This is a genomic window from Micromonospora sp. NPDC051300, from assembly GCF_044455315.1.
GTDB lineage: Bacteria > Actinomycetota > Actinomycetes > Mycobacteriales > Micromonosporaceae > Micromonospora > Micromonospora robiginosa.
In genome coordinates, this window is sequence record NZ_JBITEP010000018.1 from 1 (window position 1) to 115,343 (window position 115,343).

General features: G+C 73.6%; 101 protein-coding genes (1 of these 101 running past the window's edge). 59 read left to right on the forward strand and 42 right to left on the reverse strand.

Annotated features, from left to right (window positions below):
* Positions 1-144 precede the first annotated feature (144 nt).
* The 10 genes from ACIA5A_RS20000 to ACIA5A_RS20045 all read right to left on the reverse strand — a co-directional run bounded on the left by ACIA5A_RS20000 (position 145) and on the right by ACIA5A_RS20045 (position 9,610).
* On the reverse strand, positions 145-654 hold the full coding sequence (locus tag ACIA5A_RS20000; RefSeq protein ID WP_396764222.1) for a GNAT family N-acetyltransferase: 510 nt from the start codon (positions 652-654) through the stop codon (positions 145-147).
* Positions 651-1,580 carry a ribonuclease Z gene (locus tag ACIA5A_RS20005; protein ID WP_396764225.1) on the reverse strand — a complete coding sequence of 310 codons (930 nt, stop codon included), beginning with the start codon at positions 1,578-1,580 and terminating at the stop codon, positions 651-653. Before ACIA5A_RS20005 ends, ACIA5A_RS20000 begins: the two co-directional genes overlap by 4 nt.
* 282 nt (positions 1,581-1,862) lie before the next feature.
* Positions 1,863-3,047 (reverse strand): osmoprotectant NAGGN system M42 family peptidase, encoded by a 1,185-nt coding sequence (locus ACIA5A_RS20010; protein WP_396764228.1) that lies wholly within the window; start codon positions 3,045-3,047, stop codon positions 1,863-1,865.
* Positions 3,044-4,885 (reverse strand): N-acetylglutaminylglutamine synthetase, encoded by a 1,842-nt coding sequence (gene ngg / locus ACIA5A_RS20015; RefSeq protein WP_396764231.1) that lies wholly within the window; start codon positions 4,883-4,885, stop codon positions 3,044-3,046. Before ngg ends, ACIA5A_RS20010 begins: the two co-directional genes overlap by 4 nt.
* Positions 4,886-4,887: 2 nt before the next feature.
* Positions 4,888-6,678, reverse strand: a complete 1,791-nt coding sequence (locus ACIA5A_RS20020; RefSeq protein WP_396764234.1) for an N-acetylglutaminylglutamine amidotransferase — start codon at positions 6,676-6,678, stop codon at positions 4,888-4,890.
* Positions 6,679-7,018: 340 nt separating this feature from the next.
* Positions 7,019-7,360: a hypothetical protein gene (locus ACIA5A_RS20025; protein WP_396764236.1), complete on the reverse strand. Its 342-nt coding sequence runs from the start codon at positions 7,358-7,360 to the stop codon at positions 7,019-7,021.
* A gap of 39 nt (positions 7,361-7,399) precedes the next feature.
* Positions 7,400-8,062 carry a peptide-methionine (S)-S-oxide reductase MsrA gene (msrA, locus tag ACIA5A_RS20030; protein WP_396764239.1) on the reverse strand — a complete coding sequence of 221 codons (663 nt, stop codon included), beginning with the start codon at positions 8,060-8,062 and terminating at the stop codon, positions 7,400-7,402.
* 76 nt (positions 8,063-8,138) lie between these two features.
* Positions 8,139-8,552, reverse strand: a complete 414-nt coding sequence (locus tag ACIA5A_RS20035) for an HIT family protein (RefSeq protein WP_396764242.1) — start codon at positions 8,550-8,552, stop codon at positions 8,139-8,141.
* A gap of 36 nt (positions 8,553-8,588) precedes the next feature.
* Entirely contained in the window at positions 8,589-9,281 is a 693-nt protein-coding gene (locus ACIA5A_RS20040) for a nucleotidyl transferase AbiEii/AbiGii toxin family protein (RefSeq protein WP_396764245.1), read from the reverse strand.
* A gap of 2 nt (positions 9,282-9,283) precedes the next feature.
* Complete coding sequence (locus ACIA5A_RS20045; RefSeq protein WP_396764248.1) at positions 9,284-9,610, reverse strand: hypothetical protein; 327 nt, start codon at positions 9,608-9,610, stop codon at positions 9,284-9,286.
* 96 nt (positions 9,611-9,706) lie between these two features.
* Between ACIA5A_RS20045 and ACIA5A_RS20050 the strand changes: the two genes are divergently transcribed.
* Genes ACIA5A_RS20050 through ilvA form a run of 4 tightly spaced genes read left to right on the forward strand, consistent with a single transcriptional unit; the run spans position 9,707 to position 14,480 of the window.
* The gene (locus tag ACIA5A_RS20050; RefSeq protein ID WP_396764251.1) at positions 9,707-10,849 is read left to right on the forward strand and encodes a cystathionine gamma-synthase; all 1,143 of its coding nucleotides are present in this window, start codon (positions 9,707-9,709) and stop codon (positions 10,847-10,849) included.
* Positions 10,850-10,866: 17 nt separating this feature from the next.
* Positions 10,867-12,279, forward strand: a complete 1,413-nt coding sequence (locus ACIA5A_RS20055) for an amidase (protein WP_396764254.1) — start codon at positions 10,867-10,869, stop codon at positions 12,277-12,279.
* Positions 12,280-12,330: 51 nt separating this feature from the next.
* Complete coding sequence (locus tag ACIA5A_RS20060; RefSeq protein WP_396764257.1) at positions 12,331-13,263, forward strand: DUF4328 domain-containing protein; 933 nt, start codon at positions 12,331-12,333, stop codon at positions 13,261-13,263.
* Positions 13,260-14,480 (forward strand): threonine ammonia-lyase, encoded by a 1,221-nt coding sequence (gene ilvA, locus ACIA5A_RS20065; RefSeq protein ID WP_396764260.1) that lies wholly within the window; start codon positions 13,260-13,262, stop codon positions 14,478-14,480. The genes ACIA5A_RS20060 and ilvA overlap by 4 nt, the downstream gene beginning before the upstream one ends.
* 132 nt (positions 14,481-14,612) lie before the next feature.
* Here ilvA and greA read toward each other — a convergent pair whose 3' ends face one another.
* Both greA and ACIA5A_RS20075 read right to left on the reverse strand, forming a co-directional pair.
* Positions 14,613-15,113, reverse strand: a complete 501-nt coding sequence (gene greA / locus ACIA5A_RS20070) for a transcription elongation factor GreA (protein ID WP_396764263.1) — start codon at positions 15,111-15,113, stop codon at positions 14,613-14,615.
* Between the two features lie 144 nt (positions 15,114-15,257).
* A complete protein-coding gene (locus ACIA5A_RS20075; protein ID WP_396764266.1) occupies positions 15,258-15,692 on the reverse strand; it encodes a DUF4307 domain-containing protein in 435 nt (144 codons plus the stop codon).
* Between the two features lie 242 nt (positions 15,693-15,934).
* Between ACIA5A_RS20075 and mca the strand changes: the two genes are divergently transcribed.
* The 3 genes from mca to ACIA5A_RS20090 all read left to right on the forward strand — a co-directional run bounded on the left by mca (position 15,935) and on the right by ACIA5A_RS20090 (position 19,861).
* Positions 15,935-16,816, forward strand: a complete 882-nt coding sequence (gene mca / locus ACIA5A_RS20080; protein ID WP_396764269.1) for a mycothiol conjugate amidase Mca — start codon at positions 15,935-15,937, stop codon at positions 16,814-16,816.
* Between the two features lie 48 nt (positions 16,817-16,864).
* A complete protein-coding gene (locus ACIA5A_RS20085; RefSeq protein WP_396764272.1) occupies positions 16,865-17,149 on the forward strand; it encodes a hypothetical protein in 285 nt (94 codons plus the stop codon).
* 222 nt (positions 17,150-17,371) lie between these two features.
* Complete coding sequence (locus ACIA5A_RS20090) at positions 17,372-19,861, forward strand: putative bifunctional diguanylate cyclase/phosphodiesterase (protein WP_396764560.1); 2,490 nt, start codon at positions 17,372-17,374, stop codon at positions 19,859-19,861.
* A 48-nt stretch (positions 19,862-19,909) separates the two neighbouring features.
* On the opposite strand, the gene ACIA5A_RS20095 is transcribed toward ACIA5A_RS20090, so the two are convergent.
* Positions 19,910-20,935 carry a phosphatidylinositol-specific phospholipase C domain-containing protein gene (locus ACIA5A_RS20095; protein WP_396764275.1) on the reverse strand — a complete coding sequence of 342 codons (1,026 nt, stop codon included), beginning with the start codon at positions 20,933-20,935 and terminating at the stop codon, positions 19,910-19,912.
* A gap of 212 nt (positions 20,936-21,147) precedes the next feature.
* On the opposite strand from ACIA5A_RS20095, the gene ACIA5A_RS20100 reads away from it, so the two are divergent.
* The 4 genes from ACIA5A_RS20100 (at position 21,148) to purE (ending at position 25,933) form a co-directional block, all read left to right on the forward strand.
* The gene (locus tag ACIA5A_RS20100) at positions 21,148-22,041 is read left to right on the forward strand and encodes a hypothetical protein (RefSeq protein ID WP_396764278.1); all 894 of its coding nucleotides are present in this window, start codon (positions 21,148-21,150) and stop codon (positions 22,039-22,041) included.
* Positions 22,042-22,126: 85 nt separating this feature from the next.
* Entirely contained in the window at positions 22,127-24,163 is a 2,037-nt protein-coding gene (locus tag ACIA5A_RS20105; RefSeq protein ID WP_396764281.1) for a thioredoxin domain-containing protein, read from the forward strand.
* Between the two features lie 64 nt (positions 24,164-24,227).
* Positions 24,228-25,388, forward strand: coding sequence for a 5-(carboxyamino)imidazole ribonucleotide synthase (locus ACIA5A_RS20110; protein WP_396764284.1), 1,161 nt, complete (start codon positions 24,228-24,230; stop codon positions 25,386-25,388).
* Positions 25,389-25,441: 53 nt separating this feature from the next.
* Positions 25,442-25,933, forward strand: a complete 492-nt coding sequence (gene purE / locus ACIA5A_RS20115; RefSeq protein ID WP_269693717.1) for a 5-(carboxyamino)imidazole ribonucleotide mutase — start codon at positions 25,442-25,444, stop codon at positions 25,931-25,933.
* Between the two features lie 403 nt (positions 25,934-26,336).
* On the opposite strand, the gene ACIA5A_RS20120 is transcribed toward purE, so the two are convergent.
* Both ACIA5A_RS20120 and ACIA5A_RS20125 read right to left on the reverse strand, forming a co-directional pair.
* Positions 26,337-31,244 (reverse strand): SCO7613 C-terminal domain-containing membrane protein, encoded by a 4,908-nt coding sequence (locus ACIA5A_RS20120; protein WP_396764287.1) that lies wholly within the window; start codon positions 31,242-31,244, stop codon positions 26,337-26,339.
* A gap of 160 nt (positions 31,245-31,404) precedes the next feature.
* Positions 31,405-32,832: a UDP-glucose dehydrogenase family protein gene (locus tag ACIA5A_RS20125; protein WP_396764290.1), complete on the reverse strand. Its 1,428-nt coding sequence runs from the start codon at positions 32,830-32,832 to the stop codon at positions 31,405-31,407.
* Between the two features lie 241 nt (positions 32,833-33,073).
* Here ACIA5A_RS20125 and ACIA5A_RS20130 point away from each other — a divergent pair, with 241 nt between their 5' ends.
* Complete coding sequence (locus ACIA5A_RS20130) at positions 33,074-34,237, forward strand: acyl-CoA dehydrogenase family protein (RefSeq protein WP_396764293.1); 1,164 nt, start codon at positions 33,074-33,076, stop codon at positions 34,235-34,237.
* A gap of 57 nt (positions 34,238-34,294) precedes the next feature.
* Here ACIA5A_RS20130 and ACIA5A_RS20135 read toward each other — a convergent pair whose 3' ends face one another.
* Complete coding sequence (locus ACIA5A_RS20135) at positions 34,295-34,942, reverse strand: hypothetical protein (RefSeq protein ID WP_396764296.1); 648 nt, start codon at positions 34,940-34,942, stop codon at positions 34,295-34,297.
* A 23-nt stretch (positions 34,943-34,965) separates the two neighbouring features.
* Here ACIA5A_RS20135 and ACIA5A_RS20140 point away from each other — a divergent pair, with 23 nt between their 5' ends.
* Positions 34,966-35,481 (forward strand): acyl-CoA thioesterase, encoded by a 516-nt coding sequence (locus ACIA5A_RS20140; protein WP_181571755.1) that lies wholly within the window; start codon positions 34,966-34,968, stop codon positions 35,479-35,481.
* A gap of 202 nt (positions 35,482-35,683) precedes the next feature.
* Positions 35,684-37,651 (forward strand): acetoacetate--CoA ligase, encoded by a 1,968-nt coding sequence (locus ACIA5A_RS20145; RefSeq protein WP_396764299.1) that lies wholly within the window; start codon positions 35,684-35,686, stop codon positions 37,649-37,651.
* Between the two features lie 15 nt (positions 37,652-37,666).
* On the opposite strand, the gene ACIA5A_RS20150 is transcribed toward ACIA5A_RS20145, so the two are convergent.
* A complete protein-coding gene (locus tag ACIA5A_RS20150; protein WP_396764302.1) occupies positions 37,667-38,356 on the reverse strand; it encodes a TIGR03089 family protein in 690 nt (229 codons plus the stop codon).
* A 150-nt stretch (positions 38,357-38,506) separates the two neighbouring features.
* Here ACIA5A_RS20150 and ACIA5A_RS20155 point away from each other — a divergent pair, with 150 nt between their 5' ends.
* Positions 38,507-39,652, forward strand: a complete 1,146-nt coding sequence (locus tag ACIA5A_RS20155) for a glycosyltransferase family 1 protein (protein ID WP_181571757.1) — start codon at positions 38,507-38,509, stop codon at positions 39,650-39,652.
* 64 nt (positions 39,653-39,716) lie between these two features.
* Positions 39,717-40,808 carry a mannose-1-phosphate guanylyltransferase gene (locus tag ACIA5A_RS20160; protein ID WP_396764305.1) on the forward strand — a complete coding sequence of 364 codons (1,092 nt, stop codon included), beginning with the start codon at positions 39,717-39,719 and terminating at the stop codon, positions 40,806-40,808.
* On the opposite strand, the gene ACIA5A_RS20165 is transcribed toward ACIA5A_RS20160, so the two are convergent.
* Complete coding sequence (locus ACIA5A_RS20165; protein ID WP_396764308.1) at positions 40,777-41,364, reverse strand: NUDIX hydrolase; 588 nt, start codon at positions 41,362-41,364, stop codon at positions 40,777-40,779. The two genes, ACIA5A_RS20160 and ACIA5A_RS20165, sit on opposite strands and share 32 nt — an antisense overlap.
* A gap of 39 nt (positions 41,365-41,403) precedes the next feature.
* Here ACIA5A_RS20165 and ACIA5A_RS20170 point away from each other — a divergent pair, with 39 nt between their 5' ends.
* A complete protein-coding gene (locus ACIA5A_RS20170; protein WP_396764311.1) occupies positions 41,404-42,441 on the forward strand; it encodes a hypothetical protein in 1,038 nt (345 codons plus the stop codon).
* 242 nt (positions 42,442-42,683) lie between these two features.
* On the forward strand, positions 42,684-43,679 hold the full coding sequence (locus ACIA5A_RS20175) for an ArsR/SmtB family transcription factor (RefSeq protein ID WP_396764314.1): 996 nt from the start codon (positions 42,684-42,686) through the stop codon (positions 43,677-43,679).
* 62 nt (positions 43,680-43,741) lie between these two features.
* Here ACIA5A_RS20175 and ACIA5A_RS20180 read toward each other — a convergent pair whose 3' ends face one another.
* Together ACIA5A_RS20180 and cofD are read right to left on the reverse strand one after the other, a co-directional pair.
* Positions 43,742-44,827 carry a coenzyme F420-0:L-glutamate ligase gene (locus ACIA5A_RS20180; RefSeq protein ID WP_396764317.1) on the reverse strand — a complete coding sequence of 362 codons (1,086 nt, stop codon included), beginning with the start codon at positions 44,825-44,827 and terminating at the stop codon, positions 43,742-43,744.
* Positions 44,824-45,771, reverse strand: coding sequence for a 2-phospho-L-lactate transferase (cofD, locus tag ACIA5A_RS20185; RefSeq protein ID WP_396764319.1), 948 nt, complete (start codon positions 45,769-45,771; stop codon positions 44,824-44,826). Before cofD ends, ACIA5A_RS20180 begins: the two co-directional genes overlap by 4 nt.
* Positions 45,772-45,870: 99 nt before the next feature.
* Here cofD and ACIA5A_RS20190 point away from each other — a divergent pair, with 99 nt between their 5' ends.
* From ACIA5A_RS20190 to ACIA5A_RS20215, 6 genes are all read left to right on the forward strand, one after another.
* Complete coding sequence (locus ACIA5A_RS20190; protein ID WP_396764322.1) at positions 45,871-46,899, forward strand: hypothetical protein; 1,029 nt, start codon at positions 45,871-45,873, stop codon at positions 46,897-46,899.
* Positions 46,900-47,003: 104 nt separating this feature from the next.
* Positions 47,004-49,514 (forward strand): bifunctional FO biosynthesis protein CofGH, encoded by a 2,511-nt coding sequence (locus ACIA5A_RS20195; RefSeq protein ID WP_396764325.1) that lies wholly within the window; start codon positions 47,004-47,006, stop codon positions 49,512-49,514.
* Between the two features lie 151 nt (positions 49,515-49,665).
* Positions 49,666-49,956 (forward strand): hypothetical protein, encoded by a 291-nt coding sequence (locus tag ACIA5A_RS20200; RefSeq protein ID WP_269693697.1) that lies wholly within the window; start codon positions 49,666-49,668, stop codon positions 49,954-49,956.
* A gap of 72 nt (positions 49,957-50,028) precedes the next feature.
* Positions 50,029-51,426: a DUF4331 domain-containing protein gene (locus ACIA5A_RS20205; protein WP_396764328.1), complete on the forward strand. Its 1,398-nt coding sequence runs from the start codon at positions 50,029-50,031 to the stop codon at positions 51,424-51,426.
* A gap of 12 nt (positions 51,427-51,438) precedes the next feature.
* Entirely contained in the window at positions 51,439-51,777 is a 339-nt protein-coding gene (locus ACIA5A_RS20210) for a phospholipase (protein ID WP_396764331.1), read from the forward strand.
* A gap of 458 nt (positions 51,778-52,235) precedes the next feature.
* Positions 52,236-52,496, forward strand: coding sequence for a WhiB family transcriptional regulator (locus ACIA5A_RS20215; RefSeq protein WP_013284161.1), 261 nt, complete (start codon positions 52,236-52,238; stop codon positions 52,494-52,496).
* A gap of 60 nt (positions 52,497-52,556) precedes the next feature.
* On the opposite strand, the gene ACIA5A_RS20220 is transcribed toward ACIA5A_RS20215, so the two are convergent.
* Positions 52,557-53,006: a metallopeptidase family protein gene (locus tag ACIA5A_RS20220; protein ID WP_018787548.1), complete on the reverse strand. Its 450-nt coding sequence runs from the start codon at positions 53,004-53,006 to the stop codon at positions 52,557-52,559.
* A gap of 146 nt (positions 53,007-53,152) precedes the next feature.
* Between ACIA5A_RS20220 and ACIA5A_RS20225 the strand changes: the two genes are divergently transcribed.
* Positions 53,153-53,530 carry a DUF3499 domain-containing protein gene (locus ACIA5A_RS20225; protein WP_343443388.1) on the forward strand — a complete coding sequence of 126 codons (378 nt, stop codon included), beginning with the start codon at positions 53,153-53,155 and terminating at the stop codon, positions 53,528-53,530.
* 7 nt (positions 53,531-53,537) lie between these two features.
* Here the strand turns inward: ACIA5A_RS20225 and ACIA5A_RS20230 are convergent, their stop codons facing one another.
* The gene (locus ACIA5A_RS20230) at positions 53,538-54,914 is read right to left on the reverse strand and encodes an NAD(P)/FAD-dependent oxidoreductase (protein WP_396764336.1); all 1,377 of its coding nucleotides are present in this window, start codon (positions 54,912-54,914) and stop codon (positions 53,538-53,540) included.
* Between the two features lie 3 nt (positions 54,915-54,917).
* On the reverse strand, positions 54,918-56,264 hold the full coding sequence (locus ACIA5A_RS20235) for an aspartate aminotransferase family protein (RefSeq protein WP_396764339.1): 1,347 nt from the start codon (positions 56,262-56,264) through the stop codon (positions 54,918-54,920).
* Between the two features lie 461 nt (positions 56,265-56,725).
* Between ACIA5A_RS20235 and ACIA5A_RS20240 the strand changes: the two genes are divergently transcribed.
* Together ACIA5A_RS20240 and ACIA5A_RS20245 are read left to right on the forward strand one after the other, a co-directional pair.
* Complete coding sequence (locus tag ACIA5A_RS20240; RefSeq protein ID WP_396764564.1) at positions 56,726-57,469, forward strand: DUF5753 domain-containing protein; 744 nt, start codon at positions 56,726-56,728, stop codon at positions 57,467-57,469.
* Positions 57,460-57,657 carry a DUF397 domain-containing protein gene (locus ACIA5A_RS20245; protein ID WP_396764342.1) on the forward strand — a complete coding sequence of 66 codons (198 nt, stop codon included), beginning with the start codon at positions 57,460-57,462 and terminating at the stop codon, positions 57,655-57,657. The genes ACIA5A_RS20240 and ACIA5A_RS20245 overlap by 10 nt, the downstream gene beginning before the upstream one ends.
* Here the strand turns inward: ACIA5A_RS20245 and ACIA5A_RS20250 are convergent.
* Positions 57,636-58,148, reverse strand: a complete 513-nt coding sequence (locus ACIA5A_RS20250; protein ID WP_396764344.1) for an Lrp/AsnC family transcriptional regulator — start codon at positions 58,146-58,148, stop codon at positions 57,636-57,638. The two genes, ACIA5A_RS20245 and ACIA5A_RS20250, sit on opposite strands and share 22 nt — an antisense overlap.
* A gap of 206 nt (positions 58,149-58,354) precedes the next feature.
* Here ACIA5A_RS20250 and ACIA5A_RS20255 point away from each other — a divergent pair, with 206 nt between their 5' ends.
* From ACIA5A_RS20255 to ACIA5A_RS20290, 8 genes are all read left to right on the forward strand, one after another.
* Positions 58,355-59,539: an extracellular solute-binding protein gene (locus ACIA5A_RS20255; RefSeq protein WP_396764347.1), complete on the forward strand. Its 1,185-nt coding sequence runs from the start codon at positions 58,355-58,357 to the stop codon at positions 59,537-59,539.
* Positions 59,540-59,544: 5 nt separating this feature from the next.
* Complete coding sequence (locus ACIA5A_RS20260; protein ID WP_396764350.1) at positions 59,545-60,756, forward strand: ABC transporter ATP-binding protein; 1,212 nt, start codon at positions 59,545-59,547, stop codon at positions 60,754-60,756.
* The gene (locus ACIA5A_RS20265; RefSeq protein WP_396764353.1) at positions 60,753-61,667 is read left to right on the forward strand and encodes an ABC transporter permease; all 915 of its coding nucleotides are present in this window, start codon (positions 60,753-60,755) and stop codon (positions 61,665-61,667) included. Before ACIA5A_RS20260 ends, ACIA5A_RS20265 begins: the two co-directional genes overlap by 4 nt.
* Positions 61,664-62,494, forward strand: coding sequence for an ABC transporter permease (locus ACIA5A_RS20270; protein ID WP_396764356.1), 831 nt, complete (start codon positions 61,664-61,666; stop codon positions 62,492-62,494). The genes ACIA5A_RS20265 and ACIA5A_RS20270 overlap by 4 nt, the downstream gene beginning before the upstream one ends.
* Positions 62,491-63,912: an NAD(P)/FAD-dependent oxidoreductase gene (locus tag ACIA5A_RS20275; protein ID WP_396764359.1), complete on the forward strand. Its 1,422-nt coding sequence runs from the start codon at positions 62,491-62,493 to the stop codon at positions 63,910-63,912. The genes ACIA5A_RS20270 and ACIA5A_RS20275 overlap by 4 nt, the downstream gene beginning before the upstream one ends.
* On the forward strand, positions 63,912-65,114 hold the full coding sequence (locus tag ACIA5A_RS20280) for a saccharopine dehydrogenase family protein (protein ID WP_396764362.1): 1,203 nt from the start codon (positions 63,912-63,914) through the stop codon (positions 65,112-65,114). Before ACIA5A_RS20275 ends, ACIA5A_RS20280 begins: the two co-directional genes overlap by 1 nt.
* On the forward strand, positions 65,111-66,124 hold the full coding sequence (gene speB, locus ACIA5A_RS20285) for an agmatinase (RefSeq protein WP_396764365.1): 1,014 nt from the start codon (positions 65,111-65,113) through the stop codon (positions 66,122-66,124). Before ACIA5A_RS20280 ends, speB begins: the two co-directional genes overlap by 4 nt.
* Before the next feature lie 209 nt (positions 66,125-66,333).
* The gene (locus ACIA5A_RS20290) at positions 66,334-67,182 is read left to right on the forward strand and encodes a hypothetical protein (protein ID WP_396764368.1); all 849 of its coding nucleotides are present in this window, start codon (positions 66,334-66,336) and stop codon (positions 67,180-67,182) included.
* A gap of 127 nt (positions 67,183-67,309) precedes the next feature.
* On the opposite strand, the gene ACIA5A_RS20295 is transcribed toward ACIA5A_RS20290, so the two are convergent.
* The 4 genes from ACIA5A_RS20295 to ACIA5A_RS20310 all read right to left on the reverse strand — a co-directional run bounded on the left by ACIA5A_RS20295 (position 67,310) and on the right by ACIA5A_RS20310 (position 71,031).
* The gene (locus tag ACIA5A_RS20295; protein ID WP_396764371.1) at positions 67,310-67,753 is read right to left on the reverse strand and encodes a hypothetical protein; all 444 of its coding nucleotides are present in this window, start codon (positions 67,751-67,753) and stop codon (positions 67,310-67,312) included.
* 100 nt (positions 67,754-67,853) lie between these two features.
* Positions 67,854-68,201, reverse strand: coding sequence for a DUF779 domain-containing protein (locus ACIA5A_RS20300; RefSeq protein WP_396764374.1), 348 nt, complete (start codon positions 68,199-68,201; stop codon positions 67,854-67,856).
* On the reverse strand, positions 68,201-69,706 hold the full coding sequence (adh, locus tag ACIA5A_RS20305) for an aldehyde dehydrogenase (RefSeq protein ID WP_396764377.1): 1,506 nt from the start codon (positions 69,704-69,706) through the stop codon (positions 68,201-68,203). Before adh ends, ACIA5A_RS20300 begins: the two co-directional genes overlap by 1 nt.
* Before the next feature lie 38 nt (positions 69,707-69,744).
* Positions 69,745-71,031, reverse strand: coding sequence for a transcriptional regulator (locus tag ACIA5A_RS20310; protein WP_396764380.1), 1,287 nt, complete (start codon positions 71,029-71,031; stop codon positions 69,745-69,747).
* A gap of 160 nt (positions 71,032-71,191) precedes the next feature.
* Here ACIA5A_RS20310 and ACIA5A_RS20315 point away from each other — a divergent pair, with 160 nt between their 5' ends.
* Positions 71,192-71,851, forward strand: coding sequence for a hypothetical protein (locus tag ACIA5A_RS20315; protein WP_396764383.1), 660 nt, complete (start codon positions 71,192-71,194; stop codon positions 71,849-71,851).
* Between the two features lie 59 nt (positions 71,852-71,910).
* Here the strand turns inward: ACIA5A_RS20315 and gabT are convergent, their stop codons facing one another.
* Both gabT and ACIA5A_RS20325 read right to left on the reverse strand, forming a co-directional pair.
* On the reverse strand, positions 71,911-73,200 hold the full coding sequence (gene gabT, locus ACIA5A_RS20320; RefSeq protein WP_396764385.1) for a 4-aminobutyrate--2-oxoglutarate transaminase: 1,290 nt from the start codon (positions 73,198-73,200) through the stop codon (positions 71,911-71,913).
* Between the two features lie 5 nt (positions 73,201-73,205).
* Complete coding sequence (locus ACIA5A_RS20325) at positions 73,206-74,642, reverse strand: gamma-aminobutyraldehyde dehydrogenase (protein WP_396764388.1); 1,437 nt, start codon at positions 74,640-74,642, stop codon at positions 73,206-73,208.
* Between the two features lie 142 nt (positions 74,643-74,784).
* Here ACIA5A_RS20325 and ACIA5A_RS20330 point away from each other — a divergent pair, with 142 nt between their 5' ends.
* Positions 74,785-76,224: an aldehyde dehydrogenase family protein gene (locus ACIA5A_RS20330; protein ID WP_396764390.1), complete on the forward strand. Its 1,440-nt coding sequence runs from the start codon at positions 74,785-74,787 to the stop codon at positions 76,222-76,224.
* A gap of 6 nt (positions 76,225-76,230) precedes the next feature.
* On the opposite strand, the gene ACIA5A_RS20335 is transcribed toward ACIA5A_RS20330, so the two are convergent.
* On the reverse strand, positions 76,231-77,466 hold the full coding sequence (locus ACIA5A_RS20335; RefSeq protein ID WP_396764393.1) for an SUKH-3 domain-containing protein: 1,236 nt from the start codon (positions 77,464-77,466) through the stop codon (positions 76,231-76,233).
* Positions 77,467-77,544: 78 nt separating this feature from the next.
* Here ACIA5A_RS20335 and ACIA5A_RS20340 point away from each other — a divergent pair, with 78 nt between their 5' ends.
* The 14 genes from ACIA5A_RS20340 to efeB all read left to right on the forward strand — a co-directional run bounded on the left by ACIA5A_RS20340 (position 77,545) and on the right by efeB (position 94,151).
* Positions 77,545-77,958 (forward strand): YbaB/EbfC family nucleoid-associated protein, encoded by a 414-nt coding sequence (locus ACIA5A_RS20340; RefSeq protein WP_396764396.1) that lies wholly within the window; start codon positions 77,545-77,547, stop codon positions 77,956-77,958.
* A gap of 3 nt (positions 77,959-77,961) precedes the next feature.
* Entirely contained in the window at positions 77,962-78,318 is a 357-nt protein-coding gene (locus tag ACIA5A_RS20345; protein WP_396764399.1) for a hypothetical protein, read from the forward strand.
* 24 nt (positions 78,319-78,342) lie between these two features.
* On the forward strand, positions 78,343-82,599 hold the full coding sequence (locus ACIA5A_RS20350) for a toxin glutamine deamidase domain-containing protein (RefSeq protein ID WP_396764567.1): 4,257 nt from the start codon (positions 78,343-78,345) through the stop codon (positions 82,597-82,599).
* Between the two features lie 17 nt (positions 82,600-82,616).
* Complete coding sequence (locus ACIA5A_RS20355; RefSeq protein ID WP_396764402.1) at positions 82,617-83,063, forward strand: hypothetical protein; 447 nt, start codon at positions 82,617-82,619, stop codon at positions 83,061-83,063.
* A complete protein-coding gene (gene nfi / locus ACIA5A_RS20360; RefSeq protein WP_396764405.1) occupies positions 83,060-83,743 on the forward strand; it encodes a deoxyribonuclease V in 684 nt (227 codons plus the stop codon). The genes ACIA5A_RS20355 and nfi overlap by 4 nt, the downstream gene beginning before the upstream one ends.
* Before the next feature lie 113 nt (positions 83,744-83,856).
* Entirely contained in the window at positions 83,857-84,801 is a 945-nt protein-coding gene (locus ACIA5A_RS20365) for a hypothetical protein (RefSeq protein ID WP_396764408.1), read from the forward strand.
* A 181-nt stretch (positions 84,802-84,982) separates the two neighbouring features.
* Complete coding sequence (locus tag ACIA5A_RS20370; protein ID WP_396764411.1) at positions 84,983-85,189, forward strand: Trm112 family protein; 207 nt, start codon at positions 84,983-84,985, stop codon at positions 85,187-85,189.
* Positions 85,186-86,385 (forward strand): SIS domain-containing protein, encoded by a 1,200-nt coding sequence (locus tag ACIA5A_RS20375; RefSeq protein WP_396764414.1) that lies wholly within the window; start codon positions 85,186-85,188, stop codon positions 86,383-86,385. The genes ACIA5A_RS20370 and ACIA5A_RS20375 overlap by 4 nt, the downstream gene beginning before the upstream one ends.
* A gap of 28 nt (positions 86,386-86,413) precedes the next feature.
* Positions 86,414-87,457: a cation diffusion facilitator family transporter gene (locus tag ACIA5A_RS20380; protein WP_396764417.1), complete on the forward strand. Its 1,044-nt coding sequence runs from the start codon at positions 86,414-86,416 to the stop codon at positions 87,455-87,457.
* A gap of 3 nt (positions 87,458-87,460) precedes the next feature.
* On the forward strand, positions 87,461-88,621 hold the full coding sequence (manA, locus tag ACIA5A_RS20385; RefSeq protein ID WP_396764419.1) for a mannose-6-phosphate isomerase, class I: 1,161 nt from the start codon (positions 87,461-87,463) through the stop codon (positions 88,619-88,621).
* Between the two features lie 265 nt (positions 88,622-88,886).
* Positions 88,887-90,386: an adenosylhomocysteinase gene (gene ahcY, locus ACIA5A_RS20390; RefSeq protein WP_396764422.1), complete on the forward strand. Its 1,500-nt coding sequence runs from the start codon at positions 88,887-88,889 to the stop codon at positions 90,384-90,386.
* A 253-nt stretch (positions 90,387-90,639) separates the two neighbouring features.
* Positions 90,640-91,671, forward strand: a complete 1,032-nt coding sequence (efeU, locus tag ACIA5A_RS20395; RefSeq protein ID WP_396764424.1) for an iron uptake transporter permease EfeU — start codon at positions 90,640-90,642, stop codon at positions 91,669-91,671.
* Between the two features lie 30 nt (positions 91,672-91,701).
* Positions 91,702-92,832, forward strand: coding sequence for an iron uptake system protein EfeO (efeO, locus tag ACIA5A_RS20400; RefSeq protein ID WP_396764427.1), 1,131 nt, complete (start codon positions 91,702-91,704; stop codon positions 92,830-92,832).
* On the forward strand, positions 92,829-94,151 hold the full coding sequence (gene efeB, locus ACIA5A_RS20405; RefSeq protein ID WP_396764430.1) for an iron uptake transporter deferrochelatase/peroxidase subunit: 1,323 nt from the start codon (positions 92,829-92,831) through the stop codon (positions 94,149-94,151). The genes efeO and efeB overlap by 4 nt, the downstream gene beginning before the upstream one ends.
* Before the next feature lie 10 nt (positions 94,152-94,161).
* Here the strand turns inward: efeB and ACIA5A_RS20410 are convergent, their stop codons facing one another.
* Positions 94,162-95,079: an RDD family protein gene (locus ACIA5A_RS20410; RefSeq protein WP_396764433.1), complete on the reverse strand. Its 918-nt coding sequence runs from the start codon at positions 95,077-95,079 to the stop codon at positions 94,162-94,164.
* A 42-nt stretch (positions 95,080-95,121) separates the two neighbouring features.
* Between ACIA5A_RS20410 and ACIA5A_RS20415 the strand changes: the two genes are divergently transcribed.
* On the forward strand, positions 95,122-96,075 hold the full coding sequence (locus ACIA5A_RS20415) for a stage II sporulation protein M (protein ID WP_396764435.1): 954 nt from the start codon (positions 95,122-95,124) through the stop codon (positions 96,073-96,075).
* Here ACIA5A_RS20415 and ACIA5A_RS20420 read toward each other — a convergent pair.
* The 5 genes from ACIA5A_RS20420 to ACIA5A_RS20440 are packed head-to-tail and all read right to left on the reverse strand — an operon-like array spanning position 96,053 to position 101,079.
* The gene (locus ACIA5A_RS20420) at positions 96,053-97,363 is read right to left on the reverse strand and encodes a DUF58 domain-containing protein (protein ID WP_396764438.1); all 1,311 of its coding nucleotides are present in this window, start codon (positions 97,361-97,363) and stop codon (positions 96,053-96,055) included. The genes ACIA5A_RS20415 and ACIA5A_RS20420 overlap by 23 nt on opposite strands.
* Positions 97,360-98,349, reverse strand: coding sequence for an AAA family ATPase (locus tag ACIA5A_RS20425; protein ID WP_396764441.1), 990 nt, complete (start codon positions 98,347-98,349; stop codon positions 97,360-97,362). The genes ACIA5A_RS20420 and ACIA5A_RS20425 overlap by 4 nt, the downstream gene beginning before the upstream one ends.
* Positions 98,346-99,620: a DUF4350 domain-containing protein gene (locus ACIA5A_RS20430; RefSeq protein WP_396764444.1), complete on the reverse strand. Its 1,275-nt coding sequence runs from the start codon at positions 99,618-99,620 to the stop codon at positions 98,346-98,348. The genes ACIA5A_RS20425 and ACIA5A_RS20430 overlap by 4 nt, the downstream gene beginning before the upstream one ends.
* Positions 99,614-100,240 (reverse strand): DUF4129 domain-containing protein, encoded by a 627-nt coding sequence (locus tag ACIA5A_RS20435; protein ID WP_396764447.1) that lies wholly within the window; start codon positions 100,238-100,240, stop codon positions 99,614-99,616. Before ACIA5A_RS20435 ends, ACIA5A_RS20430 begins: the two co-directional genes overlap by 7 nt.
* A complete protein-coding gene (locus tag ACIA5A_RS20440) occupies positions 100,237-101,079 on the reverse strand; it encodes a hypothetical protein (RefSeq protein WP_396764450.1) in 843 nt (280 codons plus the stop codon). The genes ACIA5A_RS20435 and ACIA5A_RS20440 overlap by 4 nt, the downstream gene beginning before the upstream one ends.
* 209 nt (positions 101,080-101,288) lie before the next feature.
* Here ACIA5A_RS20440 and mtrA point away from each other — a divergent pair, with 209 nt between their 5' ends.
* The 5 genes from mtrA to hpf all read left to right on the forward strand — a co-directional run bounded on the left by mtrA (position 101,289) and on the right by hpf (position 107,149).
* Positions 101,289-101,978 (forward strand): MtrAB system response regulator MtrA, encoded by a 690-nt coding sequence (gene mtrA / locus ACIA5A_RS20445; protein WP_091060316.1) that lies wholly within the window; start codon positions 101,289-101,291, stop codon positions 101,976-101,978.
* 16 nt (positions 101,979-101,994) lie between these two features.
* Positions 101,995-103,743: an MtrAB system histidine kinase MtrB gene (gene mtrB / locus ACIA5A_RS20450; protein WP_396764467.1), complete on the forward strand. Its 1,749-nt coding sequence runs from the start codon at positions 101,995-101,997 to the stop codon at positions 103,741-103,743.
* Positions 103,740-105,545 carry an LpqB family beta-propeller domain-containing protein gene (locus ACIA5A_RS20455; RefSeq protein ID WP_396764470.1) on the forward strand — a complete coding sequence of 602 codons (1,806 nt, stop codon included), beginning with the start codon at positions 103,740-103,742 and terminating at the stop codon, positions 105,543-105,545. Before mtrB ends, ACIA5A_RS20455 begins: the two co-directional genes overlap by 4 nt.
* A 49-nt stretch (positions 105,546-105,594) precedes the next feature.
* Complete coding sequence (locus tag ACIA5A_RS20460; protein WP_396764570.1) at positions 105,595-106,254, forward strand: ComF family protein; 660 nt, start codon at positions 105,595-105,597, stop codon at positions 106,252-106,254.
* 250 nt (positions 106,255-106,504) lie between these two features.
* A complete protein-coding gene (hpf, locus tag ACIA5A_RS20465; protein WP_396764473.1) occupies positions 106,505-107,149 on the forward strand; it encodes a ribosome hibernation-promoting factor, HPF/YfiA family in 645 nt (214 codons plus the stop codon).
* A gap of 48 nt (positions 107,150-107,197) precedes the next feature.
* Here the strand turns inward: hpf and ACIA5A_RS20470 are convergent, their stop codons facing one another.
* Complete coding sequence (locus tag ACIA5A_RS20470; protein WP_396764476.1) at positions 107,198-108,304, reverse strand: GNAT family N-acetyltransferase; 1,107 nt, start codon at positions 108,302-108,304, stop codon at positions 107,198-107,200.
* On the reverse strand, positions 108,301-109,458 hold the full coding sequence (locus ACIA5A_RS20475) for a GNAT family N-acetyltransferase (protein ID WP_396764479.1): 1,158 nt from the start codon (positions 109,456-109,458) through the stop codon (positions 108,301-108,303). Before ACIA5A_RS20475 ends, ACIA5A_RS20470 begins: the two co-directional genes overlap by 4 nt.
* A gap of 169 nt (positions 109,459-109,627) precedes the next feature.
* Here ACIA5A_RS20475 and secA point away from each other — a divergent pair, with 169 nt between their 5' ends.
* Positions 109,628-112,528 carry a preprotein translocase subunit SecA gene (secA, locus tag ACIA5A_RS20480; RefSeq protein ID WP_396764482.1) on the forward strand — a complete coding sequence of 967 codons (2,901 nt, stop codon included), beginning with the start codon at positions 109,628-109,630 and terminating at the stop codon, positions 112,526-112,528.
* A gap of 172 nt (positions 112,529-112,700) precedes the next feature.
* Here the strand turns inward: secA and ACIA5A_RS20485 are convergent, their stop codons facing one another.
* Positions 112,701-113,540 (reverse strand): Rv3235 family protein, encoded by an 840-nt coding sequence (locus ACIA5A_RS20485; RefSeq protein ID WP_396764484.1) that lies wholly within the window; start codon positions 113,538-113,540, stop codon positions 112,701-112,703.
* Positions 113,541-113,642: 102 nt separating this feature from the next.
* Positions 113,643-113,870, reverse strand: coding sequence for a helix-turn-helix domain-containing protein (locus tag ACIA5A_RS20490; RefSeq protein WP_396764487.1), 228 nt, complete (start codon positions 113,868-113,870; stop codon positions 113,643-113,645).
* Between the two features lie 197 nt (positions 113,871-114,067).
* Here ACIA5A_RS20490 and ACIA5A_RS20495 point away from each other — a divergent pair, with 197 nt between their 5' ends.
* Positions 114,068-114,577 (forward strand): DUF6912 family protein, encoded by a 510-nt coding sequence (locus tag ACIA5A_RS20495; RefSeq protein WP_396764489.1) that lies wholly within the window; start codon positions 114,068-114,070, stop codon positions 114,575-114,577.
* A gap of 11 nt (positions 114,578-114,588) precedes the next feature.
* Here ACIA5A_RS20495 and ACIA5A_RS20500 read toward each other — a convergent pair whose 3' ends face one another.
* On the reverse strand, positions 114,589-115,343 hold the 3' portion of the coding sequence (locus tag ACIA5A_RS20500; protein WP_396764492.1) for a hypothetical protein. 241 nt of this gene lie beyond the right edge of the window; only the last 755 of its 996 coding nucleotides appear in the window; the start codon falls outside the window, past its right edge — the gene reads right to left on this strand; it ends in the stop codon at positions 114,589-114,591.

Sequence of the window (115,343 nt, forward strand, 5' to 3'; positions counted from 1 at the left end):
TGGGAAATCCGCGACGACATCCACGAAGCCTTCCTCAGCCTCGCCTGCTCCCTCATCTGCTGGCGCCAACTCCAACGCAACCAGAGTTAGGAGTTTTAAGAAGGGGCCCCGCCTCTACCGGAGGCGTTAACAGGGGGCCCCTCCTTACACACGGCGCGTGTAGCGGAGCTGGGGTACGAGGGCGGGGCCGATGCGGTCGGTGCGCCGCTCGCCGGTGGCGTGCCAGCCACCGCGCTCGTAGAAGCGGCGCGCGGCGGCGTTGTCGTGCAGCACCCAGAGCACGGCCCGGGTCCACCCGCGGCCCCGCATCGCGTCCAGGGCGTCGATCATCAGCGCCCGGCCGGTGCCCCGGCCCCGCTCGTCCGGCTCCAGGTGGATGGCGTTGAGCAGGCCGGTCGCCGGGTCGCCCTCGTCGTCCGGCCCGAGATAGCTGAAGCCGACCAGCCGCCCGTCCCGCTCGGCCACGGTCATCCGGTGGTCGGCGGCCTCCCAGGTCAGCCGCTCCACCCAGTAGCGGCCCATCGCCTCGGCTGTCGGGTCGGCGAGCGCCTCCGCGGGCAGGAACGACGAGTACGCCGCCACCCGGGAACGCTGGTGCAGGGCGCCGACAGCCATCAGGTCGGACTCGGTCGCGGGGCGTAGGGAGACGGTCACCCGGGCGACGGTACCCGCCGGGGCGGCACCGGGACCGTCTGGAGATCCTCGGCGATCACCAGCTCGCCGGTGAAGTGCTCGCGGGCCTCGTCGTGGAACCGGCGCGGGTCGGCGTACCGCTGGGAGAAGTGGGTGAGCACGAGCGTGCGTACCCCCGACTCGGTCGCCACCCGCGCGGCCTGACCGGCGGTGAGGTGGCCGACCTCGGCGGCGAGCGCGGTCTCCGACGCCAGGAACGTCGACTCGATGACCAGCAGGTCGGCGTGTTCGGCCAGGGCGTACACGCCGTCGCAGAGCCCGGTGTCCATCACGAACGCGAACCGCTGCCCCGGCCGGGTGACGCTCACCTCGTCCCGGTCGACGCGACGCCCGTCGAGGTCCAGGTGACCCTCGCGCAGCAACTGCCCCACCGCCGGACCGACGATGCCGTACGCGGACAGCCGCTCCGGGAGCAGCCGGCAGCCGTCCGGCTCGACGAGCCGGTAGCCGTACGTCTCGACGGGGTGCCGCAGACGGCGGGCCTCCAGCGTGCCGATGCCCAGTGTGATCCGCTGCCCGTCCGCGTCGATCGGCTCGACGGCCAGCTCGGCGGTCTCGTAGAAGCTGGAGGCGTGGCGCAGCCGGGCGAAGTATTCGCCGCCGCCGGCGGGGAAGTGCACGGCCACCGGGTGCGGCACCCGGTCCAGGGAGAGCCGCTGGATCATGCCGGGCAGGCCGAGGCAGTGGTCGCCGTGGAAGTGGGTGACGCAGATCCGGGTCAGGTCGGTGGCGGTGATCCCGGTGTGCAGCATCTGTCGCTGGCTGCCCTCGCCCGGGTCGAAGAGGATCACCTCGTCGTCCCAGCGCAGCAGGTAGCCGTTGTGGTTGCGTCGCCGGGTCGGGGCCTGGCTGGCCGTCCCGAGCACCACCAGCTCCCGCATCGACACGGTGTCCTCGCTCCCGGAAAAGGGTCGACCCCCGGGGCTTCCGCGCTCGCGCGCGGGCCGGCTGGACTGGGCCGGCACCCCGGGGGTCGGGTGGCTGTCGTGGTTTCGCCGCACCGCTGCCACACGGTCTCGACGATCAATCTTCACTGTCGAGGACAGCGGCTAGCGGACAGCCACCTCACGAGTCCGATTGCTATACAAGTCTGGACCACCTCCTTTCCCGTGTACCGCCACGCTATCCACTTCCCGGCGGCATCGGCAACGGATTTCGATCACAGACGGTCAGTCCAGCCCGATCGGGCCCTCGCGGGGGCCGTCCTCGTGCGCCGGCTGCACGGCCAGCGACGGGAAGTCGGCCAGGTCGCCCTCCGGCTCGGCGTCCCACTCCGGGAACACCAGCGGGCTCTGCAGATAGAGGCAGAGCAGTTGGGTGAGCTGGTGCAGGCCGTCCAGGTGGGTGCGCTCGTGCCCGTGGGTGGCGTCCACGCCGAAGCCGAGCAGCGCCACCCGGGCGTGCGCCCCGGCCTCGACCGCCGACGCCGCGTCCGAGCGGTAGTAGTCGAACACGTCCCGGACCAGGTCGACGCCGTGCTCCTTGGCGATCGCGGCCAGGTTGCGGGTGAGGTGGTAGTCGAACGGCCCGACGCCGTCGCCCATCGCCAGTGTGGCGGCGTTCTCCCGGGACTGCTGGCCGGGCGCGACCACCGCCGCGTCCACCGAGACGATCTCCGCCACGTCCGGGTCGAGCCCGTGGCTGGCGCCGTGGCCGATCTCCTCGGTGACGGTGACCAGCAGGTGCGCGGTGACCGCCGGGGTGATGCCGGCGTCGACCATCGCCTTGAACGCGGTCAGCACGGCGGCGACGCCGGCCTTGTCGTCCAGGTGCCGCGATTTCACGTACCCGCTGGGGGTGATCGACGGGTTCGGCAGCAGCGCGACGAAGTCCCCGGCGTCGATGCCGAGCGCCCGCAGGCCGGCCTCGTCGGTCACCGGCTCGTCGACCCGGACCTCGACCAGCTCCCAGCCGACGCCCTGGAGGTCGACCGCCTCGTTGTAGCGGTGCCCGCTCGCCTTCAGCGGAAGGATCTGGCCGGTGACGACCCGGTCCAGGTCGTCGGTGAAGATGCGCACGTGCGCGCCCTCGGCGAAGCGGGCGCTGTGCGTACCGATCGGGTTGATCTCCAGCCGGCCGTTCTCCTTGAGCCGCTTCACCATGCCGCCGATGGTGTCGGTGTGCACCACGACCGCACGGTCCGCGCCGGTGGCCCGGGGGCCGGGCAGGCTGGCGCTCAGCGCCCCGCGCCGGGTCAGCGTGGAGCTGATCCCGAGCGCGGAGAGCCGTTCGCCCACGTACTGCTGGATGTGGTCGGTACGCCCGGACGGGCTGGGGATCTCCAGCAGTTCCACCAGCACCTGGCGCAGGTATTCGAGGTCGAGCTTGAGCGGTTCGGGTTTCCGTGCGGTCATGCCCCAGAGCCTGCCGCACCGGCAGGCGACCAGAGTCGCTGCGGTGCCCGCGTGCCCGGGAAGAGCAGGTCGACGAACCGTTCGGCGGTCGGCTGCGGCTCGTGGTTGGCCAGGCCCGGCCGTTCGTTGGCCTCGATGAACACGTGCTCCGGCGCGTCCGGCGCGGGCACCAGCAGGTCCAGCCCGGTGACCGGGATGTCCAGCGCCCGGCTGGCCGTCACGCACGCCTCGGCGATCGCCGGGTGCAGCTCGGCGGTCACGTCGTGGATGGTGCCGCCGGTGTGCAGGTTGGCCGTCCGCCGGACCGCCAGCACCTGACCCTCCGGCAGCACGTCGTGCATCTGGAGGCCGGCCTCGGCGACCACCTCGCGGGTCATGTCGTCGATCGGGATCCGGGACTCGCCGCCGGTGGCGGCGGCCCGGCGACGGCTCTGCCGCTCGATCAGCTCGGTGACGTCGTGCACCCCGTCGCCGGTGATCTGCGCCGGCCGGCGCACCGCGGCGGCCACCACCTCGTGGTCGATCACCACCACCCGCAGGTCCTCGCCGGCGCGCAGCTCCTCGATCAACACGTCCGGGCAGAACCGGCGGGCCAGCTCCACGGCGGCGGTCAGCGCCTCCGGCGTCCGCACCCCGACGGTGATGCCGTTGCCCTGCTCGCCGCGCGCCGGCTTGACCACCACCGGGCCCACGTCGGCCAGGAACGCCAGGTCTTCGGGCTCGCCGGTGGCGGTGCGCCCGCGCGGCACGGACAGCCCGGCCTCGGTGAGGATGCGCCGGGTGACGCGCTTGTCGTCGCAGCGGCTCATCGCCACCGCCGAGGTCAGCTCGGACAGCGACTCGCGGGTGTGGATGGTCCGGCCGCCGCTGGTCAGCTTCAGCTCACCCCAGTGCGGGTCGGTCACCTCCACCCGGATGCCGCGCCGCATCGCCTCGTCCGCGACGATCTTCGCGTACGGGTTCAGCCCGTCGTAGCCCTCGGGCATCGCCGGCAGGAACAGTCGCTCGTTGATCGGGTTCTTCCGCTTCACGCAGAGCGTGCCGGTGCGGTGGAAGCCGAGCCGCTCGTAGAGCCGGATCGCGCCCGAGTTCTCGGCCAGCACGGACAGGTCCACGTACGCCCGCCCGCGCGCGTCGAGCTGGTCGGCGAGCGCGGTGAGCAGCGCCTGGCCGGTGCCGGGCGGCGCGGTGTTGAAGTCCACCGTCAGGCACCAGAGGCTGGCGCCGTTCTCCGGGTCGTCGAAGACCGCGACGTGGTCCACGCCGGTGATGGTGCCGACCACCTCGCCGGCCGCGTCCTCGGCGACCAGGTGCAGGAACCGGTCGGTGGCGGCGTTGTCCACGAGCACCTCGACCGGGGCGGTGACCATGCCGTTGCGGGCGTAGATCCGGTTCACCGCGTCCGCGTCGTCGGCGTCGCGCAGCGCCCGGATGGTCAGCCCGGGAATCTCGCCGCCCTCGGTGGCGGCCGGCCGGCGCTCGCCCAGCGGCAGCCGGTAGGTCAGCGACGGGTCGATGAACAACTCGTCCGGCAGCCGGGAGACCAGCACGTGCGGATCGCGCAGGTAGATGCAGATGTCCCGGGCGCCGTTGGCCTCGGAGCGCAGCACGTCGGCCACGTGCACCTGGTCGGCGAAGGTCTGGCCGAAGACCAGCCGCCCCCAACCGCAGTCCAGCACCACGCCGGAGGCGTCGGTGGCCACGGCGGTGGACGGCAGCGCCGGTTCCGGGGTGCCCGGGGCGACCGGGTCGCCGCCCGGGCCGACGCGTTCCCGGCGCCGGCCCAGCACCCGTTCCCGGTCGGTACGCGCCGTGCCGGTGGCGAGGGTGTCCGTCATGGTCAGTCGATTCCGTGGCTCTGGAGCCACATTTCCAGGAGTCCCAGTTGCCACAGCTTGTTTCCGTTCAACGGGGTCAGTTCGGCGTTCGGGTCGGCGAGCAGCGCGTCGACGTAGTCGGCGCGGAACAGGTCACGGCGGCGCGCCTCCGGGGCGCTGAGCGCGTCGCGTACCCGGTCGAGGAGCTTGCCCTCCAGGTGGGTGAGGCCGGGCACCGGGAAGTAGCCCTTGGGCCGGTCGATGACCTCGTGCGGCAGCACCCGCCGGCCGATCTCCTTGAGCACGCCCTTGCCGCCCTGGGCCAGCTTCAGCTCCGGCGGGCAGCTCGCGGCCAGCTCGACGAACTCGTGGTCGAGGAACGGCACCCGGGCCTCCAGGCCGTGCGCCATGGTCATGTTGTCGACCCGCTTCACCGGGTCGTCGGTCAGCATCACCTGGGTGTCGATCCGCAGGCCGGCGTCGACTGCGGTCTGCGCACCGGCCCGGCCCAGGTGGGCGGCGACGAACTCGCGGGCCGGGTCGCCGTCGGCCAGCCAGTCGGGGTTGAGCACCCGGGCCAGTCCGGCCGCGTCGCGGTCGAAGAACGCCTTCGCGTACGTCTCGAGCGCCTGCTCCCGGTCCACCCCGGCCAGCGGCGGGTACCAGTGGTAGCCACCCAGGATCTCGTCCGCGCCCTGGCCCGACTGGACCACCTTCACGTGCCGGGCGACCTCCTGGCTGAGCAGCCAGAACGCCACGCAGTCGTGGCTGACCATGGGTTCGCTCATGGCCGAGACGGCGGCCTCCAGCGGCGGCAGCAGGTCGCCGGTGGGCACCCGGATCTGGTGGTGGTCGGTGCCGAACGTCTTGGCCACCAGGTCGGAGTAGACGAACTCGTCGCCCTCCCGACCGCCCACCGCGTCGAAGCCGATGGAGAACGTGGCCAGGCCGGAACGGGCCTGCCCCTCGCCGGCCAGCAGCGCGACCACCAGGCTCGAGTCGAGGCCGCCGGAGAGCAGCACGCCCACCGGCACGTCGGCCACCATGCGACGGCGCACCGCGGTGGTCAGCGAGTCGAGCAGCGCGTCCTGCCAGTCCCGCTCGGACCAGCCGGCCCGCTCGTCGGCCCGGCCGAACGCCGGGTCCCAGTAGACCCGGTCGCGGGTGGTGCCGTCCGCCTCGTACACCCGGACCGTGGCCGGCGGCAGCTTGGTAACGCCGGCGAGGATGGTCCGCGGCGGCGGCACGATGCTGTGGAAGCTCAGGTAGTGCGCGAGCGCCACCCGGTCGATTGTGGTGTCGACGCCGCCGCCGGCCAGCAGCGCCGGCAGGGTCGAGGTGAAGCGCACCACGCCGGGGGTCTCGGCGAGGTAGAGCGGCTTGATGCCGAGGCGGTCCCGGGCCAGCACCAGGCGGCCGGTGTCCCGCTCGCTGATCGCCACCGCGAACATGCCGATCAGGTGGTCGACGAAGTCGAGCCCCCACTCGGCGTACGCCTTGACCACGACCTCGCTGTCCCCGGCGGAGAAGAAGCGGTGGCCCTTGGCCTGGAGTTCGGCGCGCAGTTCCCGGTAGTTGTAGATGCAGCCGTTGAAGACCCCGGTGAGGCCCGCGGCGGCGTCGACGATCGGTTGGCCGCTGGCGGCGGACAAGTCGATGATTTTCAGGCGTCGGTGTCCCAACGCGGTCGGGCCCTGCGACCAGATGCCGCTGTCGTCGGGCCCTCGGTCACTCATCGTGGCCGCCATCCGCTCCACGGCCGAGACGTCGGCACGTGAACCGTCACGGCGGAACTCTCCCGCAAGTCCGCACATGCGAGACAATGCTGCCAGAGCTTGTTGCAGTTCGCCTGTTGAGACGATGACGAACGTGTGACACCTTGCTACAGTGCGCGGTCACCCAGGGTGGTCGTCCGTCACGCCTTCGGTTCCTCCCGCCCGGTGACCGATGTCGGAAATGCGCCGGGCCCACGGTGTGACGAACACCGCAGACCCGGTTCATCGGGGTCAGGTACTGCTGCTGGTAGTCGTCGGCGAAGTAGTGGGACGCATGCCGTGGGCGCTGACCGCGTAGCCGCCTGCCAGTGCGAAGCCGAAGCGACCGCCGCCCCAAGGGCAATCTCAGTGATCTTTCGATGACGGGACAGCATCGGAGTCAGGCGGCGGACCGGCGGTCGGCATTCAGGTTCGGAAACCGAGCTTCCCAGGCTCGACGAACAGAACTCGGGAGCCAGATGGTCGGCCAGAGGCGGATCAGCGAGTCGCGGTCCACGTACGTCGCAAGGTCCTCGGTGCTGGCCGCCTCGTTGAGTACCGCGCGGTAGAGGTCTCTCATCCGGCCCGGCTGTGCCAGGTCATACCTGCTGTTCCCCGACCATTTCAGGTGCCTGGGTAGGTCCACGATCCCCTGCGTGGGCCCGCGCAGATCATCCAGGCTGTCGGGCACGATGACCGGCTTGGCGTACCCGCTCGGGCGGGGCCCGTTCTCGCCGCTCATCGTGCCCTCCTCGTCGTCAGCCCAGCCTAACGATCGGGCCTAGCTTCCGGTACGGGCGACGCCGACCGGGCAGCTCAGCCCGTTGGGCCCGTGGTTGCAGTAGCCGTTCGGGTTCTTCGTCGGGGCGAGGTACTGCTGGTGGTAGTCCTCGGCGAAGTAGTAGTCGCCCAGCGGGGCGATCTCCGTGGTGATCTCACCCTTGCCGGCGCGCGCCACGATCGGCGCGAACGCGTCCCGCGAGGCCACCGCCGCGGCGCGCTGCTCGTCGGTGGTGGTGTAGATCGCCGAGCGGTACTGGGTGCCCACGTCGTTGCCCTGGCGCATGCCCTGGGTCGGGTCGTGGTTCTCCCAGAAGACCTTGAGCAGGTCCTCGTAGGCGATCTTCGACGGGTCGTAGACCACCTGAACCACCTCGGCGTGCCCGGTCATGCCGGAGCAGACCTCCTCGTACGTCGGGTTGGTGGTGTAACCGCCCGCGTAACCGGCGGACGTGGTGATCACGCCGGGCAGGGTCCAGAACAGGCGCTCGGCGCCCCAGAAGCAACCCATGCCGAAGACGGCGACCTGCGCGCCCTCGGGGAACGGGCCCTTCAGCGCCGACGGCAGCACCTCGTGCCGGTCGGCGACCGGCATGGCGAGCGGGCGGCCCGGCAGGGCCTGGTCAGGAGAGATCATCTCGGCCTTCATGCGGCGGAGGAACACGGTGGGACTCCTCTCGTGGCTTTCCCAGCGTGTGCAACAGCGCCGGTGCCCGGTTCCTTACCCGCCCACCCTGACCTCAGGCCAGCGCGGCGGAGATCCGCTCGGCGAAGCCGGCCGCCTCGGCGTCGTCGGCGTAGCGGGTGCGGGGCCAGAAGAAGCCGCGCAGCCCGTCGCCCTTCGTGCGGGGCACCACGTGGGTGTGCAGGTGCGGGACGGACTGAGACACCGTGTTGTTCATCGCCACGAACGTCCCGCCGGACCCCAGACCGGACTGCACCGCCACCGCGACCCGCTGCACCAACCGGAAGTAGCCGGGCAGCGTGTCGGCGGGCAGGTCGGCGATCGTCACCAGGTGGGTGCGGGGCACCACCAGCACGTGTCCCTTGAACACCGGTCGGGTGTCCAGGAACGCCACCCCGTCCGGCTCGTCGGTCACGGTGAAGGCCGGCACCTCACCGGCCACGATCCCGCAGAACACACACCCGCTCATCCGTCCAGGCTAGGCCCCTCCGCTTGCGTCGGCCCGTCACCGCAGGTCGAGATAGGTGTCCCAGTCGTCGTCGGGGATGCCCGGCGGGCCGGTCTCGCCATTGGCCAGGCGCGTCCGGACGTCCGCCTCCCATCGCCGCGCCCAGCGTCGTAGTTCCCCGATGTCGTCCTCACCGAGGCCGTACGCCGCGAATGTCTCCACGTCGAGTTCGTCGATCCCACCGAGCCGGTCCGCCAGCTCGTCGAGCGAGAATCCGGCCGTGTGCCGAGCGGCCAAGGTTTCCAGCTCGGTCCATGCCAACAACCTGTTGGCGGCCATGGCATCGATGTAGTCGCGATGTGCGGCGCGGTCGTGCAGCGCTCTGACCTTGAGTCCCACCGCGTCCTCGAGCGCCAGCACCGGACCGATGTGCAGCGCGGCCGGTGGGCCGATCGCCTCTTTGAGCAAGTCGACCTCGCAGTCGCCCGACGGGCCGCTCACCAGCAGCCGCGCCATTCGGGGCGTGACCTCGACGAGGCGGCATCCGAAGCCCGCCGCCCGGTATGCCACCGTCAGACGGTCTGCCACGTCAGGCAGGGGTAGAGCGGTGGCGGTGGCGAAGTCGATGTCGCGCGACGGGCGTTCGACGAGGTCATGCGCGACGAGGGCGTAACCGCCGGCGAGGACCAGGCCGAGTTCGTCACCAGCACGGAAACCGATGCGCAGCAGGTGCGCATGCAGGTCGTCCACGGCTACGCGGTCAATCCCGGCAACCTGCTCTCCCACACAGCGATCACCCGCCGAGCGGTCAGCCTGCGGATGCGCGCCCAATCCTCGCGCAGGAGGACCGGGTTGACGTATCGGGCTATGTCCTCGCGCTGCCCACAGTCCATCAGCGTGCGGTAGAGCGTGAGGCGCTGCCCACTGTCCTCGACATCGAAAGTGGTCAACCCGGACCACGCGAGTCGGATCGGCAGCCGGACCCGGCCGCGGTCAGGTCCCCCGAGCTCGTCCAACGACGCGGGGATCCGGTCGGCCACGCCGAGCAGGCGGGACGGCAGCGCTTCGGTCGAACTCACCGGCCCAGTATGGCGGACCGGCCCGACAACCTCGTGGATGTGACCCGCGCCCGGGTTCCCGGCAGCCGGCCGGGCCGGCCGACTAACGTCTCGGGCATGAGCCACGGCTTCGAGACACTCGCCATCCACGCCGGCCAGGACCCCGAGGCCCGCACCGGCGCGGTGATCCCCCCGATCTACCAGACCAGCACCTACGCCCAGGACGCCGTCGGCGCGCCCCGCGAGGGCTACGAGTACAGCCGCTCCGGCAACCCCACCCGGGACGCGTTGCAGGAGTGCCTGGCGGCGCTGGAGGGCGGCCCGGTGGCGCTCGCCTTCGCCAGTGGCCTGGCCGCCGAGGACACGCTGCTGCGGACCGTCTGCAAGCCGGGTGACCACGTGGTGATCCCGGACGACGCGTACGGCGGCACCTACCGGCTGTTCGCGAAGGTGGCCGAGCGCTGGGGCCTCGACTACACCCCGGCGAAGGTCTCCGACCCGGACGCGGTGCGCGCCGCGATCCGGCCCGGCGCCACCCGGATCGTCTGGGTGGAGACGCCGACCAACCCGCTGCTCGGCATCGCCGACATCGCCGCGCTGGCCGCCGTGGCGCACGACGCCGGCGCGCTGCTCGTGGTCGACAACACGTTCGCCTCGCCGTACCTCCAGCAGCCGATCGCGTTCGGCGCGGACGTGGTGGTGCACTCCACCACCAAGTACGTCGGCGGGCACTCCGACGTGGTCGGTGGCGCGCTTGTCGCCGCGGACCGCACGCTCGGCGAGGAGCTGCGCTACCACCAGAACGCGATGGGCGCGATCAACGGCCCGTTCGACGCCTGGCTCACCCTGCGCGGCATCAAGACCCTCGGGGTACGGATGGACCGGCACTGCGACAACGCCGAGCGGATCGCCGCCTTCCTGGACGGCAACGCCAAGGTCGCCCAGGTCATCTACCCGGGCCTGCCCTCGCACCCGGGGCACGAGGTGGCCGCCAAGCAGATGCGCCGGTTCGGCGGCATGATCTCGTTCCGGGCGGCCGGCGGCGAGGAGCACGCGGTGGAGATCTGCAACCGGGCCCGGCTGTTCGTGCTCGCCGAGTCGCTCGGCGGCGTCGAGTCCCTGATCGAGCACCCGGGGCGGATGACACACGCGAGCGCTGCCGGCTCGCCGCTTGAAGTTCCCGGTGATCTCGTGCGACTGTCTGTCGGCATCGAGACGGTCGACGACCTGCTCGCCGATCTGGAGCAGGCACTGGGCTGACCGCTGGACGACGGAGGGTGGCAGTGCCGGACATCTTGCCGACGACCTGGGTCGGGGCGACCGCGAAACAGATCGCCCGAGCGGTGCGCCGCGGCGACGTCTCCGCCACCCAGGTGGTGGCCGACCACCTCGAACACGTGTCCCGGGTCGACGCCGAGCTGGCCGCGTTCCGCACGGTACGCGGCGGTGAGGCGATCACCGAGGCGGAGAAGGTCGACGAGCAGGAGGAGTTGGCCGACCTGCCGCTGGCCGGGGTGCCGGTGGCGGTCAAGGAGAACACGCCGGTGGCCGGCCTGCCCACCTGGAACGGGTCCGCCGCGATGCGTACTCCCGTGGCCGAGGCCGACCACGAGGTGGTCCGCCGGCTGCGCGGCGCGGGCGCGGTGATCCTCGGGGTGACCCGGATGCCGGAGCTGGGCCTGTGGGCCCTCACCGACGACGACTCCGGGGTGACCCGCAACCCGTGGGACCCGACGCGTACCCCCGGCGGCTCCTCCGGCGGCGCGGCCGCCGCGGTGGCCGCCGGGCTGGTGCCGATGGCCCACGGCAACGACGGTCTCGGCTCGATCCGCATCCCGGCGGCCTGCTGCGGCCTGGTCGGGCTCAAGCCCGGCCGGGGCGTGGTGCCCTGCCAGCTCGGCGCGGACGACTGGTTCGGCCTCACCGAGCACGGCGTGCTGACCGGCACGGTGGCCGACGCGGTGGTCGGCTTCTCGGTGCTGGCCGGGCGCCGGCCGGACAAGCTTGTCCCGCCGCCCCGGCTGCGGGTGGGCGTGTCGCTGCGCTCGCCGGTGAAGGGCGTCTCCCCGGACGCGGCGAACCGGGACGCCGTCGCCGCCGCCGGTCGGCTGCTCGCCGCCGCCGGGCACGACGCCGTCCCCACCGACCCGGTCTATCCGACCCGGCTCGGCCTGCAGGGCATCGCCACCTGGTTCGCGGCCGCCGCCGCCGACGTGCGCGCCGCCGGGGTGGCGCCGCGCCAGCTCCAGCGGCGCAGCCGCCGGCACGTCGCGCTCGGCGAGTGGGCGCAGCGCCGGGGGTACGTCCGGGAGGCCGACCGGGCCGCCTGGCGGGAGCGCTCGGTGCACTTCTTCGACGACCACTCGGTCGACCTGCTGCTCACCCCGGCGCTGGCCGGGCCGCCGCCGGAGGCCGCCGGCTGGTCGGACCGGTCCTGGCTGGCGAACATGCGGACGAACATCAGGTACGCCCCGTACGCCGCGCCGTGGAACATCGCCGGCCTGCCGTCGATCGTGGTGCCGGTGGGCCGCCGCCCGGACGGGTTGCCGGTCGGCGTGCAGTTCGTCGGCCCGCCCGGCTCCGAGCTGCTGCTGCTCGGGGTGGCCGGCCAGTTCGAGATGCAGGCGCCGTGGACGCGGCACGCGCCCGGTTATCCCCGGGTCGGCACGGGGTCACCCGCCACCACGTGATCGTCTAGGTTGTGCGCACCCCCTTCGCGCACACCCCTCGGACGGTCCCCGATGCACTGCCAGACCTGTGGGGACGCCACGTCCCCCGCCTTCGACGAGTGCCAGCGCTGCGGCACCCGCCACGGCCAGCCCGCGGTCCTGCCCGGCGTGCCCACGTACGCCGTCCGGGGCCTGGGGCTGGCCGCCTGCGTCGCGGTCGGCGCGACGGCCGTGCTGTTCACGCTCTCCGCGCTGTTCCCGCTGGTGGGCGTGCGCCTGGCCCGGTCCGCGGCCGAGCGGCTCGACCGGGACGTCCTGCTCGGCGCGGTGCTGGCGGAGGTCCTGGTCACCCTGCCGTTCATCCTGGCCCTGCTGGTCGCCGCGACGCTGGTGGTGATCTGGACGTGGCGGGTGCGCAAGAACCTGGACGCGTTCGGCGGCGCCACGCCGACCCAGAGCCCCACCTGGGCGATCGCCGGTTGGCTGGTGCCGTTCGCCAACTTCGTCGTGCCGGCCCGGGTGGTGGCCGAGGTGGCCCGGCTCAGCCTGTGGCGTCGGCGCACGCCGGGGCTCGTCGTGCTCTGGTGGTCGGCCTGGCTGGTCTTCTCGATCGGCGAGCGGGTGGTCGCGAAGCTGGAGGAGAGCCGCTACGAACGGTTGACCGAGTTCCCGCGCAACGACGAGGAGTTCGCCACCTACGTCGACTTCTACCAGGGGGCGCTCCTGCCGCGCCTGGCGCCGGCGGTGGCCTGCCTGGTCGCCGCCGCGGCGTTCGTCGTGCTGGTCCGCCGGATCTCCGCCGCCCAGCAGGACCGCCTCGCCCGGGCGGTGCCCGCCTGGCCCGGCTGGCCCGGCGGGCAGCCCGGCTGGCCGGCCGCGCACCCCGGCTGGCCGGCGCCGGGTGCCCCCGTGCCCGTGCCCGGTGCCTCCGCGCCTGGTGCCGGCGGGCCGTCGGTGACGTCGCCGCAGGTTCCGCCGGAGGTGGGTGGCACGATCGGGGCATGACGGAGATGGTCGGCCTCGCCGACGTTCAGGCCGCGCGGGAACTGCTCGCGGGCGTCACCCGCACCACCCCGCTGGAGCCCTCCCGGCCGCTCAGCGCCGCGCTCGGCGGGCCGGTCTGGCTCAAGTGCGAGAACGTGCAGCGCGCCGGGTCGTACAAGGTGCGCGGCGCGTACGTGCGGATCTCCCGGCTCTCCGCCGAGGAGCGGGCGCGCGGCGTGGTCGCGGCGAGCGCCGGCAACCACGCCCAGGGCGTGGCGCTCGCCGCCGGCCTGGTCGGCACGCAGGCCACCGTCTTCATGCCGGTGAACGCGCCGCTGCCGAAGGTCGCCGCGACCAAGGGGTACGGCGCCCGGATCGAGCTGGTCGGCAACACGGTGGACGAGTCGCTGGTCGCGGCGCAGACGTTCGCGGAGCGCACCGGCGCGGTGTTCATCCACCCGTTCGACCACCCGGACGTCATCGCCGGGCAGGGCACGGTGGCGCTGGAGATCCTGGAACAGTGCCCGGACGTGCGCACCATCGTGACCGGGGTCGGTGGTGGCGGGCTCGTCTCGGGGATGGCGGTGGCGGCCAAGGCGCTGCGTCCCGACGTACGCGTGATCGGGGTGCAGGCGGCGAGCGCCGCGGCCTTCCCGCCCTCGCTGCGGGCCGGCGAACCGGTCCGGCTGCCGTCCTTCGCGACGATCGCCGACGGCATCGCGGTGGGTCGGCCCGGCGAGCTGACCTTCACCCACGTCCGCAAGCTGGTCGACGACGTCGTCACGGTCTCCGAGGAGGACATCTCCCGGGCGTTGCTGATGCTGCTGGAACGCGGCAAGCAGGTGGTGGAGCCGGCCGGCGCGGTAGGCGTGGCGGCGCTGCTGGCCGGCGCGGTCGAGGTGTCCACGCCGACGGTCGCGGTGCTCTCCGGCGGCAACATCGACCCGCTGCTGATGCTCCGGGTGATCGAGCACGGCCTGGCGGCGGCCGGCCGTTTCCTGCGCGTCACGGTGCGCTGCACCGACCGGCCCGGTCAGCTCGCCTCGCTGCTCGGCGAGATCGCCGAGCACCGGGCGAACGTGGTGGACGTGGTGCACCAGCGGGCCAACCCGCACCTGCGGCTCGGCGAGGTGGAGGTGGCGCTCTCCGTGGAGACCCGCGGGGTGGAGCACTCGGACACGCTGATCAGCGCGTTGCGCGCGAGCGGCTACCAGGTGGTCTTCGCGGGCGAGGGGTGAGCCCGCCCGCAACCGCGAACGCCCCGGCCGGGTGATCCGGTCGGGGCGTTCGGGTGGGTGGCTCGGGTCCGAGGAGCCTGTCAGCCTCGGTCGGGTCGGACCCGGGCCGTCCGGCGCGGGTCCGGAGGGGGATCAGCCCGAGTAGGGCTCGAACGACACCACTGTCACCTTGATGTCGGCGCCGCTGGGAGCGGTGTAGGTGCAGGTCTGGCCCGCCTTGCCGCCGAGGATGGCCTTGCCGAGCGCGGACTCGGGGCTGTAGACGGTGAGGTCGGTGGTGGAGGCGATCTCGCGGGAGCCGAGCAGGAACGTCTCGGTGTCGTCGGCGTCGTCGTCGAAGTAGATCGTCACGACCATGCCGGGCGACACCGCGTCGGCGTCCGGCGCCCCACCGACCTTGGCGGTGCGCAGCAGCTCCTTGAGGTAGAGGATGCGCCCCTCGGCCTTGCCCTGCTCCTCGCGGGCGGCGTGGTAGCCACCGTTCTCCCGCAGGTCGCCCTCCTCGCGCCGGGCGTTGATCTCGGCGGCGATGACCGGCCGGTTGGCGATCATCTCGTCGAGCTCGGCCTGGAGCCGGTCGTAAGCGTCCTGGGACAGCCAGGTGGCGGGCGCCTCGTTTCCGTTGGTGGACACAGGCGATCTCCTCGATTGGTGCGGACTGGCTGACAGGTGAACTACCAAGCTACCAGTGTCGTACCCGTCGGAGTGCGGTCGATCACCCCGGGTGCCGGTGGTGGGGCCCGGGGTGCGTGTCCGGAACCGCGCCGGACGTCCGGCTCAGCCGGCCGGTCGGCAGCGCAACACCTCGCCGATGAACGGTCGCGCGCTGGTCGGCACCTCCCGCGTGGTCCGGACGTGGCGCTGGCCGGGTGCGGCCGTCACGGTGGCCTCGACGTGGCCCACCTCGGCGCCGTCGTGGGAGCGGGCCCGCAGCAGGCAGACCGCGGAGCCGCCCGGCGGGACGGTGACCCGGAAGTCGACGAGCACCCGGGAGTCGGTGATCCCGGTGTAGCTGATCATCTCGCCCTGGTACTCGGGGTCGCCGTACTGGGTGTAGAGCTTCGCCGCGCCCAGCCCGAGGAGGGCCAGCACGACCGTCACCACCAGGGCGAGCAGGAGCGGCCGGCGGCGCCCCGGCTCCCGGCGGCGGCCGTAGCGGCCGGGCGGGAAGACCGGCGTGCCCGGTGCGACTGTGGCGTGCGTCTCGCTCACCGGCGGGTATCTCCTGGCGTCGTTGTCGGCGGCATCGGCAAGAATGGCAGAGTCCATCTTCCCAGCCCGGCGCTGAGCCAAGGATGGCAGGTCGGCCCCGACCGGCCAGGGTGGTCTCGACCACTCCGGCGACGGCCCGACCGCCAGCACGGGGGCTTTCGCGGGCGCGGGGGGAGATTCCGGCAGGTCAGCCGGTCGGCCCGGGTGGGCCGGTCGGCGGGCACAGACGAGGAGCGCCGAAGGTGGCAGAGCAACTGCGTCTCATGGCGGTGCACGCGCATCCCGACGACGAGTCGAGCAAGGGCGCCGCCACCATGGCGAAATATGTCGCCGAGGGGGTGGACGTCCTGGTCGTCACCTGCACCGGCGGTGAGCGGGGCAGCGTGCTGAACCCCAAGATGGACCGGCCGGACGTGTGGGCCAACATCGGCGACATCCGCCGGGCCGAGATGGACGCCGCCCGCGCCGTCCTCGGCGTCGAGCAGGCCTGGCTCGGCTTCGTCGACTCCGGGCTGCCCGAGGGCGACCCGCTGCCGCCGCTGCCGGAGGGCTGCTTCGCGCTGCAGGAGGTGGAGGTCGCCGCCGCGCCGCTGGTGCGGCTGATGCGCCAGTTCCGCCCGCACGTCGTCACCACCTACGACGAGGAGGGCGGCTACCCGCACCCGGACCACATCATGACCCACAAGGTCACCGTGGCGGCGTTCGAGGCGGCCGGCGACCCGGAGCGCCACCCGGAGCTGGGCGAGCCGTGGCAGCCGCTGAAGCTCTACTACGACGTGGGCTTCTCCCGCGCCAAGATCATGAGCCTGCACGAGGCGATGCTGGCCGCCGGCCACGAGTCGCCGTACGGCGACTGGATGAAGCGCTGGGAGGACCGCGTCGACAAGGGGGAGCGGATCACCACCCGGGTCGACTGCGCCGCCTACTTCCCGGTCCGCGACGACGCGCTGCGTGCCCACGCCACCCAGATCGACCCGGACGGGTTCTGGTTCCAGGTGCCGATGGACCTGCAACGGCGCGCCTGGCCGACGGAGGACTTCCAACTCGCCCGTTCGCTGGTGGACAGCCCGCTGCCCGAGTCCGACCTCTTCGCCGGGGTGCGGGAGACGTGCCGTGCCCGCTGACGTCCACGGGGGCTACCCTGGTCGTCAGCCGCACATCGGAGGAACACCATGCTGACCACCGCCCAGGTGCTCGCGGAGAACAACTTCGGTGACACCCGCACGGGTGGTCTGGCCGGCCCGATGGGCCTCTTCCTCATCATCGCGCTGGCCACCGTCACCGTCCTGCTCATCCGCAACATGAACGCCCGGCTGCGCCGGCTGCCGGACCGGTTTCCGCACCCGGCCGAGTCGGGCCGGGTCGACGCGGCAGTCGTCGATCCGACAGACGGGTCCGTCGAGCAGGATTCACCCACGAATGCTCCCAACGGCTCCCAGCAGCGCCGCAACGGCTGAACACCGCGTGAATCACGCCCGAGCCGGTCGTTCACCCCTGTTGCGGCCACCGGCTTTGGCTTAGCCTTCCGCCGGGGGGACCGTCAGGCCCCGGACCCTGCGCGGAAGGGGGACGCCGATGTCGAAGGCAGCAGCGCGCCCCGACCGTGCCCCGCGTCCACGTCCCGCCGGGGCGGAGCCGTGACCTCCGAACCGGCCGACCGTCCCCCGGACCGGCTCGGCCTGCGCGGCACGCCGGTGAGCGTCGTGCTGCTGACCGCCGCGGTCGCGGTCACCGCGCTGCTGGCCGCCGTGCTCGGTCTCCGTGTCCCCGCGCAACTGCCGGTGGACGATCCGCTGCCCGGCCCGGCCCGCTTCGGCCTCGCCGCGGTCGCCTTCGCGGTGGCTCAGCTCGCCCGGCTGCGCTTCCGCACCGCGGCCGGCATGGTCAGCATCACCTGGGGCGAGGCCGCGCTGGTAGTCTGCCTCTGGCTGGTGCCGGCCGGCTGGCTCCCGGCCGCGGCGCTGCTCGGCGCCGGCGCCGCCTGGACCACGATGTCGCTGGTGTCCGACCGGCGCCCGGTGCTGGAACTGGTCCGCATCGCCGGCTCGCTCACCGCCGCCACCGCGTTGGCCGGTGCCGTCGCCAGCGCGCTCGGGCGGCCGCTGCTGGCCGCGCCCACCCCGGAACTGGCGCTCGCGCTGGCCGCCGGCGCGGTGACCTACCTGGTCACCACCGGCTGGCTCGGGGCCGCCACGATCGCCCTGCGGCACGGCATCCCGATCGGACCGCCGCTGCTGGCCGCGCTACGCGGCAAGCTGCTCATGTTCGTCGGCAACGTCGCGGTCGGCCTGGCCGTGGTCGCGCTGCTGGAGGTGGACCCGCGCTGGCTGCTGCTCCTGCCGCCGCCGCTGTGGCTGCTCCAGCAGACCTACCGGCACCGGCTCCGGGCCGACGCGGAGCGGCGGACCTGGCGGGCCTTCGCCGAGGCCACCGCCGCGCTCAACCAGCTCGACGAACGCGGGGTGGCGACCGCCGCGGTGACCGGCGCGCTCACCCTCTTCGGGGCCGAGCTGGTCGAGGTGGACGTGGCGCGCGGCGACGGGCGCTGGCGCCGCTACCGGACCGACCTCGGCGGGCAGGTGCGGGACCACGAGGTCGAGCCGGCGGCGCCCGCCGAGTCGGGTGAGCACGAGCTGGTCCGGCGACTCGCCGTCGGCGCCGTCGAGGTGGGTCGGCTGCGGGTGCGGTTCGCCCGGTCCGCCCCGCCCGGCCACGCCGAACGCGACGGCATGGCCGCCTTCTCCGACGCGCTGGCCGCCGCCCTGCACGACGCCGCGACCCACCGGGAGCTGCGGCTGGTCACCGCCCGGTCGTCGTACGAGGCGGTGCACGACCAGCTCACCGGGCTGCTCAACCGGGCGGCCCTGCTGGCCCGGGGCGACCAGGCGCTGCGGCAGCGCCCGCACGACCACCCGGTCGCCCTGCTGCTGCTGGACGTGAACCAGTTCAAGGAGGTCAACGACACCCTCGGGCACGCCGCCGGCGATCAGCTGCTGCGGCTGACCGCCCACCGGCTGGCCGTGCTCACCCGGCCCGGTGACCTGCTCGGCCGGCTCGGAGGGGACGAGTTCGCGCTGCTGCTCACCTCGGTTCCGGTGGTCGAGGACCGGACCGCCCCGCTGGCGTACGCGCTGCGCCAGGCCCGGGAGATCGCCGAGCGGCTCGCCGCCCCGACCGAGGTGGCCGGGGTGCGGATGTCCGTCGAGGTGGCGGTCGGCGTGGTGGTGGCCGACGCGGGCACCGCCGACCTGACCGAGCTGCTGCGCCGGGCCGACATCGCGATGTACCAGGCGAAGGAGGGCGGCGGCAGCGTCGCCGCGTACGACAGCTCCCGCGATGCCGCGAGCACCGACCACCTGGCGTTGCTCGCGGAGCTGCGGGAGGCGCTGGCCGCCGACGACCAGCTCGTGCTGGCGTTGCAGCCGGCGGTGGACCTGGCCACCGGCGCGCCGACCGGGGTGGAGGCGCTGATCCGCTGGCGGCACCCGCGCCGGGGCTGGCTGGCCCCGTCCGACTTCATCCGCCCGGTGGAGAACAGCGAGCAGCTCGGCAGCTTCACCCGCTACGTGCTGGACAAGGCGCTGGAGGTGGCCGCCGGATGGGCGCGGGAGGGACTCGACGTGCCCATCTCGGTGAACCTGTCGGCGCGCAGCCTGCTCGACCCGCGGCTGCCCGCCGAGATCGAGGAGGCGTTGCGCCGGCACCAGGTGCCGCCGCACCGGCTGGTCCTGGAGATCACCGAGACGGTGGTGATGAGCGAGCTGGAGGTGATCGACGAGGTGCTGGCCACGCTGCGGGCGATGGGCGTGCAGCTCGCCGTGGACGACTTCGGCACCGGCTTCTCCTCGTTGACGTTCCTCACCCGGATCGCGGTGGACGAGCTGAAGGTGGACCGCTCCTTCGTGATCCGGATGGTCGACTCGCCGGAGGCGGCGGCGATCGTGCGTACCACCGTCGGGCTGGCCCACGAGCTGGGGCTGCGGGTGGTGGCGGAGGGCGTGGAGACGGCCGAGCAGCGCACCGCGCTGGCGGAGCTGGGCTGCACCGCCGCCCAGGGCTACCACTTCTTCAAGCCGATGCCGGCGGACAAGATCGGCGCGGTGCTCGGGTCGCTGCGCGACACCGCCCGTGACAACGTCTTCCCGCTGCGCGCCGACGGCGCCTCCTGAGCCGGTTCCGCGCCGCCGGAGCACACCGGCGGCGCGGACCGGACGGACTCAGCCGCGCGGCAGCACGTCGTCGAGGACGGTCGGCAGGGTGGCCCAGTCGGCCGAGGCGATGCTGGCGTGCGCGCGGGCCAGCTCGGCGACCCGGGCCGCCGCCGCGCCGGCGTCGCCGCTGGGGACGGCCGGCGGCACGTTCTGCGCGTCGGTCATCACCAGCAGGTAGTGGTTGGCGTCGTACCAGGCGGTGTCGATGCCGCCGCCGACGTACGCCGAGGCGTCGCCGTCGAAGAGCACGAACCACTGCCGGAGAGTGGTGTCCGCGTACCGGGAGCGGGGGTCGCCGGCCTGGGCCCGGTGCACGGCCGGGAACGCGCGGGCGGTGCCCAGCGTGCCGGCCGCCGCCAGGCCGGCCAGGTGGCGGGCGTACTCCACGTCGGTCCAGAGCGTGTCCGTCGGGTTGCCCTCCTCGACGGTGCCGGGGATCAGCTCCACGAGCACCTTGCCGGCGAGCTGCGCCCGGGTCGGCCAGGCGTCCGCGCGGGCGGCGGCGTCCAGCGTGGGGTGGCCGCCGAGCAGGTCGGCCGGGCGGAACACCCGGTCGCCGAGGCGCGCGGCGAGCACCGCGTCGAGCTGGGCCGGCCCCTGCCCGGTGCGGCCGCTGAAGCCGGTCTTGAGTTCCAGCTTGAGGACCACCGGGCCGGCGTCGGGGTGCGCGCCCAGCCAGAGCCGGATGTCGTCCAGGCAGTGCTCCAGGTTCTTGTTGCGGGTGCCGGTGTAGAGCTGCGCCGCGCTGGTGGCGGCCACGCAGTTGTTGTCGTTGCCGAGCGGGTTGCTGTGGCTGACCCGCCACTGGCGGGTGAGCACGTCCGGCCAGACGTCCAGCTCGATCAGGGCGGGCCGGGCGTCGAGCGCCTGGGCCAGGTAGGTGTAGGTGCCGCGCTCGTAGGTGTTGTGGATGCCGACGCCGGTGGTGGCGGACCATCGGGTCTCCGGGGGCACCGCCGCGGACGCGGTGCCCGGGGCGAGCGCGGCGCCGGCGAGGGCGGCGAGGGCGAGCAGGGCGGGGACTCTGCGCATGGACCGTCTCCTTCGGACGTGCCGGCGGTGGGCGCGCCGGCCATGCGTCGATTCAAATAGACGAAAATGAATAGCGGAAGGATGGTCCGGGTCTGACCGTCAAGCTGCCGACATCGTGCCGGTAGGGGGCAGCGGGCGTGATCGATCGGCCCTACTCTTCGGGCAGTGCGGGGCGACGGTGCCCCGCGGACGTCCACACGGGGAGGACGACGGTGACGAGACGTTCCTGGCGACGGGTCCTGGTCGCCGCGACCACGGCGGTGACCGCCGGCGCAGCCGGCCTGGTCGGCGCCGCGCCGGCGCAGGCCCGTCCGGTGCAGACCTGGTCGTTCAGCGTGGTCGGTGAGCCGGGTGACCCGATCACCGCCGGCAACACCTACTCCTACAGCTCCGCCACGACGACTCCGGGCGACGAGACGAGCGCGTCGGGCTGGCACGCGCAGCAGTTCCAGATGATCTCGTCGAACTACCCCGACGGCACCTGGTACCTCGGGCTCACGGCCCCGGCCGCGCTCAAGGCGGGCGACACCTACCAGAACGTCGGGCAGCCGGACTACGAGAACCACCAGGCGGGCATCAGTCTCTCCAACGACGGCTGGAACCGGTCCTGCGCGCGGAGCACCGGCTCGTTCACCGTCCTCGACGCCGCCTGGGGCCCCTTCGACTACGTCGAGCGCTTCGACGCCACCTTCGAGATCCGGTGCGAGGGCGCGACCGGCGGCCTGCGCGGTGAGGTCCACATCTCGAACCCGCCGCCGGTGCCGGCGCAGGAGGTCACCCTGACCGTCGACCCGGCGGCCACGGTGACCAGCAAGGGCGTCGCCACCATCCGCGGCACGGTCACCTGCACCCGGGCGGAGACGATCGACGTGGGTGGCGACCTCACGCAGCAGCAGAAGAAGGCGGGCCTCGTGCGGGGTCGCTACGACATCCAGGTCGCGTGCGTCCCGGGCCAGGCGGTGCCCTGGTCGGCCACCACCTACCCGGCCGACGTCACGTTCCGGCGCGGCACGGCGCAGGCGGTCACCGAGGTGCCGGTCCGCGACTTCGAATACTCGAACGAGTACACCGTGCGGGACACCTCGACGCTCACGCTGACCCGGTGATCCGCCGGCCGGGCCGGGACGGCGGTCCCGGTCCGGCCGGACCACTCCCGCCGCGCCGGCCCGACGCGCTCGCTATGGTCGGACGGTGAACCGACTCGCTCAGGCCACCTCGCCCTACCTGCTCCAGCACGCCGACAACCCGGTCGACTGGTGGCCCTGGTGCGAGGAGGCGTTCGCCGAGGCGAAACGGCGTGACGTGCCGGTGCTCATCTCGGTCGGCTACGCCGCCTGCCACTGGTGCCACGTGATGGCCCACGAGTCGTTCGAGAACGAGGCCGTGGCCCGGCTGATGAACGACGACTTCGTCTGCGTCAAGGTCGACCGCGAGGAACGCCCCGACGTCGACGCCGTCTACATGACCGCCACCCAGGCGATGACCGGCCAGGGCGGCTGGCCGATGACGGTCTTCGCCACCCCGGACGGCACCCCGTTCTTCTGTGGCACCTACTTCCCGCGCGCCAACTTCATCCGCCTGCTCGGCTCCGTCGCCGCCGCCTGGCGCGACCAGCGCGACGCGGTGCTGCGCCAGGGCGCCGCCGTGGTCGAGGCGATCGGCGGCGCTCAGGCCGTCGGCGGCGTGACCGCCCCGCTCACCGTCGAGCTGCTCGACGCCGCCGCCGCCCAGCTCGCGCAGGAGTACGACGAGACGAACGGCGGCTTCGGGGGCGCGCCGAAGTTCCCGCCGCACATGAACCTGCTCTTCCTGCTCCGGCACCACCGCCGCACCGGCTCGCCACGCAGCCTGGAGATCGCCCGGCACACCGCCGAGGCGATGGCCCGCGGCGGCCTGAACGACCAGCTCGCCGGCGGGTTCGCCCGCTACTCGGTGGACGGCCACTGGACCGTGCCGCACTTCGAGAAGATGCTCTACGACAACGCGCTGCTGCTGCGGGTCTACACCCAGCTCTGGCGGGCCACCGGCGACCGGCTGGCCCGACGGGTGGCCCGGGACACCGCGCGGTTCCTCGCCGACGAGCTGCACCGGGCCGGCGAGGGCTTCGCCTCGGCGCTGGACGCCGACACCGAGGGCGTGGAGGGCCTCACCTACGTCTGGACGCCCGCCCAGCTCGTCGAGGTGCTGGGCGAGGACGACGGCCGCTTCGCCGCCGACCTGTTCACCGTCACCGAGCAGGGCACCTTCGAGGAAGGCGCCAGCGTGTTGAAGCTGGCCCGGGACGTCGACGACGCCGACCCGGCGGTCCGGGCCCGCTGGCGTAACGTGGTGGGCCGGCTGCTCGCCGCCCGGGACACCCGCCCCCAGCCGGCCCGCGACGACAAGGTGGTGGCCGCCTGGAACGGGTTGGCGATCACCGCGATCGCGGAGTTCCAGCAGGTGGCCGCGCTGCACGCGGACCCGGCCGACGAGGACGCCAACCTGATGGAGGGCGTGGTCATCGTCGCCGACGGCGCGATGCGCGACGCCGCCGAGCACCTGGCCGCGGTGCACCTGGTGGACGGCCGGCTGCGCCGGGTCTCCCGGGACCGGGTCGTCGGCGAGCCGGCCGGGGTGCTGGAGGACTACGGCTGCGTCGCCGAGGCGTTCTGCGCGCTGCACCAGCTCACCGGCGAGGGGCGCTGGCTGACCCTGGCCGGCGAGCTGCTCGACGTGGCGCTGGCCCGGTTCGCGGCGCCGGACGGCGGCTTCTACGACACGGCGGACGACGCCGAGCGCCTGGTCACGCGGCCCGCCGACCCCACCGACAACGCCACCCCGTCCGGCCGCTCGGCGATCGTCGCGGCGCTCGTCGCGTACGCGGCGTTGACGGGGGAGACGCGCTACCGGGAGGCCGCCGAGCGGGCGCTGTCGACAGTCGCGCCGATCGTCGACCGGCACGCCCGGTTCACCGGCTACGCCGCCACGGTCGGCGAGGCGCTGCTCTCCGGCCCGTACGAGATCGCGGTGGCGACCGACGACCCGGCCGGTGACCCGCTGGTGGCCGCCGCGCACCGGCACGCCCCGCCCGGCGCGGTGGTGGTCGCCGGCGCCCCGGACCAGCCCGGCGTGCCGCTGCTGGCCGGTCGACCGCTGGTCGACGGGCGGCCCACCGCGTACGTCTGCCGGGGGTTCGTCTGCCAGCGGCCGGTGACCTCGGTCGACGAGCTGGTCGCCCAGCTCGGCTGAGCCGCCGGCGGCGGCCCGCCCTCACGGTCGGGCCCGCTGCCGGCCCGGCTAGGCTGGCGGCGCTATGGACTCCCGTACCGGACTCCCCGTCGTGGGCATGGTGGGCGGCGGCCAGCTCGCCCGGATGACCCACCAGGCCGCCATCGCCCTCGGCCAGTCACTGCGCGTGCTGGCGCTCGCCCCGGACGACGGCGCGGCGCTCGTCGCCGCCGACGTCCAGTACGGCGACCACACCGACCTGACCGCGCTGCGCACGTTCGCGAAGGGTTGCGACGTGGTCACCTTCGACCACGAGCACGTGCCGAACGCGCACATCCGCGCGTTGACCGACGAGGGCGTGAAGCTGTTCCCGCCGGCCGAGGCGCTGGTGCACGCGCAGGACAAGCGGGTGATGCGGGAGCGGCTCGGCGAGCTGGGCGCACCGAACCCGGCCTGGCGTCCGGTGGAGTCGCCGGCCGACCTGCTCGCGTTCGGCGCCGAGGTGGGCTGGCCGGTGGTGCTCAAGGCCGCCCGGGGCGGCTACGACGGCCGGGGCGTCTGGATGGTGGACGACGCCGACCAGGCCGCCGAGCTGGCCGCGACGCTTCTCGACGGCGGCACGCCGCTGCTGGTGGAGGAGCGGGTGGCGCTGCGCCGGGAGCTGGCCGTGCAGGTGGCCCGGTCGCCGTTCGGGCAGGTCGCCGCCTACCCGGTGGTGGAGACGGTGCAGTCCGACGGCATCTGCGTCGAGGTGCTGGCGCCCGCGCCCGACCTGCCCGAGGAGCAGGCGCTCGCCGCTCAGCAGCTCGCCATCGACCTGGCCACCGCGCTCGGGGTGGTCGGCCTGCTCGCGGTGGAGCTTTTCGACACGGCCGCCGGGCTGGTCGTCAACGAGCTGGCCATGCGCCCGCACAACTCGGGGCACTGGACCATCGAGGGCGCCCGCACGTCGCAGTTCGAGCAGCACCTGCGGGCGGTGCTCGACTATCCGATGGGGGACACCGCGCTCACCGCGCCGGTCGTGGTGATGGCGAACGTGCTCGGCGGGGAGCCCGGCGGGATCTCGATCGACGAGCGGCTGCACCACCTGTTCGCCGCGGAGCCCGGCGCCAAGGTCCACCTCTACGGCAAGCAGGTGCGTCCGGGTCGCAAGATCGGGCACGTCACGGTGCTCGGCACCGACCTGGCCGATGTACGGGCCCGGGCCGCGCGCGCGGCCCGCTGGCTCCAGGAGGGACGCGCATGAGCGAACGCACCGAGCGGAGCGAGGGCCGTGAGGGCATGCCCAGTCGGCACGGCGTGAGCACCGTCGGGCTGATCATGGGTAGTGACTCGGACTGGCCGACCATGCGGGCCGCCGCCGACGCGCTCGACGAGTTCGGCGTGCCGCACGAGGTCGGCGTGGTCTCGGCGCACCGCACCCCGCTCAAGATGATCGAGTACGGCCGGGAGGCCGCCGGTCGGGGCATCCGGGTGATCATCGCGGGCGCGGGTGGGGCGGCCCACCTGCCCGGCATGGTGGCCTCGGTCACCCCGCTGCCGGTGATCGGCGTGCCGGTGCCACTCAAGTACCTGGACGGGATGGACTCGCTGCTGTCCATCGTGCAGATGCCGGCCGGCGTGCCGGTCGCCACCGTGTCGATCGGCAACGCCCGCAACGCCGGGCTGCTTGCCGTCCGCATCCTGGGGGCCGCCGACCCGGTGCTGCGCGAGAAGATGGCCGGCTATCAGGCGAGCCTGGAGGACCTGGTCGCCGAGAAGGAAGCCGCGCTCCGCGCCTCGTTGCGCTGACCCGGGAAACTCACCCTCCGTGTTCATTACGTCGGGTCACGGATAGTCACCGCAGCCCTGGTGCCGGGTGGTGACCCGTCGCCGCCTTTGCTCTGCAGCCACCGACGCAGCACGGCTCCGGGCTGGTCTTTGGTACCGATGCGGGAATCCTGCCCGGGGCGTTCGCGGTCGCGTTCCGTTACCGATGCGTCCGTGGCTGCAGAGCAAAGGCGGCGGGACGGGTGTCGGCCCCGTCGACCGACCGTTACGGAGAGCTACCGATCGGCGCGCCGGCCGGGCGACGGGTCGGCATGCCGGCAAAGACCACGGGGCCAGCGCGCCGGGCGACGACCGACGCCATCCGCCGGACGGAGACGACCGACGCCATCCGCCCGACGGTGGCGCCGCGTCGACGGCCGGCGCCTCAGCGCATCCCGCGCAGCGCGGTCTGCAGGCGCTCCTGGGCGCGGCGGCGGCGCTCGTTGCTCGCGCCGAGCACCAGCAGGACGAGGCCGACCGGGATCAGCACCAGCCACGGGCCGAGACTGAACAACGCGTGCACCGCGGCGATCGCGGTGACCGTCGCGCCGACGATCACCGGTGCCTGCTGCCGGCTGGTCGACCCGAAGATCAGCACCGCCACGGCGCCGAGCAGCAGCAACACCTGCCGCAGCGTGCTGGAGTCGGTTGCCACCACGATCGCCAGTGAGGGCAGGAACGCGGTCACCAGCGCCGGCCCGTAGGCCACCCAGCTCGACATGTCCGGCCGGTGGCGCAACTGCAGCACCCCGACCAGCAGAGCCAGCGCCGCGAACGGCAGCGTGTACGCCTCGGGCAGCGCCACGTCGGACACCCGCATCAGGATCCACCAGGCGCTGATCTCGCAGGCCACCACGGCCCAGAACAGCAGGTTCCGCTCCATCGGGCGCCGCCCCGGGCGGCTGGCCGCGATCCCGAGCACCGCACCCCAGGCGGCCAGCAGCGCGGCGATGTGCCGGGGCGAGTCGTACGCCAGGGCCAGCGCGATCAGGGCCGCGCCGTAACCGCTCCACTCGACGGTGGCCGCCTCCCGGTACGCCTCCGGCCGGCGCAGCCGGGGCAGGGTGGCGGCGAAGACCTGCAACGCCGCGCCGACCGTGAGCACCCCGAACGCCGACCAGACCGCCGCCAGCCCGACCACCAGGCCGAGCGTGAGCACGAAGAGCTGGGCCATCACCGAGGCGAACAGCCAGCCCAGGATGCGGGCCCGCTGGGTGGTGCCGTAGAACGCCGCGACCAGGCCCACGGCGACCGCGCTGCCCAGCGTGATGAGGGTCAGGTCCCGGGTGGCCAGGGCGCCGGCGAGCCCCGCGCCGCCGGCGGCCAGCCCGATCACGAAGACCAGCACCCGGGCCACCCGGATCGAGCGGCCCGGCTCGGCCAGCGCCGGCGGCGGGGTCAGCGCCAGTCCCAGCATCGAGATGGTGAACACGACCAGCCCGGCCTGCGCGGTGATCGGCCAGCCCTGACCGAGCGCCACCGGCGTGATCAGCAGCGTGAGCGCCGCCCCGGGCAGGACCACCGGCACCGCCCGGGACCGGCGGCCGCCGCTGAACCCGCTCGCGGCCAGCGCCGCGGTCGCGGTCAGCAGCAACGCGGTGAGCACGTGGGTCGGGTCCACCGCGTCCGGCGGCGGGGTGAGCAGCTCCGGTGGCGGCCCCTGCCACACCCGTCCCAGCACGACGAACGTCGAGAACAGCGCCACCACCAGCGGCGGCCCCAGGGTGACCAGCGCCAGCGCGGTGGGCAGCGCCGCCGCGGCCAGCGCCCCGGCGGCCGGGCTGACCCGCCACCGCAGTTCGTTGGACTCGTCCCCGCGCAGCGCCCCGTTCAGCAGCACCGACCAGCGGCGTACCGGACGGGCGGAGTCGGCCGGCGGGACGGTGGCCGCCCGGATCAGCTCGGCGAGCACGCCGAGCAGCGCCGCCGCGGCGGCGAACACGCCGGCGGGCAGGTGGACGAGGAGAGCGGCGGCGGCGATGACGGTGGCCGCGCCGACGACGGCCACGCTGGCGTACGGAAGATATTGCGGCACCTGCCGGCGGACCGCCGCGATCACGGCCAGGCCGATGCTGGCGGCGGCCAGCGCGGAGGTGAGCACCACCTGCGCGGGGCGACCGAACTCGGCGGACAGAGCGGCCACCGCGCCGGGCAGGGCGAGCAGGGCCGCCCCGGCCGCCGCGCCGCCCACCTGCACCAGGTGCGGCGGCATGCCCTCGGCCCGGACGTCGTCCACGAGAGACGGCGCGAACGACCGGGCCAGGGCCGCCACTGTCGCGCCGATCAGGGCGATGCTGCCCAGCGCCAGCGCGGTGGTCCAGGGCCGGACCAGGCCGGCGCCGGCGGCGTGCAGCGCCACCACCCCGGCCACGGTGGCCCGGGACAGCGCGGCCCGCGGGTCCACCGCGGCCACCGCCGCCATCCCGTAGACCGTGGCCACCATGGCGCCGACCAGCACCGGAGACCACCAGGGCAGGTCGAACGCGGCCGGCGCGCCGACGGTGGCGAGCACCGCGGCCACGCCCGAGACGTCGTACTTCCACGGTGGCGGCAGCAGGACGGCGGCGGTCATCCCCAGCAGCGCAAGCGTCACCGGCGCCTGCCAGGTCGCCCCGCCGGTGGGCGCCGCCGGCCACCCGCTCAGATCGCCCGCCCAGATCGGCCCGGGGGTGGCCAGCACGCCCACGCCGCCGCGCAGCGCGCTCCAGGCGGCGACGAGACCGATCAGCGTGCCGCCGGCCGCGATGCCGAGGATCGGACCGCGACGCCACTCCTCCGGCAACGCCCGGGCCGCGACCGCCACCACCAGCACCAACGCGGCCGCCACCACGAGCTGCCCGCCGGGCGCGAGCACCGCGGCGATCCGGGCCAGCGTGGCGACCAGCGCCACCGTGGTGGCGGCGAGGGCCAGGTCCGAACCGTCGAGCGACATGTCGGCGCGGCGACCGGCGTCGATCCGCGGGGCCAACGCCAGCAGCGCGGCGCTGATCAGCAGCAGGCCGCCCACCCAGGCGTCCGCCGAGGTCGCGCCGGGCGCGCCGAAGCCGGCGGCGGCGACGGCCACCGCGCCGAGCACCGTACCGAGCGCGTGGGGCATGCTCAGCTGCCGCTGCGCCACCTGCACCAGGGCCGCGTACGCGAGCGTCACGCAGACCGCCAGGAAGCTGGCGGCCAGGATCGGGACGGTGATCTCGCGCAGGTTGGCCGGGGTCGGCGACGGTGGCGTCGGCACGGTGGCGGCGACGAACGCGGCCACCGCGCCGGGCAGGGCGAACGCCGCGCCGCCGGCGGCCCAGGCGCAGACCGGATCCGTCGCGGCGGCGGCGATGCGGACCCGGGGCGCGAGCGAGACCAGCGCCCCGGCCAGGAACAGCAGGGTCAGCGCGGCGGCGGAGAGCGCCGGCCGGGAGAGCGCGGCCCCGGCACCGACGAGCCCCAGCCCGGCCGCGGTCACCGCGTGCACCACGGCGGCCCGCGTGCTACCGGCGGTGAGCCCGAGCGCCCCGACGGCGACCGCGGTGAGCAGCATCGGCCAGCAGGCCGCCGCCCAGCCCAGACCGAGCGAGGCCGGCACGGCGAGCGCGGTCAGCGCCGCGCCGACCACCGCGAACTCGCGCCGGATCTCGACCGGCAGCGCGACCACGGCGGCCACGGTGAGCAGCAGCGCGGCGGCGGCGAGCTGCCAGCCGGTCGGACCGACCGCCCGGGCCAGCTCGGCGTGCCATCCGCTCAGGTCGGCCGACCAGGCCGGCAGCGCCGCCCGAACCGGGGCGAGCCCGGCCCGCAGCGCCCCGCCGGCGACCACCAGGCCGCTGACCGTGAGCGCCACCGCGGAGGCGAGCTGCGGACCCCGGCGGGCCGCCTCCGGCATGGCCCGGACGGCGAACCCGGTGAGCGCGATGACCGCGGCGATCAGCAGCAGGGACCGGCCCGGCAGGGCCACCGAGGCGACCCGGCCGAGCGCGCCGATCACCGCGAGGGTGACGATGCCGGCGCCCACGTCGGGCAGCGGCGGCCGGCGCAGCACCAGCGTGCCGGCCAGCGCGGTGAGCGCCGCCAACAGCAGCACCGTGCCGGCGGCCGCGGCGGCCGGCACGGTCGCGGACCGCAGCAGGGCGGTGACCGCGTACGCCAGGGCCAGCGCGACCGCCGCGCCGTGCAGCAGCCAGGTCAGCTCACGCAGCCACGGCACCGGTCGAGTCGCCGCGACGGAGTCCGGGCCGGCGGGCGGCTCCCCGCCGAGCACCTCGGCGGACTCCTCCGGCGCGGACTCGGGCCGGTCGTCGTCGGCGCGTTGCCGGGGCGGGACCGGCGTCCTCGGCGTGGCTGCGGGCAGGTCCGACCGGACCGGTCGCTCCCGCACCACCGCGGACCGGGCCAGTGCCAGGTCCAGCACCGCCACCACGGTGAGCACCAGCGCCCAGCCGGCCGGCCCGGTGATCCGCTCGTACGCCAGCAGCGGCAACACCGGCTGGGCGGCCAGCACGGTGGCGAAGCGGGGGGCGCGTAGCCCGGTGCCGTACGCGTAGCCGACCGCGACCACTGTGGTGACCAGGAAGATGGACCCGGCGAACGCGGCCCCCGAGGTGCCGCCGCTGATCCGGTCGACGGCCCAGACCGCGTACCCTGCCAGCGGCACCAGCAGCAGCCCGACGGCGGCGATGGTCTCGGCGGTCGAGGTGAGGCCGCGGCGGGCCAGCACCGGCGGGGCGAGCAGCATCAGCACGGTGGCGACCAGCAGCACGCCGAGCCGGGCCAGCGCGTCCATCGAGCTGGTGGCAACGGCGGCGAAGACCACCGCCGCGACGCCGAGCAGCAGCGCGCCCAGCCCGAGGGGGATGTTCTGCACCTCGCGCGAGGACGCCTCCGGCGGGTGCTCCGGGTCGTCCACGTCGAGCCACTGGGGACGGCCGCGCGGCGGCGACGGGGGCAGGTCGTCCGGGGCGGGTGGCGGGGTGCCCTGCCGGGGCACCCGGGGCGGGGCGCCGGTGGCGGCGGTGGGCGGGCGGCGCCCCGGCCGGCGGCGCAGCACCTTGCGCGGCCGGGTGGCCTGCTTGATCCGCTCCTCACCGGCGTGCGCCAGGATGTCGCGCTGGAAGAGGGCGGCCTGCATCTTGGCGGCGATCTGCCGTTGCTCGCGGGCGATCTCGGCGTCGCGGGCCTTCATCTCGGCGATCGAGCGCTCGATGTCGGCCAGGTGCTCGGCCCACTGCGGCTGCCCCGCGCCGCAGTGCGGACAGACGGCGGCGGGCTTGATCTCCCGCCCGCAGGCGGCGCACCTGAAGCTCTCCACGACCGTCTCCCGTCCGCCCGCGCCCGTCGCACTGTGGACCTCTGGAGAGCATGCCCTGAGCGGGCCGGGATTTCGACAGTTGCCGGCGCGTTCCGGACAACAAAAAAGGTCCGGCCGGCCGGGGAGCTGGTCCCCGGCCGGCCGGACCGGCGTCGATCGGTCAGGGGCGGCCCAGGCCGCGGTACTCCCAGCCGGCCTGCGTCCACAGTGTCGAGTCGAGGCAGTTGCGCCCGTCGACGACCTTGCGGCCGTTGACCAACTCGCCCAGCGCGACCGGGTCGGCGTTGCGGAACTCGGCCCACTCGGTGAGCACGCAGACCAGGTCGGCGCCCTGGACCGCGTCGTTCATGGAGTCCTCGTAGGCCAGGCCGGGCACCGCACGGCGCGCGTTCTCGATCCCCTGCGGGTCGAAGACGTGCACGTCGGCGCCGGCCTTGCCGAGCAGTGCGGCCACCGCCAGGGCGGGCGCGTCGCGTACGTCGTCGGTGTTGGGCTTGAACGTGGCGCCGAGCACCGCGACCCGGGTGCCGGAGAGGTCCGGCCCGGCCGGGCCGGAGCGGCGGCCGAGCAGCTCGGCGGCGAGCTGCACCACCCGGGTACGCCGGCGATTGTTGATCAGGTCGACCTCGTGCAGGAACCGCAGCGCCTCGCCGGCGCCCAGCTCCTGCGCGCGGGCCTGGAACGCGCGGATGTCCTTGGGCAGGCACGCGCCGCCGAAGCCGAGCCCGGCCTGCAGGAAGCGGTTGCCGATCCGGGGGTCGTAGCCGATCGAGCGGGCGAGCTGGGTGACGTCGCCGCCGGCGGCCTCGCAGACCTCGGCCATCGCGTTGATGAAGGAGATCTTGGTGGCCAGGAACGCGTTCGCGGCGACCTTGACCAGTTCGGCGGTGGCGAAGTCGGTGACCACCAGGGGCACCTCGCGGTCCTCGGTGGCGGCCAGGTCGAAGACGCCCTTGTGGGCGGCGAAGAGCATGCCGTTGGCCCATTCGCTCTTGACCCCGACCACGATCCGGTTCGGCCGCAGCACGTCGTCGACGGCGAAGCCCTCCTGGAGGAACTCGGGGCTCCACGCCACCTCGACGCCGAGGTCGTTCGGGGTGTGCTTGCCGACGAGCTGCTCCACCCACTCCGCGGTGCCCACCGGCACGGTGGACTTGCCGACGATCAGCGCCTTACGGGTCAGGTGCTGGGCCAGGCTGGTCACCGACGCCTCGACGTACGACAGGTCGGCGCCCATGCCGTCGGCCCGCTGCGGGGTCCCGACGCAGATGAAGTGCACGTCGCCGAAGTCGGCGGTCTCCTGGATGTCGGTGCTGAACCGCAGCCGGCCGGCGGCGAGATTGCGCCGCAGCAGCTCGTCGAGGCCGGGTTCGTGGATCGGGACCTCGCCGGCGTTCAGCTTGGCGATCTTGTCCGCGTCGACGTCGAAACCGAGCACCTCGTAGCCCAGCTCCGCGTAGCAGATGGCGTACGTCGCGCCGAGGTAGCCGGTGCCGAGGAAGGTCACCCGGGGCCGGGCGGCGCCCGACGGCGGGGTGACCGCGGCGATCGCGGGCATCGGCTGGGAGTTCGGGTACGGGATCGTCACGCCTGTCTTCTCCGCTCGCGCTGGCGGCGCATCCTCGCGTCGCATTCTGCTGGGGCGCCTAGGCCGGGCACCGAGGGACTGTCTGGTGTGAGGGTAGTGGGTCGGGTGGGCGACGCTCGGGCGCGAGCCTACCCGCCGGTAGCTTCGGTCCGAGCCTGGTGGCTATTCTTCAGTCTGCGGCAGTCGGCGGCCCCCGGGCGGCACAGACTGCGCATGATAGCGGTGAAAGGGGAGGGCCGACATGGCCGCAGAGCAGTCGTTCGACGTCTACCGGTTGCCGGAGGAGCACGAGGCGATCCGGGAAGCGGTCCGTGAGGTCTGTGCGGCCAAGGTGGCACCGCATGCCACCGAGGCGGACGAGACAGGTGAGTTCCCGAAGGCGTCCTACGACGCGCTGCGGGCCGCCGACTTCCACGCCCCGCACGTCCCGGTGGAGTACGGCGGCGCCGGCGCGGACGCGCTCGCCACGGCCATCGTGATCGAGGAGGTGGCCCGCGCCTGTGCCTCGTCCTCGCTCATCCCGGCGGTGAACAAGCTGGGCACCATGCCGTTGCTGCTGGCCGGCTCCGAGGGGCTGAAGCGGACATACCTGACCCCGGTCGCCTCGGGCGACGCGATGTTCTCCTACTGCCTCTCCGAGCCGGAGGCGGGCAGCGACGCCGCGTCGATGACCACCAAGGCGGTCCGTGACGGCGACCACTGGGTGCTCAACGGCGTCAAGCGCTGGATCACCAACGCCGGCGTCTCCGAGTACTACACCGTCTTCGCTGTGACCGACCCCACAGCGCGGTCGCGGGGCATCTCGGCCTTCGTGGTGGAGAAGTCCGACCCGGGGGTGAGCTTCGGCGCGCCGGAGAAGAAGCTCGGCATCAAGGGCTCCCCGACGCGCGAGGTCTACCTCGACAACGTCCGGATCCCGGCCGACCGGATGATCGGCGCGGAGGGCACCGGCTTCGCCACCGCGATGAAGACGCTCGACCACACCCGGGTCACCATCGCCGCCCAGGCCATCGGCATCGCGCAGGGCGCGCTCGACTACGCCAAGGGCTACGTCCAGGAGCGCAAGCAGTTCGGCAAGGCGGTCGCCGAGTTCCAGGGCATCCAGTTCATGCTCGCCGACATGGGCATGAAGCTGGAGGCGGCCCGGCAGCTCACGTACGCCGCCGCCGGCAAGTCCGAGCGGGGCGACGCGGACCTGACCTACTTCGGCGCGGCCGCCAAGTGCTTCGCCTCGGACGCCGCGATGGAGATCACCACCGACGCCGTCCAGTTGCTCGGCGGCTACGGCTACACCCGCGACTATCCGGTCGAGCGGATGATGCGGGACGCCAAGATCACGCAGATCTACGAGGGCACCAACCAGGTGCAGCGCATCGTCATGGCCCGCCAGTTGCTCAAGGGCTGACCGGCGCCGACGCGTTCGGGCGGGCGGGCCGGGGACGACCCGGCCCGCCCGCGCTTGTCAACGCCCGTCGTCCGGCCGGTTGGCGCCGCGCGGGGGCGCGGACCACGGCGACTCGCCGCCGGTGCGGCGGGGCAGGGGTTCGGTGGGGTTCTCGGGGTAGGCCAGTGTGAGCGGGGCCGTGTCCGGGTCCTTCGGCGGGCCGGGCGGGGGCCAGTCGGTGAGCGCCGGCTTGTCCACCGGGGTGACGGCCGGGGTCAGCTCCGCCCCGTCCGTCCGTGTCACCGGTCCACGCCGCCACCGACTCGCACTGAACACGGCCATCAGCAGCAGCAGGCCGATGAGGAACAGCGTGCCGTTGTCCAGCGGCTGACGCAGCGGCAGCGGGTCGCCGAGCAGCTTCAGGTCGCCGGGGACCCGGTCCCGCACGGTGAACGGCGCGACGAACAGCCCGATGTAGGGGGCCACCAGCAGCAGCCCCGCGACGAGCGGGCCGAGCGGCGAGAAGCGCAGTGTGCCGAGCAGGCCGAGCAGGACGCCGGCGACGCCCAGATAGACGGCCGGCTCGATCAGGTTGGGGGTGCTGTACGTACCGATCTCCACCCAGCGGTTGACGGTCCGCCCAGATCCGTCCTGACCGAGGGTGACGAGCACCCAGGTGACAGGCGCCACCACCAACCCGGCGAGGAAGCTCCAGAGATGTCGCATCCGCGCACCGTACCGTTTCCGGCATGACAGATCATCCCGCGGTCCCGCCGGGTAAGCCGACCTCGTACTCCCGCGTCACGCTGAGTCGCATCATGACCGCCGTCGATGTCAATCTGTACGGGACCGTGCACGGTGGGGTACTGATGAAGTTCGTCGACGACGTGGCCGGCGCGGCGGCCGCCCGGCACAGCGGCGGCACCGCGGTCACCGCCTCCATCGACGAGATCGTCTTCTCCGAGCCGGTCCGGGTGGGGGACCTGGTGCACGCGCACGCCCAGGTCAACTGGACCGGCAGCACCTCCATGGAGATCGGGGTGCGGGTGGTCGCCGAGCGCTGGGACTCGGCCGAGGACGAGCCGGTGCGGGTCGCCACCGCGTACCTGGTGTTCGTCGGGGTGGACGTGGGCGGCGCGCCCCGCGCGGTGCGCCCGGTGCTGCCCGAGACGCCCGAGGACGAGCGCCGCTTCCGCGAGGCGGAGATCCGGCGGGCCCACCGCCTGGCCCGTCGCCGCGCCATCCAGGCCCACCGCGCCGCGTGAGGTGTTAAGCGGGGCCCCCTGCTATGCGGAATGCGTTAACAAGGGGCCCCTCCTTACATCCCACATGAGGAGGGGGTGCGGGGTGTGGGGTGGGCACGCCCCGTGGGCGGGGCCGGGTGCGGAGAATGGCGGCACGAGGTAGGGCAAGATGGCGCCACGGCCCATGCACAGAGTCGTGCCGGGCCCCGGGGAGGGTGGAACTGTGGGTGACGTGCTCTGGACGCCGCCGGCCGACGTGCGTGAACGGTCCCGGATCGGTGCCTACCTGCGCTGGCTGGCCGAGCACCGCGGGCTGGAGTTCGCCGACTACGACGCGCTCTGGCAGTGGTCGGTGACCGACCTGGACGCGTTCTGGTCCTCGATCTGGGACTACTTCGAGGTGGTCGCGCACACGCCGCCGACCGCCACGCTGGCCGACCGGACCATGCCCGGCGCCCGCTGGTTCCCCGGCGCGACGCTCAACTACGCGGAGAACGTGCTGCGCGCGCCGGGGCTCGGCGACGACGACCCGGCGGTGGTCGCGCACGGGCAGACCCGCGCCCCGGAGACGCTCACCGTGGCGGAGCTGCGTGACCGGGTCCGCCGGGTGGCCGCCGGCCTGCGCCGGCTCGGCGTGGGCGAGGGCGACCGGGTGGCGGCGTACGCGCCGAACATCCCGGAGACGTACGTGCTGCTGCTCGCCACCGCGAGCCTGGGCGCGATCTTCTCCTCCTGCGCGCCGGAGTTCGGCACCCGCAGCGTCACCGACCGCTGGCAGCAGATCGAGCCGACCGTGCTGGTGGCGGTGGACGGCTACCGCTACGGCGACAAGCCTGTCGACAGGCGCGCCGAGGTGGCCGCTATCCGGGCCGCGCTGCCGTCGCTGCGGCACACCGTCGCGATCGCGTACCTCGACCCGGACGGCCCGGCGCCCGACGGCGCGCTGCCGTGGACGGAGCTGGCGGCGGCGACCGACGAGCCGCTGTCCTTCACCCCGGTGCCGTTCGACCATCCGCTCTACGTGCTCTACTCCTCGGGCACCACCGGGCTGCCGAAGCCGATCGTGCACGGCCACGGCGGCATCCTGCTGGAGCACCTGAAAATGCTGGCGCTGCACCACGACCTGGGGCCGGCGGACCGGTTCCTGTGGTTCACCACCACCGGCTGGATGATGTGGAACTTCCTGGTCTCCGGTCCGGCGGTGGGCGCGGCGATCGTGCTGTTCGACGGCAACCCTGGCCACCCGGACCTGGGCGCGTTGTGGCGGCTGGCGGCGGAGACCGGCACGACCTACTTCGGCACCTCGGCCCCGTTCCTGCTGGCCTGCCGCAAGGCCGGGCTGGTGCCGCGGGACGTCGCGGACCTGTCCGCGCTGCGCGGCCTCGGCTCGACCGGCGCGCCGCTGCCGGCCGAGGGCTTCACCTGGGTGTACGAGAACGTCGGCGACCAGCTCCAGCTCCAGTCGCTCTCCGGCGGCACGGACGTGTGCACCGGCTTCGTCGGCGGGGTGCCGCTGTTGCCGGTGCACGCCGGTGAGATCGCCTGCCGGGCGCTGGGCGCGAAGGTGGAGGCCCGCTCCGCCGACGGCTCCCCGGTGATCGGCCAGCTCGGCGAGCTGGTGATCACCGAGCCGATGCCGAGCATGCCTGTCGGGTTCTGGAACGACCCGGACGGCGCCCGCTACCGGGAGGCGTACTTCGAGGTCTATCCCGGAGTGTGGCGGCACGGCGACTGGATCACCGTCAACGAGCGCGGTGGCTGCGTCATCACCGGCCGGTCCGACGCCACGCTCAACCGGGGCGGGGTGCGACTCGGCACAGCCGAGTTCTACTCGGTGGTGGAGGGGCTCGACGAGGTGGTCGACTCGGTGGTGGTGCACCTGGAGGACGACGAGGGCGGCGCCGGCGAGCTGCTGCTGTTCGTGGTGCTCGCCGAGGGCCTGGAGCTGGACGACGACATGCGGAAGAAGATCTGCCGCGAGCTGCGTACCGCCCTGTCGCCCCGGCACGTGCCGGACGAGATCCACCAGGTCCGCGCCGTGCCGCGCACGCTGAGCGCGAAGAAGCTGGAGGTGCCGGTCAAGAAGATCCTGACCGGCACCCCTGTCGACCGCGCGGCGGCCACCGGCGCCCTGGCCAACCCCGAGTCCCTGAACGCGTTCGCCACCCTGGCCCGACAGCGCGCCTCCTGACCCCTCGCCCCGGGGTCAGGGGAGAGTGTGGGTGGTCTTCTCGGTCTCGGCGCGGGAGGGCTGGCGGGTCGGGTCGGGGTGGGCGCAGGCCACGACGCTGGCGCCGGCGGTCAGCGGGGTCAGCAGCCAGTCGACCGGGTCGGGGTGCCGGGTCACGTCGACCAGGAGCCGGTCGCCGGCGGTGAGACCCAGCTCCGCGGCGCGGGCCTCCGCGCGGGCCAGCAGCACCGCGTCCGCCTCGCCGGCCTCCGGGTACGGGGTGAAGTGGTCACCGTGCCCGCGGACCGCGCCGACGAAGTCGACGCAGCCGGCCGGCACCTGCCGCATCGGCAGCGCGAACGGGTCCAGCGCGAGCGCGTACCGCTCGCCGGCCGGCCACCGGTCCGCCTCGTCGACCCGGTCGACGGCGGTGAAGAGCACCTCCACCGGCCCGGGGGCGTCGACCACGGTGAGTTTCGCCGACCAGCAGCCGAGCAGCACCGCGGCGGTCTGCCAGTGCGGCGGCAGCAGCACGCCGGCCGGGTCGCCGGGCGCGCAGCCGGCCTCGTCCACGAGCAGGTTGGCGGTCTTGGCCACCCAGTTCGCCAGCGTCGCGCCGGAGAGTTCGGTGCGTTCGCCGGTGGCGTCGTCGTACCAGGTCAGCAGCGGTCGGGTGGGGTCGGTCGCGATCGCGTCGGCGAACACCCGGGCAATGTTGTCGGCCATCGGCGCGAACGATACGCGCCCCGGGCGCGTACTCGATGACAACGACAAGTCGGCGTACCGTCGGGTCGCAGTCAGCGTCGGACACCCCGCCCGGCGTAGGCTTGCCGACAGTGTTCTTTCCCACAACCGTGCCACCTGAGGAGTCGCCCCGTGACCGCCGGTCGCCCGCCCCGCGTTCTCATCGACGCCACGAGTGTCCCCGCCGATCGCGGCGGCGTCGGTAGATACGTCGACGGCCTGCTGGGAGCGCTCGGCCGGGTCTGCGGCGACGGCGTCGACCTGGCCGTGGTGAGCCTCCGCACCGACCTGGAGCGCTACACCCGGATGCTGCCCGGTGCCGAGATCATCCCCGCGCCGGCGGCGGTGGCGCACCGGCCGGCACGCCTGGCCTGGGAGCAGACCGGCCTGCCGCTGCTGGCCCAGCAGGTCGGCGCGGAGGTGCTGCACTCGCCGTTCTACACCTGCCCGCTGCGGGCCGGGTGTCCGGTCACGGTCACCGTGCACGACGCGACGTTCTTCACCGAGCCGGAGCACTACGACAAGTCGCGCCGGACGTTCTTCCGCAGCGCCATCAAGACCTCGCTGCGCCGGGCCGCGCGGGTGATCGTGCCGAGCAAGGCCACCCGGGACGAGCTGATCCGCCTGCTGGACGCCGACCCGACCCGGATCGACGTGGCCTACCACGGCGTCGACCAGGCCGCCTTCCACGCCCCGGGCGACGAGGAGAAGGCCCGGGTCCGGGCCCGCCTCGGGCTGGGCGACAACAGCTACATCGCGTTCCTGGGCGCCAAGGAGCCGCGCAAGAACGTCCCCAACCTGATCCGGGGCTGGGCCCGGGCGGTGGCCGACCGGACCGACCCGCCGGTGCTTGTGGTGGCCGGCGGCCAGGGGCACGACGACGACATCGACCGCGCGGTGGCCGAGGTCCCGTCGCACCTGCGGCTGCTGCGCCCCGGCTACCTGCGCTACGCCGACCTGCCCGGCTTCCTCGGTGGCGCGCTCGTCGCCGCCTACCCGTCCTACGGCGAGGGGTTCGGGCTGCCGATCCTGGAGGCGATGGCGTGCGCGGCCCCGGTGCTCACCACGCCGCGTCTCTCCCTGCCCGAGGTGGGCGGCGACGCCGTGGCGTACACCAGCGAGGACCCGGACCAGATCGCCACCGACCTGGCCGCCCTGCTCGACGACGAGCAGCGGCGGCTCTCCCTGGCCAAGGCCGGTTTCGACCGTGCCAAGGAGTTCACCTGGGAGTCCAGCGCCGAGGTGCACATCGCCGCGTGGCGGCGGGCACGTTCCTGAGCGTCCGCCACGGCGCGCCGCCGACGCGCCGTGGCGGCTCGCCCGCTTCGGGCATGATGTGCTGATGTTCTACGCCGTCATCCCGGCGGGCGGCAGCGGCACCAGGTTGTGGCCGCTGTCCCGCGCCGGCCATCCGAAGTTCCTCCACCCGCTGACCGGCACCCCCGCCTCGCTGCTGCAGGCCACGGTCGACCGGTTGGCGCCGCTGACCACACCGGAGCGCACGCTCGTGGTCACCGGGGCCGCGCACGCCGCGGCGGTGGCCCGGCAACTGGCTGGCCTGCCGGAGGAGAACGTCCTGGTGGAGCCGTCGCCGCGGGACTCCTGCGCGGCCATCGCGCTGGCCGCCGCGGTGATCGCCGAGCGCGCCCCGGACGCGGTGATGGGCTCGTTCGCGGCCGACCACCTGATCGGTGACCCGGACCGGCTGGCCGAGGTGGTGCGGCAGGCGATCGTCGGCGCCGAGCAGGGGCTGCTGATGACCGTGGGCATCACCCCGGCCCGGGCCGAGACCGGCTACGGCTACCTGGAGACCGGCGACCCGGTGGCGGACGGGCCGCTGCGCCCGGTCCGCGAGTTCAAGGAGAAGCCGGCGGCCGAGGTGGCCGAGGGCTACCTCCGTTCCGGCCGGCACCTCTGGAACGCCAGCATGTTCGTCTGGCGGGTGGACGTGTTCCTGGCCGAGTTGGCCCGGCAGCAGCCGGCGCTGCACGCCGGGATCATCGCCATCGCGGCGGCCTGGGGCACCCCGAAGCAGGACGAGGTGCTCGGCGCGGTGTGGCCGACGCTGCCGAAGATCTCGGTCGACTACGCGGTGATGGAGGGCGCGGCGACCGCCGGCCGGGTGGCGACCGTGCCGGGCGACTTCGGCTGGAACGACGTCGGCGACTTCCACACCCTCGGCGAGGTGCTCCCGGCCGACGCCGCCGGCAACGTCGTGCTCGGCGGCGAGGCCAAGCCGGGCGTGCTGCTGCACGACACCACCGGCACCGTGGTGGTGCCGCACTCCGGCCGGCTCGTGGCCACGGTCGGCGTGCACGACCTGATCGTGGTGGACACGCCGGACGCGGTGCTGGTCTGCCCCCGCGACCGGGCGCAGGACGTGAAGAAGGTCGTCGACCAGCTCAAGGAGCGTGGCGAGGAGGGGCTGGTCTGAGTCGGGCCAGCGCGGGCGCCACCAACTGGGCGGTGGCGTGGGCGAGCGGTTCCGGCAGGCGGTCCGGCGGGAACCAGCCCAGCGCCTCGGACTCGTCACTGACCTGCTCGATCGCGCCGGCCGGGGCGAACGCGGCGTACCTGACGTCGTAGTGCCGCGAGCCGCCCTGGCAGGCGACCTCGTGGATGTCGACGTCGATCGGTGTCGGGTCCAGGGTCAGGCCGGCGATCCCGGACTCCTCGGTGGCCTCGCGCAGCGCGGCGGCGGCGAGACTCCGGTCGCCGGGCTCGCAGTGCCCGCCGAGCTGCATCCACCTGCCGATCTTCCGGTGCAGGCAGAGCAGCACCCGGCCGCCGTCCGGGTCGAGGACCAGCGCGCTGGCGGTGACGTGTCCGGGCCGGTGCGCGCGGCTCATCGCGACCGGCCCGGCGGCCAGCAGGGACAGGGTGCGGTCGCGGTTCCCGGCCGCGGCCGGGCCGGTCGCCGTCCAGCGGCTCAGCGTCGCGACCGCGTCGGCGTGCAGCTCGGCGTACGTGGTGGGGGAGGTGTCGGGCACCCGGACACTCTACGAGCGCCGCCTCCGTACCCTGGCCCGATGACCCTGCGACTCGTCGAGTTCCTGGTGGCCGGCAACGAGGCGAGTGACCTGTTGCCGGTGCGCTCCGCGGCGCTGCTGCGCGAGTACGGCGCCCGGCAGGGCTTCTGGACGGTGCTGGACGAGGGGCCGGTGGAGCGCTGCCTGGCGCTGTTGCTGGAACGCGACGACGGCGAGTGGGTGGCGCACCACGTGCCGGCGGACGCGGGCCGGGAGAACGGCCGCACCGAGGACGGCGAGGCGCTCGCCCACCACGACGGCTGGGTGTACGTCTTCGGCTCGCACTTCGGGTCGAAGGGCGGGCCGCTGCGGCCCCGGCGGGCGTTCGTGGCTCGGTTCCGGGAGGACGACGCGGTGACCGGGCCGCTGGCCGTGCGGGTGGTCCGCAACCGGTTCCGGCTGCACCGGGCGGTCAACGACGCGCTGGTGGCCGCCGCGCTGCCGCTGTTGCCGCCGGGCGAGACGGTCCGGCGACGGTTCATCGTGGAGACCCGGGCGCGGGGGACCGCCCGGGCGAAGGGCTGGGTGACCCGGCTGGCCGAGGACGACCTGCCGCTCAACGTCGAGGCGGCGGCGTTCACCCCGGCCGGTACGGTGCTGATCGGGTTGCGTTTCCCGGTGACCGCCGCGGGTGAACCGATCTACGTCGAGCTGGCCGGGGTGCCGGAGATGTTCGACGGCGACCGCCCGGCGACCTGGCCGCGAGCGCTCGGGGCGTACGTGCTGGGCGGGGTGACGCCGGCCGGCGCGCTCGCGGGTTTCCGCGCGATCACGCCGACCGGCGACGGCGGCTACGCGGCGGTGATCGGCTCGCTCGACGCGCTCGGCAAGGGTTCGGTGCTGCTCGACGACCACCCGCACGGCGGCGACGTGACGTCGCGGCACGTGCGCTTCCGGCACGGCGGCGATGTGCGGGTGGACGCCGACGTGGTGGCCGAGCTGGCGCCGTTTCACCACGTGGAGGGTCTGGCCGAGGCGGCGGAGGGCTGGTGCTACGTCACCGACGAGGATCACCGGGTGGCACTCTGGCTCGGATGAGCGAGGGCCGGACGGCACCCCTGCGGAACGAATCCGCAGACCCTCGTGGTGCCGTCCGGCCACGCCCGTCAGCCGGCGACCGGGTCGACACTGCACCCCGGCGTCGGCGGGCAATGCAGAGTCTGCCGAACTCTTTTTCCGGCGTCGAGGTCTTTCACGTCACGCTTAAAGATGGAGATTAGTGCCGTTGGGTAGAGTGCCAGGGGTGGCCGGCACCTCCGGCGTCCACCCGGGAGCGCTCCATGTTGAAGATCATTTTCTCGCGTGAGGACATTCTGCGGACCCGGGTCGCCCCGGCCGCCGACCCGCTCTGGGAACTGGTCCTCAGCCTGCACCTGCTCCAGGGGCGCAGCCGTGACCCGCTGTCGAACACCTGGCGACGCGGCGTGGCCCGGGGCCTGCGGACCGACACCGGCGCCGAGCGCTACCGGCTGCTGCTGGCACTCAACCCGCCGCGCGGCTACTTCCCCGACTTCCTCACCCCCTCCGCCAGCCGCGACGGGCTGGAGGCCGGGCTGGAGGCGGTCCGGGGCACCCCGCTCGGCATGCTGCGCCGCGACCTGACCGTCCTCGCCGCGGAGACCCCGCTGCCACCGTCCGCCACGACGCTCGCCGCAGGCGAACCCGAGGTGCTGCGGGACCTCACCGACACCATGGCCCGCTACAACTCGCTGGCGATCACGCCGTACTGGGCCCGGGTCCAGGCCGCCGTCGAGGCGGACCGGGCCCGCCGCGCCCGGGCCATGCTCGACGGCGGCGCCGAAGGGCTCCTGGCCAGCCTGAAGCCCGCCATGCGGTGGGCCGACGGGGTGCTCGAGGTGCTCGACTACCCGGACACCCGGGAGCTGCACCTGGACGGCCGTGGCCTGCTGCTCGTCCCGTCGTTCTTCTGCTCCCGCACCCCGGTGGCGCTGCTCGACCCGAGCCTGCCCCCGGTGCTGGTCTACCCGGTCGACCGGCTCGGCGGTCTCACCCCCGAGTCCGGCGGCGGGGAGAGCGACGCCGCCCAGCGGGAGGCGCTGGCCGCGCTGCTCGGGCGCACCCGCGCGGCCGTGCTCCAGGTCGCCGACGAGGGCTGCACCACGGGCGAGATGGCCCGGCGGCTGCACATCTCCGCCGCCGCGGCCAGCCAGCACACCACGGTGCTGCGCAACGCCGGGCTGCTGGTCAGCCACCGCGACCGCAACACCGTGCTGCACACGCTGACGCCGTTGGGCCGGGCGGTCCTCGACGCCTGACCCGCTTGCCGGCGGTCGCGGGTCCGGGCCGCCGGGTAGCGTCGGGCGGCTCGGCGACCGGGTCAGAGCGCCAGCGTGGCGCTGGCGGTGGTGCCGGCCGGCGGTGGCAGCAGCGTCGAGTCGACCCCCTCGGCGGCCAGCGCGGTCCGCAGGCGTTGCAGGTCCGCGCCGAACCGGACCAGGTCCGCCCGGCCGACCGGGGTCGGCGCCGCGCCGAGCACCAGACCGGTGGCCGCTGCCGGCCAGTCGGCCACGGTGGCGGCCAGCCCGGCGCGTACCTCCTCGTCGGTGACGTGGGTGAAGACGGTGCCGGGCGCGACCACCCCGGCGACCGCGGCGATCGCCCGGGCCACCGCCGTCGGGTCGGCCGGCGTCGGACCGACGCCGTCGGCGAGGGTGGCCGCCTCGTGCAGGCCGGCGGCGCGCGCCTCGGCGGTGCCCAGCGAGAAGAGGTCCAGCGAGGCGTCCCGCACCAGCGTCCGGGCGCCCTCGTCGTCGTCCCGGGTCGCGTCGAGATAACCGCGGACCACCGCGACCGGCACCTGGTCGCACTTGCCCTTGATCAGCTCACCGGCGCCGGCCAGCTCGTCGACCACCGCCATCTGGGTCAGGTGGAGTTCGTTGCCGTACGGGTCCACCTCGCCCCGGTGGTCGCGGATCGCCGGCATGCCGGCCACGCCGAGCGCCACGTCGGTGAGGCCGTTGCGCCACGGCCGGCCCATGGTGTCGCTGACGATCACCGCGACGTCCAGGTCGTACCGGTCGCGCAGCGCGGCACGCAGCGCCCGGGCGGAGGCGTCCGGGTCCACCGGCAGCAGCACCAGCCGGGTCTTGTCCACGTTCGACGCGTCGATGCCGGCGGACGCCATCACGAACCCGTGGTGGGTCTGCACGATCCGGGTCGCGCCACGGGTGGCGACCACCCGCGCGGTCTCGGCGGCCAGCACCCGGTCCCGCTCGGCGAGGCGTTCCGGACCGTCCGCCGGCACGTCGACCAGCCGGCCCTCCGCCTTCGACACGATCTTGCTGGTGACCACCAGCACGTCACCGTCGCGCAGCCAGGGCGCCGCGCCGGCGATCAACGCCGCCAGGTCGTCGCCCTCGCTCACGTGGCCGATGCCCGGCACCGGCAGGATCTCCAGCCTCACGTCAACTCCAGCGCGGCGCGCACCATCGCGGCGGTCGCCGTCTCGTCGGTCATCCGCAGCGGCGCCGAGGCGACCACCACGTCCGGCACCGTGGTCCCCGCGTCCTCCGGGGCGACCAGCCAGCCGTCGAGCAGCCCGCCGGCCGCGCGGCCGCCGTAGAGGCCACCCACCCCGGCCGCGCTGCACTCGACGCCGAGCACAGCCAGGCACCTGTCGGCCATGCCGCGTACCGGCGCGCCGCCGATGATCGGCGACACCCCGACGACCGGGGCCGGGCCGCCGGCCACCGCGTCGCGCAGGCCGGGCACGGCCAAGATCGGGGCGATGCTCACCACCGGGTTGCTCGGCGCGATCAGCACCACGTCCGCGTCGGCGATCGCCTCGACCACGCCGGGGGCGGGCTTCGCCGCGTCCGCGCCGACGAAGACGAACTGGCGCGTCGGTACGTCGGCCCGGTACCGCACCCACCACTCCTGGAAGTGGATCGCCCGCCGCCCCTCGTCGTCCTCGACGACGGCGTGGGTCTCCAGGCGCTCGTCCGTCGCCGGCAGCAGGCGTACGCCCGGCTGCCAGCGGGTCGCCAGCGCCTCGGTGACCTGGGACAACGGATAGCCGGCGTTGAGCATCGTGGTGCGCACCAGATGGGTGGCGAGGTCCTTGTCGCCGAGACCGAACCAGCTCGGCTCCGCCCCGTACGCGGCCAGCTCGTCCTTGACCGTCCAGGTCTCGCCGACCCGACCCCAGCCGCGCTCCGGGTCGGCGCCGCCGCCGAGCGTGTAGAGCACGCTGTCCAGGTCGGGACAGACCTTCAGGCCGTGCAGCAGGAGGTCGTCGCCGACGTTGACCACGGCGGTCACCTCGGCGCCCACCTGGCGGGCGTACGCCCGGACGCCGAGCAGGAAGCGGGCGCCCCCGATGCCGCCGGTCAGTACCACGATGCGCATGCCGTCCATCCTTGCGCACGGGCCGCCGCCGATCGCCCGGTGGCCGGAGAGACTAGGCTCACTTCGCCAACTGTCCGCTTTCGTCCCCTGGGGGAGTCCGTGACCAGCCCCGCCGAGCCCGCGTCCGGTGACGCCGCGCAGGCCAGCCAACTGACCAAACCGCTACGCGAACTGGCCGCGCTCGTCCTGCTCGGCGCGAACGCCATCCTGCTCTTCGCCGCGCTGCTGCGCCTGCTGGTGCCGACCGACGACTACAGCACGTTCAGCGGCCGGGCCGGGAGCGCCTTCTTCGCCTTCGTCGGGCTGGAGGCGACAGTCCTGCCGCTGCTGGCCGTCCTGCTCGCCACGCACGTCCGGCCGGTGCTGCCGAAGGCGAAACTGATCACCCAGGTCGCGGTGGTCGAGTACCTGGTCTCCGCGATCTTCGGCGCGCTGACGTTCCTGGCGTGGGTGGTCGGCCGGCTCGCCGACGGCGAGGTGCTCGACGCCTTCCTCGGCCTGCTCACCCGGGTGGCCTGGCTGGCGATCTTCGCGGTCGCCGCGTACGTGGTGGTCAGGATCTGGCGCACGCTCTACTACGTGCCGAAGCCCAAGCCGCAGCCCGGCGTCTACGGCCAGGCCCAGCCCGGCTGGCCGCAGCAGCCCGGCCAGCCCGGCGGTTACCCGGCGCCCGGTGGCTACCCGCCGGCCGGTGTGCCCCCGCAGCCCGGCCAGCCCCCGGCGGGCTACCCGCACCCGGGCGCGCCGCAGCCCGGCTGGCCGCAGGCCGGCTCGTACGGCCAGCCGCAGTCGGCGCCGCCGTTCAACACCGCGCCCCCGCACGCCCCGCAGTCGGCCCCGCCGTTCGGGGCCCCGCAGCCCGGTTCGCCGTCCGGCCCGCAGTTCGGGGCTCCGCCGTCCGGCCCGCAGTTCGGTGCTCCGCCGTCCAGCGCCCCGCCGTTCGGCCAGCCGTCCGGGGCCCCGCAGTTCGGTGCTCCGCCGTCCGCGCCGCCGTTCGGCCAGCCGCCGTCGGCGGACCCGACCCAGGCGATCCCGCGCCAGCCCGCCGAGCCGGGCCGGCCCGAGTCCCCGACCGAGGAGGAGCGCACCCAGCGCTTCGACCGCGAGGACCCGAACCAGCCCCGATGACCCGGTGGCGGTCCACCGCCACCCGACAGCAAGTGTTAAGCGGGGCCCCCTCCTCTGCCGGAGGCGTTAAGAGGGGGCCCCTCCTTACACCCCGGAGGGGTGCGATGGTTGATGCGAGTGTGCGGCGGGCGCTGGGTCGCGCCGCCACCGGCCGGGCGCTGAACACGGACGAGGCGGCGGAGCTGCTCACCGCGCGCGGCGAGCCCCTCGACGAGCTGCTGAGGATCGCCGGTGAGATCCGCGACGCCGGGCTGCGGGAGGCCGGCCGGCCCGGCGTGGTGACCTACTCCAAGAAGGTCTTCGTGCCGCTGACCCGGCTCTGCCGGGACCGCTGCCACTACTGCACGTTCGCCACCGTGCCGCACCGGCTGCCGGCCGCCTACCTGGAACGCGACGAGGTGCTGGCGATCGCCCGCGAGGGCGCCGCGCAGGGCTGCAAGGAGGCGCTGTTCACGCTCGGCGACCGGCCCGAGGAGCGGTGGCCGGCCGCCCGGCGGTGGCTGGACGAGCGGGGGTACGACTCGACGCTCGACTACCTGCGCGCCTGCGCGGTGGCGGTGCTGGAGGAGACCGGCCTGCTGCCGCACCTCAACCCGGGCGTGCTCTCCTGGTCGGAGTTGCAGCGGCTCAAGCCGGTCGCGCCGAGCATGGGCATGATGCTGGAGACCACCGCGACCCGGCTCTGGTCGGAGCCGGGCGGCCCGCACTTCGGCTCGCCGGACAAGGAGCCCGCGGTGCGGCTGCGGGTGCTCGACGACGCCGGCCGGGTCGGCGTGCCGTTCACCACGGGCATCCTGATCGGCATCGGCGAGACCGGCGCCGAGCGGGTCGACGCGCTGTTCGCGATCCGCCGCGCCATGCGGGAGTACGGCCACCTCCAGGAGGTGATCGTGCAGAACTTCCGCGCCAAGCCGGACACCGCGATGCGCGGCATGCCGGACGCGGAACTGCACGACCTGGCCGCCACCGTGGCGGTGGCCCGGGTGCTGCTCGGCCCGAAGGCCCGCATCCAGGCGCCGCCGAACCTGATCGCCGGCGAGTACGACCTGCTGCTGCGCGCCGGCATCGACGACTGGGGCGGCGTCTCGCCGGTCACACCCGACCACGTCAACCCGGAGCGGCCCTGGCCGCAGCTCGACGAGCTGGCCGCGCGCACCGCGAGCGCCGGCTTCACGCTGCGCGAACGGCTGACCGTCTACCCGGAGTACGTGCGGGCCGGCGGCCCGTGGCTGGACCCGCGCCTGCTGGCGCACGTCACCGCGCTCGCCGACCCGGTGACCGGGCTGGCGGTCGAGGACGCCCGCCCGGTGGGCCGGCCGTGGCAGGAGCCGGAGGAGGTCTTCGGCGGCCGGACGGATCTGCACGCCACCATCGACGTGACCGGGCGGACCGAGGACCGGCGCGGCGACTTCGACAGCGTCTACGGCGACTGGTCCGAGGTGGCCGGCAAGGTGTCCGCGGAGGCGCGCGCGGTGCGCGCCGGCGTACCCGGGACCGGCGGCGCGGACGGCGACCTGCGCGCGGGGCTGCGGCTGGCGGCGCGGGACCCGGGCGCGTTGCTGGCGCCGGCGCACGAGGCGAAGGCGCTGGCCCTCTTCGGCGCGGACGGCCCGGCGCTCGACGAGCTGTGCCGGCTCGCCGACGACGCGCGCCGCGACGCGGTCGGCGACGACGTGACCTACGTCGTCAACCGGAACATCAACTTCACCAACGTCTGCTACGTGGGCTGCCGGTTCTGCGCGTTCGCGCAGCGGGAGAGCGACGCGGACGCGTTCCGGCTGTCCCTGGAGCAGGTCGCCGACCGGGCCGAGGAGGCGTGGTCGGCGGGCGCCTCCGAGGTCTGCCTCCAGGGCGGCATCGACCCGAAGATGCCGGTGACCGGCTACGCCGACATCGTCCGCGCGATCAAGGCGCGGGTGCCCGGGATGCACGTGCACGCGTTCTCCCCGATGGAGATCGTCACCGCGGCGGCGAAGGCCGGCGTGCCGGTGCGGGAGTGGCTGGGCATGCTGCGCGAGGCGGGCCTGGACACCATCCCGGGGACCGCCGCCGAGATCCTCGACGACGACGTGCGCTGGGTGCTCACCAAGGGCAAACTGCCGGCCGCCGCCTGGGTCGACGTGGTCAGCACGGCCCACGAGCTGGGCATCCGCTCCAGCTCCACGATGATGTACGGCCACGTCGACCACCCCGGCCAGTGGCTGGCCCACTTCCGGGTGCTGGCCGGGGTGCAGGACCGCACCGGCGGCTTCACCGAGTTCGTGGCGCTGCCGTTCGTGCACACGAACGCGCCGATCTACCTGGCCGGCATCGCCCGGCCGGGGCCGACCTGGCGGGAGAACCGGGTGGTGCACGCGATGGCCCGGTTGCTGCTGCACGGCCGGATCGACAACATCCAGTGCTCGTGGGTGAAGCTCGGTGACGCGGGCACGGTGGAGATGCTGCGCGGCGGCTGCAACGACCTCGGCGGCACGTTGATGGAGGAGACCATCTCCCGGATGGCCGGCTCGGGCAACGGTTCGGCGCGCACCGAGGAGCAGTTGCGGGCCATCGCCGAGGCGGCCGGGCGGCCGTTCCGCAAGCGCACGACCGCGTACGGTCACGCCGGCGCCTGACGTCGAACCTTTTTCCGCGCCGCGCCGTACCTGTGGATGCCGGCGGCGGTTGCGGCGAGGACCGCCGCCGGTGACCCCAGCCCGGGGATCCGGCGGCGTCCGGGTGCCCGGCCCCTGCGGCGCTGCGGCGCCGGTTGCGGAAAGGTTGCCGATGAGCACTGACGAGACCACCGACGCGCCGAAGCGGCGGGCCTGGCCGCGGTTGACCCGCCGGCAGACGTTGACCGCCGCCGCGAGCGCCACCCTCGGCGCGGCCGCGCTCACCGTGCCGGGTCTGTCCGCCGCGCAGAACGCCCCGTCCGCGAGCCGGCGCGACGAGCCGATCGTGGTGCATCTGCGCGACGCCGCGACCGGCACGATGGACGTCTTCGTCGGCACGACCCGGGTCGAGGTACGCGACCGCGGTCTGGCCGACCGCCTGGTGCGCGCCGCCCGCCGCTGATCCCCGCCCCTCCCGGCGCGGGCTCCCGACGCCGGTCCCACTCACGTTTCCCCGACGAAGGTGTGGTCCGCCATGTCCTCTCACCGCGAGGCCCCGGAGATCGCCAAGGATCCGGTCGCCGACAGCTCTGATCTTTACGCGTTCGTCAGTCCGACCCGACCGGACACGGTCACGTTGATCGCCAACTACGTGCCGGTGCAGCTTCCGTCCGGTGGCCCCAACTTCTTCGAGTTCGGCGACGACGTCCGCTACGAGATCCACGTCGACAACGACGGCGACGGTTACCCGGACGTCACCTATCGGTTCGAATTCACCACCGAGATCACGAATCAGAACAGCTTCCTCTACAACACCGGCCCGATCGAGTCGCTGGACAGCAAGAACTGGAACCGGCGCCAGTTCTACCGGCTGACCCGGGTGGCGGACGGTCGCGAGCACGTGCTGGCCACGAAGCTGCCCTGCCCGCCGTGCAACGTGGGTCCGCTGTCCACGCCGAACTACCAGAATCTCGTGAAGCAGGCCACGTTCAAGCTGTCCACCGGGGAGAAGGTGTTCGCCGGCCAGCGCGCCGACGGTTTCTTCGTGGACCTGGGCGCGGTGTTCGACCTGGGCACGCTGCGGCCGTTCCAGCAGTTGCACGTGGCCGGCAAGAAGCTGTTCAAGACCGAGGGCGAGCCGGTCAACGCGCTGGACCGGCTGAACGTGCACAGCATCGCCGTCCAGGTGCCGCTGGCCAAGGTGCGCCGCAAGGCGAGCCGGTACGGCTACGCCGACCGCGCGTCGACGATCGGCGTCTGGACCAGCGCCTCCCGGCAGCAGGTCCGGGTGCTCGGCGACCGGGTGTCGAAGGACGTGACCACCGGCCCGTTCACGCAGGTGTCGCGGCTCGGCAACCCGTTGTTCAACGAGGTGATCGTGCCGATGTCCAAGAAGGATCTGTGGAACACCCTCCCGCCCTCGGAGGACAAGCGGTTCGCCGGTTTCGTCGAGCGACCCGAGCTGGCCGCGCTGCTGCCGGTGCTCTACCCGGGGGTGTTCGGCAACCTGGAGAAGCTGAACAAGGCGAAGAAGCCGCGCGCGGACCTGCTGGCGATCCTGCTCACCGGCGTACCGGCCGGGCTGATCGACGGCTTCGCGAACACCACCGGCGACACCCAGGCCGACATGCTGCGGCTGAACACGGCGATCCGGCCCAGCGCCAAGCCGGACCGGTTCGGCGTGCTCGGCGGCGACCTGGCCGGCTTCCCCAACGGCCGGCGGGTCGGTGACGACGTGGTGACGATCGCGCTGCGGGCGATCGCCGGGCTCACCGTGCCGCTTGTGGACAAGACGTTCACGCCGGACGCCGCGGCGGCGGCCGTCACGCCGGGCCTGGACGCCGGCGACGTGACCGCGCCGTTCCTCGCCGACTTCCCGTTCCTCGGCACCCCGTACGACGGGTTCAACAACCCGCCGGCGAAGAAGTCCTGACGGGAGCGCGCCATGCACCAGCATCATGATCTCGGCCCGTCCTACCGTGGCACCGTCATGCTCGACCTCGGCGGCGACACCGGCGCGCTGATCATCCACACCGGCCGGGACCTGCACGGACGGGAGATCGAGATCAGCCGCGCGGATCGGGACGGACCGCGTACCCATTCGGCGGTCCGGGAGCGGCACGTCCGGGACGGGGTCTTCCACAGTGCCGTCTACCCGGACCTGGAGGCGGGCGTGTATACCGTCTGGTGGGACGACGACACGCCGGCCGGCGCGATTTCCGTCACCGGCGGGTCGATCGCCGAATTCGTCTGGCCGACCAGCTCACCGTCGCGAACCGACTGACCGGCCACTCCGCCGACCCGCGCGCCCCGTCCACATGGTGGACGGGGCGCGATCGGCGTTGATCGCCCTGGCAGGCGGTACCCAGTCGGGCGCGTTACCCTTTGCCCCACCATTCGTGATCTTGGACGACGGCCGGCGGGGGCGCCCGGCCGGCCCACCCGGTGCCGCGCCACGGCAGAAAACTTCTGGCAACTCGCCGGGGAGGGCGTTACTCGTCCGGGGTCTGAATCGATAGGGCAGGTTGCGAGGCTAGGGGCGACCACGGCGGTTGTCCCGGACGTGTCGGGAGGGCGACTCCATTATCAAGTTTGGCTTGACGGCGCACGCATTACACGCGTGTAATTTGAATGGGGTTGTTCGCACGGAAGCGCACCAATTGGGCCCGTACGAACAGGCACGCCTTTCGCGTGGGGGGTTGCAGCGGCGAATGACGCCGGTGCGCGACAAGGAGGCAATCGATGGACGGCCAGCTCGAGGTGGCCGACCTGCTCGGGAACGCGCCGGAGTGGCAGGAGCGAGCGCTCTGCTCGCAGACCGACCCGGAGGCGTTCTTTCCCGAGAAGGGCGGCTCGACCCGCGAGGCGAAGCGCATCTGCTCGCGGTGTGAAGTGAAGACGGAATGTCTGGAGTACGCGCTCGGCCACGACGAGCGGTTCGGCATCTGGGGCGGCCTCTCCGAACGGGAGCGGCGCAAGCTCAAGCGGCGGGTCGCCGCCTGAGGAGCGTACGGGCCGGGGCGGTGGGGGCCGCTCGGGTCCGTAGGGCGCGGCGTGCCGCGCTCAGGCCAGCTCGTCGGGGTCGACCCCGAGCAGGTTCGCCACCTGCTCGATGATCACGTCGTGCACGAGATCCGCCAGGTCCTCCCGGTCCATCGCGCGGAACTCCAACGGCCGCCGGTAGAGCACGATGCGCGGCGGCACCTCCTGGCGGCCCGGGCGACCGGGCAGGAGGCGGGCGAGCGGCACCTCGCCGTCCTCCAACACGTCGGAGTCGTAGACGTTCAGGTCCGGCGGGACGTCCTCGACCGCGAACTCCACCCCGGCCAGTTCCTTGGCGAACCGGCGTTCGAGCGTCTCCACGGTGTCGAGCACCAGGTCGTCGAAGACCTCGGCCTTGGTCCGGGCCAGCGGCACGGTGGCCGGCACCAGCCGCCCGCGCAGCCCCCGACCGTGCCGGTCGCGGTGGGTGCGCCGGCCGGAGCCGGGGCGGCGGTTCTGCGGGCTCGTCATGACGGACAGGGTAGCCCGGTGGCCCGGCCCGGCCGCCGTGGCGCGGCGACCCGGCGCGCCGACCGGGCGAATTGTGATCACCATGACGGGCGTGTCGTAACGCGAAGCGGTGCGCCGGACCCGGTAATGGGGATACCCTGCCGCACGTGAGGTCACCACGGCGCTGCTCCCGTAACGGCTGCCCCCGGCAAGCGGTCGCCACATTGACCTATGTCTACAACGAGTCGACGGCGGTGGTGGGCCCGCTCGCGGCGTTCGCCGAACCGCACACCTACGACCTCTGTGAGCAGCACGCCCGCAGCCTGACCGCCCCGCGCGGCTGGGACGTGGTGCGGCACGAGGGCGAGTTCGAGCCGCCGCCGCCCACCACGGACGACCTGGTCGCGCTGGCCGAGGCGGTCCGCGAGGCCGCCCGCCCGGCCCCGCCGCGCCCGCCCGAGGACCCCCAGTCCCGCCCGCAGTCCCAGCCCCCGCACCAGCAGGGCCGCCGGGGCCACCTCCGGGTGATCCCGCCCAACCACTGACCGCCGGTCAGTGGCCCAGGAAGCGGGTGAAGAGGGCCGCCCGGCGGGACGGACGGTCAGTGCGGTGCTCACGGGCGTCGGCGGATGACATCACCCGCAGGCCGGCGTTGATCGCGAGCCAGCGCAGCGGCTCCGGTTCCCAGCGGGGGGAGCGGTGCCCGACCCAGGGCAGCGCGGTCAGGTCGCTCTCCACGCCCCGGATCAGGTCGGCGAGCGTACGGCCGGCCAGGTTGCTGGTGCCGACGCCGTCGCCGACGTACCCGCCGGCCCAGGCCGACCCGGTGCCCCGGTCCAGCCCGACGGAGGCGGCCCAGTCCCGGGCCACGCCGAGCGGACCGCCCCAGGCGTGCGTGACCGGCGGCTCCGGTCCGAGCACCGGGAACAGTTCGCCGAGCGCCCGTCGCAACGCCCCGAACACCCGGGGCTCCCGGTCGAAGCCGGGCCGCACCCGGGAGCCGTAGTGGTAGGGCGCGCCCCGCCCGCCGAACGCGAGCCGGTCGTCGGCGGTGCGCTGGCCGTAGACGATCACGTGCCGGTGGTCGGCGAACGTCTCCCGCCGGGCCAGCCCGATCCGGGCCCAGGTCTCCGCCGGCAGCGGCGGGGTGGCCACCATCAGCGAGTAGACCGGCGCCACCGTCCGCCGGTGCCCGGGGAGCGCCGGCGTGAAGCCCTCGGTCGCGCGGACCACCACCGGAGCCCGGACCACGCCCGCCGGGGTCACCGCCGCGCCCGGCCGCATCTCGGTCACCGGGGTACGTTCGAAGACGCGTACCCCCCGGCGCTCCACCGCCCGGGCCAGACCGCGGACCAGCTTCGCCGGGTGCACGGCCGCGCAGTGCGGGGTGTACGTGCCGCCGCGTACCCCGTCGGCGGCGCAGCGCGCGCCGGCCTCGGCGGCGTCCAGCAGCACCAGGTCGTCGTCGGTCAGCCCGTAGGCGCGGGCCTCGGCCACGGCGGACCGGGCCCGGTCGAGTTGCGCCCGCGAGCGGGCGAGCAGCACCGTCCCGCCCGCCGCCCAGTCGCAGTCGACGCCCTCCGCCGCGACCACCCGGCCGACCTCGCCGACGGTGGCGTGCATGGCCCGCTGCATGGCGAGCGCCCGGTCCCGCCCGTGCCGGCGGGCCAGCGCCGGCAGCGAGGTGGGGAACAGCGCCGAGCACCAGCCGCCGTTGCGGCCGGACGCGCCGTACCCGGCGATCTCGCGCTCCAGCACGACGACCCGCAACGTCGGGTCGGCCTCGGCCAGGTAGTAGGCCGTCCACAGCCCGGTGTACCCGGCGCCCACGATCGCCACGTCGGCGTCCGTGTCGCCGGGCAACCCGGCCCGTGGGGTCAGCGGCTCGTCCAGGTCGGACAGCCAGTAGGACAGGTCCCGGTAGCGCACGGCCTACAGCCGGGACCACGCCTCGGTGAGCACGACCCGCAGGATCTGCTCGATCTCGTCGAACTGCTGCTGCTCGGCGATCAGCGGCGGGGCGAGCTGCACCACCGGGTCGCCCCGGTCGTCGGCCCGGCAGTAGAGCCCGGCGGCGAAGAGCGCGGTGGAGAGGAAACCGCGCAGCAGCCGCTCGGACTCCGCCTCGTCGAACGTCTCCCGGGTCGCCTTGTCCTTGACCAGCTCGATGCCGTAGAAGTAGCCGTCGCCCCGGACGTCGCCGACGATCGGCAGGTCGGTCAGCTTCTCCAGGGTGGACCGGAACGCGTCCTCGTTGGCCCGGACGTGTCCGACCAGGTCCTCCCGCGCGAAGACCTCCAGGTTGGCCAGCGCCACCGCGCAGGAGACCGGGTGCCCGCCGAACGTCACGCCGTGCGCGAACATGCCGGTCTCGGTGAGGAACGGCTCCATCAGGCGCTCACTGGCGATCATCGCGCCGAGTGGGGCGTAGCCGGAGGTGATGCCCTTGGCGGTGGTGATGATGTCCGGCTGGTAGCCGTAGCGGGTGGCGCCGAAGTATTCGCCGAGCCGGCCCCAGGAGCAGATCACCTCGTCGCTGACCAGCAGCACGTCGTACGCGTCGCAGATCTCGCGGACCCGGGCGAAGTAGCCGGGCGGCGGCGGGAAGCAGCCGCCGGAGTTCTGCACCGGCTCCAGGAACACCGCCGCGACCGTGTCCGGCCCCTCCCGTTCGATCGCCCGGCCGATCTCGTCGGCGGCCCACCGGCCGAACGCCTCCGGGTCGTCGCCGTGCTCCGGGGCCCGGTAGAAGTTGGTGTTCGGCACCTTGATGCCGCCGGGCACCAGCGGCTCGAAGTCGCTCTTGATGCCGGGCAGCCCGGTGATCGACAGCGCCCCCATCGAGGTGCCGTGGTAGGCGATGTAGCGGCTGACCACCTTGTGCTTGTTGGGCTGGCCGGTGCGCTTGAAGAAGGCCCGGGCCAGCTTCCACGCCGCCTCGACGGCCTCCGAGCCGCCGGTGGTGAAGAAGACCCGGTTCAGGTCGCCCGGGGTGAGGGCGGCGATCCGCTCGGCCAGCTCCACGGCGGTCGGGTGGGCGTAGGACCAGAGCGGGAAGTAGGCCAGCTCGCCGGCCTGCTTCGCGGCGGCCTCGGCCAGCTCGGTCCGGCCGTGGCCGGCGTTGACCACGAAGAGGCCGGCGAGCCCGTCGAGGTAGCGGCGGCCCTGCGCGTCCCAGATGTACGCGCCCTCGCCGCGCACGATTGTCGGGACCTCGCCGGCGGAGTAGCTGGCCATCCGGGTGAAGTGCATCCAGAGGTGGTCGGTGGCGTTGGCCATGTCAGCCCCATCGGGTCGCGGGCCGGTCCGGGGTGACACCGGCCGCTCTGCCCATGGTTATCCCACAGCCGATGCCGAGATGGCAAGTGAGTGAGTGCTCACGCGACGAATTCAGCGACACCTGTTTGCATCAGCGACGGATTTCGCGGTCCCTGCGGTGGGTTCGGCTCGGCGTGTGATCGGACCCACGGGAAGCGACGGATGGTGGGGTGACGCGCCTAGAAACTTGATGACGTGGACGGATCACGGCGGCGAGCCATCCATGTCATCAAGTTCCTAGGCGCCGGCAGCCCTCACGCCGCGCATGCCGTTGGCGGACGTTCGGGACGTCCGCCAACACGGCCCACCGCAACACGCCGGTGGACCGCAGACGCCAACACGCAGCGTGGCTATCGTGCGGCGCTGCGCGTCGAGCGACAGGACGGGAGGTTCCGGTGGCGAACGAGGTGCTGCGGGTGGCGATGGCGGAGCGAGGCGAGACGGCCGAGTCGCTCGCCGCGAAGGTCCAGGTCGATCCGAAGACGGCGGCGCGCTGGCTGACGGCCGGCCGCATCCCGCATCCGCACACCCGGGTCGCGGTCGCCGAGGTGCTGGGCCGCGCGGCCGCCGAGCTGTGGCCGGAGCCGTTCCGCCGCCGCGACCTGCCGTGGTTCCGGCCGTGGGCCGAGCTGGAGCAGGACGCCGTCTCGATCCGCTCCTACCAGCCGCTGCTCGTGCCGGGCCTGCTCCAGACCGAGGGGTACGCACGCGCGGTGCTGGGCACGGGCGCGCTGCTCGCCCCCGTCGAGGTGGACGAGATAGTGGCGAGCCGGATCGCGCGTCAGCGCGTCCTCGATCGGGACGACCCGCCGCAACTCGTCGCGGTGATTGACGAGGTGGTGCTGCGCCGGCCGGTCGGCGACGGATCGGTGATGGCCGGGCAGCTCCGGCATCTCGCGGCGGTCGCGGAGTGGGAGCACGTCCAGGTCCGGGTGATCCCGGCCGACGGTCCGTGGCACACCGGCCTCGCCGGCCCGTTCGTGCTGGGCCGGCTGCCCGACGGGACGGAATTGGCGTATCTCGACAATCAGCTCCGCGGTCAGATCGTGACCGATCCGATCGATGTCGCTAGCCTGGGGCGAAGGTGGGAGAGCGTGACCGGTGAGGCGCTGCCCCGGCGGCGCTCGATCGAGCTGATCAGGGGAGTGGCGGAGGCATGGAGATGACCGGCGCCCGCTGGCGCACCGCGAGTCGCAGCAGCAACAACGGCGGCGACTGCGTCGAGGTGGCCGACAACCTGCCCGGCCGGGTGCTGGTGCGCGACAGCAAGGACCGCGCCGGCGGCACGCTCAGCTTCACCCCGACCGCCTGGCGGGCCTTTGTCGACCACGCTCAGGCGGTGCCCCAGCTGTAGGTCTGCTTGCGCAGCTTCAGGTAGACGAACGCCTCGGTGGAGAGCACCCCGGGCACGCCGCGCAACTTCTGCAGGATCTCCAGCAGGTGCGCGTCGTTGCGGCAGACCACCTCGGCCAGCAGGTCGAACGAGCCGGCGGTGATCACCACGTAGTCGATCTCCTCGAACTCGGCCAGCCGGTCGGCCACCGGCTCCAGGTCGCCGTCGGTGCGCAGCCCGATCATGGCCTGGCGGGGGAAGCCGAGCTGGAGCGGGTCGGTCACCGCGACGATCTGCATCACCCCGGCGTCGAGCAGGCGCTGCACCCGCTGCCGGACCGCCGCCTCGGACAGGCCGACCGCCTTGCCGATGCTCGCGTACGGGCGCCGGCCGTCCTCCTGGAGCTGCTCGATGATCTGCTTGGCCACGCCGTCGAGCAGAGCGTGATTGGCACCTTCACGCACGGTCACCCGCCGGTTGCCGTTGCCGTTCTCCGGTTGCCGGTTGACCATCGCCGCTCCCCATGTCCGATTCTCCGTGCCGAGCGTAGTGCCCGGGCGCAGTCTGGCGTATTTCGTGGCCCATAGCTATTCCCGCAACGGAATCCCTTGTGAGGGAGGGTTTCTCATGTCAGGATCAGTGCCCCATCGCCACCGACCCTCCCGCCGGCGAGCCACCCCCGTTCCGCCGCCGACGATGCCCCCCAAGGAGTCGTCACATGCGTAGTCCCCTCCGGACGCTCACCCGGCGTGGTCTGCTCTCCGGGACCCTCGGTTCGGCCGCGCTGCTCGCCACCGCGGGCACGCTCGCCGGCTGCGGCACCAAGGGCGCCCAGCAGACCGAGGCCGGATGCAAGAGCGAGGACCTGTCCGGCACCGAGAAGAAGCTGGCGTTCTCGAACTGGCCGCAGTACATGGACACCGACGAGAAGGACGCGGCCAAGCGCCCCACCCTCGACGCGTTCGTCGCCGCCTCCGGCATCCAGGTGACCTACACCGAGGACGTCAACGACAACAACGAGTTCTTCGGCAAGGTGCAGAACCAGCTCGCGGGCTGTCAGAGCACCGGCCGCGACATCATGGTGCTCACCGACTGGATGGCCGCCCGGATGATCCGGCTCGGCTGGGTCCAGAAGCTGGACAAGGCGAAGATCCCCAACGTCGAGGCCAACCTGCTGCCGTCGCTGCGCGGCCGCTCCTTCGACAAGGACACCCAGCTCGCCGTCCCCTGGCAGTCCGGCCTCGCCGGGCTGGCCTACAACGCCAAGGTGACCAAGGAGATCCGCACCGTCGACGAGCTGCTCACCCGCCCCGACCTCAAGGGCAAGGTGACCGCGCTGTCGGAGATGCGGGACACCATGGGCCTGCTGCTCCAGGCCGGCGGTCACGACCCGGCGAACTTCACCCCGGCCCAGTTCGACGACGCGTTGAACAAGCTCAAGAAGGCGGTGGACAGCAAGCAGATCCGCCGCTTCACCGGCAACGACTACGCACCCGACCTGGCCAAGGGCGACATCGCCGCGTGCATCGGCTGGTCCGGCGACGTGATCCAGCTCGGCTTCGAGGACGAGAAGATCAAGTTCGTGGTGCCCGAGTCCGGCGTCATGCTCTGGTCGGACAACATGCTCGTGCCGAACAAGGCCACCCACCGGGCCAACGCCGAGGCGCTGATGAACCACTACTACGACCCGGCGGTGGCGGCGAAGCTCGCCGCGTTCGTCAACTACATCTGCCCGGTGCAGGGCGCGCAGGCCGAGATGGAAAAGATCGACCCGGATCTGGCCAAGAATCCGCTGATCTTCCCGGATGACGCGATCCTGGCGAAGTCGAAGGTCTTCATGGCGCTGGACGAGCAGCGCGAGAAGGAGTACGAGACCAAGTTCCAGCAGGTCATCGGGGCGTGAGGCAGATGGCGCAGGAAGCACCGGCAGGCGATCTGCGACTGGTCGACGTCACCAAGCGGTTCGGCGTCTTCACCGCCGTGGACGACCTCAGCCTCACCGTCGCCCAGGGCACGTTCTTCGCCCTGCTGGGCGCGTCCGGCTGCGGCAAGACCACCACGCTGCGGATGATCGCCGGGCTGGAGGAACCGACGAGTGGTCGGGTGCTGCTCGGCGACCGGGACATCACCGGGCTGCGGCCGTACAAGCGGCCGGTCAACACCGTGTTCCAGAGCTACGCGCTCTTCCCGCACCTCGACATCCACGAGAACGTGGCCTTCGGGCTGCGCCGGCGCGGCATCCGCAAGGTGGCCGAGCAGGTCGAGCGGATGCTCGCGCTGGTCCAGCTCGAAGGGTACGGCCGGCGCCGACCGGCCCAACTCTCCGGCGGCCAGCAGCAGCGCGTGGCACTGGCCCGGGCGCTCATCAACCACCCGCAGATGCTGCTGCTCGACGAGCCGCTCGGGGCGCTCGACCTGAAACTGCGCCGGCAGATGCAGATCGAGCTGAAGCGGATCCAGGCCGAGGTCGGCATCACCTTCCTGCACGTCACGCACGACCAGGAAGAGGCGATGTGGATGGCGGACACGGTCGCGGTGATGAACGCCGGACGGATCGAGCAGCTCGGCGCGCCCGCCGACATCTACGAGTACCCGGCCAGCCCGTTCGTGGCGAACTTCCTCGGCCAGTCCAACCTCATCGCGGCCGAGGTCAACGGCCGGGACGCGGACGACCTGCTGGTCACCGGGCACGGCAACCGGTTCGCCGCGCCGATCGACCGGGCCCGGTCCCGCGACGGCGCGGTCTGGCTCGGCGTCCGGCCGGAGAAGCTGCACCTGGTCGCCGACCGCACCGCGGTGCCGGACGGGCGCAACGCGATGAGCGGCGTGCTGACCGACATCTGCTACGCCGGCGTGAGCACCGAGTTCCTGCTCCGCACCGCCTGGGGGCAGGAGATGTCGGTGTTCACCGCCAACAGCGAGCCGGACGCCCGCCTGGTCCCCGGCGCCGAGGTCACCGCGCACTGGCATCCGCGGCACTCCTTCGTCCTGGCGCGCGACGACTCCGCCGACGCCGACGGCAGCCCCACCCGGCCCGGTGCCACCCGCGGTGGCCCGGCGGACGGCGGCCCGGCGGACGGTGGTGTCGGCGCGTCGCAGCGTCTGGAAGCCGCGACATGACGGCGCTCGCCCACCTCGGCGGGGCGTCACCCACCACGCCTGCCGCGCCCGCGTCCGACCGGAGGCGGCGCCACCGTCTCCTGCCGTATCTGCTGCTGCTGCCGGGCGCGGCCTGGCTGCTGGTCTTCTTCGCGCTGCCGCTGCTCCAACTCGCCGCGGCGAGCCTCTACGACCCGTCCGGCTCGCTCTCCACCGGGTACGCGATGACCTGGGCGGTCGGCAACTACCCGGACGCGTTGCAGGCGTACTGGCCACAGTTCGTCAGGTCCTTCCTCTACTCGGCGCTCGCGCTCGTGCTGGCGCTGCTGATGGGCTACCCGCTGGCGTACGCGATCGCGCAGAAGGCCGGCCGGTGGAAGAACCTGCTGCTGGTGGCCGTGGTCGCGCCGATGTTCACCAGCTTCCTGGTGCGCACGCTGGCCTGGAAGACCATCCTGTCGGACAACGGCGCGCTGGTCGGGCTGCTGCGCGACGTGCACCTGCTCGGCCCGGACGGCCGGCTGCTGGCCACTCCGGTCGCGGTGGTGCTCGGCCTGACGTACAACTTCCTGCCGTTCCTGGTGCTGCCGCTGTACGCGAGCCTGGAGCGGCTCGACCCCCGGTTGCTGGAGGCGGCGAGCGACCTCTACGCGAGCCCGCTGCGCGCGTTCGGCAAGGTCACCCTGCCGCTGTCGATGCCCGGGCTGATCGCCGGCACGCTGCTGTTCTTCATCCCGGCCACCGGTGACTACATCAACGCCGAACTGCTCGGCACGCCGAGCGAATACATGATCGGCAACGTCATCGACTCGGCGTTCCTGGTCCGCCTCGACTATCCGCAGGGCGCGGCGCTGTCGTTCCTGCTGATGGCCGCGATCCTGGCGATCGTCTTCGTCTACCTGCGGAAGGCCGGCACGGAGGAGGTGCTGTGAGCGCACGACGCTGGCTCGCCGACCGGTGGGTGATGGGCGTGGCCCTGCTCGTCCTCGGCTATCTCACGCTACCGATCCTGGTGGTCGCCGGGCTCTCCTTCAACCGGCCGACCAGCCGGCTCTCCTACGACTTCAACGAGTTCACGCTGGACAACTGGGCCCGGCCCTGCGCCACCGCCGACATGTGCGACGCGGTGGTGCGCAGCATGGAGATCGGCCTGATCGCCACCGTCGTCTCCACCGTGCTCGGCACGCTGATGGCGTTCGCGCTGGTCCGGCACGGCTTCCGTGGCCGGTCCGGGATCAACGGCCTGATCTTCCTGCCGATGGCCACCCCGGAACTGGTGATGGGCACCTCGCTGCTCGCCCTCTTCGTCGCCGCCGGGGTGCCGCAGGGCTTCTGGACCATCGTCATCGCGCACGTGATGTTCTGCGTGTCGTTCGTGGTGGTCACCGTCAAGGCCCGGCTCGCCGGCATGGACCGGCGGCTGGAGGAGGCCGCGATGGACCTCTACGCCAGCGAGTGGCAGACGTTCCGCCGGATCACGCTGCCGCTGGTGCTGCCAGGCATCGTGGCCGCCGCGCTGCTCGCGTTCTCGCTCAGCTTCGACGACTTCATCATCACCAACTTCAACGCCGGCACCACCGTCACGTTCCCGATGTACGTCTGGGGCGCCGCCCAGCGGGGCATCCCGCCGCAGGTCAACGTCATCGGCACGGCCATGTTCGTCATCGCGCTGCTGCTGGTCGGGGCCAGCTCGCTGCGCGGCCGGCGGACCCGACGGGCCGCCCTCGCGGTGATCGCCACCCCGGCGGGGAAGCCATGACGCTTCCGCATACCGGCCGGGCGCTGGCCGACGCGGCGCCCGTCCCGTACTGGCTGGACCGCCCGGAACGCCCCGACCCGCTGCCGCCGCTGACCGGCACCCACGCCGCCGACCTGCTGGTGGTCGGTGGCGGCTACGCCGGGCTGTGGACCGCGCTGCTGGCCAAGGAGGCCGACCCGGACCGCGACGTGCTCCTGGTCGACGCCGGCACCTGCGGCTGGGCGGCGTCCGGCCGCAACGGCGGGTTCTGCGCCGCCTCGCTCACCCACGGGCTGGCCAACGGCGTGGAGCGGTTCCCCGACGAGATCGGCGAGCTGGAACGGCTCGGCCGGGAGAACCTGGACGCCATCGCCGCCACCGTCGCGACGTACGGCATCGACTGCGACCTCGCGCGCACCGGGGAACTGGCGGTGGCGGTCGAGCCGTACCAGCTCGACGGGCTCGCCGCCGACGCCGAGCTGGGCCGCCGGTACGGCCGCGACGTGCGCCTGCTCGACCGCGACGAGGTACGCGCCGAGGTGGCCTCGCCGACGTACCTCGGTGGGCTGTGGGACGTCGACCGGACGGCGCTGCTCGACCCGGCGAAGCTCGCCTGGGGGCTGCGCCGGGCCGCCCTCGGCCTGGGCGTGCGGATCCACGAGCACACCCGGGTCACCGGGCTGGCCGCCGACGGCGCCGCGCTGCGCGCCACCACGGCCGGCGGCGCGGACGCCGCGCCCGGCGTGGTGCGGGCCGACCGGGTGGCGCTCGCCACCAACGCGTTCCCGCCGCTGCTGCGCCGGCTGCGCGCGTGGACCGTGCCGGTCTACGACTACGCGCTGACGACCGAGCCGCTGTCCGCCGCGCAGCGGGACGCGATCGGCTGGCGCAACGGGCAGGGGCTGGCGGACACCGGCAACCAGTTCCACTACTACCGGCTCACCGCCGACGGGCGGATCCTGTTCGGCGGCTACGACGCGGTCTACCACTACGGCAACCGGGTGGCCCCGGCGCTGGAGCAACGGGAGGCCACGTTCCGCACCCTGGCCGCGCACTTCTTCACCACGTTCCCGCAACTGGAGGGGCTGCGGTTCAGCCACCGCTGGGGCGGGGTGATCGACACCTGCACCCGGTTCTGCGCGTTCTTCGGCACCGCCCACTCCGGCCGGCTGGCGTACGCGGCCGGCTACACCGGGCTCGGCGTCGGGGCGACCCGGTTCGCCGCGCGCGTGACGCTCGACCTGCTCGCCGGCGCGGACACCCCGCTGACCCGGCTCGACCTGGTGCGCCGCAAGCCACTGCCGTTCCCGCCGGAGCCGTTCCGGGCCGCCGGCATCAACCTCACCCGCTGGTCGCTCGCCCGCGCCGACGCGCGGGGCGGGCGGCGCAACCTCTGGCTCCGTACTCTCGACCGCTCTGGACTGGGGTTCGACTCCTGATGCGTATCCTGCTCGTCGGCGCCGGTGGCGTCGGCTCCGCCGCCGTATCCATCGCCGCCCGCCGTACCTTCTTCGAGACCATGGTGGTCGCCGACCACGACCCGGCGCGCGCCGCCCGGGCGGTCGCCGGCCACGGCGACCGGTTCGTCGCCGCCACCGTCGACGCGTCCGACGCCGACGCGGTCGCCGCGCTCTGCCGGGAACACCGGATCACCCACGTGCTCAACGCCGTCGACCCGCGCTTCGTCATGCCGATCTTCGACGGGGCGTTCGCCGCCGGCACCGACTATCTCGACATGGCCATGTCGCTGTCCCGTCCGCACCCCGACCGTCCCTACGCCGAGCCCGGCGTCAAGCTCGGCGACGGGCAGTTCGCCGTCGCCGACCGGTGGGCCGACGCCGGCCGCCTCGCGCTCTGCGGCATCGGCGTCGAACCGGGCCTCTCCGACGTGTTCGCCCGCTACGCCGCCGACGAGCTGTTCGCCGAGATCGACGAGATCGGGGTACGCGACGGCGCGAACCTCACCGTCGCCGGCCACGAGTTCGCCCCCTCCTTCTCCATCTGGACCACCATCGAGGAGTGCCTCAACCCGCCGGTGATCTGGGAGGCCGACCGCGGCTGGTTCACCACCGAGCCGTTCAGCGAGCCGGAGGTGTTCGACTTCCCGGCCGGCATCGGGCCGGTCGAGTGCGTCAACGTGGAGCACGAGGAGGTGCTGCTGATCCCGCGCTGGGTGCCGGCGAAACGGGTCACGTTCAAGTACGGCCTCGGCGCCGAGTTCATCGAGGTGCTGCGCACGCTGCACAAGCTCGGCCTGGACTCGACCGACCCGGTGCGGGTGCGCGGCGTCGACGTGTCGCCGCGTGACCTGGTGGCCGCCGCGCTGCCCGACCCCGCCACGCTCGGCGACCGGATGAGCGGCAAGACCTGCGCCGGCACGTGGGTCACCGGCACCGGGCCGGACGGCCGGCCCCGCCGCGTCTACCTCTACCACGTGGTCGACAACGAGTGGTCGATGGCCGAGTACGGCCACCAGGCGGTGGTGTGGCAGACCGCGGTCAACCCGGTCGTCGCGCTGGAACTGCTGGCCGGCGGCGCGTGGTCCGGCACCGGCGTGCTCGGACCCGAGGCGTTCCCGCCGAAGCCCTTCCTGGACCTGCTCACCGGCTACGGTTCCCCCTGGGGGATGGAGGAGCGATGACCCGGTACGGCCCGATGTACGGTCCCGACGTCACGTTCCTCGGCGTGCCGCCGTGCACCGTCGAGGAGCCGGTCACCTACGCCGACGCCGACGTCGTGGTCATCGGCGCGCCGTTCGACGGCGGCACGTCGCACCGGCCCGGCACCCGGTTCGGGCCGTCCGCCATCCGGCAGGCGTGCTACCTGCCGCACGACGGCTCCCGCCCGTCCCTGGCGCTGCGCGTGGACGCGCTCACGGACCTGTGCGTCTACGACGCCGGGGACGTGGAGATGTTCGGCGGCGACATCGAGCGTTCGCTGGCCGCCCTGGAGACCGCCGTGCACGCGGTCGCCGCCGCCGGGGCGATCCCGGTGGTGCTCGGCGGCGACCACTCCATCGCGCTGCCGGACGCCACCGGGGTGGCCCGGCACCACGGGCTCGGCCGGGTGTCGCTGGTGCACTTCGACGCGCACGCCGACACCGGTGACGTCGAGTTCGGCTCGCTGCACGGGCACGGCCAGCCGATGCGCCGACTGATCGAGTCCGGCGCGGTACGCGGCGACCGCTTCCTCCAGATCGGCCTGCGCGGCTACTGGCCCGGCCCGGACACGCTTGCGTGGATGGCCGAGCAGCGGATGCGCTCGTACGAGATGACCGAGATCGTGGCGCGCGGGCTGGACACCTGCCTGACCGAGGCGTTCGGCATCGCCACCGACGAGTGCGAGGGCGTCTTCCTCTCCGTCGACGTGGACGTGGTCGACCCCGGCATGGCCCCCGGCACCGGCACCCCCGAGCCCGGCGGCTTCACCTCCCGGCAACTGCTCGACGCGGTCCGCCGGGTCTGCTACGAACTGCCCGTGGTGGGCCTGGACGTGGTCGAGGTCGCCCCGCCGTACGACCACGCCGACATCACCGCCTACCTGGGCAACCGCGTGGTCCTTGAGGCGTTGTCCGCGATCGCCCGCCGCCGCCGCGACGCCGCCTCCGGAACCCCCTGGGACCCCACCCAGCCCCTCCTCGACGACCGCTGACCCCCCGCCCCGTTGATCTTGCAGTTTGTGCCCCGGCATTCCGGTCGCTTCGGGACACAACGAGGGCACCAACTGCAAGATCGCGCGAGGGGTGGGAGGGGACTAGCACGCGAGGGGTCGGGGGTGGGGGTTGTGCACAAGGGCGGGTTGTCCACAGCGGGGAGCGGTGGGGGACGAGGCGGGAGCGTGCGGGGCGGGATGGTGGGCGCATGTCTGCCGAGTTGTGGCGCACCCGGGAACTGATCCGGGCGCTCACCGTCAAGCGGGTACGAACGCAGGTCGAGCGGGAGGAGTTGATCCGGGTCCGGCGTGGTGTCTACGCGCCGACGCGCTGCGACGACGAGGACGAACTGCGGGCGCTCCTGCTGTGCCTGCCCGCCGGCGCGATGCTGGCCATGCAGTCCGCCGCGCGGCGCCACGGGTTCGGCGTGCTCCGGGAGGTCGCGGTGCACGTGCAGGTGCCGCCGCACGTCGCCAAACCGCGGCTACCCGGTCTGGTCGTCCACCATTCCGTGCTGCCCGTCCGGCCGGTGACCGTCGACGGCCTGCCCTGCGTGCCCGCCGCGCAGTGCGCGATCGACCTGGCCCGACGCTCCCGGCGGATGGACGCCCTGCCGGTGCTCGACGCCGCGCTCCGCTCGGAAACCGTGACGGTCGACGACCTCCTGGCGGAGTTGCCGCTGCACCGGGCCCTGCGCGGCGTGCGACAGGCACGTGACCTCGTGCCGCGAGCCGACGGCCGGTCCGAGTGCCGGCAGGAGAGCCAGCTCAGGTTGTTGCTGCTCGACGGCGGACTGCCCGCTCCGGAGCCGCAGATGTGGATCCATGACCGGTACGGCCTTCCGCGCTTCCGCACCGATCTCGGCTACCGCGAACGGCGGGTGGGGGTGGAGTACGACGGGCTGTCCCACCTCGACCGGGACCGCTTCCGTCACGACCGGGACCGGATCAACTGGTTGGACGCGAACGGATGGCGGATGCGGTACTTCACCGACCGCGACCTCTACCGCCGCCCGGCCCACATCCTCACCACCCTCCGCGCCGCCCTAACCCGCTAACCACCCCCACCCCCACCCCCACCCCCACCCCACCCCACCCTGCTCGGCGATCTTGCAGTTTCTGCCCCGGCAAAAGCACCTCATCGGGACTTTTCTCGGGCACAAACTGCAAGATCGCGGGAGGGGATCAGGGGCGGGGGCAGGAGGGGCGCAGGCGGACCGGTTCGGTGGTCTCGGTGAGGGAGTTGGGTTCGACGACCAGGCGGGCGGTGGTCGTCGCCCGGCCGGGGCGGAAGGCGCGGGTGTCGGCGGGAATCGTCGCGGTCCAGGTGCCTGCGGTGCGCTCGTCGGTGCACGCGCCGATCACGCCGAAGCCGAAGCCGGTGACCGACGCGCGTCGTACCCGCTGCCCGAGGTGCACCTCGACGTAGGCCAGGCCGCGCTCGTCGCCGCAGTCGAACCGGCCGTGGACCGTGGCGGTGCGGGCCCGGACGTCGGCGACGCCGAGCCAGTCGACCGAGATGGTCGGCGTGGTGGACGGTGCGGCGACGGCGGGGCTCGGCGCCAGCCCCAGCGTGGCGACGGTGGCGGCCGTGGCGAGGCCGGCGGCGAGCAGGGGTGGTCGGTGCATGCGCGGGCTCCTGTCGGGCGGTGGTGGGGTGACAATCCGATGTGGACGGCGTCAGCATCCCACCACCGCGACCGCTCCGAGCTGCAAGATCTTGGACAGGTCAGTCGGCGAGCCGGGAGCGGATGAGGAAGCGGACACCCTCCGGGGCCTCCAGCGAGAAGCCGCTGCCCCGGCCGGGCACCACGTCGACGGTGAGCCTGGTGTGCTTCCACAGGTCCCACTGCGCCTTCGACATCCAGAACTCCACCGGCTCGGGCACGCCGTCCACCGCCAGCGCGGCGAGCAGCACGTCCGAGCCGCCGGTGCGGAACTCGCCGGCCGGGTAGCACATCGGGGCGCTGCCGTCGCAGCAGCCGCCGGACTGGTGGAACATCAGCGGCCCGTGCTGCCCCCGCAGCGACCGGATCAGGCCGGCCGCCGCGGGGGTCAGGGTCACCGGGTCGCCCATCAGAAGAAACCCAGCTTCTGCGGGGAGTAGCTGACCAGCAAGTTCTTGGTCTGCTGGTAGTGCTCCAGCATCATCTTGTGGTTCTCCCGGCCGATGCCGGACTGCTTGTAACCACCGAACGCGGCGTGCGCCGGATAGGCGTGGTAGCAGTTCGTCCAGACCCGCCCGGCCTGGATCGCCCGCCCGGCCCGGTACGCGGTGTTCATGTCCCGGGTCCACACGCCCGCGCCGAGCCCGTAGAGCGTGTCGTTGGCGATCTTCACGGCGTCGTCCAGGTCGGCGAAGGACGTCACCGACACCACCGGCCCGAAGATCTCCTCCTGGAAGACCCGCATCGAGTTGTCGCCCTCGAAGATGGTCGGCTGCACGTAGTAGCCGCCCGACAGCTCGCCGCCCAGGTCGGCCCGCTCGCCGCCGGTGAGCACCTTCGCGCCCTCCTGCCGCCCGATGTCCAGGTAGGAGAGGATCTTCTCCAGTTGGTCGTTCGACGCCTGCGCGCCGATCATCGTCTCGGTGTCCAGCGGGTGCCCCTGGCGCACCTGACCGGTCCGCTCCACGGCGGCGGCCAGGAAGTCGGCGTAGTGGCCCTGCTGGATCAGCGCCCGGGACGGGCAGGTGCAGACCTCGCCCTGGTTGAGCGCGAACATGGTGAAGCCCTCCAGCGCCTTGTCCAGGAAGTCGTCGGAGGCGGCGCTGACGTCGTCGAAGAACAGGTTCGGGCTCTTGCCACCCAGCTCCAGCGTCACCGGTTTGATGTTCTCGCTGGCGTACTGCATGATCAGCCGCCCGGTGGTGGTCTCGCCGGTGAACGCCACCTTCGCCACCCGGGGCGAGGACGCCAGCGGCTTGCCGGCCTCCACGCCGAAGCCGTTGACCACGTTCACCACGCCCGGCGGCAGCAGGTCGCCGACAAGCGAGAGCAGGTAGTGGATCGAGGCGGGCGTCTGCTCGGCCGGCTTCAGCACCACCGCGTTGCCGGCGGCGAGCGCCGGGGCGAGCTTCCAGACCGCCATCAGGATCGGGAAGTTCCACGGGATGATCTGCCCGACCACGCCCAGCGGCTCGTGGAAGTGGTAGGCCACGGTGTCGTCGTCGATCTCGCCGAGCGAGCCCTCCTGGGCCCGGATCGCGCCGGCGAAGTAGCGGAAGTGGTCGATCGCCAGCGGGATGTCGGCGGCAAGCGTCTCGCGTACCGGCTTGCCGTTCTCCCACGTCTCGGCGATCGCCAGCGACTCCAGATTCTCCTCCATCCGGTCCGCGATCCTGTTGAGGACGCGGGCCCGCTCGGCGACCGAGGTGCGACCCCACGCGTCGGCCGCGCCGTGTGCCGCGTCGAGCGCCTTCTCGACGTCCTCGGCGGTGCCGCGGGCCACCTCGCAGAAGGTCTGCCCGGTCACCGGGGTCGGGTTCTCGAAGTACTTCCCACCGTGCGGCGTCACGTACTCGCCGCCGATGAAGTGGTCGTAGCGGGACTGCCAGTGGGTGGGGGCGTCGTAGCGCGTCATGGGTACCTCCGCCGTCCGTGAGGGGATGGCGGGAGACGCTAGTTTCCGCGACGTTGCAGCAACGTTGCGCGCGGCAGCGCGTACTCCTCGGCGAGCTGGCGGGCCCGGGCGACGGCGAGCGGCCGGCGGGGCGCGCCCGGCGGCAACGCCCGGGCCAGCGCCTCCCAGGCGGTGAGGTCGTCGGCGCCGGCGGGCGTCGCGGTCCAGGCCGCGAGCAGCCCCGGGTCCGCGCCGGCCAGCACCGCCGCGCGGACCTGGCCGTCGACCAGGCGGCGCAGCCGCGCCACTCCCGGCGCGTCGGAGGCGGGCAGCAGGGACCCCGGGTACGCGCGCAGCGCCGCCGCCGGGTCGCCGCGCTCCAGCAGCTCGGTGACGTCGAGGAAGTCGGCGCGCACCGGCCCGCGCAGCCGGTAGGGGCGGGAGTCGAGCAGCTCCCCGCCGAGCGCCCGGCGCAGCCGGGACATCTCGGCGCGCAGCGTGACCGGGTGCAGCCGGTCGTCGCCGTAGAGGTCGAGGCCGAGCTGTTCCCCGGTGCGCCCCTCCGGGTGGTGCAGGAGCAGCACCAGCAGTTCGCTGTGCCGCCGGCCCAGCCGGACGCGCCGGCCGCCGACGCGCAGCTCCGCCTCGTCCCGGCCGAGCGCGGCCACGTGCGGCCCGGTCGACGCGGCGGTGGGTGCGGCGGCGGCCAGGAACGTCTCGGCGGCCCGGGCGGTGGCCCGGACCAGGGCGAGACTCTGCGGGCTGGCCAGGTGGTCGCCGCCGGTGATGTCGACGGCGCCGAGCAGCAGGCCGGTGACCGGGTCGTGGATCGGCGCGGCGGCGCAGGTCCAGCGCTGCACCGGCCGGACGAAGTGTTCGGTGGCGAAGATCTGCACGCTGTGGTCGACGGCCAGCGCGGTGCCCGGCGCGTTGGTGCCGGCGTGCGCCTCGTCCCAGCGCGCGCCGGGCACGAAGTTCATCCGCTCGGCGTGCCGCAGCACACCCGGGTGGCCCTCCACCCAGAGCAGTCGCCCGCCGGCGTCGCAGACCGCCATCAGGTGCGCGCCGTCCTGGGCGATGCCGCCGAGCAGGTCGCGGAAGAGCGGCAGCACCCGGGCCAGCGGATGCGCGGCACGGTAGCTGTCCAGCGCGTCGTCGGTGAGGTCGACGGGCGCGGTGGCCTCCGGATCGAGTCGCGCCGAGCGTTCCCAGGACCGGCGGACCACGTCGCGGACCCGGCCGGTGGCGGTGCCGGCGGTGAGGAACGCCTCGTGGGCGGCGCCGACCTGCGCGATCCGCTCCGCCGGATCCGCGCCGAACTCCAAAGCGAGCCACGGGTCAGTCACCAACCGACCTCCTCACCCCATGGTAGGGGGAAAGGAGGGGCCCCCGCTTAACGCATTCGGTAGAGGAAGGGCCCCCTTTTAACACCGGACGCCGAGGGGTGAACGGCCGAGGGCTGGCATCCGTATCACGCGTCGACGGACACCGACGACGGGAGTGAACGTGAGGGTGCAGCGTAAGCACGTGCTGGCGGCGACCGTGGCGGTGGCCGCCGCCGCGGTGGTCTCGGTGGGCACCGGGATGGGTTTCGCCGAGACCGCGCCGGCCGGGAAGTCGGTCTGCGCCGGGTCGGTGACCTTCTCGGCCGAGGGCGGGGCGCCGGCGGCGACGAGCGACAGGTTCCCGGCGGGCACCCGGCTGCGGGTGACCAACCTGGACAACAACCGGGCGACGACGGTGACCGTGGTGGGGCCGTCGGGCAGTTGTGTGCTGCTCAACGCCGCCGCCATGGACCTGGTCCGGGAGCCGGGCAAGAACGTCGTCCGCCGCAACGTGGTGGAACGCCTCGACGGCGCCGCCCCGGCCCCCGGCGGGGCGCAGCCGGTGGAGACCCGGCCCGGCAACGCCCAGCCGATCGGCGGCAGCGTCTGCACCGGGTCCATCACGTTCTCCGCCGAGGGCGGGGCGCCGGCCGCCACCAGCGGACAGTTCCCGGTCGGCACCCGACTGCGGGTGACCAACCTGGACAACAACCGGGCGACCACGGTGACAGTGGTGGGGCCGTCGGGCAGTTGCGTGCTGCTCAACGTCGCGGCCATGGACGCCATCCGCGAACCGGGCAAGAACGTCGTCCGCCGCAACGTGGTGCAACTGCTGCGCTGAGCAGGGGTGGAACACCACGGGCGAAACCTGGGGGGATCCACGCCCGTGGTGTTCCACGATCAGGAGCCGGCCGGTGGGCGGCCGAAGGCGGCGTCGAGGATGTCCAGGCCCCTGCCCAGCTCGGCGTCGGAGATCACCAGCGGGGGCAGGAAGCGCAGCACGTTGCCGTAGGTGCCGCAGGTCAGGGTGAGCAGCCCGGCCGCGTGGCAGGCCGCCGAGAGCGCCGCCGTCGCCACCGGATCGGGGACGATCCCGCCCGGCCGCACGATCTCCACGGCGAGCATCGCGCCCCGGCCGCGTACCTCGGCGATCCGCGGGTCGCGGGCGGCGATCGCGCGCAGGCGGTCGCCCATCACCGCGCCGATCCGCCGCGCGGCGGCCGGCAGGTCCAGCTCGTGCATGGTGGCCATCGCCGCGAGCGCGGCGGCGCAGGCGATCGGGTTGCCGCCGTACGTGCCGCCGAGGCCGCCCACGTGCACCGCGTCCATCAGCTCGGCGCGCCCGGTCACCGCCGCCAGCGGCAGCCCGCCGGCCATCCCCTTGGCCAGCGTGACCAGGTCCGGCTCGACGCCCTCGTGGCCGCAGGCGAACCAGTCGCCGGTGCGGCAGAAACCCGTCTGGATCTCGTCGGCGACGAACACCGCCCCGGCCGCCGTCGCCCACTCCCGCAGCGCCGGCAGGAACCCCTCGGCGGGTACGACGAAGCCGCCCTCGCCCTGGATCGGCTCGATCAGCAGCGCGGCCACGTTCTCCGCGCCCACCTGCTTCTCGATCATCTCGATCGACCGGGCCGCCGCCGTCGCCCCGTCCAGCCCACCGTCGCGCAGCGGGTAGGACATCGGCACCCGGTAGATCTCCCCGGCGAACGGACCGAACCGGTGCTTGTACGGCATGTTCTTCGCGGTCAGCGCCATGGTCAGGTTGGTCCGGCCGTGGTAGGCGTGGTCGAACACCACCACCGCGGGCCGGCCGGTGGCGTGCCGGGCGATCTTGATCGCGTTCTCCACCGCCTCGGCGCCGGAGTTGAACAACGCCGACCGCTTCTCGAAGTCACCATCCGTCACCGCGTTGAGCTGCTCGCAGACCGCCACGTACGACTCGTAGGGCGCGACCATGAAGCAGGTGTGGGTGAACCGCTCGACCTGGGCGCGGACCGCCTCCACCACCTTCGGGGCGGAGTTGCCCACGTTGGTGACCGCGATGCCGGCGGCGAAGTCGATCCACTCCCGGCCGTCCACGTCGGTGAGCGTCCCGCCGCTCGCCCGGTCGACGTACGCGGGAATGGTGCTGCCCACGCCCCGCGCCACCGCCTCGACCCGGCGCTTGTGCAACTCCTCGCTCGTGGCCATCGGGATCAGCCTTCGATGTTGTGCATGACGTGCTTGACCCGGGTGTAGTCCTCCAGGCTGTAGACCGACAGGTCCTTGCCGTGGCCGGAGTGCTTGAAGCCGCCGTGCGGCATCTCCGAGACGAACGGGATGTGTGTGTTCACCCAGACGCAGCCGAAGTCGAGCCGGCGGGTCATCCGCATGGCCCGCCCGTGGTCCCGGGTCCAGACCGAGGCGGACAGGCCGTACTCGACGCCGTTGGCCCAGCGCACCGCCTCGTCCTCGCCGGAGAACCGCTGCACGGTGATCACCGGGCCGAACACCTCGTCCTGGATGATCTCGTCGGCCTGCCGGACGCCGGAGACCACTGTCGGGGCGTAGAAGAAGCCGCGCTCGCCCACCCGGGACCCGCCGGTAGTGATCTCCGCGTGGTCCGGCAGGCGGTCCACGAAGCCGCTGACCCGGGCCAACTGGTTGGCGTTGTTCAACGGGCCGTAGAGCACGTCCGCGTCGTCCGGGCCGCCGGTGCGGGTGTTGCGGGCCTGCTCGGTCAGCGCGGCGACGAAGTCGTCGTGGATGCCGGGGCCGGTCAGCACCCGGGTGGCGGCGGTGCAGTCCTGGCCGGCGTTGAAGTAGCCGCCCACCGCGATCGCCTCGGCCGCCGCCGCGACGTCCGCGTCGTCGAAGATCACCACCGGGGCCTTGCCACCCAGCTCCAGGTGGGTCCGCTTCAGGTCGGCCGCCGCCGCGGCCGCGACCTCCATACCCGCGCGGGTCGAGCCAGTGATCGACACGAGCTGCGGCGTCGGGTGGGAGACCAGGGTACGGCCGGTGTTGCGGTCGCCGCAGACCACGTTGAACACGCCCGGGGGCAGGTGCTCGGCGGCGATCTCGGCCAGCAGCAGCGTCGACACCGGCGTGGTGTCCGACGGCTTCAACACCACCGCGTTGCCGGCCGCGAGGGCCGGGGCGATCTTCCAGACCGCCATCATCAGCGGGTAGTTCCAGGGCGTCACCTGGGCGCAGACGCCGATCGGCTCCCGTCGCACGTAGGAGGTGTGTCCGGCCAAGTACTCACCCGCCGAGCGACCCTCGAGCAGGCGCGCCGCCCCGGCGAAGAACCGCAGCTCGTCCACGGCCGGGGGCAGCTCCTCCTCGGTGGTGAGCTGCCGGGGCTTGCCGGTGTTGCGCACCTCCGCGTCGACCAGCTCCGCGGCCCGCGCCTCCACCGCGTCGGCGAACCGCAGCATCGCCCGCTGCCGGTCCGCCGGGGTGGCGTCCCGCCAGCCCTCGAACGCGGCGGCGGCGGCCGTCATCGCCGCGTCCACGTCCGCCGGCCCGGACACCGGCGCCCGGGCGAAGACCTCGCCGGTGCACGGGTCGACGAGGTCGGCGTAGCCGCCGTCCACCGGGTCGACGTACTCGCCGTTGACGAAGTTGCGCAGCTGTTGCTGGTCGCTCATCTCAAGTCTCCGAGAGGGTGGCCGGGAGGAAGGTCAGCGGAGGTTCTCGCAATCTGACTGCCATCTTGGCTACTGAATTCGAGGCAGACAAGGGTTTGGGCAACTGTTTCCGCGTGGGCGTCTCTGGTCTACGCTGCCGGACGTGGAGCCGAGAGCCTTCTATGTCGCCGGCCGCCCCGCCCACGGCGAGGGGGAGCTGACCGTCACCCACCCCTACGACGGGCAGGCGGTGGGGCGTACCACGCTCGCCACGACCGACCAGGTCGACGCCGCAGTCGCGGGCGCCGCCCGGGTGGCCGCGACCGCCGCGGCCCTGCCCGCGCACGCCCGCGCGGCGGCCCTGGACCACGTCACCCGGCGACTCGCCGAACGCGCCGACGAGATCGCCGCGCTGATCACCGCCGAGAACGGCAAACCGGTCAAGTGGGCGAAGGCCGAGGTCGGGCGCGCCGTCTCGGTGTTCCGCTGGGCCGCCGAGGAGGCCCGGCGCTTCTCCGGCGACCTGCAACGCCTCGACACCGACCCGGCCGCCACCGGACGGATCGCCCTGGTCCGACGCGTGCCGCGCGGGCCGGTGCTCGGCATCACCCCGTTCAACTTCCCGCTCAACCTGGTCGCCCACAAGGTCGCCCCGGCACTCGCCGTCGGCGCCCCGATCGTGGTCAAACCGGCCCCGGCCACCCCGCTCACCGCGCTGTTGCTCGGCGAGATCCTCGCCGAGACCGACCTGCCCGAGGGCATGTTCTCGGTGCTGCCGCTGCCCAACGAGCGCGCCGCCGAACTGGTCGCCGACCCGCGGCTGCCGGTGGTCTCGTTCACCGGCTCCGGGCCGGTCGGCGCCGCCATCCGCCGCACCGCCCACGACAAGCACGTCACGCTTGAACTGGGCGGCAACGCGGCGGCGGTGATCTGCGCCGACTGGTCGTCCGACGACGACCTGACCTTCGCCGCGCAGCGCATCGCCACGTTCTCCAACTACCAGGCCGGGCAGTCGTGCATCGCGGTGCAACGCGTCCACGTGCACGAACACCTCTACGCCGACTTTCTGCCCCGGCTCGTCGCCGCCGTCGGGGCACTGCGCACCGGCGACCCCCGCGACGAGGCGACGGACGTCGGCCCGCTGGTCTCCGTCGAGGCCGCGCAGCGCGTCGAGACGTGGGTACGCGAGGCGGTCGACGCCGGGGCCGCCGTCGAGGTGGGCGGCCGGCGCGACGGCGCGACCTATCCGCCGACCGTGCTCAGCGGCGTGCCCGTCGACGCCAGGGTGAACGCCGAGGAGGTGTTCGGGCCGGTGCTCGTGGTCGCCCCGGTCGTCGACGACCGGGCCGCGTTCGCCGCGGTCAACGACTCCGCGTACGGGCTCCAGGCCGGCGTCTTCACCCACCGGCTCGACGTGGCGTTCGCCGCCGCCCGCACGCTCGAGGTCGGCGGCGTGATCGTCGGCGACGTGCCGTCGTACCGGGCCGACCAGATGCCGTACGGCGGGGTGAAGGGCTCCGGCGTCGGGCGGGAGGGGCTGCGCAGCGCCATGGAGGACTACACCGAGCAGCGCGTCACCGTGCTCACCGGGGTCGAGTTGTAGAGCCGGTCACCACGTGCCGTCGTCGCGGACCCGGGCGGGGGCACGGCCGAGCAGCAGGGTGGTGAGGGCGGCGTCGACGTCGGCGCCGAGGAACCACTCGCCGGCCTGGTCGAGGGCGAAGACGCGGCCGTGCTCGTCGACCGCGAGGATGCTCTCCTGACGCTCGCTGCCGAGCGGGAAGAGGCGGGCGCCCAGAATCGCGCCGAAGTCGGCGAGGGTGTCGGCGGTGTGCGCGACCTTCCGGGGACGCACCTCGAACCGGGAGATCCAGACCGCTTCGCCGGGGCCCTGACGGGCGCTCACCAGCCCCGGAAAGGCGGTGAGCGTGGTCAGTGCGGCCGGGAAGGAAGCGTGGCCGTGCTGTGCCCCGCGGACCTCGGTGACCTTGTGGACGGAGGCCGCGGCGGACACCTCGTCCCCGAAGTGCGGCCGCCACCCGGCGACCACGAGCGCGTTGGCAACCTCGGCGGGGAACCGATCGGGCTCGGGTGGTGGCTGGGGGGCCGGATGCCACTCCTCCGCGTAGGCCAGCTCCGGCCAGGGAAGCACCTCGAAGTGCACGAGAAACCTGATGCACGACTCGCAGCGGAGGTCGGTGGGTCCGCCGGCCGGATCGCCGGCTTCGCGGATGCGGAAGAACTCGACGCGACTCGTGCCCAGCAGCTCGCGTGCCTCCTCGGCCGTCAGCGGTGCGAGCCCGTCGGCGGCGCGGCGGTGGTCGACCTCGTGCAGCGCGTCGGAGACGACGATCATCTCGGCGTGCCGCTCGCCGCCCCGCACCAGGTGGCCGGCGGGCAGCTCGTCCAGGTAGGACCGGACGAGCGGGTGGTGGCGCAGCTGGACATCGCCCTTGGCGCCCTGCGCCACGTGCAGCCGGCCGTCCACGGTGAGGTGGGCCGCGGCGCCGGGGGTGGGCAGCCGGGTCAGCTCGCGGAGCAACTGCCCGGCCGGATCGACGGTGCGGGGGGCGCGCGGTGCGGCCGGGCGGCGTAGCCGGTACATCCGCTCCACGGCGTCGGCCGGGATCCGGGGCCAGGTGGACACCTCGCCGGTCTCCTTGTCGATGACCGTGGTCGGCAGGTCGCCGGGCAGCGCGCGGGCCTCGGTGGCCACCGTGGACACGATGAGGTAGCCCAGGTCGAACTCCTCGACCACAGGCGTGCAGGGGAAACCGAGGCGGTCGGAGTCCCGCCGGGCCCACACGGAGGCGATCTGCTCGGCCTGCTGTCGCTCGATCACCACCTGAAATTACCGGACCCCATGGATTTCGTGGCACCCGGTATGGTCGGCCCTACCCACGGTGACGGAAGGGGAGCGGCGGTGGCCGAAAGTGCGGACCGGGATGCGAACCGTGCACTGCGCGCGCGATTCGACGAGGTGTACGGCCAGTACCAGCGCCTGCGGTCCGGCCTGGACGAACTCCAGACCAGGCTGGCCGAGTTGCGGGTGACCGAACGCTCCGACGACGGCCAGGTCACCGCCGTGGTCGGGGCGCGAGGTGAGTTGATCAGCGTCGAGGTGAGCCCGGCGGTGTTCCACGACCGCGACGCCCGGGCGTTGAGCCGGAAGATCACCGAGACCGTGCTGCGGGCCAACGCCGCCGCGGGTGCCGCCACCCGTGACCTGGTCTCCGGCTACCTGCCGCCCGGCTCGCCGTCGGTGGACTTTCTGCGTACCCACGATTTCGGCGCGCTGCTGGGCCGGTCCGACGCCGTCGTGTCGCGCGGCGAGTGACAGGTGGCCGGGGGAGAGATCTGGCTGGACCCGGAGCGGGCCCGGCGCGGTGGCGCCGACCTGGCCGTGACCGGCCGGGCCGTGACCGGGGCGCGGCGCCAGACCGGTGACCCGATCGCCGCGGCCGGCGCGCGACGGCCGTGGGGGCGCGACGACATCGGCGCGGCGTTCGACAAGCACTACCAGGGCTACGCCGAGACGCTCCTGCGGGCGTGGGAGTTGCTCGGCCGCTCGCTCGAAGGGATCGGGTCCGACGTGGTCCGCTCGGTCGCCGCGACCGTCGAGACCGACCTCGGCAACGCCCGCGACCTCGGGCGGATTCCGCACCAACGGCACAACCCGCATCGGCCCTGGCGCTGACCACCGGAGGAGCCGCGCGTGAGCATGCTGCCCAGCCCGATCCCGCATCCGCTCGACTACTGCCCCTGGGACGTGCCCGGCTGGATCTACGAGGCGCTCGACTGGGTGGTCGGCGTGGAGTGGCCCGAGGGTAACGAGCGTGCCGTCTGGGACCTGGCCGACCAGTGGTACGGCGTGGCCGGTGTCCTGGCCGGTCCGCGCGACGACGCGGTGACCGCCGCCGGCGAGGTGAAAAGCGGCTACGGCGGTGTCGGTCTGGTCGCCCACGCGTTCGACACGGCGTGGGACAAGGTTGCCGGCGGCGAGGACGCCCCGCTGCACGTCCTGGCGGCGGCCACCGACGAGTTGGGACGACTGGTCGACTCGTGCGGCTGCGACATCGAGGGCGCGAAGCTGGAGGCCTGGATCGAGCTGGGGATCCTGGTCGTGGAGCTGTTGTCCCTGGTGGTGGTCACCGCGCTCACGCTGGGCACGGCGTCCCCGGCGGCCGGGGCGGCGATCGCCGCCACCCGGGTCGCGGTGCAGCAGATCTTCAAGCGACTGGTGGCCCAACTGGCCCGCAAGGCGATCCGGGAAGGTCTTAAGGAAGCGGGTGAGCGAGCCGCCAAGGAGGTCGTCAAGAGCGGCGCGCGCGGGCTCGCCCGCAAGGCGTTGCTCGGCGGCCTGGTCGAGGCCGGTCAGGAGGCCGGCACCAGCCTGGCCACCCAGGCGTACCAGAACTCCACCGGCCGTCGGAACGGCCTCGACCTGACCGACGTGGGTGCGTCGGGGCTGGGCGGCTTCGCCGGTGGGGCGGCCGCGCCCCTCGCCGGTCTCGGACGGCACGCGAGCGGGCGGTTCGCCCGGATCGGGGAGCACTTCGGGCGGGAGATGGCCGGCGAGAGCCTCGCCGAGACCGCGGCGGGGCTGGCGACCGGCCAGGGGCCGTCGCTTGAGGATCTGGCACGCGCCGCGGCCTCCGGTGTGGGCGGCTCCGCCACCGGGCAGGCCGACACGGCGCTGCACCACCGGCTGGACGGAAAACTCGGCGACCTCACGGCCCCGCCGATCGGCTTGGACGTGCCGCCCGCAACCGACCCGGCGCCGCTCATCCCGGCGCAGCGATCGTCCGAGTTGCCCATGTCCGCCCAGGCGGGCGCATCGGTGGCCGGCGAGACTCGAACGACCTCCGCCGACGCCCCCTCCACGGTCCTCCCGGTGGCCGACACCCCGGCCGCGAACCATCACCCGTCCCCGGTGCATCCCGGGCGGCCGGAGACGGAGACGATCGGTTCGTCGCCATCCACCTCGGACGGCACCGTCTCGGCCCCGGCGAATACCGCTGCGGTCACCAGTACCCCGACCCTGTCGTCGGTCACCGTCGAGACACCCGCGACGTCCCTGGCCAGCCCGGCCGACGTCCGAGGTGGCGCAGCCCTCACCCAAAGCCCCTCAGACACCGGGTCTCCGCAACAGTCGGCCGCAATGCCGACGGCGGCAACGCCGACGGCGTCGGGCACCTCGGTCACGGACATTCCGCACTCGCCGGCGTCCCCACCACCGGACCGGGGCTGGGGGGCTGCCGACCCCATGCGATCAGGTCCGCCTTCCACCGCCTCGGCTCATCCTTCCTCACCGACGGCCGGACCGGCGGTGCCCGGGCCGGATGTGCGCCCCGCACCGAACCCTCGGTTTCCGCTTCTCGAGACGCTGGCGCCCGCCACCTCGCCGAGCCCGTCGCCTGATGTCTTCTCCCCGCACCACGCGCCCTCCCTCAACCACGAGGCGCTACGGGAACGGGCGGAGCGTCTGGCTGCTGATCGGTCGGCGTTCGACCGACGTCGCTACGACGGCTACCTGCGATCGCAGCGGAACTGGTTCGAGGACCGCCGGCGACAGACCAGGGCGGACTGGCTCCACGAACGCGCCGACTATCACGAGGAGCGGGCGAGTGACTGGGCGGCGCAGGCCACGGAGCTGCGCCGCGTCGGGCGGACGCTGGCGGCCGAACGATGGCACCGGGAAGCGCACGAGGCCGGCCTGGAGGCGTCCGACCTGCGTGACGAGGCGCGACAGGTGCTTGCCGGGAGGGTCGTCCCGGACCGGGTGATGGTCGAGGACGACCTCGACTTCTACCGGATCAACGACGACGTGGCCGACCTGGCGCTCGGTGCGGTGGAGACCGCCGACGAGTCCGCGCTCAGCGGCCACGGCCACCCGCCGCCCGTCGACCGGTCGCGCCCCTACGGCCGCCGGGGCGGTCTCCGGCCACCGCTCGCACTGCACCAGACCGACCTGGAACGGCAGATGCCCCGCAACCCGGACGGCAGCGTGGTCCGGACCGCCGACCCCCGACGCGGCGGATGGTTCCGGATGGCCAACGACGGTGGGCCGGCCGCCGACGCCACCCGGGGCATCAACTGCCTCGACTGCACCCTGTCGCTCTTCGAGACCTGGATGCACGGCCGGCCCCGGGTCGCCGCGCCGCGTACCTTCGACGGCTATCTGGCCGGTGACGTCAGCCGGCCGGTCGGCGGTGAGGTGGACGGCCCGCTGCGGGTCGAGGAGACGACGGGCGGCCGGTTCCAGGATCTCTGCGGGGCCGATCGGTCAGAACCCGACGGTGCGGACCGGCGGAGGGCGGTCGAACGCGGATACCGCGACCTGCACGCGCAACTCGCGTCGGGCGGGCACGGAAGCTACGCCTTCCTCATCACCAGCTTCGAGGGTGGCGGCTCGCACGCCTGGGTGGCGCTGAACCAGAACGGCACCGTCCTCTACCTCGATCCACAGAGCGGGACGATGGCGGACCAACCGCTCTACCGCCACCGCGGCGTCCCGTTCGTCGGCAACGTGGTGGACGTGGACGCGCTGGTCCTCGGCCCGGACGGCCGTCCGATGCCGCTCGCCGGCCGACCGCCCGGCAACTTCAACGTCCTGCCCGAGCCACGGCACCGCCCGGCGCCGCCCCGGCTCCCGGACCCGCCACCCCAGTACGTCGGGACCGCGCCGGACTTCAACCGCGTCCATCTGCTCGGTGAGTCGACCACGTTCCACCGCCCGGCGGGCACCGCGCCCACCGGCGGCGCAGCGCCGGTCGAGCCCAAGCCGGAACAGGTACGCGGAGCGCACCGCGAGGCACACGCGGCCCGGATCGCCGCCGGGCTCTACGTACGCGACGCGCTGGCCGGGAGCGGCAGCCTGGACGACGCCTTCGCCACCGGGGTGACGCCGGTCGAGCTGGCGCAGCACGCCGACGGGCCGACGCTGCGACGGCTCGTTCCCGGGCTGGACGAGGGCGCCGCCGGCGACCTGAACCGGCTGTTCGCCGACCCCCGTGTCCAGCGGATGCTCGACCAGAGCTGGGAGGCGCCGCCCCGACGTGCGGAGTTGCTGGCCGAGACGCTGGTGCGGCAGCTCGCGGAGCGACCCGACCTGGTGCGGATGATCCTGGCGACGCCGGAACTCGCCAACTCCCTGACGGCGAGGCCGATGACTCTGCACCACCTGGCCAGCCACCAACAGGCCATCGACGTTCTGCAGGACGTACTGAATGAAATTGCCGAGCGGGGAGCTGAGGCACTCGTGGCGGCACCGACACGACTGCTCGACCCGACACCGTTGACCGATGCTCAGGTGGAACTCAGCAGATCCTTCGTCGTCAACGGTCCGGACGCTGTACAGCCAGGCTTCGAACGCGATCGTCTCGGGGACGCGCGCTATCGGAAGCAGTATCTAGACGAGTTGTACGAGCTGGCCGCCGTTGCGCAGTCCGACGTCGATGCTCTCGGACACCGACTGGCGGCAGCCTCTGACGGTACTGCTGAATATCATCCGCGCAGTAAACCCAAGGATCGAGGGAGGGCTGAGGACAAGATCGAGGGTTACGGCGGCGACGCATCCCAACTCACCGACCTGGCCGGCGGTTACGTCTCCTACCAGAGACTGGACGACCTCTACGGTGCGCTGGCATCTCTCAAGGACGATACGCGACTCGACCTCGTGGAGTTCGATGACCGCTTCCGTTCACCCCAGAGCGGTGGATATCGGGACGTGCAGATGTTCGTGCGCACGTCCAACGGTCACGTGGCCGAGTTCCGGCTGCAGTTGGCCGCGTTGGACGAGGTGGCGACCTGGGAACATTCCCTCTTCGAAGTCCGGCGTGACCTCGGTGCTGTTGCGAAAGAACAGGGACGTAGCGTGACCGCGATGGAGTCGGCCATACGTAGAGGCATCATCGACCGTCAGCGCGCATTCTTCTGGACAGCTCTGCAGACGGCGTTGCACGGAGGGTGTGAGTGACGGACAGAGCTGAAGGCGTGGAGCTTCCCGCCTACTACGACCATTACAAGACGCCGATGAAGCTGGTTTCCAGGTCTGATGGAGGGATCACCGCTTGGCGGCTGGACCGGGCGACGGGCGGCTGGCGATCGGCTGATGACCTGATCGACGACGTCCTCTCGGCCATCGGTGGCGAGATTTCTGTTCGGACGCCCGCTGAGTTCGTCCAGCGCACCGAGGCCGCGCGCGGTCGTTACCTAAAGGGCGACGGGCCGGTGTTCGCGCTCTACGAGACCGTGCGGGCGATCGAGGAGCAGGCCGTCGCCGAGCGGCGCGCCTACACGCCGGAGGAGGCTGCGCTCATCCGGGGTATCCGGCGGCGGACCTTCGTGATGTTCGAGGAGCAACTCCGGCAGGCGGGCGATCCCGGCGCCGACCCCTCCGTCGGGAGCGCCGCGTCGAGCGGGGACGCCGACCGGTCGTGACGGTGCCGTACCGGCCGCCGGCCGACGTGGCGGAGGCCAGACGCGTACAGGAGGAGTTGCGGTCCCGGGTCGAGCTGGCCGGGCCGGGGCCGAGCGCGCCCGGGACGGTGGCCGGGCTGGACGTCGCGTACGCGCAGAGCGGTGACCGTCTCGCGGCGGCCGTCACCGTGCTCGACGCGGTCGGCCTCGACGTGGTCGACGAGGCGGTGCACGTGGGTCGGCCGGCCTTCCCGTACGTGCCGGGGCTGTTCGCGTTCCGGGAGATGCCGGCGCTGCTGGCGGCGCTGGACCGGCTGACCGTCCGGCCCGACCTGCTGGTCTGCGACGGGCACGGGGTGGCGCATCCGCGCCGGTTCGGGCTGGCCTGCCACCTGGGGCTGGTGACCGGGTTGCCGGCGATCGGCGTGGGCAAGACGCCGCTTGTCGGGTCGTGGGCGCCGCCGGGGCCGAGGCGTGGGGACTGGGCCGAGTTGCGTGACGGCGACGAGGTGGTCGGGCGAGTGCTGCGGACCAGGGACGGGACCCGCCCGGTCTTCGTCAGTGTCGGGCATCGCATCGGGTTGGACGAGGCGGTGGAACGGGTACTGGCTCTGACGCCCCGCTACCGGCTCCCGGAGACCACCCGGACCGCCGACCGGCTCTGCCGGCGGGCGCTGGTGGTGGGTGGCGACCCGGTCTGACCTCGGCCGCGTGTCGCGGCACACATGTCGAGCGTTCGATGAGCGGGGGCAGGGGTGGCCCGGTAGTAACCTGACCGGCGGATCTCGTCCGGGACGGAAACGGTGAGGTGGAGATGTCGGTGAGGCGGCACGCGGCGCGTTGGGCCACGGTCGGCGCGTTGCTGGGTGGCCTGGTGGCCGCCCCGGCGTCCCCGGCGATGGCCGAGGGTGACCGGGTCGGTCTGCGCTCGGCGAGCAGCTTCACCGCCGGTGGTTCGGCGGGCGCGGTGGCGATCGAGGTGCGTAAACGCACCGAGGGGTGCGTGTTGCTGCGTACCGTGCTCGGGTTGCGGCTGGAGGGCCTGCGCGCGGACCAGGTCCGGGTGCAGGTCGCGACCGCCGGCCGCTGGGTGGCCGTGCCGGTGGGCGGCGGTGGTGGTGTGGTCACCACCGGTCAGGTGGCGCCGGTCGAGCGGCCGCTCTGCAAGGGCAAGGGCGCCGTGGTGCGCTATCGGGTGACGTTCCTGGCCGGTGCCGTCGGCGGGCGGCTGGAGCTGGCCGGTGAGGCGAGCGCCGCGAACGGTCAGTTGCTCGGCCGGGCCGGCCGGGCCGCCCGGCTGGTGGGCGCGGAGCCCACGCCGAGCCCGACGCCCTCCCGCAAGCCCTCGCCGACGCCCTCGCCCAGCGCGGCCGCGTCCACGGCGGCCGAGACGGCCGGCACGTCGCCGGTGGTCGCCGCCGTCGCCCCGACCGCCGGCGCCGCCGCCGACGACTCGTCCTTCGGAGGTTCCCTCATCATGTGGTTCGGCATCGCGCTGGTTCTCGTCGGCGCCGCACTCATCGTCCTGCTGCTGGTGCGTCGTAACCGCGCGGACCGGACGGACGGCGGCCCCGCCGTCGACCAGCCGCCGGTCCCGCTGCCGCGCAGCAGCACCACCTACCGCTCCCAGGCGCCCGGGCCGGCCCCGACGGTGTACGGCGGCGCGACGCCGCCCCGCCCGACCGGCAACGTGTACGGCGCGCCGGCGGCCCCGCCGGCCGAGGACGCCACGAGCGTGTTGCCCCGCATGCCGGACTGAGCGGGAACCCGGCGGGTCGCCGGGGTTACGGTGACCCTGAGTGGCGGCGGCGTGACGCGGCTGCCGGGTCGGTCGGCGGGTGTCGATCGGGACCGGTGCCGGGCCCGGTTCGCCGTTAAGATCGCGTGCGCCGGACGGCACCGCCGACCGGTGAGACCGCATACGTGGAAGGAGCCGCGCCGTGGCCCTGGACCCGCAGTTGCTCGAGATCCTCGCCTGCCCGGACACGCACCACGCCCCGCTCGACTACGACCCGCAGGCGGAGACGTTGACCTGCACGGAGTGCGGTCGGGTCTTCGAGGTGCGCGACGACGTCCCGGTGCTGCTCCTGGACGAGGCGCGCGGCGGGCCGGTGGCCGACGACGCGCGGGGCGGGTTGTCGCGGTGATGGACGGTACGGCCGGGGTCAGCGGGCACCGGCACGCGGACGAGGCCCTGCTGGACGATCCGGCGCTGCTGGGCGAGCGGGATCCGGGCGGCATGCTCCGGTTCACCGCCTCGGCGGGCGCACAGGTGCGCGAGTCGGCGGCGTTGGCCGCCGAGGCGAACCTCGGTGTGCTCGCCGACGACGGGCGTCCCCGGGCGGTGGTCATCGCCGGCATCGGCACCGCCGGGCGCACCGGGGACGTGCTGGCCACGGTCGCCGGCCCGCGCTGCCCGGTGCCGGTCATCCCGCACCGCAGCGCCGGCGTGCCCGGCTGGGTGGGCGCGGCGGACGTGGTCATCGCGGTGAGCGCGTCCGGCCGCAGCCCGGAGGCGTTGGGCGCGGCCGAGGCGGCGCACCGGCGCGGGGCGCGGCTGGTGGCGGTCGGCGCGCCCGACTCGCAACTCCAGTCGGTGGCCGAGCGGGCCCGGGCGCCGTTCATCCCGGTGCCGCGGCGCGCCCCGGCCCGGGCCAGCCTGTGGGCGCTCACCGTGCCGGTCCTGCTGGCCGCCCGTACGCTCGGCCTCGTGAAGGTCAACGAGGCGGATCTGGCGGAGACCGCGGCCCGGCTGGACGCCGACGCCGACCGGTGCCGGCCGACCGCCGAGTCGTTCGTCAACCCGGCGAAGTCGCTGGCGTTGGGCCTGTCCGGGTCGGTCCCGATCGTCTGGGGTTCGTCGCCGCTTGCCACCGTGGCCGCCCGCCGGTTCGGTGACACGCTGTCCGCGAACTCCCGCTACCCGGTGGTGAGCGGCGCGCTGGGCGAGGCCGGTCGGGGTCGGGTGGGCCTCCTCGACGGCGTCTTCGGCGGGCTGGCCGAGGGCGAGCGGGACATCTTCGCCGACCCGGGTGACGGTGACGACGACGGCGGTGTGCGGCTGCGGCTGGTGCTGCTGCGCGACGGCGGGCTCAACGCCGACGACGACACCGACGAGCCGTTGGCGGTGGAGGAGCGCCGCGCGGACGCGGTGCAGACGCTCGCCGAGCGGCGCGGGGTGCGCTGCGACGTGGTGACCGCCGAGGGCGGCTCCGCGCTGGAGCGGCTCGCGTCGCTGGTGGCCGTGCCGGACTTCGCCTCGATCTACCTCGCCCTGGCACACGGGCTGGACCCGATGGCGGTTCCGGCCATCACCGAAATGAAGGAGCTGGCAAACCAGTGAGCACGTGCGGCATCGAGCGAGGCGGGGAATGAGCGCAAACGGGGGCACCAAGGCGATCGTCGCCGCCCTGGCGGCGAACCTCGGCATCGCCGTCACCAAGTTCATCGCGTTCCTGCTGACCGGCTCGTCGTCGATGCTGGCGGAGTCGATCCACTCGGTGGCCGACTCCGGCAACCAGGGTCTGCTGCTGATCGGCGGCCGGCGGGCCAAGCGGGAGGCCACGCCGCAGCACCCGTTCGGCTACGGCCGGGAGCGCTACATCTACGCGTTCATCGTGGCGATCGTGCTGTTCAGCCTCGGTGGCCTGTTCGCGCTCTACGAGGCCTACCACAAGGCGGCCGACCCGCACCCGATCGAGAGCTGGCAGTGGGTGCCGGTGGTGGTGCTGCTGGCCGCGATCGTGATGGAGGGCTTCTCCTTCCGCACCGCGATCAAGGAGTCCAACCTGATCCGGGGCAAGCAGACCTGGGTCCGGTTCATCCGCCGGGCGAAGGCGCCGGAGCTGCCGGTGGTGCTGCTGGAGGACTTCGGCGCGCTGGTCGGTCTGGTCTTCGCGCTGTTCGGTGTCGGCATGACGCTGGCCACCGGCAACGGCATCTGGGACGCCGCCGGCACCGCGATGATCGGCGTGCTGCTGGTGGTCATCGCGATCACGTTGGCGATCGAGACGAAGAGCCTGCTGCTCGGCGAGGGCGCCGAGCGGGCTGAGCTGGCCAAGATCGAGCAGGCCGTCACCGGCGGCCCGGAGGTCGAGCGGATCATCCACATGAAGACGCTCTACCTCGGCCCGGAGGAGCTGCTGGTGGCCGCGAAGATCGCGGTGCCGGCGTGCGAGAGCGCGGAGGAACTGGCCCGGGGCATCAACGCGGTCGAGGCGCGGATCCGCCGCGAGGTGCCGATCGCCCGGGTGATCTATCTGGAGCCGGACATCTGGAGCGCGGCGGCCCAGCGGGCGGGCACCGGCCAGGCCGCCGACACCGCCGTGCCGGATGCCGTGGAGGACGACGCCGCCGGCGCGGGCGCGCCGGAGGCCGCGAAGGCCGACGAGGTGGCCGGACGACCCGGGAGCTGACCGATGGAGTTGTTGCAGGGCCGGATCCGGGACTATGCCTGGGGCTCGCGGACCGCGATCGCCGAGTTGCAGGGCCGACCGGCGCCGAGCGACGGGCCCGAGGCGGAGCTGTGGCTGGGCGCCCACCCGGGCGCCCCGGCCACGGTGGACCGCGACGGCCGGCCGGTGAGCCTCACCGAGCTGCTGGTGGCCGAACCGGGGCACTGGCTGGGTGAGCGGCTGGTCGGCCGGTTCGGCACCCGGCTGCCGTTCCTGCTGAAGGTGCTGGCCGCGGACGCGCCGCTGAGCCTCCAGGCGCATCCGGATGCCGAGCAGGCCCGGGCCGGGCATGCGGCCGACGGCGGGCGGGTCAACTACGTCGACCCGTACCACAAGCCGGAGCTGCTGGTGGCGCTGAGCGAGTTCGAGGCGCTCTGCGGCTTCCGCGACCCGGCCGAGTCGGCGGCGGTGATCGCCGGGTTCGGCGTACCCGCGCTGGAGCCGGTGGTGGCGGCGTTGCGCACCGGGCCGGCGGGCCTGCGGGAGGCGGTGCGCGCGTTGTTGAGCTGGCCGGAGGCGGAGCGCGCCGGGCTGGTGGCGGCCGTGCTGGCGGCGGCGTCCGCGGGGCCGGCGTCGCCGGACGCCGCGCTGGTGCGCACGCTCGCGGCCGGCTATCCGGCCGATCCGGGCGTGGTGGTGGCGTTGCTGCTGCACCAGGTCCGGCTGGCGCCGGGGGACGGGATCTGGATGCCGGCCGGCAACCTGCACGCCTACCTGCGCGGCACCGGCGTGGAGATCATGGCGGCCAGCGACAACGTGTTGCGCGGCGGGTTGACCCCGAAGCGGGTCGACGTGGACGAGCTGCTGCGGGTGTTGCGGTTCGAGGTGCTCGCCGATCCGGTCCTGCGGCCGGAGCCGGTGGCGCCCGGGGTGTCGACCTGGCCGGTGCCGGTGGAGGACTTCGCGTTGCACCGGGTGGCGGTGAGCGCGGGTTCGCCCGGGGTGCGGCTGACGCTGCCCGGTCCGCGGGTGGTGCTCTGCCGGACGGGCAAGCTGTCCGTGGACGACGGTGTCGGCGTGGTGACGCTCGGCGCGGGTCAGTCGGCGGTCGGCACGGCGGCCGGTGGCGCGCTGGTGCTCGCCGGTGACGGCGAGGCGTTCGTGGCCACCTGTGGCCTGCGCTGAGTCGCGTTTTCCCGGAAACGCCGCGACCCGCTGTCGCGAACGGTAACTTCATGGGTACGCAGCGTTGTCGCGACGAAGGTCCGGTCGACGCGCGGGGAACCAAACCGGGGGGATGCACGGGGCGGCCGGGCCGTGGACGGAAAGTCCGTTCACGACCGACCGCCCCGTGCGCTGTCCAGCGTTCCTCGACCAACCGGCCCCGGGTGAGCGGGCCCACGCGCGTAAGGTGGAAGGCTGCGCAGCCCTTCCTTCGACAGGAGCTTCCATGACCAGCACCCTTCCGGCGGCCACCAGCGGCCCGTCGTCCGGCGCCCGGCCGAGCACCCTCGCCGAGGGCGACTACAAGGTGGCGGATCTGTCGCTCGCCGAGTTCGGCCGCAAGGAGATCCGGCTCGCGGAGCACGAGATGCCGGGCCTGATGGCGATCCGGCGCGAGTTCGCCGACGCCCAGCCGCTCGCCGGTGCCCGCATCACCGGCTCGCTGCACATGACCGTCCAGACCGCCGTCCTGATCGAGACCCTTGTCGCGCTCGGCGCGCAGGTCCGCTGGGCGTCCTGCAACATCTTCTCCACCCAGGACCACGCCGCCGCGGCCATCGTGGTCGGCCCGGAGGGCACCCCGGAGGCGCCGGCCGGTGTCCCGGTCTACGCCTGGAAGGGCGAGAGCCTGCCGGAATACTGGTGGTGCACCGAGCAGGTGCTCGCCTGGCCGGACGGACAGGGCCCGAACATGATCCTCGACGACGGCGGCGACGCCACGCTGCTGGTGCACAAGGGCGCCGAGTTCGAGAAGGCCGGTGTGGTGCCGCCGGTGGAGTCCGCCGACTCCGAGGAGTACGCCGTCATCCTCGAACTGCTGCACCGCACGCTCGGCGAGGACAACCAGCGCTGGACCCGGATCGCCGCCGGCATCAAGGGCGTCACCGAGGAGACCACCACCGGGGTGCACCGGCTCTACGAGATGCACCGGGCCGGCACCCTGCTGTTCCCGGCGATCAACGTCAACGACTCGGTGACCAAGAGCAAGTTCGACAACAAGTACGGCTGCCGGCACTCGCTCATCGACGGCATCAACCGGGCCACCGACGTGCTGATCGGCGGCAAGATGGCAGTCGTCATGGGCTACGGCGACGTGGGCAAGGGCTGCGCCGAGTCGCTGCGCGGCCAGGGCGCCCGGGTCGTGGTGACCGAGGTCGACCCGATCTGCGCGCTGCAGGCGGCGATGGACGGCTACCAGGTCGCCACGCTCGACGACGTGGTGGAGCAGGCCGACATCTTCATCACCGCGACCGGCTGCTTCGACGTCATCACCAACGAGCACATGGCCCGGATGAAGCACCAGGCCATCGTGGGCAACATCGGCCACTTCGACAACGAGATCGACATGGCCGGTCTGGCGAAGCGCTCGGACGTCACCCGGGAGAACATCAAGCCGCAGGTCGACGTGTGGCGCTTCGCCGACGGCCACGCCATCATCGTGCTCTCCGAGGGCCGCCTGCTGAACCTCGGCAACGCCACCGGCCACCCGAGCTTCGTGATGTCGAACTCGTTCGCCAACCAGACGATCGCGCAGATCGAGCTGTTCACCAAGACCGACGAGTACCCGATCGGCGTCTACGTGCTACCCAAGCACCTCGACGAGAAGGTCGCCCGCCTGCACCTGGACGCGCTCGGCGCCAAGCTGACCACGCTGACCAAGGAGCAGGCCTCCTACCTGGGCGTCTCCCCGGAGGGCCCGTTCAAGTCCGAGCACTACCGCTACTGAGTTCCGCGCCCGGAGGGGACCGGGGTCGGCCGCCGCGCGGCCGTCCCGGTCCCCTCCGTCGTACGCGGGGTCGGGTCGTCCGGCCCTGGCGGGTGCGGCCGTCCCGGGGGAGGCTGAGTCGACCGTCCGGCTGTCGAGCATCGGTCGACCAGGGTGACGTTGCCCTGAACAACTTGACGTGGTGCCGGAACAGGAGCAAGGTATGGCTGCCCTAAGTTAACTGAGGCATACCTGACCTACTACGGAGTGACGGATGTTCGCCACGTACCTGATCGGCCTGCGGGAGGGCCTGGAAGCGACCCTGGTGGTCAGCATCCTGGTCGCCTTCCTGGTGAAGTCGCAGCGGCGTGACCGGCTGCCCCAGGTCTGGGCCGGTGTCGGCCTGGCCGTGGCGCTCTCCGTCGTCTTCGGCTCGCTGATCCAGTACACCTCGACCTCGCTGCTGCGCACCTCCGAGTCGCGCGAGTTCTTCGAGGCGGTGACGTCGGTCGCCGCCGTGGTCTTCGTGACCTGGATGATCTTCTGGATGCGCCGGGCGGCCCGGTCGATCGCCGGCGAGCTGCGCGGCAAGCTGACCGAGGCGCTCGCCGTCGGATCGCTGGCGGTCGCCGGGATGGCCTTCCTCGCGGTGGTCCGGGAGGGCCTGGAGACCGCGCTGATCTTCTACGCCGCCGCGGAGAGCGTGGCCGGTGGCACCGGGGCGGGCTCGCTGCTCGCGCTGATCGGCGGCATCGTCACCGCCGTGGTGATCGGCTTCGGGCTCTACCGCAGCGCCCTGAAGATCAACCTGAGCCGCTTCTTCACCTGGACCGGCGCGCTGCTGATCCTGGTCGCCGCCGGCATCCTCAAGTACGGCGTGCACGACTTCCAGGAGGCCGGCGTGCTGCCCGGCCTGAACAACCAGGCCTTCGACATCTCCGCCACGCTGGACCCGAACGCCTGGTACGGCGCGCTGCTCGCCGGGATGTTCAACATCACCGCCGCGCCGACCGTGCTGGAGCTGATCGCCTGGGTCGCCTACGCGGTGCCGGTGCTCGTGCTGTTCCTGCGCAAGCCGGCCAGGCCCGCCGCGACGTCTGCCCGGCCCGGTCCGGCCCCGGCGGAGTCCGGCGCAGCTCCGGCCACGTCCGACCCCACCCCGGCTCCGGCCACGTCCGGCACTGCCCCGGCGGAGTCCGCCGCGTCCACTGCGGCGTCGGCCGAGCCGGCCCAGCCCGCCGCCGAGCCTGCCGCCCCGGTCGAGCGGCCGCAGCCGGCCGCCGCCGCCCCGTCCCCGCGCGCCTGACCCGCCCGTTCCCGAGGAGAACCCGCACCGATGCGTACCACTCGATTCGTCGCGCCCGCCGCCGCCGGGTTGCTCGCCGTCGCCGGACTGGCCGGTTGCGGCGGTGACGGCGACGCCGACGCCACGGCGGGCGGCCCGATCGCCGTCAAGGCCACCGACAGCGCCTGCGAGGTAGGCAGCACCGCGATCGACGCCGGTCAGGTCACCTTCAAGGTGACCAACAACGGCTCCAAGGTCAACGAGTTCTACGTCTACGCCGCGGGCGACCGGGTGATGGGCGAGGTGGAGAACATCGCCCCCGGGCTGAGCCGCGAGCTGCGCGTCGAGCTGCCCGCCGGGACGTACGAGACGGCCTGCAAGCCGGGGATGAGCGGCCGGGGCATCCGGGGCGCGCTGAAGGTCAGCGGCACCGCCGCGAGCGTCGCGCCGGACGCCGCGCTCACCGAGGCCACCGCCAGCTACCAGCGCTACGTGCGCAGCCAGACCGCCGCGCTGCTGACCAAGACCGAGGAGTTCGTGGCCGCGGTCAAGGCCAACGACGTGCCGAAGGCCAAGGCGCTCTACCCGGTGGCCCGCACCTACTGGGAGCGGATCGAGCCGGTCGCGGAGAGCTTCGGCGACCTCGACCCGAAGATCGACGGCCGCGAGGAGGTGGTCGAGGAGGGCATGGAGTTCACCGGCTTCCACCGGATCGAGAAGGACCTCTGGACCACCGGCGACGTCAGCAAGGACGGCGCGATCGCCGACCAGCTCCTGGTCGACGTCAAGGCGATCGTGGCCAAGGCCGACGCCGAGAAGCTCACCCCGCTCCAGCTCGCCAACGGCGCCAAGGCGCTGCTCGACGAGGTCGCCAGCGGCAAGATCACCGGCGAGGAGGAGCGGTACTCGCACACCGACCTCTGGGACTTCAACGCCAACCTGGAGGGCTCGAAGGCCGCCGTCGCCGCGCTGCGCCCGGCGCTGGAGCAGCGCGCCCCCGACCTGGTCAAGCAGCTCGACAGCGAGTTCGCCAACGTCGAGGCGGCGCTCGGCAAGCACCGGGCCGGCGACGGCTGGAAGCTGCACACCCAGCTCAGCAAGGCCGAGCTGAAGGAGCTGTCGGACAGCATCAACGCGCTGGCCGAGCCGATCAGCAAGATCGCGGCGGCCGTCGCGCGATGAGCACCCCGGCCGGCGGTGACGCGACAAGCGAGCCGAACCACGAGCAGGCCGGTCGCCGAGTCTCCCGGCGGCGGGCGATGACCCTGGCCGGCGTCGGCGCGGCCGGTGTGGCCGGGGTGGCGGCCGGCGCGGGCGCGCTGCTGGCCGGCGGCGACCAGGCGTCGGCCACCGGGACGGCCGCCGGGGCGGTGCCGTTCCTCGGCGAGCACCAGGCCGGCATCACCACCGCCGCCCAGGACCGGCTGCACTTCGTCGCGTTCGACGTGGTCACCAAGGACCGGGACCGGCTGGTCGCGATGCTCCAGGAGTGGACCGCCGCCGCGGCCCGGATGACCGCCGGCAAGGACGCCGGGCTGATCGGCGCCGTCGGTGGCATGCCGGAGGCGCCGCCGGACGACACCGGCGAGGCGCTCGGGTTGCCCCCGTCGCAGTTGACCGTCACCGTGGGCTTCGGCCCGTCACTGTTCCGCGACGCGCAGGGCCGGGACCGCTTCGGCATCGCCGACCGCCGGCCCGCCGCGCTGGCCGAGCTGCCGCACTTCGCCGGCGACGCGCTCAGGCCGGAGCTGTCCGGCGGCGACATCTGCGTCCAGGCATGCGCCAACGACCCGCAGGTGGCGGTGCACGCGATCCGCAACCTGGCCCGCATCGGCATGGGCGTGGTAAGCGTCCGCTGGTCGCAGCTCGGCTTCGGGCGTACCTCGTCGACCTCGCGCGACCAGGCCACGCCGCGCAACCTGTTCGGCTTCAAGGACGGCACCGCCAACCTCAAGGCCGAGGACGCCGGCCTGCTCCGCGAGCAGCTCTGGGTGCAGCCGGGCGACGGCCCGGACTGGATGGCCGGGGGGTCCTACCTGGTCAGCCGCAAGATCAGGATGCTGATCGAGACCTGGGACCGCAGTCCGTTGGCCGAGCAGGAGATGATCACCGGCCGGACCAAGGGCAGCGGCGCCCCGCTCGGCCGGCGCGACGAGTTCGACGAGCCGGACTTCGCCGCGAAGGGCGACGACGGCCAGCCGGTCATCGCCGAGAACGCGCACGTGCGGCTCGCCCACCCGGACCAGAACGGCGGCGCCCGGCTGCTGCGCCGCGGCTACAACTTCGTGGACGGCTCGGACGGGCTGGGCCGGCTCGACGCCGGGCTGTTCTTCATCGCCTACCAGCGGGACCCGCGCAAGCAGTTCGTGCCGATCCAGACCCGGCTGGCCCGCAACGACGCCATGAACGAATACCTGCGGCACGTCTCCAGCGGCCTGTTCGCCTGCCCGCCCGGCGTGCGGGACGCGGCCGACTGGTGGGGGCGGGCGCTGTTCTCCTGAGCCGGCGCGTTCAGCGGCGTACCGGATCCGGGGGGTCCGGCGCGGCCCGCCGCAGCGGTGCCGGGACCGGCGGTGCCGGGGCCAGCTCCGGCCAGAGCGTGTCGGTGACCACGCGGGTGCGCCCCGACCGGTACGCGGCCCGGCGCCCCCGCTCGGCGAGCACCGCGGTCAGGTAGGCCCACTCCGGCGCGCGCCACGGCGGCGCCGGCGAGGTCACGGCCGCCACCTCCGCCCACAGGTCGCGGCCCAGCCCGACCGCCTCCGGCGTGGCGAGCTGCGGCAGCCGGTCCACGTAGCGCCGGACGGCCAGGGCCAGCCCGTCGTCCACCCGGGTCAGGTCGAGCGTGGCCGCCCAGGCGAGCAGCGGCGGCACCGCCGGCGGCAGCGGCCGCCACACCCCGGCGCCCCGGGTGTGCACCACGAGGGTTCCGGCCACCAGGTCGCCCAGCCGCCGGCCGCGCGCGTCGGTGAGCATCACCGTCACGGTCGCCGCCCAGCTCAGCAGCGGCAACACCAGGCCGGGCCACTCCACCGCGACGCCGACAAGCGCCCGGGTGAGCGACTGCCCGACCCCGACCGGCCCGCCGTCGGCCCGCACCACCCGCAGCCCCACCGCCAGCTTGCCCACCGTCCGGCCACCGACGAACCGTTCCATCACCACCGGGTAGCCGACGAACACCAGCACCACCAGGACCACCTGGAGGCCACCGGCCAGGGCGGCGTCCAGCACGTCCGGCGGCAGCGCGAGCAGCAGCAACGACAGCGCCGCGCCCAGCACCAGCGCGAGGCCGACCTGGACGACCAGGTCCACCAGCAGGGCGAGCACCCGGGAGCCCAGCCGGGCGACCCGGACGTCCAACTCCACCGCCTCGCCGCTGACCAGACCGGCGTCGGCCCACCCGGAGGGCGGGGGAGGTTGCGCGCGCACCCGGACAGTGAACACCATGGACGCCGGACGGGGGAGGCACGAGTGGATCTCGACGCGTACGCGGCGGAGCACGGCGCGCAGTGGCGTCGGCTGGAGCAGTTGACCGGCCGCCGTCGCCTGGACCCGGCCGAGGTCGACGAGCTGGTCACGCTCTACCAGCGGACCGCCACCCACCTCTCCACGCTGCGCAGCCGGGCACCCGAGCCGGCGCTTGTCGGGCGGCTCTCCCACCTGGTCCTCGCCGCCCGGGCCCGGATCACCGGGCGGCCCCGGCCGTCCTGGGCCTCGGCGCGCCGGTTCCTGCTGGCCGACCTGCCGGCCGCGCTCTACCGGGCCTGGCCATGGTGGTGCGGCGTCGCCACCGGGTTCAGCGCGCTCACCGCGTTCCTCATCTGGTTCGTCGCCGGCCACCCGGACAGCGCCGCCGCGTTCATCGGCGCCGAGTCGGCCCGGCAGCTCGTCGACTCCGGCTTCGCCGGCTACTACACCGAGTTCGCCGCGCCGACCTTCGCCTTCCACCTGTGGACGCACAACGCCTGGCTGGCCGCCCAGTGCCTGGCCGCCGGTGTGCTGGTGCTGCCGGTGTTCTGGCTGCTGTGGCAGAACGCGCTGAACATCGGCGTGGTGGGCGGCGTGATGATCTCCTACGACCGGGCCGACGTCTTCTTCGGCCTGATCACCCCGCACGGATTGCTGGAGCTGACCGGCATCCACATCGCCGCCGGGGTCGGCCTGCGCACCGCCTGGGCGTGGATCGCCCCGCCCGCCCACCTCGGTCGCGGCCGGGCGGTCGCCGAGGCCGGGCGGGCGGCCGTCGTGGTCGCCGTCGGACTGGTCGGGCTGTTCGCGGTGTCCGCGCTGCTGGAGGCGTTCGTCACGCCCGCGCCGGTGCCGACCGCCGCGCGGGTGGCGGCCGGCGCCACGGTGTGGGCGGCGTTCCTGGCCTACGCGCTGGTGCTCGGCCGGCGCGCGGTCAGAGCTGACCGAGCGACTTGAGCCGCAGATAGGTGTCGGCGACGGCGGGCGCGAGCCGGTCGGCCGGCACGTCCACCACTGTCACCCCGTGCCGGGACAGCGCGGCGCGCACCCGGTCCCGCTCGGCCAGCGCACGCCACGCCGAGGCGGCCGCGTACGGGTCGTCCGGGCCGGTCGGCGTCGCCGTGGCGAGCCCGGTCAGCACCGGGTCGTGGGCGGCCGCCAGCACCACCCGGTGCCGGGCCGCCAGCCGGGGCAGGACCGGCAGCAGCCCTTCCCGGATCGCGCCCGGGTCCAGGGCGGTGAAGAACACCAGCAGGCTGCGCCGCCGCTCCCGGCGCAGCACCTCGGCGGCGACCAGCTCGAAGTCGGTCTCGGCCAGCGCCGGCTGGAGCGGCGCCGTCGCCTCGACCACCCGGGTGAGCAGCGCCGGGCGGCCGCTGCCGGTCACCCGGGCCCGCACCGCGCTGTCCACGGCCAGCAGGTCGACCCGGTCGCCGGCCCGGGCCGCCAGCGCGGTGAGCAGCAACGCCGCGTCGATCGCGGTGTCCAGCCGGGGCTCGTCGCCGAGCCGGACCGCCGAGGTGCGCCCGGTGTCCAGCACGCACACGAGCCGCCGGTCCCGCTCCGGACGCCAGGTGCGGACCAGCACGTCCGCGCGGCGGGCGCTGGCCCGCCAGTCGATCGACCGGACGTCGTCGCCGACGGCGTACTCGCGCAGGGTGTCGAACTCGGTGCCGTGGCCGCGTCCGCGCGTCACCTGCACACCGTCGACGAGCCGTAGCCGGGCCAGCTTCTCCGGCAGGTGCCGGCGGGAGTCGAACCGGGGCAGCACCCGCAACGTCCACGGTGGCGTGGCGGGACGTTCGGCGCGCTGCCGGAAACCCAGCCGCATCGGCCCGAGCGAGCGTACGGTCAGCGCCACCGCCGGCCGGTCGCCGCGCCGGGTCGGGGTCAGGCGGACCGGCAGGGTCGCCGAGCCGCCCGGTGGGACGGTCAGCACCTCGTCCGCGGACCGTTCGGGCCGCGCCCCGGCCGACGGCACCCACCCGTCCCGCACCTGGGCGCGCAGCGGTCGGTCGGTGGGGTTCGCCAGGTGCAGGGTGACGGTGGCGGTGCCACCGAGCCGGACCGTCCGGTCGCCGTCGCGGCGCACGGCGAGGGCGTGCGGCGGGGCGGCCAGCGCCCGGTCGAGCGCCACCAGCAGCAGCACCGCGACGGTCAGCACGGCCACGCCGAGGAACGGCGCCGGCCAGGCCGGCAGCGTCGCGGCGCCGGCCGCGAGCAGCAGGCCCGCCCGCCAGGTCATCGCGGCGTCGGCACGGTGGCCAGCACCGAGTCCAGCACGCTGTCCACCGTGACGCCCTCCAGCTCCACCTCCGGCCGGGCCCGGAGCCGGTGCCGCAGCGTGGGGCGGGCGACGGCCTTCACGTCGTCAGGCGTGACGTGGTCGCGGCCGGCCAGCCAGGACCACGCCTTCGCGGTGGCGAGCAGCGCGGTGGCGCCCCGGGGCGACGCGCCCAGTTCCAGGGCGGGCGTGGACCGGGTGGCCCGGCAGAGGTCCACGATGTAGCCGAGCACCGGTTCGGCCACGTGCACCGCGTGCGCCTCGGCACGGGCGGCGGCGAGGTCGGCCGCGCCGGCCACCGGGCGTACGCCGGCGGCACGCAGGTCGCGGGGGTCGAAGCCGGCGTGGTGCGCCCGGAGCACGCCCAACTCCTCGTCGCGGCCCGGCAGCGGCACGGTCAGCTTGAGCAGGAAGCGGTCGAGCTGTGCCTCGGGCAGCGGATAGGTCCCCTCGTACTCGACCGGGTTCTGGGTGGCGGCGACGATGAACGGCTCGGGCAGCGGGCGGCGCTCGCCCTCGACGGACACCTGTCGTTCCTCCATCACCTCTAGCAGCGCCGACTGGGTCTTCGGCGGGGTCCGGTTGATCTCGTCGGCGAGGAGCAGGTTGGTGAAGACCGGGCCCTCGCGGAACGTGAACGCGGCGGTGCGCGGGTCGAAGATCAGCGAGCCGGTGACGTCGCCGGGCATCAGGTCGGGGGTGAACTGCACCCGCTTCGAGTCGAGGTCGAGCGCGGTGGCCAGGGTGCGCACCAGCAGCGTCTTGGCCACGCCGGGCACGCCCTCCAGCAGCACGTGCCCCCGGCAGAGCAGCGCGATCACCAGTCCGGTGACCACGGCGTCCTGCCCGACGACGGCCTTGCCCACCTCGGCGCGCAGCCGGTGCAGGGCGGCGCGGGCGTCCGACGGTGCGGTGGGCGACGCGGCGGCGATGACGGGTCCGGTCACCGGGGTTCTCCTTCGGTCGGATGCGGGGCCAGGGTACGGGTCAGCGTGTCCAGCTCACGGGCCAGCTCCAGCAGCTCCCGGTCGTTGTCCGGGACGGGGCCGTGCAGCAGCTCGGCGACCCGTTCCGGGTCGCCGCCGGACGCGGCGGCCACCCGGGCCGCCACCTCGTCGTCCGGCGCGTCGGCGGGCAGGTTGAGCCGGGGCAGGACACGGTCCAGCGTCGCGTCCCGCAGCGACCGGGCGACGGTGTCGCGGGCGCCCGCCCGGCGGTAGAGCCGGGCCCGGCCGCGCACCGTCTCGGCGGACCGGACGGTCACCGGCAGCGGCTCCGTCACCGGCGGACCGAGCCGGCGGGCCCGCCACAGGACCACCAGCAGCCCGGCCAGGGCGAGCTGCGCCAGGATCGCCCAGAACCAGGTCGGGAACGCCCCCCACAGCGGGTTGTCGGCGCGCGGCGGCGGATCCGTCCGCTCGGGTCGTGCCCGCGCGGTCCCGCTCGGCGCGGGCGCGCCGTCGATCTCGCGGGTCGGCGACGGGCCGGCGCTTGTCGGCGCGGGCTCCGGCGCGGGCAGGTCCAGCCACACCACCGGGCGTCCACCGCTCCCGAGCAGGCCGGTGGCGAGGTCCCGGTTGCCCCACTCGTCGATCCGGTCGTTGCGGAACGGGTCGCTGGCGCCCACCACCACGATTTCGACGTCGCCGGGGATCCGCAGCAGGGCGCCGCCGTAGCAGCTGTCGACGGGCTCCGGGCCGGCGTACCGCTGGTGGTCGACGGCGGCGGTGCCGGCGCGGACCGCCTCGGGCAGCCGGCACGGCGCGCCGTCGGCGTCCGGCGGCACCGCCCGGGCGGCCCAGCGGCGGGCGGCCGGCTCGACGGGCGTGCCCAGCTCCACGAGGGCTCGACGGGACGGCTCGACGAGCACCAGCCGGCTGCCGGGCGGCGACGCGGCCAGGGCGGCCAGGGTGGCCGGGCGCACCAGGTCGGGTGCGGGCACGAACAGCGTGCTCGGGCCCGCGCCGGCGATCCGCAGCGCGGCGGCGGTGTCGGTGGTCCGGCGCAGCGGCACACCCTGCGCGGCCAGCGCCTCGGCCAGCCGGCCGCCCCCGTCGTCGTCGGCGGCGACGGGGGAGAGGAAGCCCCGTTCGTCCGGGTCGGGCTGGTCCACCTCGTGCAGGACCAGGGTGGTCACGACCAGCAGCACGCCCAGCCCGACCGGGACCAGGATCCGGTGCCAGCGACGGCGCACCGGTGTCGGGGTGGCGGTCACCACGGTGCCTCCTCGCCGGTCAGCTCACGCCGCAGGTCGGCGGCGAGGGCGCGCATCCGCTGGTCGTGGCCGGCGGTGGCGGGGCGTTGCGCGTACCAGAGGTCGGAGAAGATCGAGGCGGCGTCGTGCAGGGTGGGCCGCAACGTCGGCCGGTTCCGGGCCGCCGCCTCGGTCACCTCGGTGACGGTCAGCCCGGCCCGTGGTTCGACCAGTTGCCGCGTGACCAGGAGCCGGATCATGTCGCGCAGCCGTTCCCGGACCGCCTCGGCGTACCGGCCCTCGGCGGCCAGCCGGTCGGCCGTCGCGGGCGCCACGGTCGGCGCGGTCGGCGCGGCCCGGGGGGCGGGCACGCGCGTCGCCGGCACGTCCGGCCGGCGGCGGGCGGGCCGGCGGATCCGGGGCATCCGGAGCCGGAGCCGGAAGCGGGGCGGTCGGAACCGGGGCAGTCGCGGCCGGCGGAGCCGGGGGAGCGAGAACCGGGGCAGCCGGCGGGGCACCCAGGCCGGGAAGGAGTGCCAGGCCAGGGCGGTGAGCAGCACGGCGGCCAGCAGGAGCAGCACGACCAGCGGCAGGGGCACCACGTCGCCGAGCGCGGCGACCCGCTCGGTCCACCACCGGCTCACCGGCGGGCCGCCAGCAGCACGGGCTCCGGTACGCCGGCCGGCGCCCGGGAGAGCCGGATGTCCAGCCCCTCGGTGCGGATCCGGGTCTCCAGGTGCAGCACCGCGTCCAGGCAGGCCAGCGCCGGGTAGGCGACCGTGTTCACGGCCGCCTGGGCGGCCACGGCCACCGGCAGCGCCCAGGCCGACACGTCGAACAGGCCCAGCAGCCCGAGGCCCCACGGGACGCCCAACCCGATGCCGAGCCGGACCAGCCACCACCCCAGGTAGCCGAGCAGCCGGACGGCGGCGGCGCGCCCGCCGACCCGGCCGGCCAGCCGGACCGCCCGCCCGGGGGCGCGGTGTGCCGGCACCCCGTCGAGCACCAGCACCGGCACGACGAGGCCGAGCAGCCCGTACGCCACGAACCAGGCGGGCCCGGCCAGCCCGGCGACGCCGACGGCCGACCCGACGAGCGCCGCGGCGAGCAGCGTCGCGCCCGGGCGGGCCTCGCGCAGCAGTTCCGACGGCGCGAGCCGGCGGCCGAGCAGCGCCGCGCCCCCGCCGCGCGCGGCCGGGTTGCCCAGCAGCGCGATGATCATGGCTTCGGTGGCCGCGCCGACCGCGAGCAGCAGCCAGTACCTGCCGAGCCCCGGCTCGCCGGTCGGCCACCAGCCCGGCGGGTGGGCGCCGGCCAGCACCCGCATCGGATGGAGCAGGACCTGCTCGGCGAGCACCAGCGGAACGGCGAGCGGCAGGAGCACCCGGGCCTGGTCACGCAGCAGCAGCACGGCGGAGTCCAGCAGCTCGCCGACGGTCAGCGGGCGGGGCGGGAGCACCGCGATCGGGCCGGCGTCGGACACGCGAACTCCTGGTCGGCGGGCAGCGGTGGCGGGCGGGGCGACACCCGGGGGATCATGGTTGCACGGCGGGTCCGCATCGGGTGGACCCGTCCGCCGTGGCGCGCCACGCTGGTGGGCACGCCGTCGGCTGTGGTGCGCGGGCGCGCTCGGCGCTACCGTGCCGGGAAGACTCCGACCTCCGACCGAACGGGGATGGAACGATAAACCCCATGAGAGCCCGCGTACTCGTGGTCGACGACGACCCCGCCCTTGCCGAGATGCTCGGCATCGTGCTGCGCAGTGAGGGCTTCGTGCCGTCCTTCGTCGCCGACGGGGAACGGGCCCTGGCCGCGTTCCGCGACAGCCGGCCCGACATCGTCCTGCTCGATCTGATGCTGCCCGGCATGAGCGGCATCGACGTGGCCCGGGCCATCCGGGCCGAGTCCGGCGTGCCCATCGTGATGCTGACCGCCAAGAGCGACACCGTCGACGTGGTGCTCGGGCTGGAGTCCGGCGCCGACGACTACGTGGTCAAGCCGTTCAAGCCCAAGGAGCTGGTGGCCCGGATGCGGGCCCGGCTGCGGCGCGGCGAGGACGTCGCGCCGGAGCTGCTGACCATCGGCCCGCCCGGCAACCAGATCACCATCGACGTGCCGGCGCACACGGTCAGCCGCGACGCCGAGGAGGTGAAGCTGACGCCGTTGGAGTTCGACCTGCTTGTCGCGCTCGCCCGCAAGCCGCGCCAGGTCTTCACCCGCGAGGTGCTGCTGGAGCAGGTGTGGGGCTACCGGCACGCCGCCGACACCCGGCTGGTCAACGTGCACGTGCAGCGGCTCCGCGCCAAGATCGAGCCGGATCCGGAGCGACCCGAAATCATCCTCACCGTTCGGGGCGTGGGCTACAAGGCGGGCACCGGATAACCTGGGCAGCACTGTGGTGACCGCCTCGCTGCCCGACCCGCCGACTGACGCGTCCCGCCGGCTGCACGCCGCGCGGGCGCTCTGGCGTGACCTCGCCGGCCGGTCGGCCCGGTTCGTCGCCGGCGTGCGCCAGGCCTGGCGGCGCTCGCTCCAGGTCCGCGTGGTCACCATCACACTCGTGGCGTCGAGTCTGCTGGTGGGCGGTTTCGCCTACCTGATCGCCGACAAGATCACCAACATCCTGCTGGAGAACGCCGAGACCGATGTCCGGTTGCGGCTGAGCAACGGCAGCGAATACGCCGCGAAGCAGTTCAACCTCTACAGCCAGCCGCAGGAGGCCCAGCTCCAGGACACCATCGACGGCACGGTCAACTACCTGGCCGGCGGCGACCCGACGCAGACCAGCGGCGTGGTGGTGGCGATCACCGCCGACAACTTCGCCGAGTTCATCGAGCCGCGGGTGTCACCGGACGTGCCGGTCCGCCCGGTGATCGGCGACCAACTTCGCAGGACCGTGGCGTCCGGCAAGGTGGCCCACCAGATCCGCACCGGCACGCTCGGCGGTGAACGCACGAAATACCTGGTCTACGGCTCCCCGGTGCCGACCAAGTTCGGGCAGGTCGAGCTCTACTACCTCGTACCCCTGGCCCGGCAGGACGCCACGGCCGCCGACGCCCGCGCCACGGTGGTCGCCACCGGTGTCGCGTTGGTGCTCCTGCTCGGCCTGCTGGCCGCCCTGGTCACCCGTCTGGTGGTCACCCCGGTCCGGGTCGCCGCGCGCACCGCGCAGCGGCTCTCCGCCGGGCTGCTCGACCAGCGCATGGTGGTCTCCGGCGAGGACGACCTGGCCCTGCTCGCCGCCTCGTTCAACCAGATGGCGACCAACCTGCAACGGCAGATCCTCCGGCTGGAGGAGATGTCCCGGCTGCAACGCCGGTTCACCTCGGACGTCTCGCACGAGCTGCGCACCCCGTTGACCACGGTCCGGATGGCGGCCGACCTGATCTTCACCGAGCGGGACGAGTTCGACCCGGCGGTGGCCCGCAGCGCCGAGCTGCTCCAGGCCGAGCTGGACCGGTTCGAGGAGCTGCTGACCGACCTGCTGGAGATCAGCCGGTTCGACGCCGGCTTCGCGGTGCTGGACAGCGAGCCGACCGACCTGGTCCCGGTGGTGCACCGGGTGACCGAGCGGCTGTCCGGGCTGGCCGAGCGGGTGGGGGTCACCATCGAGCTGGACCTGCCGGGCACGCCGGTGATCGCCGAGGTCGATCCGCGCCGCGTCGAGCGGGTGCTGCGCAACCTGGTCGGGAACGCCGTCGAGCACGGCGAGGCCAAGCCGGTGCGGATCACCCTGGGGATGGACCAGAGCGCGGTGGCGGTCACCGTGCGGGACCACGGCGTCGGCCTCAAGCCGGGCGAGGAGAAGCTGGTCTTCAACCGGTTCTGGCGCGCCGACCCGTCCCGGGCCCGCCAGACCGGCGGCACCGGCCTGGGCCTGTCGATCAGCCTGGAGGACGCCCGGCTGCACGGCGGCTGGCTGGAGGCGTGGGGCGCGCCGGGGCAGGGCGCCCAGTTCCGGCTGACCCTGCCGGCGCGGGCCGGTGACCGGCTCACCACCTCGCCGCTGCGGCTGGTGCCGGCCGACGCCACCCTGCCGTTCGGCGGGCCGCGCGACGGCGGCCTGCTCGCCATCGGCCCGGGCAGTGGCGCCGCGGCGCTCGCCGTCGGCCCGGCCGATCCCGCGCACGCCGAGGTGGCGCCGTGACCGCGCCGGGGCCGCGCGTCCGCCGCCTGGTGGTGGGGCTGCTCGCCGGCGTGCTGCTGCTCCCCGCCGGGTGCGGCATCCCGGCCGAGACCGACGTCCAGGTCGACGGCTCGGTGCCGGTCGCCGAGCCCGGCTCGCTCAACGGCCCCCCGGCCTCGCCGCCGGCGCCGACCGACAGCGACGAGCCGGTGCCGTTCATCGAGAACTACCTCCGGGCGGCGGCGGCCGGGGAGCGGGACCAGGCCTACACCCGGGCCCGCACGTTCCTCGCCGGCGAGGCCCGCGACCAACTCCCGGGCAAGCCGCAGACCAGCGAGATCGAGCTGACCGTGGTCCGGCTGCGGGCGAAGGAGAGCACCCCGCCGAACAACCAGGGCACCAGCACGGTCCGCCTCAAGGTGCAGCAGGTCGGCGTGCTGCGCGCCGACGGCACGCTCGGTCCGCCGGAGGCCACCGAGACCGAGTACGTCTTCGAGCTGCGCCGCGCCGAACCCCCCGGCAGCGGGTTGTTGATCACGCGACTGCCGAACGTGCTGCTGACCAGCGACGCGGCGCTGCGCGAGTTCTACCGCCAGCACAACGTCTACTTCTGGAACTCGGACCAGACCCGGCTGATCCCCGACCTGCGTTACCTGCCGGCGGTGCCGGCCGAGCGTCTCGTCACCGAGGTGGTGAAGTGGCTGGCCGGCGGCCCGTCCGACTGGCTGCAGTCCGGGGTGACCGGGCTGCCCGACCGGACCCGGCCGATCAACAACGCCACCGGCGGGGACTCCCAGTGGGAGGTCAACCTGGACATGCCCGGGGCCAACGAGGAGCGGTTGGCCCGGCTCGGCACCCAGTTGGCGTGGTCGTTGCCGGAGCTGACCGGCCAGCTCGACCTGAAGATCCAGAACCAGAAGCGGTTGAGCGTCGACCTGGAACGGGAGCGCGCCGACCACGACGCCTACCCGCGCGGCGCGGACCCGACGCGATTCAGCGTCTACGACGGCGTGATCCATCCCCTCGCGCTCGCCAGCGAACGGCGGGGCACCGTGCCGATCCCGGCGGCCGAGAACCGCAACGTCGTCTCCGCGTCGATCGCCCGCGCCGACGACCAGGTGCTCGCCGCGATGGTGGTGAACGGTCCGGACCGTCGCCTCCGCCTCAAGGTGGGCACCGGCCAGGACCCGGTGCCGGTGTTCACCAGCAGCGCGGCGTCGTTCCACACGATGAGCCAGCCCACCTGGCTGCGCTCGCTGGACCAGGCCCACCCGGCGGGTCTGGTGGCGGCCGACGGCAAGCTCTACCGGTTCGACGGGACGGCCGGGCTCAGCCCGGTCCCGCTCAACGTGGCCGGGAACGTGGTGGCGGTGGCCGGGTCGCTCGACGGCCACCGGATCGCGTTGGTCGGCGGCGGCGCGCTCTACGTCGCCCCGGTGAACGTCGACGGTGGCGTGGTCAGCCTGGGCCAACCGCGCCGGCTGCCGACGATGCTCACCGACGTCACCGCCGCCGACTGGATCTCGGAGGACCAGATCGTCCTCGCCGGCAACGACCCGGACCGGCGTCCGGTCATCCACCAGGTGAGCGTCGACGGCGGCTTCGACTCTCCGCTGAAGAACGACATCGGTTCGGTGGTGACGCAGCTCGTGGGATACCCGGGCAGCGGCGACCGGGGGCTGCCCGCGCTCTCCTTCATGTACGAGGCGAACGGCGCGGCCTACCAGAACAACCCGTTCGAGTTCATCAAGCGCCAGCAGGTGCTGGACCTGCCGCCGGGCAGCCGGGTGGTCAACCCGACCGCGCCGTTCTTCGTCTACTGAGGTCGCGGTGCCGGACCTGGGCGGGCTCTGGTCGGATCTGACCGATCTGGTGCTGCCGGCCGGGTGCGCCGGCTGCGCGGCCCGCGCGCCGGGTCTGCGGCAGGGCTTCTGCCCGCGCTGCGTGGGCGAGCTGGAGTCGTTGCGTCCCGGGCCGACCCGACCCGTTCCGGCCCCGCCCGGCCTGCCGCCGTGCGTGGCCCTCGGCCCGTACGCCGGGGCGTTGCGCGAGGGCCTGCTCGGGTACAAGGAGCGTGGCCGGCACGGGCTGGCCCGGCCGCTGGGCGCGTTGCTGGCCGAGGTGGTGGCCGTGGCGGTGGGTCAGCCGGGGCCGGTGACGCTGGTGGCGGTGCCGGACACCGCCCGGGCGGCCCGGGCGCGCTACGGCGACCACCTGGACCGGATGGTGCGTCACGCCGCGGCCCGGCTGCGCGCGGCCGGCTGGCCGGTACGCGTGCTGCGTCCGCTGCGGGCGTCGCCCCGGCCGGACTCGGTGGCGTTGGACAGCGCCGGTCGGGCCGCGGCGGCCGAGGCGGCGTTCCGGGTCCGCCGGCAGGCGTCGACCGGGCCGACCGGCACGGTGGTGCTGCTCGACGACATCGTCACCACCGGCGCGACGTTGGCGGCGGTGAGCCGGAAATTGCACGGCGTGGGAATGACGCCAAAGGTCGCGGCCGTGCTCGCCGCAACGCAAAAGCGGCAGCGGTGGTGACGCTTCGTGCATCCCTTTCACCCCATGGTGTATGAGGTGTTAAATTTCGCGACCGCTCTTGGCGACCGGGGGTGACTGCGGGCCGAACAGGAGTTAGCGTTTCGGTGTCGGGGGTAGTGAGGATCCACCCTTCCCCCGGCATTGGAAGGAGGCGTAGCCGAACACCACCGGTCGACGCCGAGCGGAGCTCTCCCAGGCGCGTCGTCCGGAAGATCTGGACCGAAACGACCGTCCGAACAAGGGAGGTCACGTGGACATCGTGGTCAAGGGCCGTAACGTCGAAGTGCCGGACCATTACCGGGTGCACGTAGCCGAAAAGCTCGCAAAGATCGAACGCTACGACCACAAGCTCATCCGCGTGGACGTCGAGTTGTTCCACGAGCGCAATCCGCGCCAGGCCGACCATTGCCAGCGGGTGGAGATCACCTGCGTCACGCGCGGTCCGGTGATCCGCGCCGAGGCCTGCACGAACGACTTCTACAGCGCGCTCGACGCCGCCATCGCCAAGCTGGACACCCGGTTCCGCCGGGCGGCCGACCGCCGCCGGGTGCACCGCGGGCGGCACGCGCCGCTCTCGGTGGCCGCCGCGACCGCCGGCCTGCCGGTGGCCGACCTGGACGGGCCCGGCCTGGCGTCGCTCGACGGGCACGGCACCGCCACCGCGGTGGCCGAACGCCCGGACCAGAGCGGCTACGCCGAGCCCGACGACCAGCCGTGGCACATCGCCCGGGAGAAGGTCCACCCCGCCGAGCCGATGACCGTCGACGACGCGCTGTTCCAGATGGAACTGGTCGGCCACGACTTCTACCTGTTCCTGGACAAGGAGTCCGGCCGCCCCAGCGTGGTCTACCGCCGCCGCGCGTACGACTACGGGATCATCTCGCTCGACACCTGACCCGTCGACCACCGGACCGGGGCCCTCGCGCGTTCGCGGGGGCCCCGCTCAGTCCCGGTCCGACGCCAGCCGGCCGAAGACCACCGAGTCGACGCGGGTGCCCTCCGTGCCGGGCATCCGCCCGCGCGACAACCCCTCCCGCCGGAAGCCGGCCCGTTCCAGCACCCGCTGCGAGGCGAGGTTCTCCACCCGGGTGCCGGCCCAGAGCCGGGCCACGCCGGCGTCGAACGCCCAGCCGGCGAGGAGCCGGACCGCGCGGGTGGCCAGCCCCCGGCCGCGGGCCTCGGGCAGCAGGCTGTAGCCCAGCGAGGCCTGGCCGGTGACCGGTTCGTCGTACCCCAGGGCGCAGCCGCCGACCAGGGCGCCGGTGGCCGCGTCCAGGACGGCCAGGTCGGCGGCGTCCCCGGCCAGCCAGTAGCCGGCCGCCAGCCGGCAGCGGCGCCCGATCGACTCCCGGTCCGGCGGCACCGGCGGCACCCGGTTCGCCACCACCTCCGGCAGCGTGTGCAGCCGGTGGAGCGCGTCGGCGTCCGCCGGCTCCAGCCGGCGCAGCGTGACCACCCCGTCGGTGAGCCGACCGCCGGGCAGATCCGGCAGCAGCCGGGCGGTCGGCCCGGGCGGGTCGTCGGCCAGCCGCACCCAGGCGACCAGGTCGTGACGTACGCCGTCGCGGGACGCGCTCGCCCCCCGACGGACGCCCTCGTACCGGTAGCCGCAGGCCAGCGCGGTCCGCTGGCTCGGCTCGTTCTCCCGGTGCGTGAGCAGTTCCAGCCGGGCCGCGCCGGCGGCGAGGGCGCGCTCGCCGAGCAACCGGGTGGCGGCCGTCGCCACGCCCCGCCCACGGGCCCACGGCGCCACCCAGTAGCCGATCTCGAAGTCCCCGCGCGCCGGGGCGAGGCGGGTCAGCCCGACGCCGCCGAGCAGCCGGTCGGTGTCCGGGTCGGCGATCGCGTACGCGCACCCGCCGGCGGCCCACACGGCCGGTTCGCCCTCGGCGATCCACCACCGGGCGCTGTCCGCGTCGTACGGCTCGGGCAGGGCGGGCAGGTAGCGCCGGGTCTCCGGGTCGGTGCAGCCGGCCACCAGATCCGGCGCGTCGGCCGACCGGGTGGGCCGCAGCCGGACCCCGTACCCCTCGACGGTCTCCGGGATCACCGCAGGTCCTGTGCCAGCAGGCCGCCGATCCACACGTCCTGCCGCTCGCCGCGGTGCGGGACGCCGCCGCGCAGCGTGCCCTCGACGGTGAAGCCGGCCTTCTCGGCGGCCCGGCGGGACGCGGTGTTGCCGACGTTGGCGCGCCACTCGACCCGGGCCAGGCCGAGCGTGGTGAAGCCCCAGGCGCAGAGCGCGGTGAGCGCGGCCGGCAGGTAGCCCCGGCCCCGCGCGTGCGGCGCGGTCATGAAGCCGACGTCGGCCACCAGCGGGTCGCCGGGGAGGATCCGCAGGTCGAGCGAGGCGACGTAGCGGTCCTCCGGGTCGGCCACCGCGAACATCGCGGCGGTGCCCCGGGCCCACGACGGCCGCACCAGGTCCCGCAGGTAGCCCTCGGCGTGTTCGGGCCGGTAGGGGTGCGGCACGGTGGTCCAGCGCACCGTCTCCTCGTCCTGGCAGGTGCGGGTCACCTCGGCCAGGTCCTTCTCCTCCAGCGCGCGCAACCGCAGCTCGGTGCCGCGGGCGTCGGCGAACAGGACGGGTTGCGGCCGGCCGAAGACCGCCGCCCGGCGGGCCTGGAGCGTGCCCGGGCCGTACGGCGCCGGAGCGCCCGGCGCGGCCAGCTCGGACGGCAGGAGGGAGCCGATCCACCCCTCCGGGCGGCCGTCGTCGGCCGGGTGGGCCAGCCGCAGTTCACCCTCGACCCGGAAACCGGCGCGCAGCGCGACCAGTCGGGAGGCGTGGTTGCCGATCTCGGCCTGCCAGGTGAGCCGGCGCAGCGCGAGCGCGTCGAACGCCCAGCGGGCGACGGCCCGGGTGGCGCGCACCGCGACCCCCCGCCCGCGCGCCCACGGCGCGGTCCAGTAGCCCACCTCGGCCGAGTCGAGCGCGCGGTCGACGGAGACCAGGCTGCACGAGGCGAGCAGCTCCCCGGTCGCGGCGTCGCAGACCGCGAACGGCGCCCCGGTGTCCTGCGCCCAGGCCGTCGCGCTGATCGTGGTGACGAACGTGAGGGCGTGTTCGGGCAGGTACGGGCGAGGTACGGTGGTCCAGCGCTGAATGTCCGGGTCCTGGCAGGCGCGGTGCACCTCGTCGGCGTCCTCCGCCCGCCAGGGACGCAGCAACAGCCCGTCCTCGATGATCTCCACAGGCTCCATCCGAGCCATCGTGCCGGATCGTTCGCGGACGGCGTAACCCGATCGGCGGCCGGGAGCACCCGGTCGCGGTGTTATGTCGGGTTCGCGGGTCCGGACCGCCGCCACCAGTGACCATCGCCGCGCCGGAGCGCCTACGATGGTTCGAGACCGTCTAGGGGAGCGTTGATCCGTGTCGATTCTGGAAAAGGTCCTTCGCGCCGGCGAGGGCCGCATGGTGCGTCGGCTGAAGGCCATCGCGGCCGCCGTCAACTCGATCGAGGACGACTACGTCAACCTCAGCGACGACGAGCTGCGCGGCATGACCGACCAGTTCAAGGAGCGGCTCGCCGACGGCGAGACCCTCGACGACCTGCTGCCCGAGGCGTTCGCGGTGTGCCGCGAGGCTGCCTCCCGGGTGCTCGGCCAGCGGCCCTACGACGTCCAGGTGATGGGCGGCGCGGCGCTGCACTTCGGCAACATCGCCGAGATGAAGACCGGTGAGGGCAAGACGCTCACCTCGGTCATGCCGGTCTACCTGAACGCGCTCGCCGGCAAGGGCGTGCACGTGATCACGGTGAACGACTACCTGGCCGAGCGCGACGCCGCCTGGATGGGCCGGGTGCACGAGTTCCTCGGCCTCGACGTCGGCGTGGTGCTGCCCAACCGGCCCGCCACCGAGCACCGCGCGGCCTACGAGTGCGACATCACCTACGGCACCAACAACGAGTTCGGCTTCGACTACCTGCGCGACAACATGGCGTGGTCGAAGGAGGAGCTGGTCCAGCGCGGCCACTTCTTCGCGGTGGTCGACGAGGTCGACTCGATCCTCATCGACGAGGCCCGGACCCCGTTGATCATCTCCGGTCCGGCCGAGCACTCCGCCCGGTGGTACCAGGAGTTCGCCACCGTGGTGGCCCGCCTCCAGCCCGGCACCGACGGCGAGGGCGACTACGAGGTCGACTACGCCAAGCGCACCATCGCGGTGACCGAGCGCGGCGTGGCCCGCGTGGAGGACCGGCTCGGCATCGACAACCTCTACGAGTCGGTCAACACGCCGCTGGTCGGCTACCTCAACAACGCGATCAAGGCCAAGGAGCTCTACAAGCGCGACAAGGACTACATCGTCAGCGACGGCGAGGTCCTGATCGTCGACGAGTTCACCGGCCGCATCCTGCACGGCCGCCGCTACAACGAGGGCATGCACCAGGCGATCGAGGCCAAGGAGGGGGTGGAGATCAAGCAGGAGAACCAGACCCTGGCCACCATCACCCTCCAGAACTACTTCCGCCTCTACGAGAAGCTCTCCGGCATGACCGGCACCGCCCAGACCGAGGCGGGCGAGTTCAACAAGGTCTACAAGGTCGGCGTCGTGACCATCCCGACGCACCGGCCGATGGTCCGGATGGACCGGCCCGACGTCATCTACAAGACCGAGAAGGCCAAGTTCAACGCCGTCGTCGAGGACATCGCCGAGCGGCACGAGCAGGGCCAGCCGGTGCTGGTCGGCACCGTCTCGGTGGAGAACTCCGAGATCCTGTCGCACATGCTGCGCCGCCGCGGCATCCCGCACTCGGTGTTGAACGCCAAGTTCCACGCCAAGGAGGCGGAGATCGTCGCCCAGGCCGGGCGCAAGGGCGCGGTCACCGTCGCCACCAACATGGCCGGCCGGGGCACCGACATCCTGCTCGGCGGCAACGCCGAGTTCCTCGCCGCCAACGAACTCCGCCAGCGCGGCCTCGACCCGGTCGAGCAGCCGGAGGAGTACGCCAAGGCGATGGAGGAGATCCTCCCGACCTGGAAGCAGGCCTGCGACTCCGAGGCGGAGGAGGTCGCCGCCGCCGGTGGCCTCTACGTGCTGGGCACCGAGCGGCACGAGTCCCGCCGGATCGACAACCAGTTGCGCGGTCGCGCCGGCCGGCAGGGCGACCCGGGCGAGTCCCGCTTCTACCTGTCCCTGCAGGACGAGCTGATGAAGCGGTTCCGGGCCGGCGCGGTCGAGGCCGTGATGGACCGCTTCAACATCCCGGAGGACGTGCCCATCGAGTCGAAGATGGTCACCCGCCAGATCAAGAGCGCGCAGGCCCAGATCGAGGGCCAGAACGCCGAGATCCGGAAGAACGTCCTGAAGTACGACGAGGTGCTGAACAAGCAGCGCCAGGTGGTCTACGCCGAGCGCCTCCGGGTGCTCAACGGCGAGGACCTCTCCGACCAGGTCCGCAACATGATCGACGACACGGTCGCCGCGTACGTGGTCGGCGCGACGAGCGACGGCTACGCCGAGGACTGGGATCTCGACCAGCTCTGGTCCAGCCTCAAGCAGCTCTACCCGGTCGGCGTCACGATCGAGGAGCTGGAGGAGGAGGTCGGCTCCCGCGCCGGCCTCGACCAGGACTTCCTGCTCGCCCGCCTCAAGGAGGACGCGAACGCCGCCTACGACCGGCGGGAGGAGCAGCTCGGCGAGGAGGCGGTCCGCCAGCTCGAGCGGATGGTCCTGCTCCAGGTGATCGACCGCAAGTGGCGCGAGCACCTCTACGAGATGGACTACCTCCAGGAGGGCATCAGCCTGCGGGCGTACGCCCAGCGTGACCCGGTCATCGAGTACCAGCGCGAGGGCTTCGACATGTTCGCCACCATGATGGACGGCATCAAGGAGGAGACGGTCGGCTTCCTCTACAACCTGGAGGTGCAGGTCGAGGAGGCCGAGCCGGAGGCCGAGGAGGAGGTGCAGCTACTGGAGAAGCCGGTGGAGATCCGGGCCAAGGGTCTCAACCGCACCCCGCAGCAGCAGGGCCTGCAATACTCCGCGCCGGCCGTCGACGGTGAGGCCGGACGCGGCGCGCCGGTGATCGAGCGGGCCGAGCAGCAGGCGCCGGCGCTGGGCATCGGCCAGCCCTCCTCGGAGCGTCCCGCCGGCTCGGGACCGCGCCGCGCACCGGCCGGGGCGAGCGGTCAGGCGGTCGCCGCGAGCACCGCCCGGCGAGCCGCGGCACCCCAGGTCGACGGCGGCGAGGGTCCGTCCCGGAACGCGCCCTGCCCGTGCGGCTCCGGCCGCAAGTACAAGCGCTGCCACGGCTCGCCCACCGGCGGCTGACCTCCACGCATCGCCCGACGGGCCCCGGCCACCGGCCGGGGCCCGTTCGCGTACCCACCCCCGCCCACACCGCGGATTCGAAACGCGGGTGACCAGGGACTTCACGTCGCCGGCGGAGATCGGTTCCGACACGAACTCCTTGATCGCGCCGACGAGAACCCTTCGGGGGCGGTTAGAGGACGGTGAGGACGAGGCAGAGCCAGGTGCCTCGGCGGTGTTCCAGGCGGACGGCGATCGCCCAACTGGTGCCGCCGGCGCCGGTGAACACGGCGGTGGCCTCGACCGCGCCGGCCCGGGGTTCACAGACGCGTAGGCGGCGCAGGTGCAGGGCCGGTCGGGCGGCGCGGCGGCGGACCGGGGTGACCCGGCGGGCCGCCCGGGTGAACTCGGCCGACACCTGGGCGGCTGTCTCGGGTACACAGAGCGGCCGGAGCTGCCCGGGCGGCCGGAAGCCGTTGACGATCTCCAGGAACGTGCGGACGAACCGGTGGGCCGCTCGGGCGGCCTCGGGCGAGGCGGTGGCGAGGACAAGGGTCGGCGGTCCGTCGGGCGCCTGGCCGCCCGACGCGCCGCTGCCGAACCCGCCGCCTCCGATCGCGCCGCCGCCTCCGGCCGCGCCGCTGCCGAGGTCGCCGCCTCGGGTCGAGCCGCTGGCGAGGCCGCCGCCTCCGGTCGGGACACCGCCGACGCCACCGCCGCCGCCCGTCGTGGAGAGGCCCGTCGTGCCGTCGACGGTCGTGCCGCGAATCGCCGTGCCGCCGCCGGCCGGGCCGAAGCCGGCAATGCGGTCGGCGGACGGGCCGGAGGCCGGCGGGCGGGGCCGGCCGAGAGGGTGGTCGGCCGCCCGGCCCGGTGGCCGGTTGGGGTCGCGGTGGCGCGGCTCGATCAGGTCGAGGGCGAGCTGACCGTGGCTCCAGATCGGGTCGTCGTCGGTGCAGGGCGGGTCGAGTGGCGGGGCGGGCCGGAGCCGGACCGGTGGACGCGGTGATCGGGGACGGCGGGTGTCGACCATGTCAGCCCTCGAATCCTTGCGTTTGCCTTCGTTTACCTGTGACCAGTCCTCATTTTCGGGTAGGGCGGTGGGCGGCGTCAATGGCCGACGGTCAACGCGGGCTCACTCCCCGTCGCGCTCGCCCAAGGGGTTGCCGCGCACCCACTCGGCGGTCTCGGCGTACTTGCGCTCGATGTATTCCTCGAGACGGGAGCGCTCGACCCGCCACTGGCCCCGGCCGCCGATCTTGATCGCGGGCAGCTCGCCGCTGCGCACCATGTGGTAGACCTGCGAGTCCGAGACGTTCAGCTCGGCGGCGACGTCGGACAGCAGCAGGAACCTCGACTCCACGGTGACTCCCGGGGTTGACTTCGTTTGCCTCAGTTTGCCATCAACGGGTGACACCGCCGAGTCCCGCTTCGGTGGACACACCGCCGGGGAGCTTCTCCCGGGCGGGTGCCGGGTGTATGACGGTCTCGGCGTACGGCATGATCGGCGCCCGGAGCCGGCACCCGCCGGCCGGCGGCGGAGAGTGCGGGGAGAGACCGGTGACCGACGAGCTTGTCCGGGTGTACCTGCCGGGGACCGTACCGATGCTCGCCCGGCTGCGGGACGAGGGCCTGACCGTCGAGGCCGCCCACGCGGTCACCCCGGAGCTGCGCGAGTGGTACGCCGAGGGCGACGAGGAGGAGCTGGAGTACGTGGCCTTCACCCGGGCCGCCCAGGACGCGCTGCTCCTCCTGCGGGCCGATCCCGCCGCTCCACGGCGGCGGGTGGTGGTCTCGGCCGACCTGCCCGCCCGCGCGGTGGGCCGGGGCGACGGCGAGCTGGGCTCCAGCGTGATCCGGCCGGCCGGGCCGGTGCCGGTGAGGTCGATCGCGGCGATCCACGTGGACGGCGCGGAGGCGGTCGAGGACGTGGCCGCCGCCGTCGACGTGGTGGCGGAGGCGCAGGCCGGCGACCCGGACGCCCAGTTCACCGTGGACGGCGTCGAGGACCACGAGTTGGAGTGGTACGACGTGACCGAGCTGGACCTGCTGCTGCGCGAGGTCGGCTGAGGCGACAGGCTTCAGGCCGCCGGCTCGTCGTCGTCGGCGTCGGCCCGCGGGCCGAGCGTGCGCCCGAAGGCGATGAGCGTGGTGAGCGCGCCCACGAAGAGCACCCAGATCCCGTTGTCCACCCGGGAGGTGCCCAGCGCGGTCTGCGCCACCTGGTCGGCCTCGCTGAGCGCGGCGGCCAGGTCGAGCAGCCCGCGCCCACCGATCCGGATGATCACCTCGGTGAGCAGCAGGAGCAGCCCGGCCCCGGCGCCGGCCACCAGGTACGCCGGCCAGCGCAGCGGCGTCGCCGCCCCGTCGCGGCGTTCGGCCCGGCGGCGCGACCAGGTCACGTAGAGGTAGGCGACCAGGCCGGCGATCAGGCCGGCGAGCAGCGACTCGGTGCGGGACACCCACTTGGCGGCGTCGAGCACCGACTGCTGCGTGTCCCCGGCGCCGAACAGGTCGGAGAGCGGGTCCCGGGCCCGGCTGAACAGCACCACGAAGAGTTGCGCGGCGAGCGTGGCGGCGGCGATCGCGGCCACCACCCGCGCCTGGCGCGCGCCGGCCGTCGCCCCGCCGATGATCGCGGCAGCCGCCGTGGTGCCGGCGATGGTGTTGGTGGTGGCGTTGTCGGCGTACGTCAGGTTGATCGCCACGGCGGCGGCGAGCCCGACCAGCAGGCCGGCGCCGACGGTGGCCAGGAAGCGCAGGGAGGTGCGGCCGAGCCGGTTGGTGGCGGCGAGCGCGACCGCCGCGCCGGTGACCAGCGCCGCGGTGATCACAC

Coding starts and splice junctions, on each gene's coding strand:
- ACIA5A_RS20010 (WP_396764228.1), bottom strand. CDS start 3,047: ATGACCGCACGGAAACCCGAACCGCTCAAGCTCGACCTCGAATACCTG.
- ngg (WP_396764231.1), bottom strand. CDS start 4,885: ATGACGGACACCCTCGCCACCGGCACGGCGCGTACCGACCGGGAACGG.
- ACIA5A_RS20020 (WP_396764234.1), bottom strand. CDS start 6,678: ATGTGCGGACTTGCGGGAGAGTTCCGCCGTGACGGTTCACGTGCCGAC.
- ACIA5A_RS20025 (WP_396764236.1), bottom strand. CDS start 7,360: ATGAGCGGCGAGAACGGGCCCCGCCCGAGCGGGTACGCCAAGCCGGTC.
- ACIA5A_RS20035 (WP_396764242.1), bottom strand. CDS start 8,552: ATGAGCGGGTGTGTGTTCTGCGGGATCGTGGCCGGTGAGGTGCCGGCC.
- ACIA5A_RS20050 (WP_396764251.1), top strand. CDS start 9,707: ATGAGCCACGGCTTCGAGACACTCGCCATCCACGCCGGCCAGGACCCC.
- ACIA5A_RS20060 (WP_396764257.1), top strand. CDS start 12,331: ATGCACTGCCAGACCTGTGGGGACGCCACGTCCCCCGCCTTCGACGAG.
- ilvA (WP_396764260.1), top strand. CDS start 13,260: ATGACGGAGATGGTCGGCCTCGCCGACGTTCAGGCCGCGCGGGAACTG.
- ACIA5A_RS20085 (WP_396764272.1), top strand. CDS start 16,865: ATGCTGACCACCGCCCAGGTGCTCGCGGAGAACAACTTCGGTGACACC.
- ACIA5A_RS20095 (WP_396764275.1), bottom strand. CDS start 20,935: ATGCGCAGAGTCCCCGCCCTGCTCGCCCTCGCCGCCCTCGCCGGCGCC.
- ACIA5A_RS20110 (WP_396764284.1), top strand. CDS start 24,228: ATGGACTCCCGTACCGGACTCCCCGTCGTGGGCATGGTGGGCGGCGGC.
- ACIA5A_RS20130 (WP_396764293.1), top strand. CDS start 33,074: ATGGCCGCAGAGCAGTCGTTCGACGTCTACCGGTTGCCGGAGGAGCAC.
- ACIA5A_RS20135 (WP_396764296.1), bottom strand. CDS start 34,942: ATGCGACATCTCTGGAGCTTCCTCGCCGGGTTGGTGGTGGCGCCTGTC.
- ACIA5A_RS20140 (WP_181571755.1), top strand. CDS start 34,966: ATGACAGATCATCCCGCGGTCCCGCCGGGTAAGCCGACCTCGTACTCC.
- ACIA5A_RS20150 (WP_396764302.1), bottom strand. CDS start 38,356: ATGGCCGACAACATTGCCCGGGTGTTCGCCGACGCGATCGCGACCGAC.
- ACIA5A_RS20160 (WP_396764305.1), top strand. CDS start 39,717: ATGTTCTACGCCGTCATCCCGGCGGGCGGCAGCGGCACCAGGTTGTGG.
- ACIA5A_RS20170 (WP_396764311.1), top strand. CDS start 41,404: ATGACCCTGCGACTCGTCGAGTTCCTGGTGGCCGGCAACGAGGCGAGT.
- ACIA5A_RS20175 (WP_396764314.1), top strand. CDS start 42,684: ATGTTGAAGATCATTTTCTCGCGTGAGGACATTCTGCGGACCCGGGTC.
- cofD (WP_396764319.1), bottom strand. CDS start 45,771: ATGCGCATCGTGGTACTGACCGGCGGCATCGGGGGCGCCCGCTTCCTG.
- ACIA5A_RS20195 (WP_396764325.1), top strand. CDS start 47,004: ATGGTTGATGCGAGTGTGCGGCGGGCGCTGGGTCGCGCCGCCACCGGC.
- ACIA5A_RS20200 (WP_269693697.1), top strand. CDS start 49,666: ATGAGCACTGACGAGACCACCGACGCGCCGAAGCGGCGGGCCTGGCCG.
- ACIA5A_RS20205 (WP_396764328.1), top strand. CDS start 50,029: ATGTCCTCTCACCGCGAGGCCCCGGAGATCGCCAAGGATCCGGTCGCC.
- ACIA5A_RS20210 (WP_396764331.1), top strand. CDS start 51,439: ATGCACCAGCATCATGATCTCGGCCCGTCCTACCGTGGCACCGTCATG.
- ACIA5A_RS20215 (WP_013284161.1), top strand. CDS start 52,236: ATGGACGGCCAGCTCGAGGTGGCCGACCTGCTCGGGAACGCGCCGGAG.
- ACIA5A_RS20220 (WP_018787548.1), bottom strand. CDS start 53,006: ATGACGAGCCCGCAGAACCGCCGCCCCGGCTCCGGCCGGCGCACCCAC.
- ACIA5A_RS20235 (WP_396764339.1), bottom strand. CDS start 56,264: ATGGCCAACGCCACCGACCACCTCTGGATGCACTTCACCCGGATGGCC.
- ACIA5A_RS20240 (WP_396764564.1), top strand. CDS start 56,726: ATGGCGGAGCGAGGCGAGACGGCCGAGTCGCTCGCCGCGAAGGTCCAG.
- ACIA5A_RS20245 (WP_396764342.1), top strand. CDS start 57,460: ATGGAGATGACCGGCGCCCGCTGGCGCACCGCGAGTCGCAGCAGCAAC.
- ACIA5A_RS20250 (WP_396764344.1), bottom strand. CDS start 58,148: ATGGTCAACCGGCAACCGGAGAACGGCAACGGCAACCGGCGGGTGACC.
- ACIA5A_RS20255 (WP_396764347.1), top strand. CDS start 58,355: ATGCGTAGTCCCCTCCGGACGCTCACCCGGCGTGGTCTGCTCTCCGGG.
- ACIA5A_RS20260 (WP_396764350.1), top strand. CDS start 59,545: ATGGCGCAGGAAGCACCGGCAGGCGATCTGCGACTGGTCGACGTCACC.
- ACIA5A_RS20265 (WP_396764353.1), top strand. CDS start 60,753: ATGACGGCGCTCGCCCACCTCGGCGGGGCGTCACCCACCACGCCTGCC.
- ACIA5A_RS20275 (WP_396764359.1), top strand. CDS start 62,491: ATGACGCTTCCGCATACCGGCCGGGCGCTGGCCGACGCGGCGCCCGTC.
- ACIA5A_RS20280 (WP_396764362.1), top strand. CDS start 63,912: ATGCGTATCCTGCTCGTCGGCGCCGGTGGCGTCGGCTCCGCCGCCGTA.
- speB (WP_396764365.1), top strand. CDS start 65,111: ATGACCCGGTACGGCCCGATGTACGGTCCCGACGTCACGTTCCTCGGC.
- ACIA5A_RS20290 (WP_396764368.1), top strand. CDS start 66,334: ATGTCTGCCGAGTTGTGGCGCACCCGGGAACTGATCCGGGCGCTCACC.
- ACIA5A_RS20295 (WP_396764371.1), bottom strand. CDS start 67,753: ATGCACCGACCACCCCTGCTCGCCGCCGGCCTCGCCACGGCCGCCACC.
- ACIA5A_RS20300 (WP_396764374.1), bottom strand. CDS start 68,201: ATGGGCGACCCGGTGACCCTGACCCCCGCGGCGGCCGGCCTGATCCGG.
- adh (WP_396764377.1), bottom strand. CDS start 69,706: ATGACGCGCTACGACGCCCCCACCCACTGGCAGTCCCGCTACGACCAC.
- gabT (WP_396764385.1), bottom strand. CDS start 73,200: ATGGCCACGAGCGAGGAGTTGCACAAGCGCCGGGTCGAGGCGGTGGCG.
- ACIA5A_RS20325 (WP_396764388.1), bottom strand. CDS start 74,642: ATGAGCGACCAGCAACAGCTGCGCAACTTCGTCAACGGCGAGTACGTC.
- ACIA5A_RS20350 (WP_396764567.1), top strand. CDS start 78,343: ATGCTGCCCAGCCCGATCCCGCATCCGCTCGACTACTGCCCCTGGGAC.
- ACIA5A_RS20365 (WP_396764408.1), top strand. CDS start 83,857: ATGTCGGTGAGGCGGCACGCGGCGCGTTGGGCCACGGTCGGCGCGTTG.
- ACIA5A_RS20380 (WP_396764417.1), top strand. CDS start 86,414: ATGAGCGCAAACGGGGGCACCAAGGCGATCGTCGCCGCCCTGGCGGCG.
- manA (WP_396764419.1), top strand. CDS start 87,461: ATGGAGTTGTTGCAGGGCCGGATCCGGGACTATGCCTGGGGCTCGCGG.
- ahcY (WP_396764422.1), top strand. CDS start 88,887: ATGACCAGCACCCTTCCGGCGGCCACCAGCGGCCCGTCGTCCGGCGCC.
- efeU (WP_396764424.1), top strand. CDS start 90,640: ATGTTCGCCACGTACCTGATCGGCCTGCGGGAGGGCCTGGAAGCGACC.
- efeO (WP_396764427.1), top strand. CDS start 91,702: ATGCGTACCACTCGATTCGTCGCGCCCGCCGCCGCCGGGTTGCTCGCC.
- efeB (WP_396764430.1), top strand. CDS start 92,829: ATGAGCACCCCGGCCGGCGGTGACGCGACAAGCGAGCCGAACCACGAG.
- ACIA5A_RS20420 (WP_396764438.1), bottom strand. CDS start 97,363: ATGACCTGGCGGGCGGGCCTGCTGCTCGCGGCCGGCGCCGCGACGCTG.
- mtrA (WP_091060316.1), top strand. CDS start 101,289: ATGAGAGCCCGCGTACTCGTGGTCGACGACGACCCCGCCCTTGCCGAG.
- ACIA5A_RS20475 (WP_396764479.1), bottom strand. CDS start 109,458: ATGGAGCCTGTGGAGATCATCGAGGACGGGCTGTTGCTGCGTCCCTGG.
- ACIA5A_RS20485 (WP_396764484.1), bottom strand. CDS start 113,540: ATGGTCGACACCCGCCGTCCCCGATCACCGCGTCCACCGGTCCGGCTC.